This is a genomic window from Stackebrandtia albiflava, assembly GCF_007994225.1.
In the GTDB taxonomy this organism is placed as follows: Bacteria; Actinomycetota; Actinomycetes; order Mycobacteriales; family Micromonosporaceae; genus Stackebrandtia; species Stackebrandtia albiflava.
The window spans coordinates 1-86,698 of record NZ_VLLL01000008.1; the positions used below are offsets into that span (position 1 = coordinate 1).

Below are 86,698 nucleotides of genomic sequence, written 5' to 3' on the forward strand. Positions count from 1 at the left end.
AGCCTTCACCTGACGACCACGGCGTTGCGATCAGCGATTGCCACCCTCCCGCGAGGTGCTCACCCCCTGGTTCACACCGACCAGGGCTTCCAGTACCGACACCCCTACTGGCGTCGGCTCCTGAACGAGGCCGGCTTGGTCCAGTCGATGTCACGCCGCGGCAACTGCCTCGACAACGCCGTAGTCGAGAACTTCTTCGGCCACCTGAAATCCGAGATCTTCCAGCATGAACGCCCACACACCCCTGACCAGCTCATCACCGCCGTCAAGGAATACATCACCTGGTACAACACCGAAAGAATCCACACACGACTAGAGGGTCTGAGCCCGGTCGAGTACCGGGCCCAGACCCTCGCGGCCTAACCTTCAATAACCGGTCCAACTATCAGGGACCAGTTCAATCGCGACCGGCCCCACACCTTTCCTGTCGCCGGCTGGCTCACTGCCCACAGTGAACGGTTACTTGCGCCGGTTGCGCACGGGTGCTATGACTGTAAGCGACGAGCACGGGAACCCCTCGACGCAGCACACGGCCCCTTCCACGCGCACGTCCACGTGGTGGTCTTACGGAATCGGCATCACCGGTACACACGGAGGACCAAGACGGAGATGACGCACCCCTCGGCGGACCTCGCCGCCCAGATCAACACCGCCCGGATCAGCCTGACCGCCGATACGCCCGAGTCGTTCGACGGCTTGGCGGCACGGCTGGGGGAGATCGAGTTCGAGACCCTCTCGCCCTGCCGGTCGGTATCGGTGTGGATGCGCGCCAACGGGTCTCTCGCCGACGTCGTCATCGCCGACGGCGCCATGGACCGGCGAGACAGTGACGAGATGGCCGCGTTGATCGGCCGAACCATCACCACCGCGGAGGCCACCATGCGAGACGCACTCCGGCTCGCCACGAAGAAGCACGGGGACGGCGCGTGACCGACGAGGACTTCTGGGAACGGGATCGTGCCGCGTGGCGGGACGCGGCCTCCGGTCTCGCGGCAGCGGAGAAGAAGTCGATCCAGGCCGTATACGGAGCGGAGTCGGCCAACCGTCTGGTGCGGGTCGTCATGAAGGGCGACTTCCGGCTCGCCGTGCTCGGCATCCATCCCGGGGCCTACGAAGCCATGACGGAGGACGAACTCGGCGATGCCGTGATATCCGCATACAACAACGCCCGCCGGGCGGTACACCGAGGACAACTCGAACACCTTCTTCACGCCTCACGACAGGAGGGATGACATGTCCGACGAGTTCGAGGTCCAACAGGAGGCCCTTCTCGACTTCGCGAGGTTCGCCGACGCCAAATGGATCGACCTGGAGCCGTGGTCGAGCCTGCACGCCACCGACTTCCATCCGACGCCGGCCGCCTTCGGCGCGGTGTCCGCGGACACGGTGGACGTGGAGTACCAGTACTGGCCCTTGACCCCGGAGGAGTTCGAGCAGGAGAAGAACATCACGTTGAACCCCAATCGCGATCCCGGACCGGAGGTGTTGCAGACGTTCGGCACCACCGGTGCGAATGTGGCGTCGTACATCGCTCGATACGGCCAGTACGTCAACATCGGGACGCTCCTCGTGGGGCAGGTCGACTGGGGAATGGACACCGAGGTGGCGGACTGGTTCGAGTACTACGCGGCACGCGGTCCGGGCGGCGGCACGATGGTGTTCGACGCGGAACCCACCGACGCGCCGTGGGCGGCCAAGCTGCACGGCGACTGGTGCGCGGCGGTCGACAACCGGTTGAAGGAGGTCGATGAGGTGCGAAACGAGATCGACTTCCTCGTTCCCCTGCTCGCCGACGCGGCACAACGGTACGCGGACGTCGACGTGACCAACGCGGTGTCGCTCGACAAGTACGCCGACCCCGGCTCCTACTACTTCCCGGAGGACCTGCCGTGACCTCACTGCACGCCGTCGCCCACGGCAACGCGTTGAACATCGGCACCGCCGACCATCTCGCCAGGCTCGTCGCCCCCGGCGCCGCGACGCCGGGGCAACTCATCAACTGGATCAAACGTTTCGACACCGCTCAGCTCGACGACATCATCGAGCGTTTGGAGGACTTGGTCGGTCCGTACGGGAATACCGTCTCCGGTGAGCGAATCGCGGATGTGTCCGCACGCTGGACGGGCGACGGAGCCGATGCCTTCGTGTCGCGATGGAACCAACTTCGTATGTATATCGGTGAAGAGGAGGATCAAGGCCGCCGCAACGCCTTGGCCGAGCAACTCGGGGCTATGAAGGATCTACGTGCGAAGATCCAGGAACTCTACGACGGATGTGCCGCCGACATCGAGACGTACCTGGGCAACCTGCGAGCCGAGTACGTGAAGGCGCTGTGCCGGGACGCCGACGGAGCCGCACTGAAACAGGCGTTGACCGACGGTGGTACGGGGTCCGGTTGGGGGTCGCCCTTCGGCCTGGTGGGTACCGCCGCCGGAACCGCCGTCGGTGCGGTCGTCGGCCTGATCAACGGTTTCAGCACCGCCTGCCAGCAGCGGGCCACCGCACTGTTCGGAACGGGCACCAACATTCACGACCTCGCCACCACACTCAGCAAGGAGGCCAGCGCGCTGGAGCTCGCCGCCGACGGTACGGACGGTTTGTCGTTGGAGTTCCAGGCTTACAGTCCCGATACGAGAGCGGCCGGTGTGGAGGACTGGGACGAATTGGAGAACGAATGGGTGGTCGTGTGATGCGACGACACCTCTTGTCGTGGGGTTTGACGGCGGCACTTCTGGTTCTGGGAACCGTCGCCTGTGGGGGTGAGCCCGTCTCCGAATCGGAGTCCACCACGTCGGCCGGTGCGCAGGAGCCCTCCCCATCGGTCGATCAACGCCTGCTGGGCGACGGGTTCGGTGCTGAGGAGTGGGAAACGCAGTGCGATGCCTTGAAGGGTGCGTTGGCGAACTCGTTCGATTCGGTCGAAGTCGAGCTGGACGAGACCGAGGACGGCGATCCACTCTGTACCGTCAGTGGCCGGGACGATTCGGCGCAGTTGAGGGCGAGCATCGACTTGACGCACTACGTGCTTGAGCCCGAGGAGATCGAGGACATCCAGGACGTCATGAATGCGGAGGGTGATCCGGCGAGTGAGTGTGAGGTGATCCCATTCTGGGTGGACGAGGCGACCGAGATGCAACTCGACGGGCGACCGTACTGCGGCAGGACGGCGGTGGCGGAAGAGGCGTGGTCGTTCTCTTCGGCCTACTTCACGACTAGGGCGACGACCGTTCAGGTGACCGCGGTCATCGAGCCCGACGACAACAGCCGGGCGGGGGAATACGAAGCGGACGCCGAACGACTGCGGGATGTGGCCTTGCGGGAGCTATGGTCGCATCTCGGTGAGTGATCGATCGGTGACAGTCATCGTCCCGTGGTCTCGAACGCCTTGACGCAGACCGTGTGCGGAATGTGTCTTCCGGCGAGGCGAGCCGTTCATGAAGGGACGGGGCCGGGGATGGCATGTCGTGAGGGAGGATGTGGGGCAGTCGTCTGCGGCTGTGGTGCAACCCGGTGGGGTGCCGAGACGTGTGCTCTTAAATGTTTCGCAAATGGGGGACATATCGGGCCGTGGCGTCACGCAAATCGTCTTGCGAGCCGGTAATCTTGACGGTGGACAGCGGTTCCGGACGACCAGGTTTGAGGGAGTGGTTGCGCAGTGGCACGTCGTGACCGGGTCGGCATCACCGACGTGGCGGCCAAGGCGGGCGTCAGCGTCACCACGGTGTCGCATGTGCTCAGTTCTCGCCGCCCGGTGTCCGAGGCGACCCGGGCGAAGGTCCTGGCCGTCATCGAGGAACTCGACTACCGGCCGAACGAGCTGGCCCGCAGTATGCGCGCCCGCCGCACCCACACGGTCGGCGTGATCGTCCCCGACATCACCAACCCGTTCTACACGGCGGCATTCCGCGGCCTCCAGGAGGCGGTCGCGCCCGCCGGTTACCACTGCATCGTGACCAGCACCGACGCCGAGCGGAGTGTCGAACGCGACGTGGTCCGCCAGATGCTCACCCGCGTCGACGGCATCGTCATGTCCGGCGCGGACAAGCGCCTGGAGGACGTGCAACCGGTCGTCGACGCCGGTGTGCCACTGGTGCTGCTGGGCGCCGACCTGACCGGCGGCTTCGACGTGGTGACCAACGCCGACGAGGAGTCCGGAGCGGTGGCCGCCGAATACCTGGTCGGGCGCGGATACCGGCGCATCGCGTTCCTGTCCACCGAGTCCGAACCGGCGGCGCGACGGCTGGCGGGATACCGGGAGGTGGTGTCCCCGCCGGAGGAACTGATCGTGCCGGTCGCGGAGAGCCTCGAAGGCGGCGCGCGTGGTATGGCGACCCTCGCCGGCCTGGCCGAGCCGCCCGACGCGGTGATCTGCGGCAACGACGTGATGGCGATCGGCGCCATGTACGAGGCCGCCGACCGCGGCCTGCGGGTTCCCGACGACATCGCGGTCATGGGTTTCGACGACATCGACGCCGCCGCGCTGGTCTCGCCCCGGCTCACCACGATGGCCACCGCGTCCCGTGAACACGGCCAGGTGGCGGGGGAGATGCTGTTGCGCCGGATGAACGACGACGGCGCGGGCGAGCCGCGGCGGGTCGTGTTCCCGGCCAAGCTGATCGCCCGGGACTCCGCCTGAGACTGCCTCTCACATGCGGAACGCGTTGACGTGCCGTGGTTTCCGGCCTTAGGGTCGGCGTGCCCCGGTCGTTCGGTCCGGTGGTGTCCTCGTCGGGAGGTGCGGTGATGGACGTGACGTCGATGGTCCTGCGGGTGGTCGCGGCGGGCGTCGTCTCCGTGACGGCGGCACTCGCCCACGTCGGTGTCGCCGGCGCGGCACCCGCCGGTGTGGTCGAGGAGTCGGGCACCCCGGCGGTCTCGGACCGTCCTTCGGGCAGCCTCACCTCCGAACCCGGTCAGGGCGTCGAATGGTGGTGGCCCGCCGCCGCCCTGCTGGTGATCGCGGTCGCCGCAGTCTGGCTGTTCCTGCGGCGGCGGGCGGCGACCCGGCCGGTGACCTCCCCGCCGCGGCCTCCCGAGCCCCGGAGGCCCTACCGGTCGACGCCTCCGATCTACCGGCCACCCGAGCGCTGAGCCGGGTCCGGTGGAACGGGGGGCGGCCCGTATTCCGGTCGTTGGCGCGCTCCCTTTCGGAATCCGGCGCCCGTCCGCCGAACGGGTCCGGCGATGGACGAAGATGAGAGTCGTCGTGCCCATGCTTCACATGGAGACGCGAGACACTTATTGTCGTGTGGTGAGGTGATCGCACCTTCGGTCTGTGTGGACCGGTGGGACGCCCTCGTGAGACGTGCCGGGGCACGGTGTGACGCGCCCCGGCACCGGGACCATCCACGAGCATTGGAGTGACCATGGATGGCAGTGAAAGGATACGGAGGGATTCGGCCGTGATCCAGGTCGTCGAACCCGCCCGGTTTTCATATGGCGGACCAGAACGCCGGAGGGATCCCCTCACCGGCCGGGTGAGTGGTGAGAGTGGGCCGTGCGGTCCGGTGGTGTCGTCATGACCGCGCAGGACGCCGACCGGGCGGCGGCGACGGTGTGGGCGGACATGACGGTGTACGGCACCTACCGGGTGCCGACCGCGCACCAGACCCTCACGGTGACCTCGGCGCCGACGGCGGAGCACACCATCCGGGTGTGGGGGTGCTGGCGGGGTGAGCAGTCCTTGATCCTGACGATCTCGTGTCCGGACACCTGCCCGGAACCGCGTTGGGGCGCGGGCTGGGTGGACAACCCGCCGGACTGGCGGCGTGACATCGAGGCGGGGGCGTTGCGGGTGTACCGGCGCTGGCGGTCGGAGGGGCGGGCCGATGGCTGATCCGGCGGGTGTCCCGACCACGGTCCCCACGGTCCGGTGTCCACGTTGCCGGGTGCCCGGTGGCGCGGTGGTGTCGCCGGGTGCGGGCCGGGAGGGGCCGGGTTGCGGCACCTGCGGTGGTAGGGGTTGGCTGCCGTTCGGTCGGCGCGAGGCGCAGTCGGTCTAGTGGGTGTCGTCTCGGCGAGGTGGCCCGAGACCGGCCACGCCATCGGCGTATCGACGTTCCTAAAAATTATCAAATCGTTTTGCACCAGCCCTTCCCTCGGCGTGCGAATCCATTTAGAGTGACCGAAACGTCGGCGGTGCCCACCGGCCACGGCTGAAAGGGTTTCGGTATGCAGATCGATGAGGGACAGGTGCGTTCACTCGGCGCGCGCATCCGCACCCTGGGCGAGGACGCCGACGCATACCTGCGTGGCATGTCGGGCTCCTTCGAGGCCGGTTGCCAGGGCAACGACGGCTTCGTCGCGGTCGCGACCCTGCGACAGACCTTCGCCCGGTTGGAGGCGCTCACCGGCGCACTGGCCGGCGAGTCCCGCAACACCGGTGAGAAGGTCGTGACCGCCGCCGTCTGCCACGGACTCAACGACGACCGCCAGTCGAGCGGCTTCCGCGCGTTCACCGGCCTCGTGAACGGAGGCCGCTGACATGGTGTCGTTCCAACAGCTCCGCATGGCCGACCCCGGCACCCTGCGCGGCGCGGCCGACGCCGCCCGCAAGGTCGCACGGGAACTGGAACAGTTCGGCACCGACACCGACCGGCACCGGGTCGGCCTGGCCGCCGCCTGGTCGGGGACGGACTCCGACGCCGCCGGGGGAGTCCTGGCGAACCAGTTCGCCGACTACCGCAACACCGCCGCCTCCTACCGCCGGGTGGACTCCATCGTGTCCATGCTGGCCGGTGAGATGGACGGCGCCAGGCAGATCCTGGAGTCGGCGATCTCCATGGCACCCTCCATCCCCGGCCGGGTGGGCGAGGACGGCTCCGTCCACATCAACTGGGCGGCCCTGGGTTCCAGCCCGTCACCCGCCGCCGTCAGCGCGGCCCAGCAGCGTGCCCAACAGGTCGCCGGATACATCCGGCAGGCCGTCATGCGCGCCACCGAGGCCGATCAACGGGCGCAGGGCGAACTCGTCGGGCTCGTCGGTGCCACCAACGTGCGGCTCTCCGGGACCACCGCGCCCCGCATCCCCGCCGAGGGCACCGATCCCCGCCAGGTGAACGAGTGGTGGGACGGCCTCACAGACGCACAGCGCGAACAGCTCATCCAGAGCAACCCGCACGCCATCGGCGGCCTCGACGGCGTCCCGGTCGCCGCCCGCGACCAGGCGAACCGGCTCGACCTGGCGCAGGAACGCGGTCCGCTGCTGGAACGGCGTGCGGCGCTTCAGGAACGGCTCGACAGCCTCGGCTACCCCTCGCGCGGCGACTACGGTTACGCCCACGAGCACGCCCAGGTGAGCCGGGAACTGCGCCAGGTCAACGACCGCATCGCCAACATCGACTCGTTGCGGGAACAGATGGCCCGCACCGACCTGCAGGGTTCCACCGAACGGCTCTACCTGATCGACTACGACTCCGCGGCGGACGGCCGGGCGGTCATCTCGGTGGGGAACCCCGACCTGGCCGACAACGTGGTGACCTACGTGCCCGGCACCACCGCCGACGTGCCCGGCATCGGCGGCGACGTGAACCGTTCACTGTGGATGCAGGCGGACGCCGCCGCCGCGGACCCGAGCCGTACCACGGCCGCCGTGACCTGGCTCGGCTACGACGCCCCCGACCACGTGGTCCCCAACGCGATCTTCGACCACTACTACGAGGACGCCGCCGCCGACCTGACGTCGTTCCAGCAGGGACTCCGTGCCACCCACGAGGGCGCCCCGTCGCTGAACACGCTCATGGGACACAGCTACGGCGCCTCCACGATCGGCCACGCGGCGCACAACGCCGACCTGGGCGTCGACAACCTGGTCCAGGTCGCCAGCCCCGGCGGCGGCTTCGGGCGGGGCGACAACGCGTCCGACTACATCGGACTCACTCCCGAGCACGTCTGGGCGACCCGGGCGGGCGACGACCCGATCCGGTTCGTGTCCCAGATACACGGCAACGACCCCATGGATGAGGATTTCGGCGGCCGGACGTTCCCGGCCGGTGACGGTGGGCATTCGGGGTACTGGAATGCCGACAACGAGGCCCGCCGTCACATGGCCAACATCATCACCGGCCAGTACGACCGGGTGCCGAGCACGCAGCACCCGGTTCCGCAGCCGTAGTCCTCACGTCGCCGGTGGGGTCGACCGCCCACCGACTCCACCGGCGACCATTCGTTCAGGTAAACATGATGGCCCCGGTGTCGGCTCTCGATTCGGTGAGGTGGACGTGAAGCGCGTGGTGGCTCGGCTGGCGTCGGCGGTGGCGGTGCTGTGTGTCGCGGCCACCGGCGTGGTGGTGACGCCCTCCACGGCGTTCGCCGCCTGTGACGCGGAGTCCCGGGACGAACCGATGCCGCAGAAGCCGTGGCCGCTCGTCCGACTGCAGCCCGAACGGGTGTGGCCGTTGACCACCGGTGAGGGCGTCACCGTCGCCGTGATCGACTCCGGTGTGGGCGAACACCCCATTCTGGACGGTCAGGTCATCGACGCCTACGACTTCACCGAGGACGGCGCCGGCCCCCGCTGTGACCTGGCGTCGCACGGCACCCTGGTGGCGGGCATCATCGCGGGCAAGGCCACCGGGGAGTCCCCCTTCCACGGAATCGCGCCCGGCGCCAAGATCCTGTCGTACCGGGTCATCGAGAGCCTGGAGAGTTCCGGCCGCGACTCGACGGTGCCGGTCGTCAACGCCATAAACCAGGCCGTGGAGGAGGGCGCCGACGTCATCAACCTGTCGTTGACGGCGATTCACACCACCGCGCTGAAGAACGCCATCGCCAACGCCCACGACGAGGGCGTGGTCGTGGTGGCGGCGGCGGGCAACAGCGGCGCCACCGGCGGCAAGGAGTACCCGGCGGCGTACGAGACGGTCATCGCGGTGGCCGGGATCGGGCCCGACGGGGGACACGTCGACACCTCCAGTATCCGGGACTATGTGGACATCGCCGCGCCGGGCACCGAGATCGACGGCCCCGCCCCCGAGGGCGGCGGCTACGGTCGCCGTGAGGAGGGCGGGACGAGTTTCGCCGCGCCCTACGTGTCCGCGACGGCGGCGTTGCTGCTGGAGAGGTTCCCGGACCTGACCCCCGACGAGGTCGCCCACCGGCTCACCGTGACGGCCAACCACCCCCCGGAGGGGTGGAACGAGATCGTCGGGCACGGCGAGGTGGACCCGTACCGGGCCGTCACGACTGTGTTGGCCGAGGTGGAGGACCGGTTCGCCGCGCCGCCGATGGCACCGGTGGCCGCCGACGACCCCGGTCGGGCGATGCGGATGCGGGCGATGGTGCTGACCATCTGCGCGATCGGCCTGGTGGTGCTGTTCATGTGCGCGAAGGTGATCGTGCCGCGCGGCCGGAGCCGCAGATGGCGCGCCGGTTGACGCGGTACCCGCCGGCGGCGCGGAGTGGGTAACGGGGGCTCATCGGTCGCCGGGTGGATCGCGGCGGCCGGGACGAGCTGTGAGATGGGCAGCTCGGTACGCCCGTTCGGTGATCGCAGTGTCATCGCGCACTGCCCGTACCAGCCGCCGTCGCTCGACCTGATCCAGCGCAACAGCAGCCCCGGCACGGTGCTCGACACGTCGAGGCCGTAGGCCCGTACCCCGAGCGTGACGTTCTTGCGGGTGGCCGCCAGTGACGTGCCGATGCTCAGGTAGATGTCGACGCGCACGGGACGGGGCGGGAACACCTCCCGCACCGACACGTACCCATCAGACTCGGCCACGGTCGTACACTAGTACGAAAAGATCGCGGGGGAGCACCGGACCGGTCAGGTGGGCGGGCGACGTCTCGCTCGATTCGGCCCGGCAGGCGGCGTCATGTCGTCGTGCGGCGACGCGCGGACTTCTCACCGACGGCGGGGAGCCTGGTACGGCTCAACTGGGAAACCCGCTGGTAAGACACTCCCAAGACCTTTCCCGCGTCTCGTACCGACATCACGGATGTCAACCGTTGAGCCGCCTTGACCAGATTCACGGCTTCACGTTCGGACGCTTCCGCGCGACGCCTGCGGGCGAGCCGGAGGTCGTCCAGCTCGTGAGCGGCGGCGGGTACCTCGGTTTCGAGCTTCACCTCAACCATGTGGGCGGGGACGTCGACCATCAGCGCGATGGCCTCTCGGGCCATGGCCTCGCCTCGTTCGAGAGTCTTGGCTTGAGTGAACACGCCCGGGAGTTCCGGGACACTGATGGCCCACCAGTCACCGCTTCGCTCCGCGATGGCGACATAGGTCCTCACATCAGGCGCCTTCCGCGGGTCTTGATGATGCTCTTGGCGGTCAAATCGTTGATCTCGTCATGGCGGGGCACGATCAGGTTGGTCGACCTTATTCGGTACTTGTCGTGGCCGCCGCGGCTCTTGACCACACCGGTTCAGTGCCGCAGTGGGCGGCCGCCTCGGCGGCGCAACAGGTCCAGTGTCGACCGCAGTCCCAGGGTCCGCTCGGTCTGCAACAGGTAACCCGCCGGGGACGCCCGCACCGCCTCACGCCGCGCCCTCACCGCCGATCTGCGCACCGCCACCAGGCCCAACACCGCTCCGGCGGCAGCCAGCACCGGCTCACCCGCGGCCCAGCCACCCGCGGCCGTCGCCGCGGCGGCGGGCACCTCGAACCTGACCGCCGTGGTGTTCAGTGCGGCGTCGACGCCCAGACCCCGCAACGCCCGGCGCAGGTCCTCCAACGGCTGCCCGAACCGTCGTTCCACCTCGGTGGACAGATACGCGCGCAAGACCTCCGGGTCCGAGACGCCCGTCAGCCGGTCCGCCAGTTCGGTGGTGGTCTGTTCCACCAGGGTCGTGAACGCGTCGAACTCGGCGGCGTGTCGCCGCCGGACCTTCACGATCCGTGACGCCGGCACCGCCGAAAGCCGCTCGGGAACCACCAGCCGCAGCGCCAACTGCGCGACCACCGCCGATCGGTCCGGCGACGGGTCCGGTTCCGGCAACGGGTCGTCCAGCAACAACGCCGCCAACCGTTCCGCGTTCCAGTTGTGCGCCGACACGTGAGCCAGCGGTTCGTCGGTCACCGGTGACAGCCGGTTCGACAGCGCGAGCTGCTCGGTCAGTACGCACATGTACGCCCACGCGATGTTCGGATGCATCACCAGCCACCGGCCGGAGGGGACGGCGATCCCGGAGTCCAGGAGGACGGTGCGCAGTCGACGCGTCACCTTCGCGTCGTGGAGCCCCACCAGTCGGTCGAACCAGGTCTGCGGCACCGCATCGACCGATGGCCCCGGCCACCGGATGTGCATGGAGGACGCCCCACCGCCGACCGTGACGAACTCCCGGTACACGCCGTGGTATGTGCCCCCGCTGGTGGCGATGGAGCCGCTGCGGTCCAGGGGTATCGCGTAACGCTCGTGAAGGTAGTCCCGGAACGCCTCGACCGTCTCCGCCGTGATCGTCGTCGCGGCCTCCATGGCGGAGGTCGGCGTCACGTTCAGGACGAAGTCGAGATCGTCGGAGAGCGTCCGGGTGGTGTCGTCGTCGACGAGGGGCATGTCCGGGATGACGACCCGGGCCATCCTCGGCCAGTACAGCGCGGCGAGCTTCAGCCAGTCCGGGTCGCGGAAATGGGTGTACGGGTAGTACAGGCCGATCCGGATGTCGCACCTCCCGTTCGGGCCGTTCTCCATGATGGATGACCGGAGAGTGGTTCGTGCGAGGCGATCGGTTCGCCGTGCCGGCGTCCACCGTCGGTCAGTGCGAGCGTATCCCGAGGGGGCGAGACCCGGCGGCGGCGCGAACGGTGACTACTCTGTCACCGTGTGAGATGTGGCTCCGGCGGACGGCCACCACGGGGAACGGGAGCGACGCGGATGTACCGGCCACCCACGCAGCCCGAACCGGTTCCGCCCGATCTGCCGCTGTCGGAGTACCTCGCGCGGATCCGTGACATCGACATGCCCGACTGGCACGCCCGCCGGGACCGGTTCGCCCGGGTGCGGGATCTCGCGGCGGAACCAGTCGATCTGTTGCGCGGCGGTGCCGAGGACCTGCGGTCCGCCGGATCCGGCACCGCCGTCGCACTGCTCGCGGACGAGCTGGCCCGGCTCGCGGTGGAACTGGCCGGCCTGCGCGACCTCGCGGCGGCGGACGGTGATCGTGTCACCGAGGTGATCTGCGTACTGGACGGCCTGCGCGGCGACGCCGACCGGTTGGGCGCGGAGGACTCCGACTGGGAGGCCGACCTCGACGGCGACCCCGAGTGGCTGCGCACCGCGATGCGCGAGTCGGTGCGGGAGGAGTTGCGCGACCGCCTCGTCGAGGCCGAGACCGCGATACACGACCTCGCCGCGCCTTCCGAGGGGTCGGCCGCCGTGGACGAGGACCGCCGGGTGGAAGGCCGTGCCGGGCCGGTGGCACCGGGCGGGGAGGCACCGTCGCACCGGGCCACGGTCGGCCTCGCCTCGGTGGCCCCACCGCCGGAGCGGTCGGCGCCTCCGGTCGCGACCCCCGATGTGGAGGAGCGCACCGTGCCGTCGCACGACGAGGACGCCGCGCCGGTGGCGACGGTCGGGGTCGCGGCGCCCACGGCACCGGCGGCCGCCTCCCCGGCGGCCCCGCCGGGCAGTGGACGGCCCCGCCGGGAACCGGTTCCGGTGCGGTTGCCACCGGTCGTTCCCGGGTCGGGCCGGGCGACGCGCGGCGGCCGCGACACCCGCGCCTCGGGTCCGGGTCCGGTACGGCGGGACGCGCCCGACCACGTGGACGTCGCCGCGCACGTGACGGTCCGGGTGGAGTCGCCACCGGCCGTTCCAGCCGCCTGTTCACCGCGTGACCGGGCCGTCGATCCCCGCCCCGAGCCGGTCACGCCGGTGCCGGACGCCGCGCGGCGGGCCGGTCGGCGCCGGACCCGTCTGGCGGTGCTGGCGGCCGAGCCGCCCGCCGGGGTCAGTCCTCCCGGGCCTGCCGCAGGATCTCCGCTACCGACATCCGCGGCGTCGCCGGAGGCGCGAACCCGGGAGCGTGACTCCAACCCAGCCGAAGCACCAGGAGCGGATAACCGATCCCCATGAGCAACCCGGTGAGCCGGGCACGGGCGGTGTCCACCTCGATGGCCTCGCTGAACGGTTCCACCGACAGTCCCTCGTCGGTGGCGGCCAGCCACAGCGCGGACAGCGCCTCACCGGCCCGCAGCCACGCGTGGGCGGTGTCGGTGGTGCCGAACACCAGGCCGTACCGGGCGGAGGCGTCGGTCTCGGAGTCCTCGGGTGTGGACTCCGGCGGGCCACCGTGACCGAACCTGCGGGGCATCACCCGCACGTGTCCCGGCCTGGGGTTCACGGCGGCGGCGGGAACCCCGGTGCCGTCGTCGCGGAGCACCCCGGTCAGCCGGTCGAGTTCGGCGGTGCGGTGCGGGTCCGCCTCGATGACGCGGTGCGCGGCGTCGGTCGCGGCGGCCAGTTCGATGACCTCGGGGTCCCTGAGCAGATGGAAGTGGCCGCCCTCGGCCTCGGCGGCGGACTGGAGACGTTGCAGGACCGGTTCCGGGATCGGTGTGTCCGAGACCGGCCACCGGTCGGTGTGCCGGGACATCATCAGCCGCAGGGAGTCGGCGGCGGCCTCGGTGGTCTCGCCGGGTTCGCCCGCCGCGACGACGGCCAACAGCCCGGTGTCGGGCACGGTGTCCTCGGCGAGCCGGGTGACCGCCGGGTGCGGGTGCCCCTGGGCGGCCAGGGCGAGCCGGGCGTAGTGCAGGGCGGCTCCGCAACTGAACACCATGAGCCGCCCGTCGGGGTCGCTGGCCTTCAGTCGTCGGCGCGGGTCGACCGACAGCCGGAGCGTGTCGTTGTCGATCTCCCACCGCCACGGCTGCGAGTTGTGTACGGAGGGCGCGAACCGCGCGACGCTGACCGCGCTGAGGAGTGCCTGGTTGCGGTCGGTGGAGTTCTGGGACATCGTCACCCTTCCTGGCGTCCGCGGGCGGTCTGACGCCTGGAGTCTACGCAGGGTGACTCGTTCCGTGCGTGGAGTTGCGGAGTGTGGGGCGGGTGTCCGGCCGCCCCGTCGGGATCAGCGGGGTTGCCTCGCGTAGATGTAGAGGTCGTGGCCGGCGACGGTGGCGTTGGTCCACTCCTCCATCCGGGCGGCGTCCATGCTCAGCCAGTCCGGGGTGGCCTCGACCTGGTCGCGTCCCAGCCGCCGTCCGAGGTCGACCAGGGCGTTGCCGGCGGCGTTGCGTTCCTCGTCGTAGCCGGCGAGGGCGGTGGGCAGGTCGGGGCCGGCGGTGAGTCGTCGTTCGAGGCAGAGGCCGTCCTGGAGCGCCTTGGTCGCGCCGCTGGCGGTGTGCGGGCGGGTGATGGTGGCGGCGTCCCCGGCGAGAACGAACGGGTGACGTGCGCTGCGTTCGAGTTTCATGTCGAAGATCGGCTGGAACGCCCGGTCGGCGGCGGGTGTCTGGTGGACGATGCGCGCGAACTCGGTGGGGAGCACCCGGTCGACGATGGTCTCGAAGGCGGTGCTGAGCCGGTCGAGCAGTGTCTGAGAGGTGTAGGACATGCTCATGCCGACGTCGATGTCGGCGGGTGGGCGCGTGTAGACCAGCCAGTTGACCCGGTGCCCGCCGCGGCCGTCCGGAATGCGGTACATGATGGAGTGTCCACCGTCGAATCCGACGGTGACGGCGGCGTCGTCCAGCAGTGCGACGGCCGTGTCGCAGCCGGTGAGCCGGGGTAGGTCCACGACACCGCGCCAGGTCACGTATCCGGCGTAGTCGGGGGCGGCTTCGGGGGCGATCGCGGTCCGCACGATCGACTTGTAGCCGTCGGCGCCCACGACGAGGTCGAACCGGTGCGACGTGCCGTCGGACAGTCGCAGGTCGGCGCCGGTGTCGTCACCGGTGACCTCGACGACGGTGTGTCCGGGACGGTACGCGTCGGCGGGTACGTTGTCGCGCAGGGTCTTCCACAGCAGACCCCAGTTGAGTGAGATCATCCTGGCGTGCTGGCGCCACAGTAGACGGTGATCGCCGCCGGCCTCCCTGGCGAGCCAGACCCGGTAGGTGATGGGGTAGTGCGCCAGGTCGGGGGAGAGGTAGCCGGCGTCGAGGCTCTGCCGCATGAGCGGTTCCGGTATGCAGACGCCGAAGCCGCGTTCGGCGAGGTCGCCGGCGGAGCGCTCGAAGACGGTCACCCGGTGGCCCGCCTTGTGTGCGGCCACGGCGGCGGCGCAGCCGGATATGCTGCCTCCGATCACCGCGACGCTTCCGGCCGGTGCGGGAACGTTCATCAGTCCTCCAAGGGGGGGTGGGGTCTCCGGCGCGGAGCCACGCCGGTCTGCATTCGGCCAGTAACATATATAAAGTCCGCATTGTCAAGGCCGTCCGGCGCGCGTCACACGCGACCACGGCTCCACGATCGCCTGAGCGAAGGCGAATCGGCTGGCACCGAGTGGAATCCGCCGGTATCGTGTGCGCGACATCGGAGGTAGTCATCAACAGGGAATGGACGACGTCCACGCGATTCGACGACTGGTTCAACGGGCGGACCACCGCCCTCGTCTCGGAACCACCCGGCCGGGCGGCACGGCCCGACCACTGGCACGACATGATCGCGCCCCGCCCGATCGATCCGCCGGACCGGCGGTTCACCGAGGATGAGTGGCGGATCATCGGCCACGGATACCGGGCGCAGCAGATGGAGGAGAAGTGGAACGCCTGGTGCGACGGCGACACCCTCCACCTGGGACGCTCCTGGACCGGCTTCGAGATCTACCGTGTGGAGTTCGGCCGCGACGACGGCGGCCGGTTCATCAGGTCGGCGGTCGCGGAGACCGACCCGTCCCGCTACAACGGCACCCTCGAAAGTGCCGCCTCCATGCTTCCGTCGCTTCTGGACGTGGTGCTGCGGTCGCACCGCTGGAGCGAGGGGTTCTGCCAGGAGGACAACGCGCAGCGCGCCGAGGCCGCGTTGACGGGACTCCGCGTCGGGGACGCGCTCGGTTCGCAGTTCTTCCTTCCCTCCAACCGGGACCGGCTGCGGGACCGGGTGACGCCCGACGGGCCGTGGCGCTGGACCGACGACACCCAGATGGCCGTCGTCCTCACCGACCATCTGAGGCGCCGGTACGGCGGTGTGAGACAGGACGAACTCGCCGCCGAGTTCGCGGCGGCCTTCGACCTTTACCGGGGCTATGGCTTCGGGGCCGTGGAACTGCTGCAGGGCATCGCCCGAGGCGGCGACTGGCGTGAACTGTCCTCGGCCATGTTCGACGGAACCGGGTCGATGGGCAACGGCGCCGCGATGCGGATCGCACCGCTCGGCGCCTGGTACGCCGAGGGGACGCTGGAGACCGTCGCGGCGGTCGCGACCCGTTCGGCGGAGGTGACCCACCGGCACCCGGAGGGGATCGCCGGCGGGGTGGCCGTGGCGGTCGCCGCCGCCTTGGCGGCCTCCGACGACCCGCCGGGGCCGGCGGACCTGATCACCGAGGTCATCGCGCACACTCCGGAGAGCCTGGTCAAGGACGGCCTGGTCCGGGCACGCGACTTCGGTTTCGACACCGAACCCGCCGAGGTCGCCGAGACGGTCGGCAACGGCAGCCTGGTCATCGGCCCCGACACCGTTCCGTTGTGCGTGTGGCTGGCGGCCCGCCACCTGGGCGACTACCGGTCCGGTTTCTGGGCCACCGCGAGCGTCCGCGGTGACATCGACACCAACTGCGCCATCGTCGGAGGCATCCTTGGTGCCTACGGGGGGCCGGAGGCGGTGCCCCGTGAGTGGCGGGACGCCACCGAACCCGCCCGTCCTTGATCCCCGTACGTCGGCCCGGCCGGGAGTACGGCTCCCGGCCGGGCCGGCACGGTCAGGAGGATGCCTCGTCGCTGCGGGCGAACATCGCGACGACCACCCACAGCAGACCGAATATCACGCCCGCGATGAGCATCGGGGTGTGCAGTCCTTCCGCGTCGACCATTCCGATGATCGCCCAGCCGACGCCGTAGAGCGCCGACAGGACGACCATGATCTTGACCGGCATCGAGGGATTCATTGTATGTCCTCACTGGAGTAACGGGTCGTGACGCCTGCGCTCGGATCCCTTCGCAGGTGGCATGATTCTCGGCCGGTGCGATGACAATCGGATGAAAGGTCGATGTCGACGGTCGGCACCGCACCGATACCGTGTGCGGTGACCACTGTGTTCGGACATTGAGGAGTCCGCGATGACGGCCGAGACCGCGGAACCGGTGTTCCGGGTGCTCGGCGCGGTCGCCGTCCGGCCGGTTCCGGGCCGCGACCGGCTGGCCGCCGGACTCCCCCGCCTGCTGTTGGCGATCCTGTTGTCCCGGCCCGGCGCGGAGATCGGCGCGGGCACCCTGATCGACGCGCTGTGGCGGCGGCCCGGACCCGCCGCGCGCAACAACCTCGCCGCCCAGGTACGGCGGTTGCGGCGCTGCCTCGACGACCCCGACCGGCTCGCCTGGCACGGTGAGGGCTACCGCCTGGAACTACGCGCCGGTGAACTCGACGCCACCGAGTTCGACCGGCTGCTGGTCCGTGCCGGCGGAACCCCGGCGGATCGGGCGGCACGGCTGCGGGGGGCCCTGCGGCTGTGGCGGGGGACCACCGCCTACGGGGACCTCGGCGACCACCCCGCCCTGTCCCACGAGGCCGCCCGGTTGGCGGGCCGCAGGCTCCTGGCGATGGAACGGTGTTTCGACGCCGAACTCGCCGCCGGGCGGCACGCCGAGATCGCGGCCGAGCTGACGGCCGTGGCCACGGCCGAGCCGCTGCACGAACGGTTCTGCGCCCAGGCGATGCTGGCGGCCTACCGGTCCGGTCGCCGGGCCGACGCGCTGGAGCGGTACGCGGTGACCAGCCGGGCGCTGCGCGACGAACTGGGGCTCGACCCCGGGGCGGAGCTTCGGTCACTGCACCGGGCGGTGCTGCGGGCCGAACCGGCCGAGGACGTGCCCTCGGCGGGCCCCACGGTGCCCGCCGAGCTGCCGCCGGACCCGGTCACGTTGACCGGCCGGATGGCGGAGACCCGGCGGCTGGTGGAACTGCTCGACGGCGGCGGCATCGCCGTCGTGACCGGCGGCGGTGGCGTGGGCAAGTCCGCGCTGGCGGTGCACGTCGCCCACCGGCTGCGGGACCGTTTCCCCGACGGGCAGTTGTACGTCAACCTCAACGGGGCGACACCGGGTGCCGTGCCGTGCACGCCGATCGAGGTCCTGGCCCGCTTCCACCGGTCGCTCGGCGACGCCGACGCCGCCCGGTTGACCGACGTGGGGGAGTCGGCCGCGCGGTTCCGTACCGCCGTGGCCGACCGGCGGGTACTGGTGGTGCTGGACGACGCGGCGGGTGTCGCCCAGATCCGCGCCCTACTGCCCGGAGGCGGCGATTGCGGTGTCGTGGTGACCTCCCGGCGCGGGTTGGCCTCCCTCGACGGCGTCACCCGCCTGGAACTGACCGGACTGGCCCGGGCCGACTCGGTCGCGCTGCTGGCCCGGTTGACCGGGGCGGAACGGTGCGCGGCCGACCCGGCGGCGGCCGACGCGGTCGCCGAGTCCTGCGGCGACCTCCCGCTGGCGCTGTGCGTGGCCGCCGCGCGCCTCAACACCCGTCCCCAGTGGACACTGCGGTGGCTGGCGGACCTGCTGGCCGACACCGGGCGGCGGCTGTCGCTGCTGGAGGTGGACGACCGGGGAGTCCGCGCGTCCTTCGACGTCGGATACCGGGGTGTCGCGGACGATCCGGCCACCGCCGCCGCCGCGGACAGCCTGCTCCACGCGGGGCTCCTGGACGCCGACCGTGTCGACCCCGGCATGATCGCCGCGGTGTCGGCCCGCGACACCCACTCCGTCGGCGACCACCTCGACGTGCTGGCCGACGCGCGGCTGCTCGAACGTGTCGGGCCGGAACGGTACCGGTTCCACGACCTGGTGCGGTTGTGCGTGCGGGAACACGCCGCCGGGCGTTTCGACGCCGAGGCCCGCCGCGCGTCGCTGCGCCGGGCCTGCCACCACCTGCTGGCCACCGCCCGCAACGCCCTCATGACCGTCGACAGGCACCAGCGTCACCGGGCCGCCGAGGGACCGTCCGGGTTGGAGGCGACCGGCGCCGGGTTCCCGCACCGGCAAGCGGTACTGGACTGGTTGACCACCGAGATCGGCGACATCGCCGTCCTGCTCAGGCAGTTCCAGGCGGAGCTTCCCGGGGAGGCCGCCGCCGTCGCCGCCGTCGCGGCCTGCCTGCTGCCGGTGTGCAACGAATCCGGCAACTACGCCGACCTGCGCACGCTGTGCGGTGCGGCGGTCACCGCCGCCCGCCGCGACGGCGACCCGGACGTGCTCGCGGCCGCACTGCACGACCTGGGGTACGCCTGCCTGCGGGTCGGCGACGCGGGCGCGGCCCGGCGGCACCTCACCGAGGCCGCCGAGTCGTACACCGGGCCGCGCCGGTCCGGGATCCTGTGGTCGCTGGGGGAGGCCCACAACTCCCTCGGCGACCCGCACGGGGCGCTGCGGCACCTCGGTGAGGCGTTGACACTGGCGCGACGCGACGGTGACGCCAGGGCGGCGACGTGCGTGTTGATCCACCACGGATTCGTCCACCGGGCGCTGTCGGACCCGGTAGCGGCGGCCGGGTACCTGCGCCGGGCCGTGACCTCGGCGGCCGACGCCGGACACGAGTTCCTGCACCTACTGGCGACGATCAACCTCGCGGAGGTCGAGATGGAGTGCGGGCACCCCTCCGACGCGCTCCCGTTGTTCGAGGCGGCGGCCCGCCGCAACGTGGAGTTGTCGGGGGAGGCGAACCTGATCTCGGCGTCGCTGCACTGGAACACCGCGATCGCCCACGACCGGTTGGGTGACGCCGTGTCGGCGCGGCGGGAGTGGCGCAGGGCGACCGCGATCCTGCACCGGCTGCGGCTCGTGGACGGGCCGACCCGGCACGCGCTCGACTCGGCGCCGCGGCTCCCCGCCAAGCCGGCGGTGTTGCTGCCCTGACGTCCGGGACACGCTGGGCGTACGCGGGTCCGTGGGCACGCCGGCGGCTTAGCATGTCGGAATGACCATCATGGGCGTGAAGAAGATCGTGGTGCCGGTGGCGGACCAGCGACGGGCGGTCGACTTCTGGACGGGCAAGCTCGGTTTCACCCTGACGGTGGACGCGCCGTACGCCGACACCGGGCGGCGCTGGATCGAGGTCACCTCACCGGACGGCCACACCGCGATCGTGCTGGACCCGGAGGTCGTGGGCGCGGAGCGGCCGGAGGGGCTGCCGACCCAGCCGTTCTTCTTCTACGCCGACGACATCGAGGCCACCTACCGTGACCTGTCGGCCGTGGGCGTGGTGTTCCCGCAGCCTCCCCGGCGCATGGAGTGGGGCTGGTGGTGCCTGTTCTCCGACAGCGAGGGCAACCGGTTCGCGTTGCAGGAGCGCTGATCCGGCGGGTCAGCCCTTCAACGCGCCCGCCATCAGGCCCTTCATGAAGAACCGGCCGAGCAGGATGTAGACCAGCAGCGTCGGCAGGCTCGCCAGCAGTGCCGACGCCATGACCTGCTCGAACGGGATGGTCTGGACGGCGGCGATGTTGTTGAGCCCGATCGTGATCGGCCACGCCGTGGTCGAGGTCATGACGACCCCGAACAGGAAGTCGTTCCAGACCGCCGTGAACTGCCAGATCACCGTGACCGCGAACGCGGGCGGCGCCAGCGGCAACGCGATGTGCCAGAAGGTGCGCAGCATCCCGGCACCGTCGACCTGGGCGGAGTCGAACACCGAGTCGGGTATCCCGGAGTAGTAACTGCGGAAGATCAGCGTCGTGATGGGTATCCCGTACACCACGTGCACCAGGATCAGGCCGAGCAGGCCGCCGGTGACGTCGGCGCCACCGCGCAGGTTGATGTCGGTCATGAACTGGGTCATCGGGATGATGACCGCCTGGTAGGGGATGAACATCCCGAACAGCAGGACCGGGAACACCGCGTCGGCGCCCGGGAACCGCCACTTCGACAGGACGAACCCGTTCGCGGCGCCCAACAGGGCGGCGATGATGCTGGCGGGGACGGCCAGCAGGAAGCTGTTGAGCAGACCGCGCGGGATCTCCGGTTTGTTCCACACCGCGACGAAGCTGTCGAACGACACCGGCCACGGCAGCTCCCACATGCCGGGCACGCTCACCTGGTCCGGTGTCTTCAACGCGGTCACCACGACCGCGTACACCGGCATGAGGAACACCAGCACGAACAGCAGCAGCACCACGTATTTCACGACCCGCACGTACGGCGCCCACGGCGACCGGATGGCGGGGTCGGCGCGGCGGCGCGACATGACGAGCCCGGTGCCGCCGCCCTTGACGAACCGGGACGATCGGGTGGCGGTGATCTTCATCGGCGGCGCTCCGCTCGCATCGTGTACCAGATGTAGGGGACGATGATGACCGCGATGCCCAGGACCAGCACGGTGGCGATGGTGGCGCCGCGCGCGTAGAAGTTGCCGGGGAACACGCTGTGGTACATGTACAGCGCGGGTGTCTCGATCCGGGGCGAGCGTTGGTCTATCGCGAACATCAGGTCGAAGGTCTTCAACGAGATGTGCGCCAGGATCACGACCGCGCTCATCACGGTCGGCCACAGCATGGGCCGCACGACGTGCCAGAACACCCGCACCTCGCCGGCGCCGTCGACGCGGGCGGCCTCGCGCAGTTCGTCGGGGACACCGCGCATCCCGGCGAGGAACAGCGCCATGATGTAACCCGACAGGGCCCATCCGGCGGGTAGCGCTATGGCGGCTATCGCCCAACCGGAGTCGGACTTGTGCCAGTCGCTGTGCAGGAAGCCGAGGCCGGCGTACGCGAACAGCTTGTTGATTCCGGCGGTGCTGTCGCCGGAGCCGTTGTTGAGCAGTCCACGCCAGATGATGGCGGTCGCGATGAACGAGATCGCCATCGGGAACAGGTAGACGCTGCGGAAGAGGTTCTCGCCCCGGACGCCCTTCTCCATCAGCAGCGCCAGCAGGAAACCCACCGCGAGGGCGCCCGCCACGAACACGAGCGTGAACACCAGGACGTGCCGGACGTCGCGCCACCAGATCGGGTCGTCCATCAACGCCGCGTAGTTCTCGAAGCCGACGAAGTCGTAGGTGGGCGCGAAACCCTGCCAGCTCGTGAACGACACCCGCAGGTTCCAGCCGAGGAACCCGTACACGAAGATCCCGACCAGGATCAGCGACGGCGAGATGAGCAGCAGCGCGGGGAACGCCTTGCGGAAGCGGCGCACTCGGTCTCCTTCGGTTCGGCTCGACGGGGCCGGGCGGCCGGCCCCGTGTCACGGCCTCACACGGGTCCGGTCGCGGTGGATGCCCCGCCCACACCGGGCCGGGGCACCCACCGTGGGTGCGTACACCGGGTCCGGGTCAGCCCGTCGTGCGCTGGTAGGCGTCGGCGACGGCGGCGGCGAACGCGGCGGCGTCGCCCTCCTGCACGAAGACACCGAGGGCGGTCTCGATCTCGGTCTTCCAGCCGGGGCGGGCCACCGCGCCGTGGGCGAGCGAACCGACCACGACGGTGGCGGGGTCGAGCCACTGACCGAGGTTCCACTCCAGATAGTCGGTGTAGAGGCTCTGGTCGGTGTCGGTGCGGGCGGGCAGTGAGCCCTTCTTGGTGTTGAAGGCGTCCTGGCCCTCCACGGAGGCGCACACCTTCAGCCACGCCTCGGCGTTCTCGCGTTGCTTGGCGCCCACCGGAAGTGTGAACGCGTCCGACAGGTAGTCGAACACGCCGACGGAACCGGGCGTCTCCGCGGCGCTGTACTCCTGGTCGTAGACGAGGCCGAGGTTGGTGGTCAGGTACGAGTACACCCAGTCGCCCATGACGGCGTACGCGGCGGTGCCGTCGACGATCTTGTCGAGCTGCGGCTGCCAGTCGGCGGCGGCCTCGCTCACATTGGACACCTTCAGGACCTCGGTGAAGGTCTCCAGGGCCGCCACCACCTCGGCGGACCGCCAGTCGACCTGGCCGGTCCACAGGCCGGAGTAGGTCTCGGCGCCGAGTTCGCCCAACAGCACGGTCTCCATGAGGTGGAGCTGTGTCCACGCCGAGCCGATCGACAGGGTCGTGACGCCCATCTCCGAGAGCGTCGCGTTCTGTTCGATCAGTTCGCTCCACGACTGGGGTGGACTGAGCCGCGCCTCCTCCAGAATGGACACGTTGTACCACAGCAGGTTGGCGCGGTGGATGTTGACGGGGACGGCGTACACCTTGCCGTCACGGGTGATGTTCTCCAACAGGCCGGGGTGCATGACGTCGTTCCAGCCCTCGGACTCGAAGAGCGCGCTGAGGTCCTCGATGACGCCGTTGTCCACATAGTCCGCGAGCTCCTCACCGGCGTGGCCCTGGAAGGAGTCCGGCGGGTCGGAGGCCTGTAGACGGGTCGCCAGCGCGGCCCGGGCCTGGTCTCCACCGCCGCCGGCGATGGCGGCGTTGACGAACTCGACGTCCGGATTGGCCTCTTTGAACAGACGCTCCAGTTCGGCCAGCCCCTCGCCCTCCCCGGGGCCGGTCCACCAGGTGAACACCTCGACCTGTGGCGAGTCACCGGAACACGAGACGAGCAGGGGCGCGACGGCCGGGGCGGCGGCAAGGGCAATAAAGCTGCGGCGCTTCACGTCACCCTCCAATTCAGTTAACGCAGGGGTGGGTGTGACGCTCTCGCCTTTGTGCGGGAATGTCAAGTCTTGTCCGGTACTGTTACCGTTTCGCGACCGGAATCACCTGATGTGGACACATTCGCTCGCGCCCAACGGTTCCAGCGCCACCCCTCAGGTTCGCCTTGGGTGGCCTGGGGCCCATCGACATGCCTCGAATAAGCCCTAATGTCCGATTTTATCCCGCCCTACGACCACCCAAGGCGGGCCTACGACCACCCAAGGCGGAGGAAAGGGGTCACTCCTTGCACCAGCGCAGGATCTCGGACGTGACCGTGTCGGGCGCCTCCAGTTGCGGGAAGTGCCCGACGCCGCGCAGCAGTCGCCACTCGTAGTTCGCCGTCACGTACCGGCCGGAGCCCTGTGCGGTCCGGGGCAGGATGCAGGTGTCCCGGGAGCCGTGCAGTTGCAGCGTCGGCACCTTCAACGGTTCCTGAAGCAGCCGGACGAACCTGCGGCCCGCCACCCGCAACGCCGTGCGCAGCGCCCAGCGGTACGCCTCCAGCGCGCAGAACGCCGCCTGTGGCAGCTGGATGGCGTCCCGGCACGCCCTGACGTAGGCGTCGAACTCCGGAGTTCCGCGCCACTGTGGACCCGCCCAGTGGCTCATGAGCGACGCCACCATCGCCGCGTCGTCCCGGGTCACGACGTGCTCGAACCGGGGAAGCTGGAACTTCAGGATGTGACGGCTGGCCGCCAACTGGCCGCGCGGGTCCACCGCCAGGGCGGCCCGCTGCCGCAGCGGGTGGGCCGAGGACAGCACCACGAGCCGCCGCACACTGCGCGGATGGAAGCCGGCGGCGGCGAAACCGAGCAGACCGCCCAGGTCGTGGCCCACCACCACCGCGTCCCGTTCACCGAGCGCCCGGATCAGCCCGATCACGTCCGAGGCCATCGTGTAGGCGTCGTAGCCGCGGGGCGGTTTGTCACTGGCGCCGTAGCCGCGCAGGTCCACCGCCGCGACCCGGTAACCGGCTCCGGCGAGCGCCGGCATCTGGCGGTGCCACGTCCACCAGAACTCGGGGAAGCCGTGCAGCAGCAGGATGAGGGGACCGGTGCCCTGCTCGGCGACGTGGAACCTGATGCCGTTGGCGTCGACGAAGCGGTGCCGCCACGGCCCGTCGATGAGCACCACGCTGTCGTCCAGGACAGGGCGGGTATCTCGCATGTGTCCAGGCTAGATGATCCCGGGCACCGGAAAGGCGGCTCGGTGGCCGGGCGTGACGTCACACGCGGCCACCGAGCCGGGTGGTCAGTCCTCGTCCGACTTCGACTTGGCCATGCCGTCGGAGATGAGCTGCATGACCGTGGAGTCCTGGAGCGTCGTGACGTCACCGAGCGAACGGTTCTCGGCGACGTCACGCAGCAACCGCCGCATGATCTTGCCGGACCTGGTCTTGGGCAGTTCCGGCACGACCATGATCTGGCGCGGCTTGGCGATCGGTCCCAGCGTCTTGGCGACGTGGTTGCGCAGCTCGCTCACCAGTTCGTCGCCGCCCTCGGTCTCGCCGCGCAGGATCGTGAACGCCACGATCGCCTGCCCGGTCACCGGGTCGGTGGCGCCCACGACGGCGGCCTCGGCCACCGACGGGTGCGACACCAGCGCCGACTCCACCTCGGTCGTGGAGATGTTGTGTCCGCTGACGAGCATGACGTCGTCGACGCGGCCGAGGAGCCAGATGTTGCCCTCGTCGTCGCGTTTGGCGCCGTCACCGGCGAAGTACATGCCCTTGAACTTGGACCAGTAGGTGTCGAGGAAGCGCTGGTCGTCGCCCCACACGGTGCGCAGCATCGACGGCCACGGGTCGCGCAGCACCAGGTAGCCGCCGCCACCGTTGGGCACCGAGTTGCCCTCGTCGTCGACGACGTCGGCCGAGATACCGGGCAGGGCGTGCTGTGCCGAGCCGGGAGTGGTGGAGGTCACGCCCGGCAGCGGGGAGATCATGATGCCGCCGGTCTCGGTCTGCCACCAGGTGTCCACGACCGGGCAGCGGCCGCCGCCGATGGTCTCGCGGTACCACATCCAGGCCTCGGGGTTGATCGGTTCGCCGACGCTGCCCAGGATCCGCAGCGACGACAGGTCGAAGCGGGCGGGGATGTCGTCGCCCCACTTCATGAAGGTCCGGATCGCGGTGGGGGCGGTGTAGAGGATCGTGACCTTGTACTTCTCGATGAGCTCCCAGTACCGTCCCCTGTGGGGGGTGTCCGGGGTGCCCTCGTACATGAGCTGCGTCGCGCCGTTGGACATCGGGCCGTACACGATGTACGAGTGTCCGGTGACCCAACCGATGTCGGCGCCGCACCAGTACACGTCGGTCTCGGGCTTGAGGTCGAAGACGGCGTGGTGGGTGTAGGAGACCTGTGTGAGGTAACCGCCGCTGGTGTGCAGGATGCCCTTGGGCTTGGCGGTCGTTCCCGAGGTGTAGAGGATGAACAGCGGGTGTTCGGAGTCGAAGGCCTCGGCCTCGTGTTCCTCGGAGGCGCCGCCGACGACGTCGTGCCACCACACGTCCTTGTCGGTCCAGGCGACGTCCTCGCTGGTGCGGCGCACGACGACCACCTTCTCCACCGACGGGCACAGCGCCACCGACTCGTCGACGGTCGGCTTGAGCGCGTTGGCCTTGCCGCGGCGGAATCCGCCGTCGGCGGTGATGACCAGTTTGGCCTCGGCGTCGTTGATGCGGCCCGACAGCGCGTCCACCGAGAATCCGCCGAACACCACCGAGTGGGTCGCGCCGATGCGGGCGCACGCCAGCATCGCCATCGCGGCCTCGGGGATCATCGGCATGTAGATGGCCACCCGGTCGCCGGCCCGCACACCCAGCGCGGTCAACGCGTTGGCGGCCTTCTTCACCTCGGTCAACAGTTCCGCGTATGTGATGGTGCGGGTGTCGCCGGGCTCGCCCTCCCAGTGGATCGCCACCCGGTCGCCGTGACCGGCGAGCACGTGCCGGTCCAGGCAGTTGTAGGCGACGTTCAGCCGGCCACCGGTGAACCACTTCGCGAAGGGCGGGTTGTCCCAGTCAAGTACCCGGTCCCACGGTGCCGCCCAGTCGAGCCGCTGCGCCTGCGCCGCCCAGAACGCGAGGCGGTCGTCGGCGGCCTCCCGGTAGGCGTCGGCGGTCACGTTGGCGTGTGCGGCCAATTCCGCCGGCGGCGCGAAGTGTCTGGTCTCGGTGAGCAGGTTCGCCAGAGTCTCCTGGGGTTTGGGGCTGTCGTTCACTGCCATCTCCTCGTTTCCGCCTGTCGGGCACCTGCGGGCCGTCGTGGCCGGTCAAGTGGGTTGAGAAGACCGGATCCGCCGACCGTGAGACGGCGTGTCGCGCACCCCTGGCCCGGCTTACTCACGCGTGTCGCGGGTCTCTCATCGCATGACCATAGTCGCCCCCCGACCAGGTGTCCAATGCGCCCCGATGCGCGAAGAACCGGATTGTCGCGCATTCGCATGCAGCTATGCGCACGACCGCTCAGCACGCCTTCGTGGGAAGTGCCATGCCATACGTGCAACCCTTCATACCTAACCGGTATGGTCTGCAATCGTGGACCCGCTCGACCCCCTCATGGAACTGGCCGAAGTCGCCGACGCGCTGGAACAGTCGCGTGCCGACGTCGACCGCACCCTCTGGCACCGTGCTCTGCGCAACGGCGGCCCGGCCGTCGCCACGGAGGTGTCGCTACGTTCGGCGGTGGCATCGGCCGCGCTCGACGGAGCGGAATACGACGTCGAGAAGGTCAGATCCGGGGTCGTCACCGACCCCGTCGTGCAGGGCGCCCTGCGGGTCGCCTCGGAACTGCCCGGCCTGGTCGACACGTGGCAGAAGGCGCCCCGCCAGGTGCTCGCGAGGCTGCACCTGCTGGCCGCCCGCGACCTGGCCGAGCCGGAGGAACTGGGCCGTCCCGTCGTCGACGCCGACGGTTCGATCCGGCTCGCGACGCTGTGCGTCCTGGTGACCAGCGAGACGAACCTCCCGGCCGCGCTGGTGGCGGCCGTCGTGCACGGCGAACTGCTCGCGTTGCGGCCGTTCCCCACCGCCGCGGGGGTGGTGGCGCGGGCCGCCGCACGGTTGACGTTGGCCGCACGGGGACTCGATCCCCGGCTGTTGATCGCCATGGACGTCGGCCACTTCGCGAGGTCCCCGGAATACGTCGGTTCGGCGGGTGCGTTCGCCACCGGCACGCCCGACGGTCTACGTTCGTGGTTGAAGCACTACGGCCAGGCGATGTCGGCGGGTGCCGAGGCCACCACCGCGGTCTGCAACCGGGTCTGACCGTCCGCCGCACCGCGTCGGCGGCGACGGGCGGACGCCGGCGGATCGCACGGAACGTTTCCGGTTGCACGACATTGCTATGTTCCGGGGTTGACTCTCCGGTCCGTTATCCCACGGGCCGTAGGGAGTTCACGCCCCCAGCAATCATGAAGGTTTTTCGATCATGGCAGATGTGACCGGTGGCGATCTTTACAGTCTGTGGAAGATCGCGAATGTCTCGCTACCTCGGGTGGCGAGTGTGTATACGAGTACCAGCGGCACGATGAACGGTGGTCAGGACGGTATGTCCGATCTGTTTCTCCAGGGTGAGGGGCAGTACGGGCAGCCGATGTATGGGGCGGCGTATGCGTCGTTCCAGAAGACCTACAGCGAGTTTCAGCACATTCTGGCGCAGACGGGTCAGAACATTCTGGATACGGCCGCGGCGGTGAATCTGGCGATTCAGAACTTCGGGACGGCCGATGGTGAGACCGGTACGACGTTGGACGATCTGAACGCGATCTTGGAGGGCGAGCAGATCGGCGGGACGCAGTATCACGATCCGAACGATCCGACGATGAATCCGCCGGAGGATCCGCCCGGTGAGGTGACCGAGCCGGAGGGTTACACCTCTCCCGGTGATGAGCCGGCGGAGGACCCCGGCGCCGAGGAGCAGGAGATCCAGGACACCATCGACGACCTCAACGAGATGGCGGAGGACTAGGCCGTGTCGTACTACAGCAAGAGCGAACTACGCGCCAAAGGCGAAGAAATCGTCGACGAAGCCGTCGCCGCGACGATCCGGGAGGCCGACTCCTGCGCGGACGCCCAGGACGGACTCCACCGGGACGAACACGGCACCGACGCCCACGGTTCCCACGAGTACTCCCACGAGGAGGTCGAGGGCTGGGTCAGGGAACAGCTCGCCTGGATTCCCGATCACTTCGAGCGCGAGGCCGACCCCGAGCCCGACAACTTCGAGGGCATCAGCGACGCGGTCAACACGACGATGAGCAAACTGGGCGGTGGCGACAGCGCCAGTGCCGACCCGAACATCGCGTTCAGCGCGAAGGCGCAGGCGGAGATCGAGGAGTGGGACGGTGTGTTCTCGGAGAACTTCCAGAACGGTTTCACCATCCCGTTCCCCACGATCGTCCAGAACCAGGCGGCGGTCGCGAAGATGCTCAACGACTCCCTGGGCGCGATCGTCAACGTGTACCGGGGTAAGCGTCGTGACTACAGTGAGCTGGCCGATCAGACGATCGCGGCGTTGAAGAACTGCGGTGCCCGCGACGGCGGCGACGAGAAGATGGGCCTCACCATCCTCGGTGCCGTGGCCGGTATCGCCGCCGCCGCACTGGCGATCCCCTCCGGCGGCACGTCCCTGTACGTGGGCGGCATCGTCTTGGCGACCATCGCGGGCAGTGCCGCGATCGGCGGTGAGACGGTGCCCAAGGAGAAGAACCTGGCGTTGGGCGCGCCGACGGTCATGGAGGTCATCTCCAACATGATCAGCCGGCAGAGCGACATCTACACGGCCGTCTACGACCAGGAGGAGAAGATCGCCGGAGTCCTCGACGGCAACTACGAACTCCTCACCTCGGTACGCCAACTCGGCGCCGCCAAGCGAATCGCGACACCGCTGACGCCGTTGCGGCCCAGCATCGCCGACGCGGAGGACCCCTCCTCCGGCCTCACACCGGAATAGGACGTCCGGGTGGAGGGCGCGAGCCCTCCACCGTGTCCTCGCAGGGGACGCCGGCGTGAGACGCCCGCCGGCTCGGGGCCCATGTCCTCGCAGGCCCTTTCGACGTGCCGGTGTGGCACTCCGGTCTCGGATGCGGGTGAGTGGATGGCGACGACGCGGCGAGGCACCGCCTGGGCAGCCCGAGCGCCACCACCCACTCCACCGCGTCAATGGACGGTCTAGTACTCCATCTCCAGGACGGGGAACTGCGCGCGGACCTCCGGCGGCAGGTTGAGGCCGAAGTGCCGGTCCTTCAACACCGTCGTCTTCATCTTCGAGTCACGCTGCAATGCCGCGAAGGCGCCCACGGTCTCCCGGACGAAGGCCGGTTCGTCGAGCTGACGGAGCGTGCCCGGGGCGATCCGGACCTTCCAGTACGCGAGGCCCTTCGAGCGGAGCTGTATCAGCCCGGACCGGGACGAGCCCTGCGCGACCAGGTTCGCGATGTCCTCGTCGTAGCGGCGGTACCTGGCGTCCCAGTGCTGCTCCTCCACCTCCGACACCGGGACGCCGCGTGTGTCGGCCTTGGCCTGTTTCCAGCCGCGCCGGTAACCGACCCAGGCCAGTGTCGCCAGTTTCGCGAGCTGGTCCGACAGCCGGTCCTCGTCGTAGCGCTCGTAGGTGTTGGGCCGGAACGCCAGGGTGAGCTGTTCGCCCGCGACCAGATGCGCCTTGATCTGGTTGTCGGGGGAGGTGACGGTCACCTTCAGGGAGTTGAGGCGTTCTTGAAAGTCAGGCACGGATGTAGCACTTCCTAGCAGTCGGTCACAGGGTCACCGACGGGTCGATGTAAACCTCGGTGTTGCCCGGTTCCCAGTCGGGGCTCGCCGAGGACACCTCGATCTGGCCTTCGCCGGTACCGGACGGGTATGCGAACAGTCGCGAGTCGTTCGGGGCGGAACCGCCCACGACGGCGCCACCGGCGTCCCGGTACACCGCGTACGTCGCGACCGACGTCAACTCCTCGGCGTAGGGCGAGTCGACTCGGAAATCGATCTCCCACGTGTCCCCGTCCCCGGCGACGGTCACCTCGGACACCTCGACCGCCTGGGCGCGGGCGTCGCCGGCGGGAAGCCACCGGGAGCCGTCGACGGTGACCTCCAGCGACGCGACGTCGTCGCCGTCGATGTACGTCGTGTTGGTGACGGCCTGCCGTTCGCCGGGCATCACCAGGTTGACGGTGGAGGCGATCCGGTCGTTGCCGGTGACCTCGTCGGTCACCGGTTCACCGGCCGAGTCGAGCAGCCGGATGTCGAGGTTCGTACCGATCGCGACGTCGGCACTGGTGTTCTCCACGATCACCGCGTACGTCACCATGACGTCGCCCGCGGAGTCCTCGGTGAGGCTGTGCCCGGTCTCGGCGACCTCGACGACACCGCCGTCGCCGGACTCGTCGGCGGGAGCGGGCGGCGCCGACTCCACCGGCTGCCCGGTGTCGGGGTCGTCCTCGGGGTTCGACGTGCATCCGGCGACCGCCACCGCCGTCACCACGCCCGCCAGCAGCAGGCGGTGACTGCGGCGGAGGGTTCGCCTGGTCAACCGGGTCACGGTGCTCCCTCGATCGGGGGACGGGGTCCGGACCATACTAGGGCAACCCGGCCACCCCGGACCACGTCCGGAGCCGGCGGTCAGTCGTCGTCGCCGGCCAGCTCGGCCCGCAGCCGCGCCTTCTGTTCCCGGCGGCGGCGCACCACCGAGTCCACGTCGGTGGCCATCTCGGTGCGCCACCGGCGCATCAGCACCAGCGACAGCAGGAACGACGCCAACAACGCGATCATGGCGATGACGAGCAGGTGGAGCCCGGTCGGCAGCAACGCCACCGCGATCACCACGAACAGTCCGAGCCTGCCGAGCAGGTACTTCATGAAGGGACTCACGACACCTCCTCACCGGTGATCAGGCGCATCCCGGTGAACCACAGCACCCCGTAGAGCAGGGCGGCGACACTGACCGCGAGAGCGCCGTTGTACAGCGGCAGCCAGAAGTCCGGCAGCAGGCTCAGGACTCCGAAACCGGCGAGCAGTCCGAGGACCACGCCGCCCGCGGCCACCGCCCAACGCGCCCGGTGGTCACGCCAGGCGCGGAAGTCGTCGAGGTAGACCAGTACCGCGAGCAGTCCGGCGATCCAGCCGGAGATCCGGCCGAACGAGGAACCGAGCAGCCAGAACACGCCGTCGATGAGCGACAGCATCAGAATCCCGAGCGCCAACGCCAGGATGACGAACATCAACATCTCGACCAGCGACACCAGCCGGCCCTCTTCGTCCTTGCGGGGGAACCGGTCGCTCGCCTGGGAGTCCTTCGCGGTCACGACATCACGCCCAGACCCGTTGCGGTTCGGACCTGCGGCGCGCCAACGGAACCGGCGGGTCGTACTCCCGGATGACGCGGTACCGGGTGTCGCGTTCCACGGGTGTGAACCCGGCGTCGCGGATCAGTTCCAGCAGGTCCTCCCGGTGCATGGTCGCGGGCGTCCCGTAGGAGTCGGCGTCGTGGGTGATCTTGTACTCCACGACCGAACCGTCGAGGTCGTCGGCGCCGAAGTTCAGCGACAACTGCGCCACGTCGAGGCCGTGCATCACCCAGAAGCACTTGACGTGGTCGAAGTTGTCGAGCAGCAGCCGCGACACCGCGAAGGTGCGCAGCGACTCCGTGGGCGACGCCATCGTGGTCCGCTCCTGGATCCGGTTGCGGACCTTGCCGTCCCGCGAGTCGTGGAAGTCGTGCTGGTACCGCAGCGGGATGAACACCGCGAAACCGCCGGTCTGGTCCTGCAGTTCCCGCAGCCGCAGCACGTGGTCCACCCGGTGCCGCGGTTCCTCGATGTGGCCGTACAGCATGGTGGCGGGAGTCTTCAGTCCCTTGTGGTGCGCCAGCCGGTGGATCCGCGACCAGTCCTCCCAATGGCAGTCGTGGTCGACGATGTGCTGCCGGACCTCCCAGTCGAAGATCTCGGCACCGCCCCCGGTGAGCGACGCCAGGCCCGCGTCGATCAGCTCGTCGAGGATCTCGTCGGCCGACAGACCGGAGATCTTCTCGAACCACTGCACCTCGGTGGCCGTGAACGCCTTCAGGCTCACCTCCGGCAGCGCCGCCTTCAGTTCCCGCAGCACGCGCGGGTAGTAACGCCACGGCAGGGTCGGGTGCAGGCCGTTCACGATGTGGAGCTCGGTGAGCCCCTCGCCCTCCATGCCCCGCGCCAGCTCGACCGCCTGCTCCACGCGCATCGTGTACGCGTCCTTCTCGCCCGGCTTGCGTTGGAACGAGCAGTACGCGCACGAGGCGGAGCACACGTTCGTCAGGTTCAGGTGCCGGTTCACGTTGAACACCACGCGATCCCCGTTCTTGGCGGTGCGCACCGAGTGCGCCATCCGGCCAAGCCAGGCGAGGTCGTCGCACTCGTACAGCGCGACCCCGTCCTCGCGGGTCAGCCGGACACCGGCGGCGACCTTCGCCTCGATGTCCCGCTTGAACCCCTCACTCGTCATCACACGCACCTCGCGTCGGTGTTCGGGCAGTCGAGGCCGAGCCTACCGGCGTGACCGGAACCGCATCCCGATGCCACCTGCCACCGGCCCGTCCGGCTGCCCGGTGAGGCAGACTTCCCCGGCACGCATCCGATATGTGTGCATTGCGCTGTCAGTATCGTGTCGCCTCTGGTGCACGAAGGCACTCACGCCCTATTGTGTCTATCGGTAGTCGTCGATCACCCCACCCGGTCACCCAAGGCAGGACATGAGAATCACCCCGTGGAGCCGCCGCAGCGGCAGAGTCATGCTCGCGTTCGGTACCGCGGTCGTACTGTTGTCGGCCGCCCCCGCGACCGCGATGGCCGACCCGCCCGAGGTCTCCGTCCCCGACGACGGCTCCCGGCCGGAAGGCGACCCGGGCACCGTCGGAGGCGATCCACTGCCGTCCTCCGGTGACTCCCCGGTGGCCGGACCCGGCGTCAGCCGCGGCCCCTACGCCAACCGGATCGCGCAGCTCGCCAAGGAGGTCGCGGTCCTGGGCGAGTCCACCACCGCGGCGGGCGAGGAGGTCACCCTGCGGGGCGAGACCGTCGTCGCTGCCCGCGCGTACTGGCTCGACCTCCAGACGCAGGCCGACCAACTGGCCGAACTCGCCGCAGAGATGGCCGCCCAGGCGTACCAGGAGTCGGCGTCCCAGGTACAGGGCGTCACCGACGAGTTCGACGACCTGTTCGCCGTCGATCCCGGACTGCTCGGTGACGACCGCACCACCGTGCAACGGCAGGCCGACGCGGCGGCCGACGACGCCGCCGTCGCGCTGGCGGCCCTCGACGCGGCGGTCGCCGCCGAGGCGATCGCCGCCAACGACTACGCCGACCTCGTCGAGGAACTCGACGCGCAGACGAAGAAACTCGAAGACCTCGTCGAGGAGAACGCCGAGGCGATCGCCGTCCAGGAGGAACAGGCGGGCCGCGAGTCGAAGTACGAACTGGGCGACATCGGCACCGACGTGGACGGCTGGCAGGCGGCGAAGGCCGCCCAGGACGCCGTCCGGTACGCCGTCGCGCAGGTCGGGAAACCCTACGAGTGGGGAGCCGAGGGGCCGTACACGTTCGACTGTTCGGGCCTGGTGCAGACCGCCTACGCCAAGCAGGGCGTCAACCTCCCCCGGGTCGCCAACGACCAGTTCCGCGCCACCCGTTCCATGGCCGTAGACGTCGAGAAGATGCTCCCCGGCGACCTGATCTTCTACGGGGACCGGGCCGGGGACTGGACCTCGGTCTACCACGTCGGCATGTACATCGGCGACGGCATGATGGTGCACGCGCCGCGCCCCGGGGACGTGGTGAAGGTCGTACCGGTGTGGTTCAGCGACTTCTTCGGCGCGCACCGGGTCGTCGCGGCGGTCGAGGTCGACGACGGTGACGACGGCTCCAACGAACCGGGCGACGGCGGCGACCCCGGTGACGGCGACGGCGGTGACGGCGGAGAGCCCGGTGACGGCGGCACACCGTCCACCAGGCCGGACCCGACACCGAGCGAGGAGACCCCGTCGGATCCCGCGACCAGCGGTTCCGGTGACGGCGGCGACGGCACGGAGTCCGGCGAACCCGAACCCACTCCGTCCGGCTGAGCCGACCCGGCGGGCACCACACCGGCGGTCCACTCCGGCTTGGTGGGTTGAAATGCCGGCTTGGTTGGTCATACGACGGCTGAAAATCGGACATCAGGTCTTATTCGAGGCATATCGATCGTCGTGCGGCCAACCAAGCCGATTCTGTCGAGTCGGCTACCGGCTGCGCCGGGCCATTCCGCCGGCTACCGGCTGCGCCGGTAGCATTGCCCACCAGGCCGAGGAACGCGTCCGGCAGGCCGGTGCGGAGTGCTCGGGACACCCACACCGTCTCCGTCGGAAGGCGGCCCCGGCCGACGGCCGTGACCACCCCCGCGCGGCACGGCTACGGCGGGTGAATCGGGTGCTGGCAGCGGGCAGGACGTTGCGGCGGTATGGCACCGTTGACGACGGCGGCTCTACGGTCCACCCGTCCGCGCCATGACCGCCATGCCGACACACGAACTTCCGGTTGGAGCCAGCAGATGGACAACAACAGTTGCGTGGCGTGCGGTACCCGGTTGCCGGCAGGTGCCCAGCGCTGCCCGCAATGCGGTGTACCTCTGGCGCCACCGCCCGGCGGTTTCGCGCCGCCCGGGGCCGCCCAGTACCCGCCGCAGAGTCCACCGACGCCCGCGCCCTGGCAGCCGGAACAGGGTAGGCCGTCCGGACCGCCGCCCGGCCCGGAGTTCTCGCAACACTTCGAACAGTCGACCGGCTGGGAGGAGGGAGCACCGCCGCCGCCTCCGCCTTCGCAGGGGCAACCGTGGGGTGCGCCCCCGCCTCCGCAGCAGCAGGGTGGCTGGCAGCCCCCGCCTTCGGGGCCGCAGTGGGGTCCGCCGGGTGCGCCGACGTCGGGTGTGCCGGCGAGTGGTCCTCCGGTGTCGGGTCCGCCTCAGCAGTGGGCGCCTCCGCCGCCCCCGCCTTCGCAGGGACAACCGTGGGGTGCGCCCCCGCCTCCGCAGCAGCAGGGTGGCTGGCAGCCCCCGCCTTCGGGGCCGCAGTGGGGTCCGCCGGGTGCGCCGACGTCGGGTGTGCCGGCGAGTGGTCCTCCGGTGTCGGGTCCGCCTCAGCAGTGGGCGCCTCCGCCGCCCCCGCCTTCACAGGGCCAACCGTGGGGTGCGCCCCCGCCGCCCCCGCCACAGCAGGGCGGCTGGCAGTCCCCGCCACCGGCGCCACCGGAACCGCAGTGGGGCCCTCCGCAGCCCCCGGCCGAACGTCCCGCCGCGCCACCCGTCCCCGCGCAGCCGGAACCGCCCGCCGCACCGGAGCCCGCGCCGGCCGCCGCCTCACCGGCGGTGCCGTTCGCGGTGCCGTCCGAGGACCCGGGCACCGGCATCCTCGGACGGCCACGCCGCCGCGTCGAGGCGGTTCCGCCGCCGGTGCCTCCCGCACCGGCCCCGCTCCAGGACAGCCCTAAGTCCACTGAGGATCCCGCTCCGGTGGCGGAGTTCGCGTCCGCCGCACCCCCGGCGATGCCGGACGCACCACCCGCCATGCCGGACGCGCCCCCGGCCATGCCGGCGACAGCCGCGCCGCCTCCGCTGCCACAGCAGCCGGCCGCCGCGCCCGTCGCCGATCAGGCGCCCGCCGCCGCGGACTCCGGGGACGGTGACGAGGCCGATGTCGCCCTGTGGGCGGGCATGTCCGGTCCCGGCCCCGCGACCGAAGCAGAACTGTCCGATGAGGACAAGGCTGCGATGGCCGAACTCGCCGATGACGACTTCGGGGACTTCGACGACGACGATGACGATGACGACGTGACCCCCGCGTCCGCCGACGCCCCCGCCGCCGAGCAGCAGGCGACCGCCGCCGCGCCGGACGAGGTCCCGCCGACATCCGCCGACCGCGACACCCCGCCGGCCGCCGTCGCCGAGGAGCCTGCGCCGTTCTCCACGCCACCGTCGTCCGCGCCTGCGCCGTTGACGGGTGAGGCCCCGCCCGTGGATGAGCCCGCGGCGTTCGCCACGCCGCCGTCGTCGGCGCCTGCGCCGTCGACGGGTGAGGCGCCGCCGGTGGAGGAGCCTGCGGCGTTCTCGACGCCGCCGTCTTCCGCTCCTGCGCCGTTGACGGGTGAGGCGCCGCCGGTGGAGGAGCCCGCGCAGTTCTCGACTCCGCCGTCCTCCGCTCCTGCGCCGTTGACCGGTGAGGCACCCGAACCGGCCTTCACGCCCGAGGAACCGCCCGCCGACCAGCCGCTCACGCCCCCGACCTGGGAGGCGGACGCATTGCGGGCTCAGGCCGAGGCGGAGGCCGCCGACGCGCCGGTCGAAAGCCGCCCGCAGTCCGAAACCGAGGCGCCGGAGGAGCCCGCGCAGTTCTCGACACCGCCGTCTTCCGCGCCTGCGCCGTTGACGGGTGAGGCCCCGCGGGTGGAGGAACCTGCGGCGTTCTCGACGCCGCCGTCTTCCGCGCCTGCGCCGTTGACCGGTGAGGCCCCACCCGCTGAGGAACCTGCGCCGTTCTCCACGCCGCCGTCGTCGGCGCCCGCACCGTTGACGGCGGAGGAACCGGCGGAGACGCCGGTTCCGGAGTCGGCTCCGGTTTCGCCGCCGGCCGCCGCCCCGGTGAGCGGCGCGGCCTTCGGGCGGGTGAGTGTCCCCAATCTCGTCGCTCCGGCCGAGGAGGTGCCGGTCAGGGCCTTCGAGGGGCAGACGTACCGTGCCGGGCAGGTCACGCCGTCTTCCCCCGACGTGACCGACGCCCCCGACGTCGCGGACTGGCAGGTGCCGGTGGAGGGCGGCGACCGCTCCGACGTTCCACAGTCGATGGACCCGTGGGACGCGTTCGGCAGGCGGGAGCCGGAACCGCCGGCGGCCCCCGAACCGCCGCCCGCGCCGCCCGCGCCGCCGGCGTCGGCTCCGGCGGAGTCCCCGTGGGAGGCGTTCGCGCAGCCGTGGCTGGAGTCGGAGCGTCCCTCCGAGCCCGAGGTCCGGGAGGCGGCACCGGCGGTGTCGGCGTCACCGGCCTCGGCGGGAGCCGCGGACGGGCAGTCGCCGCTCGCGGAATCCGCTCCGGCGGTGCCGGACGGTCCCGCGCGAGGAGTCGCACGGGTGCCGAACGCGCAACCGGTGACGGCGGCGGACCTTCCCCCCGACCTGCCTCGCCCGGTGGGTCGTGTCTACGGCGGGCCTCCGCCGGGTGACCAGCCGCAGAGCTGGCCGCCTCCGCCGCCCCGCTGATCGAATCGACACCGGACCGGGTGCCGCCGACCTCACCGTCGGACGGCACCCGGTTCGCGTAGGCGGCTCACAGGCCGAACCATTGGGCAAGCCGGTCGCCCGCGAGTGTCGCCGCCACCAGGCCGATGGCGACCATGACGACGGTCGTGACGACGAGGATCGCGATCACCCTGCCGATCCGGCCGGGCTGCGGGGTGTCGGGTCGCCGCAGGATCCACCCGGTCAGGGAGGTGGTCAACTCGCCCGCGATCCGCCAGGAACTCGACGGCGGTGAGACGTCCCGTGAGGTCGCGGCGGGACGAGTCGGTACCGGTGGCGTGACGGGATGCGGCGCCGCGGGGACGGATGGCGCGGGGGCCGGTGGGAGCGGCGGCGCGACGGGGACCGGCGGAGCCGGTGGGTGTACCGGGGGCGGTGGCACCGCCGCGCGGCCGACGGCGGACGGCGGTCCGGGTATCGCGGGCGGCGGAGGCCCTCCGGGACTCGGTATCGCCCCCGCCGACGGGTCCGGACGTCTCGCGGCGTCCCGCCGGTACCGTCGCAGGTCGACCCGCTGCCCGGAGTCGGGCTCACCGGTGCCCGGTCGTCGTCGGATCATGTCGCGTCCTCCCGTCCCGGCCGGGGCCGTCCGGTTCCCCATCAGGGTAGGTGCCCGGTACAACCCGGGCACCACGCGAAGACGGCCGCCGCACCCGAACGGGGTACGGCGGCCGTCGTGAGCCCCTCGGCTCAGGAGCTCTTGCGCAACACCTCGGTGAGTTTGACCTTGCTTCCGGTGCGCATCACGCTGCGGCGGTAGATGGTCGCGCCCAGCGCGAACATCCCCACGGCGGCGAGCGCCATCAGCAGCGCAGACAGTCCCTGTTGCCACAGTGGAGCATCGTTCACCGCGTCCCGGACCGGCATCATGAACATCGAGAACGGCGGGACGTACGACAGCACCCGCGCGACGAGTGTCGTCGGCTGCCAGGCGTAGACGGCGGCCACGACGTAGCTCAGGATCATGAGCATCGTCAGCGGACCGATCGCCGAGTTCATGTCCTCCTGGCGGGAGATCATCGACGCCAGCGCTCCCGCCATGGCGGCGTAGAAGCAGAAGCCCAACACCCACCACACGAGACTGCTCAGGATGGTCCCGGTCAGGCCGGACGGGAGTTCCGCGACGGCGCCCGTGACGTCGCCCATCGCCAGACCGACCGCGAGCGGAACGGCCAGGTTCACGAAACCGAGTACGCCCAGGCCCGCCACCTTGCCGACCAGCAGTTGCCACGGCTTCAACGACGACAGCAGGATCTCCACGATCCGGCTGCTCTTCTCCTCCACGACGCCCATCGCCACGTACATCGTCGGCATCATGACCATGAAGAACAGCACGATGACCAGGAAGTACGCGATGCCCTGCCGGGCGCCGGCGTCGTCGCCGCCGAGCTGGTCGTCCTGCAGCGGCGCGACCGTCAGGGCCGCGTTCACGTCGGCGGGGTCGAAACCGGCCTCGGCGAGCTGCCGCTGCGTGGTGACCGCCTGGTGGGCGCCGTCGATGACGACCGCCAGTTGCTGGTCGGCGCCGCTCTCGGTGACCAGGGTGGTGTTGTCGATGATGGCGGCGTCGGCGTCACCGGCCTCCACCTCGGCGCGGGCCGCCTCGGGGTCGGCCACCTCCGCCGTCTCGACCGAGAACTCCTCGAAGCCCTCCGCGGCGGCCTCGATGGCCGTGGCGAGTTCGGCGGACTCGGTACCGGTCAGGACGACCCGGTACTCGCTCGGGCCGCCCAGCAGCCCCGGAAGCAGGGTGAGCCCCGCGACCAGGACGGCGCTGACGACGACGCCGACGATGTAACTGCGTGACAGGCCGCGGGTGAGGATCTCCCGCTTAGCCACCAACCACACGCCCTTCATGCGGAGGCCTCCCGGAAGATGTCGGCGAGCGAGGGCTCGTCGTAACCGAATCTGACGACGCGACCGGCGGCCATCGCCGCCGCGAGGACACCCTGGTCGTCGGCGGAGTCGACGAGCCATTCCCCGTCACCGCAGGACGTCGCCGGACCGGGCAGGGTCTGTTCCCAGCCCGGGGTCGCGTCGGCCACGTTGACGCGGAGCCGTCGGCCGGCGCTGCGGCGCAGCTCGGTGACCGTGCCCGCCGCGACCATCTTCCCCTTGGAGATGATCCCGACCGTGTCGCACAGCCGCTCGACCAGGTCGAGCTGGTGGCTGGAGAAGATCACCGGGACGCCCGCCGCGCTGCGGTCGGCGAGCACGCCCGCCATGGTGTCGACCGCGAGCGGGTCGAGTCCCGAGAACGGTTCGTCCAGGATCAGCATCTTGGGGTCGTGCACCAGCGACACCGCCAGTTGCACCCGCTGCTGGTTGCCCAGTGACAGGTCCTGCACGAAGTCGTCGCCGCGGTCGCCCAGGCCGAGCCGGTCGAGCCATTCCCCGGCGGCGCGCTTGGCGGCGGCCGGGGTGAGACCGTGCAGCTCCCCGAAGTACGCCACCTGCGGGGCGATCTTCATCTTCGGGTAGAGCCCGCGTTCCTCCGGCATGTATCCGAAATCGGCGCGCCGCGACTTGGTGAGGCTGGCGCCGTCCCACCGGACGTCACCGGCGTCGGATTCCAGCACACCCATGGCGATGCGCATCGTCGTGGTCTTGCCGGCGCCGTTGGCACCCACGAACCCGAACATCCTGCCGGGTTCGACCGTGAGCGACACGTCGTCGAGCGCGACGTTGTCACCGAAGGTCTTGCGGAGATTCCTGACTTCAAGCACTGGGGGCTCCTGAATCGTTCACAGGAACGAGGTTAGAGGGGGGTTCGGGGCGGGCCGTCCTTCCCACGGACGATTCCGTGTCGGCCCTATCGCCCGAAAGTCCTAGACCACCTGCGGTGGAATCGCGGGCCGGGAGCCCGCCCGTGGTGCGGATGCCTTGCGGGGCCGGGGAAACAGCGATCCGTCCGCGTCACGGGACGGCGGGTGGGCGGCCGGTGGTGACGGCCGCCCCGGCGGTGTCAGGACTCGAACTTGTAACCCAGGCCACGTACCGTCACGATGTAACGGGGCCGGCCGGGTTCCGTCTCGATCTTGGAGCGGAGCCGCTTGACGTGGACGTCGAGGGTCTTGGTGTCGCCGACGTAGTCGGCGCCCCACACCCGGTCGATGAGCTGGCCACGGGTCAGGACGCGCCCGGAGTTCCGCAGGAACATCTCCAGCAGCTCGAACTCCTTCAACGGCAACGCGATCTCGCTGCCTCCGACCGACACGACGTGCCGGTCGATGTCCATGCGGACCGGACCCGACTCCAGGACGGTCACCATCGGGTCGGTCGGTTCGGCGTTGCGCCGCAGGACCGCCCGGATCCGGGCGACCAGTTCGCGGGGCGAGTACGGCTTGGTGACGTAGTCGTCGGCGCCGATCTCCAGGCCCACGACCTTGTCGACCTCGCTGTCGCGGGCGGTGACCATGATGATCGGGACGTTCGAGGTCGCGCGCAGCTCACGGCACACCTCGGTGCCCGACTTCTCCGGAAGCATCAGGTCGAGCAGCACGATGTCGGCGCCGGCGCGCTCGTACTCGGTGATCGCGGCGCCACCGGTCGCCGCCACCGCCACCTCGAAGCCCTCCTTGCGCAGCATGTAGGACAGCGCGTCGGAGAAGGACTCCTCATCCTCGACAACCAGTACACGGGTCACGGCGTGCCTTTCTGATTCCGGTTAACCTGCTCGTCGATTTCATCGGGCGGGGGTGCCGATTCGCGGGCCGAAAGCGCTACTGAAGGCAACAGCAAGGTGAACACTGAGCCGTTTCCGGGCATACTGGACACCTCGACCCGGCCGGCGTGGTTGCCCGCGATGTGCTTGACGATCGCCAGTCCCAGGCCGGTGCCGCCGGTCGCCCGGGATCGCGCCGGGTCCGCGCGGTAGAACCGTTCGAACACGCGCGCCTGATCGGCGGGCGCGATGCCGATGCCCTGGTCGATCACGGCGACCTTCACCCAGCCGCGCGTCTCGGTGACGTCGATGGTGACGGTGGTGTCCTCGGGGGAGTAGACGATCGCGTTGCGGACCAGGTTGCCGACGGCGGTCGCGAGCTGGCTCTCCGAACCGGAGACGGTGGCGCCGGACTCGCCGGTGCGGTGCAACGCGATCCGTTTCGCGTTGGCCGCCGTGCGGCTGCGGTCGGCGGCCTCGTTGACGACCCGGTCGACCGACACAGGGCTGAACGCCGGCAGCGGCTCGGCGCCCTGGAGCCGGGACAGTTCGAGCAGTTCCGACACCAGCCGGCCCATCCGGGCCGACTCGTGCTGGATCCGCGAGGTGAACCGGGCGGCGGCCTGCGGGTCGTCGACGGCGTCGGCCAGTGCCTCGGTCAGCAGTTGGAGCGCGCCGACGGGTGTCTTCAGTTCGTGGCTGACGTTGGCGACGAAGTCGCGGCGGACCTTCTCCACCCGGTGCAGTTCGGTGACGTCGGTCAGTTCCAGCAGCACGCGGTCCTCCGGGAGCGGCGAGGCGTGCACCCGGACCGCGACGGTCCCGGTCGACTCCAGCTCCAGTTCACCGGAACGGGGCTCACCGGTCGCGCGGACCTGCGTCACGATCGTTCGCAGGTCGGGCTGCCGGAGCTCACCCCGGTCGACGGCGCCGAGCTGTTCGGCGGCGGGGTTGGCGTGTTCGATGCCGTCGGGGCCGATCACGACGACGGCGGTGTGCAGCGCCGCCAGCACCCGCGGCCATTCGAGGGCGGGGCACGACGGAGGCGGCTCGGCGGCGCGCCGGCGGCGGAGGGCGGTGTATCCGACGGCGCCCGCGACCGCGCCCAGGCCGAGGGTGGCGAGCGCGGCGACGCCGCCGGTGAACCGGCGGTGCCGGTCGGGAGCGGTGGTCACGGATCGATCGTAACGGGGACATGTCTCGTTACCTGGCCGTCGAGTGAACACGGAGTGAACGATCCGCGTCCGCCGTGCCCGTGGAACGTGCCCCTTCTCACGGCCGGGGCGCCGCCCCGCCCGCCGGGATCGCGGCCCGGCACGTGACCGGTGCCGCCGCGAGACGGGTTGTCGACGATTCATGGACCGGTTGTCGGCCTGTCATGGACCCGTCTGGAATCTTCGGCGCGACCGGAGCCGACCGGCCCGGTCGTGGTTCCCCAACGAAGGAGACCCCATGAGGATCTTCGTCACGCTCGGCGACCTCCTGCTCGCCAAGGCGGTCCGTCAGGCTCCGGCCGAGGCGGCGTGCTCGATACGCACCTACTACGAGTACAAGTGCGGCCAGGGCATGTCCCGGTACCGCCGCAGCTGCACCCGGCACCCGAACTGCACCACCACCTGCACGAGTTGGGTGTGGGCCGGCTCGTGCCTGTGACCGGGTGACGTACCCGGCTTGGTTGGTCATACGACGGGAATCCGGCCCGGAATCGTGCCGGTAAGCGCTTGCGCGTCGTCGTATGACCAACCAGGCCAACGGAAACGGGGGCTACTTGCGGCCCTGGGCCGCCACCGCGGCCGCCGCCTCCGCGGCCGCCTCCGGGTCGAGGTAGGCGCCGCCCCGGGTAACGGGCCGCATCGCGTCGTCGAGTTCGTACCGCAGCGGCATCCCGGTGGGGATGTTCAGGCCCGAGATGTCCTCGTCGGAGATGTCGTCGAGGTGCTTGACCAGCGCCCGCAGCGAGTTGCCGTGCGCGGCGACCAGCACGGTCCGCCCGGCGCGCAGGTCGGGGACGATCTGGTCGTACCAGTACGGCAGCATCCGCTCCTTGACGTCCTTCAGGCACTCCGTCAACGGCGCGAGCTCCGGCGGCAGTGACGCGTAACGCGGGTCGTGGACCTGCGAGTGCTCCGCGTCGGGCGCGATCGGCGGCGGTGGCGTGTCGTAGGAGCGGCGCCAGATCATGAACTGTTCCTCGCCGTACTGCTCCAGCGTCTCGGCCTTGTTCTTGCCCTGGAGCGCCCCGTAGTGCCGCTCGTTCAGCCGCCACGACCGCTTCACCGGGATCCAGTTGCGGCCGCAGGTGTCCAGGGACAGTTCCGCGGTGCGGATCGCGCGGCGTTGCAGCGACGTGTGCACGACGTCGGGCAGCAGGTCGTGCTCGGCCAGCAGCTTGCCGCCGTGCCGGGCCTCGGCCTCCCCCTTGCCGGTCAGGTTCACGTCCACCCAGCCGGTGAACAGGTTCTTGGCGTTCCATTCGCTTTCGCCGTGCCGCAGCAGCACAAGTGTCGACGTCATGCCCCGATCCTGCCTGATCCCGCCGCGCCCGTCCTCCGGTGGCCCCTCCGCCGCCACCCGGATCGGTGGTGACGGCGGGATCCTCGCGGTCTTTCGCGTGCCGCCCGGCCACGTCGGCGCGGGGGATCACGGTCGGGCGGTGGCGCGTCACGGTCCGCACAGAGGTGCGAATCACCGTCTCACCAGGCGGCGAACCGGTCTCGCGGCCACGGCCGGGTCGTAGAGTCGCTGGCGACAATTCAAAGGAGTCCTTCCCGTGGCCGCCCCCGCTCGCACACCCACACGCGCCCCGCTGCCCCGCGCGTTCTGGTACATCTGGGCGGCGCTGCTTGTCAACAAGGCCGCCGGTTTCGTCGTCATCGTGTTGATGCTGTACCTCACCGGCTCACGGCACCTGTCGGAGTCGCAGGCGGGAATCGTGGTCGGCCTGTTCGGCGCGGGCGGAGCCGCCGGTGTCCTCATCGGCGGCGTGATCGCCGACCGGTTCGGCCGGAAGGTCACCATGGTGGTGTCCTCACTGCTGGCCGCCGCCGCGTTGTTCGCCCTCGGAGACGTCACCTGGCTGCCCGGCATCTGCGCGCTCGTCGCCGTGTTCGGTTTCGCGAACTCGGCGATGGGGCCGGCCGCCATCGCCTCCATGGCGGACGTGGTGGCACCGGAGGAACGCGACCGGGCGTTCAACCTGATGTTCTGGGCGGTCAACGTCGGCACCGGCCTGGCGACCCTGCTGGCCGGGTTCCTGGCGCAGTACTCCTACCTGTTGCTGTTCCGCCTCGACGCGGCCGGTGCGCTGATCACGGCGTTGATAGTGCTGGTGGCGGTACCGGAGACGATGCGCGACCGTTCCGCCCCGGTGTCCGACCGGGGCAGGTTCACCGACGTACTGCGGGACCGCCCCTACCTGGTCTTCGTCGGTCTGGTGTTCCTGCAGGCCGTCGTGTACGCGCAGACGTCCACGACCCTGCCGTTGGCGATGACGGGCGACGGGCTCACCGAGACCGACTACGGCATCACCCTCACGGTCGGGTCGGTGCTGATCACGGCAGGCCAACTGTTGATCCCGCGCCTGCTGCGGCGGTTCTCCAAGGCGGTGTCGCTCGCCGCCGCACTGGTCCTGATGGGTGCGGGCTTCGGCCTCGTCGGACTGTCGAACCCGTTCGGGATGTACCTGGTGTGCTCGGTGGTGTGGACGATCGGCGCGATGCTGGCCGCCCCGCCGAACGCCACGATCATCGCCGACCTGTCGCCGCCACGGATGCGCGCCCGGTACCAGGGCGTGTTCAGCCTGACGTACAGCGCCGCCGCGTTCGCGGCCCCGCTGGTCGGCGGTTTCACGTTGCAGTACCTCGGCGACTGGCACTGGGCGCTGATCGCCGGAGTCGCGGTCGCCGGGGCCGTGGGACACCTGTGGGCCGGGCCTGCCCGGGAACGCGCCACCGCGCGCCGCGCCGCCGCCCAGGTGAGGACGGTGCCCGCCGGCGAGGAGGTCGTGAGCCGGGCGTTACGGCCGGGCGGTTCACCCGTTCGCCGCGAGTGCGGCGCCGGGTCACCGGTTCGCCGCGAGCGCGGCGCTGGGTCAGCCGTTCGCCGCAAGCACTGCGAACACCACCACCAGGACGGTGCCGCCTCCGGTGGCGATCAGCGACAGTCGGCGGCTCATCGCCCGGTCCCAGGCGTCGCCGTCACCGGACGCGAGTCGCAGCAGCGGGGTCGCCGCCCTGCCGAGACCGAAACCGGCGCCCGCCAGCAGCGCCGCCGGGTAGCCCACCCCGGTGAGCAACAACGCGACCGCGACCACGTACGGCAGGCTCGCCGACACGTAGGTGCGGACACCGGTCCCCAGCTCGAAACCGAACTGCAGCGATCCGCGCAACAGGTGGCGTTGTATGACGTCCTGCGGGATCTGCCGGGCGTTCTGCGGCAACGGGAACCGCAGCACACCCGCGTCACGCAGCACCGCCACGGCCGCCACCGCGACCACCACCCACCGGCGCCACTCCACCGGAATCGGTTCGGTGAGCCCGGAGACCAGCCACAGTGCCGTGGCCGTGACGATTCCACCGGCGATCAGCCCGGCCGTGAACACGCCGAGTGCCGTCGTTCTCCTGTCTGTTGCCCGCCAACCTGGCGTGGCCAGCGCGAAAGCGCTGTTGCGGGTTCAAACGGAGCCCGACAGCGAGTAACCCGCCAGCCCGCCGACGATCGCCCAGGTCAGGATCGGCGCGTACCAGGCCGCGGCGACGGCGCCCGCCGCCAGCAGCAGGGCCGGACCGAGTGGGGCGGCGGCGGGCCGGATCGCCCCCGCCGTCACACCGCGCCCCCGGTGAGGGTGCGCCAGGTGTTCTGGCCGACGATGCCGTCGACGACGAGGCCGCTCTGCCGCTGGAAGTCGGACACGGCGGCGTCGGTGAGCGGACCGAAGACCCCGTCGACCTCCAGCCGGTGACCGTGCGCGTTCAACGCGCGCTGCACGGCGTGCACGTGGTGGCCCTCGTCGGCCCGGCGGGCCACGGCGACCAGCCGCGCCCACGTGGTGGCCTTCACGATCCCGTTGGGGCGCAGCGCGTTGGCGGTCTGGAACGCCTGAACCGCCGCCTCCGTGCCGGGACCGAACTCTCCGTCGAGGGCGAGGACGTGGTCGTGGTGGGTCAGCAGGTGTTGCACGACGTACACGTTCGCGCCGGAGTCGCCGAACCGCACGGTCGGCCACGTGACGGTGCTCTGGCAGCCGCAGTCGGTGTTCCACCGGCAGATCGACCGCACCCAGCCCGAGGAGGTGGCGCGGTAACCGTCGTGGCAGCGCCGTTCGACGCTGCACGCGCACGCGCCGCACGCCCCGGCGTACTTCCACAGCCAGCCGTCGTAGCTGCCGGAGTAGCACTGGTTCGGGCGGAGTGTCCAGGTGACACCGTCGTTGCGGTGGAATCCGGTGTACTCGCCGGAGGTCTCGCAGGAGCCCGCGTAGATCGTGCTGGGGCCGCAACCGGGCGAGCAGTCGTGGTCGGCGGCGTATGACGGGCAGGGTCCCTCATAGATGTCGTACCCGTCCGCGTAGGCGGCGCGGGCGGCGGGGAAGACGCCGATCGCGGCGAAGCCCACGGCGGTCGCGGCCTGGAACAGGCGGCGGCGCGGAACGGCGTAGACCACCGGGCGTGGTGCGGTCGCCGTCGCGTGATCGCCGGAAGGGGATGCGGAGGTGGAGGCGTCCCGCAGTGACGGGACCCGGTCGAACGTGGTCATCGGGAACTCCTCGACTGGGCGGTACGGGTGGTTTCGAGCAGGGCGCGTACGGCTTTGCGTGAACCGACCGGTTCGGCGCGCGCGACACGGCCGGTGGCGTCCACGACCACGGCGAACGGGGTCGCGACGGCGTCGTAGTCCTCGAACAGGTCACGACGTTCGCCGCTGGCGGGAAGGGGACCGTCGTCGGGGGCGGTGCCGCCGTACACGGCGTGGACCGGCGGGGCGTCCTCGGTCTCGCGCACCCACCGGGCCGCCTCGTCCAGTGCCTCGGTGCAGGAACGGCACTCGCGGCTCAGGAACAGCAGGACTCCGGCACCACCGAGCAGCGCGGCGGCGTCGGGGGCGTCGGCTCCGGCGGGCAGGCCGATTCCGCGTGGCGAACCCGTCATGCCGCGCGACAGCCGGTGGACCTGGCGGACCAGGCCCGACATGACCAGCGCCAGCAGCAGGATCGCCAGCCAGGACAGGATCAACGCGCTGGTCACGAAGTCCATCGGAGGTTCCTCTCGTCGGCCGGGTCCCACATGGCGGCGGGCAGTCGCCACAACAGCAGTGAGACGGCGGCGGCGGCGATGACCGCCAGGGCGAGTTCGGCGGGGCCGAGTGATACGGGAAGCGCGGTGGGGGCCGCCACGGCCGCCGCGAGACCGGCGGCGGCGAAGCCGAGCGCCCGGATCCACACCCAGTCGGTCATGGGCAGTCGATCACGGGAGCAGCCGCACGGTACCGATCTGCCGGTCCGGGCGACGTACCACGTGTAGCCGGCGTAACCGGTGAGCAGGGCGGCCGCGGCGGCGAGGGAGACGGTGGCCGCGAGCGGGCGTCCCCCGGCCAGGGATTCGAGGATCGCCAGGCCCAGCACGGTTTCGACGACCGACACGACGATCGCGACGGTGAGGACGAGGCGGGCGGGCAGGACTCCCTGTTCACGGAGGGCGTCGGCGAGCGGCCGGGGCCGGAACAGGTGGTGGAGGCCGCCGGTGAGGAGGCCGCACGCGGTGATGAGGCCGCCGGTGACGATGACGAAGGCGGCCATGTCAGCCGTCGACGTGGAGTGTCAGCGCGTCGGCCAGTCGGGGCACGTCGTCGAGCACCGTGTCGGCCAGCGGGACGAGGGTCGCCCACACCTGCGGCGTAGACAGCACGAAGAAGGGCTTCCCGTCGGCGAGGGTGTCCCGGTACAGTTCCCCGGCCTTGACGTCGACGCCCTTCCACGGCGGGAGTTGGGCGGTCTGTTCGGCGGTGGGGGCGGCCATCTCCAGGAGCCCGAGTCCGGGGATCTCCTTGATGACGGTCGCGGGACCCGCGAAGCCGACGCCGGCGGCGTTGTCGGGATGCAGCGACAGGCCCTCGGCGGACTCCCGGATGCCCAGGCGCCGCAGCATTCCCATGATCTCCGACTCGGTCTGCCGGTAGAGACGGGTGACCAGGCTGTGGCGGCGTCCCTGCCACACCACGAGGAGGGGTTCCTCGACGAGTTCGGTCTGCGGGTCGTACTCGGTCTTGGCCGCGAAGCGGAGGACGCCGTCGCCGAAGGCGTACTCGGAGTCGAAGTCGGCGATGTCGAGGGATTCGGCGACGTCGTCGCCGAGGCGTGAGCCGCCGGAGGTGAGTTCGTGGATCCGGTTGCCGACCGCCAGTTGGGCGACGGAGGTCGCGGGCCTGCTCAGGTCGAGGTCACCGGCGATCCGGTAACCGACGCCGTCGAGGGCGCGGTGGGTGGTGGACGCCGTCATGCGGATTCTCCAGGTGGGCCGGTGGAGTTCGACTACGCGCATGAGCGCGCGGCTGAAGACTAGTTGCATTCAATGTCGAATGTCAATCCATCGATGCAAAACGTTTGTGAATCCGGCACGGCCCACCCTCCGCCTCACCTCACTCTGCCTCCGCCCTCATCTCCGCTTGGTCCCCGCCCGGTGGCCCCCTCTTCCCGCTTGGTCCCCGTCCGGTTGGCGAATCGCGCCCGAAATGCGTGGTTCATACCCATGTGGGTGCCAATGGCGGGGACCAAGCGCACCACGGCGGGGACCAAGTGGAACGGGGCGGGGACCAAGTGGAACAGGGAGTCGAGGTGGCCGGGGAGCCAGGGAACGGGGAGTCGAGGGCCGGGGAGGCGGGGATCAGCAGGCGTCAGCGGACGACGACGGCGTGCTCGCCACGGGGGACGAGTTCCCCGATCACGGGATGGCCGGGGAGTTCACCGGCCAGCAACAGGCCACCCGAGGTCTGGGCGTCCGCGAGCAGCAGCCGGTCCAGCTCGCCCACCGTTCCGAACTCGACGTGCGGTGACACCCAGTCGAGGTTGCGCCGGGTTCCGCCGCTGACGTATCCGGCCTCGGCCGCCGGACGCGCGTCGGCCAGGTACGGCACCGCCGCCGAGTCGACGACCGCGGTCAACCCGGAGGCGCGGACCAGCTTGTACAGGTGCCCGAGCAGCCCGAACCCCGTCACGTCGGTCGCCGCCCGGATCCCCGCCTCGACCGCCGCCGCCGACGCCGCCGCGTTGAGCGCGGTCATGGTCGCGACCGCCTCGGGGAACACCGTCCCGGTGGCCTTGTGCCGGGAGTTCAGCACGCCGATCCCGAGCGGTTTCGTCAACGTCAACGGCAGGCCCGCCTCGGCGGCGTCGACCCGCAGCATCCGGTCGGGGTGGACGACGCCGACCACCGACATGCCGTAACGGGGTTCCGGGTCGTCCACGCTGTGCCCGCCTGCGACGTGGCAGCCGGCGGAGTGGGCGGTGTCGACGCCGCCGCGCAGCACCTCCCCGGCCAGGTCCAGCGGCAACAGTTCCCGTGGCCACCCGAGCAGGTTGACCGCGCTCAACGGCACCCCGCCCATCGCGTACACGTCGGAGAGCGCGTTGGCGGCGGCTATCCGGCCCCAGTCGTAGGGGTCGTCCACCACGGGGGTGAAGAAGTCGGCGGTGGTGACGACGGCCCGTTCGGCGTCGAGCCGGACGACCGCCGCGTCGTCGCCGCCGCCCTCCAGGCCGACCAGGAGTTCGGCGGCGGGCCGCCGGACGGGCGTGACCCGCCCGGACACGGTCGCCAGCAGGGTGTCCAGTTCGCCGGGCGGGATCTTGCAGGCGCAGCCGCCGCCGCGCGCGAACCCGGTCAGTCTCGGCCGCTCCGGGGCGGTATCGACGTCGGTCATACACTCCTCCACGGAGGCGGGCAGGTGTCTGGTGGCCCTCACGATCTTCAAAATCGATGCGGCCGGGTCGCCCGGCCGGGCGGGTTCGATTCCCGTACGCCTCCGCCACAGCCGTTCGGACGTCGGCATTCTACGCACACCGGTCGTCCACCGCCGGACCGCCGGGAGACACAGTGGACGACATCCGGAGGCGGGTGCCCCGCACCGACGCCGTACTGGCCGACGACCGGTTGCGGGCCGCCGCCGCCACGCTGGGAAGACGCCTGGTCCGCGAGGTCGTCGCCGACACCCTGGCGCGGGTGCGGGCCGGTGAGATCCCGCCGGAGTCCGCCGCCGACGCCGCGACGGCGGCCCTGCCCGACACCGCCGCCGGGCTTCGCGAGGTCCTCAACGCCACCGGCGTCGTCGTCCACACCAACCTGGGCCGGGCCCCGTTGTCCCGCGCCGCCCGTGACGCGGTGGTGGCCGCCGCCGGGTACACCGACGTGGAGTTCGACCTGCGGGACGGCCGGCGCGCACCTCGCGGCCGGACCGCGGTGGCGGCGTTGGCGGCGGCGGTGCCGGAGGCGGAGGCGTGCCACGTCGTCAACAACAACGCGGCGGCCCTGGCACTCGTGGCGACCGTGCTCGCCGCCGGCCGCGAGATCGTCATCAGCCGGGGTGAACTCGTCGAGATCGGTGACGGATTCCGCATTCCCGACCTGTTGACCGCCACGGGTGCCCGGCTGCGGGAGGTCGGCACCACGAACCGGACGTCCCTCGACGACTACGCCGACGCGATCGGATCCGGCACCGGATTCGTGCTGAAGGTCCATCCCGCCAACTTCACGCAGACCGGTTTCGTGTCGGCCGTGCCGGTGGGGCGGCTGACCGGCCTGGGGGTCCCGGTCGTGTCGGACGTCGGTTCGGGGCTGCTGCGCCCCGACCCGGCACTGCCCGGCGAACCGGACGTCGCCACGGAACTGCGCGCCGGGGCGCACCTGGTGACCGCCAGCGGTGACAAGCTGCTGGGCGGCCCGCAGGCGGGCCTGATGCTGGGTACCCGGGACCTCGTGGACCGGCTGCGCCGCCACCCGCTGGCCAGGGCGTTGCGGGTCGACAAGCTCACCCTGGCCGCCTTGGAGGCCACCCTGTCCGGCCCGCCGACGCCCGTCGCGGCGGCGTTGGCGGCCGACCCGGAACGGTTGCGTGACCGTGCCGAGGCGGTCGCCGCCGCGCTCACCGGGCACGGTGTCGAGGCGGTCGCGGTCGCCTCCACCGCACGGGTCGGCGGGGGTGGCGCGCCGGAGGTGTCGCTGCCGAGCGCCGCGGTGTCGTTGCCCGCCGGACTCGCCGGTCCACTTCGGAACGGCCGGCCCGCCGTCGTGGGGCGGCTCCACCGCGACCGGCTGTTGCTGGACCTGCGGGCCGTCCCCGCCGACGCGGACGACCGGCTCGTCGCGGCCGTCCTGGCGGCGGGCTGAACCGTGTACGTCATGGCCACCGCCGGGCATGTCGACCACGGCAAGTCCACCCTGGTGAAGGCCCTCACCGGAAGCGACCCCGACACGCTCGCCGAGGAACGGCGACGCGGACTCACCATCGACCTCGGCTTCGCCTGGACCGTCCTGCCCGGCGGCGCGGAGCTGGCCTTCGTGGACGTCCCCGGGCACGAGCGGTACATCGGCAACACGGTCACCGGTATCGCGACGGCCCCGGCCGTGCTGTTCACCGTCGCCGCCGACGACGGTTGGATGCCGCAGTCGCAGGAGCACCTGACGGCCGTCGACGCCTTCGGGATCCGGCACGGGCTGTTGGTCGTCACCCGCGCCGACCTGGCCGACCCGGCGCCCGCGACGGCGGAGGCGACGGCCCGTATCGCGCGTACCGGGCTGGGCCGGGTGGCGGCGGTCGCGGTGAGCGCCCGGACCGGCGCCGGGATGCCGGAACTGCGGCGGGCGCTGGCGGCCTTCACGGCCGGGCTGCCGTCCGCCGACCCGGCGGCACCGGTCCGGTTGTGGATCGACCGGGCCTTCTCGGCACCCGGGTCGGGGACGGTCGTCACGGGCACCCTCGCCGCCGGGTCCATCCACATCGGTCAGTCGCTTGAGGTGTCGCCCTCGGGCGAACGGGTCCGGGTGCGGGGCCTGCACCGGTTGGGCCGGGCCGTGGACGGGGTGACCGGCCCCGCGCGGGTGGCGGTGAACCTCGCTCGCGTCGCGGTCGCCGCGGTGCCGCGCGGTCGTGCCCTGGTCGCGCCGGGGCGATGGTGGCGCACCACCACAGTGGACGTGACCTGGCCCGCGACCGGACGGCCGCCCACCGAGGTATTGGTCCACTGTGGCACGGCGGCGGTTCCGGCGCGGGTCCGGCCGTTGGGTCCCGACGCCGCGCGGTTGACGTTGCGGCGGCCACTGGACCTGCACCACGGCGACCGGATCCTGTTGCGCGACACCGGGCGGCGGGTGTTCGTCCCGGTCACCGTCGCCGACCCCGACCCACCCGTGTTGACCGGCCGGGGCGCCGCCGCCGCGCGCGGCAGGCTGCTCGCGACCGGTTCCGGTGCGGCGGTGCTGCTCCGCGGCCACGACGCGATGCGCGGCGCCGACCTCGTCGCGATGGGCGTGACGCCGGAGTCCTCCGGCCACGACGGCTGGCTGCTCGACCCCGACCACCGCAGGCGCCTGGCCACCCGGCTGGCCGAGGTGGTCGCCGCCCATGACGCGGCCCGGCCGCTGGACCCCGGCGTGCCGGTCGCCGACGCCGCCCGGTCACTCGGGCTTCCCGAGGGCCTGCCGGTGGCGGCGATCCTGGAGCCGCCGCTGGTGGTCGCGGAGGGCCGGGTCACCCGGGCGGGGGCCGAGGCGCTGCCCGCCGAGGTCGCTGCGGGACTGGCGGCGCTTACCGACGAACTGCGCGCACACCCGTTCCGGGCGCCGACGGTGCGACGACTCACCGAACTGGGCCTGACACGTGCCGCCCTGGCGCGCGCGGTGAACCTGGGCGTGCTGTGGTCGTCGGGGGCGGTGTACCTGTCGCCCGACGCGCCGGAGCGGGCCGCGGCGGTGGCGCGGCGCCTGCCGGAACCGTTCACCGTCGGCGACCTGTCCCGGGCGTTGGGTGGTGGCCGACGGGTCGCCATCGCGTTGCTGGAACACCTGGACGCGGCCGGCGTCACCCGGCGGGCCGCCGACGGCACCCGCACCCTCACCCCGCGAGCCCGGGACACCGCCGACCACGCCGATCTGCGTTGACCCGGCCGGGCCGCCTCCGGACAGCCCACCGGCATCTCGCGGTGGTCGGTGGCGGTGGCGGGCGACGTCCGGAGGCGAGGTGCCGACCCGGGCAGTGACGGGCGACACCGCAGGTGAGCAAGCACACCGGTTAACGACGCGACAGGGGACGCCGGGCGGGCGTGTAATGGGTGCCGCCCCTTTCACCCCCTACCGAAACCGAGGCTCCCGTGACCGCCGTGCGCAACTGGTTCCGCCTGACCGTCGGCGGCCTGCCGCGCGCCTTCTGGCACCTGTGGGTCGTGACGTTGATCAACCGGCTCGGGTCCTTCGTGTTGATCTACCTGACGATCTACCTGTCGGTGGTCCGCGACCTGGAACCGGGAACCATCGGCCTGCTGCTGAGCGCGCAGGGGGCCGGCGCCATCGCCGGAACCCAGTTCGCGGGGGTGCTCACCGACCGGTGGAGTCGCCGCAAGACCCTGATGCTGTCGAACTTCGCGGCCTCGGTGGTGTTGCTGGCGTTGGCCTTCGCCGAACAGGTGTGGGCGATGGGCGTGATGCTGGTCCTGCTGGGCGCCGCCCTCAACATGGCCCGCCCGGCGTTCTCCGCCATGATCACCGACATCATCCGGCCCGCCGACCGGGTCCGCGCGTTCACCCTGAACTACTGGGCGATCAACCTCGGGTTCGCGGGCGCGGCACTGCTGGCGGGACTGGTCGCCGGTCTCGACTTCCACCTGATCTTCTTCGTGAACGCGGCGGCGCTGGCCGCGACGGGACTGCTCGTGCTGCTGAAGGTCCCCGAGACGCGGCCGGTCGTGGTCGCGGCGGACCCGGCGGCGGCCCCGGTCCGTGTGGGGCGTGTGCTGGTGCGCGACCGGGTGTTCCTGTCGTTCATCGGCCTGACGTTCCTGCCCGCGTTCCTGATGATCTCACTGGAGACCCTGCTTCCGTTGCAGGTCACCGGAAGCGGCCTCACCGAGCAGCAGTACAGCTACATCATCGCCACCAACGGCGTGATCATCGTCGCGGGGCAGTTGTTCATCCCGCGCCTGGTGGAGGGCCGCCGGCGTTCCCGGGTGCTCGCCCTGTCGTGTCTGTTCTGGGCCGCCGGTGTCGGCTTCGTCGGTGTGGCCGACACGGTCGCGGTGTTCATGCTGACGGTCCTGATCTGGACGATCGGCGAGATGTTGCAGACCCCGGCGAACTCCGCGACGATCGCGGACCTCGCCCCGCCGACCATGCGCGGCCGGTACCAGGCCGCCTACTCGCTGGCGTTCCAGGTGTCCGGCCTGGTGGCGCCGGTGCTGGGCGGGCTCGGGATGCAGTACCTGGGGCGCTGGTGGTGGGCGGTGGCGGCCGGCGTGGGCGTGGTCGCCGCGATAGGCAACCTGGTGGCCGAACCGGCCCGGGAGCGCCGGCTCGCGGCCGTGTACGCCGCCGAGGCCCGGGCGGCGAAGGAGACCCAGGCGGCCCAAGACGATTCCGCGACCGCCCCGGAGCCGGTGGCCCCCGCCGACCGCCGGCGCGACGACACCGGTGAACTGGCCGCCGTCCGCTGACGCGGGGCCGGCGGAAGGTTCAGGCGCCGAGTACGCGGTCGAGGTAGGGGTTGCCGAACACCCGCCCGGGGTCGAGGCGGTCGCGCAGCGCCAGGAAGTCGCCGAAGCGGGGATAGTCGGCGGCCAGGTCGGCGGCGGTGCGTTCGTGCAGCTTCCCCCAGTGCGGTCGCCCGCCCAGTTCCCGCATCACGGCCTCGACCTCGTCGAAGTAGCCCCGGTACGGCATGCCCCGGTACTGGTGCACCGCGAAGTACACCGAGTCGCGTCCGGTCGCCGTGGACAGCCACAGGTCGTCGGCGGCGGCCACCCGGACTTCGACGGGGAACACCACGCGGTGCCGGGCGGCCGCGGCGCGCAGCCCCTCGAACGCGGCGGCGAAGGACCCGCGCGGCACCGCGTACTCCATCTCGACGAACCGGACCCGCCGCGGGGTGCAGAACACGGCCGCCGAGTCGTCCATGTAGGTGCGCGCCGACAGCGCGCGGGCCGATATCGCGGTGATCGCGGGGACGGTCGCGGGGACGGCCCGCCCGAGGCGGCACACCGCGCCGAACACCCGGTTCGACAGGAACTCGTCGTCGAGCCAGCCTCGGAACCGGGACAGTGGGGGCGCCTCCCCAGCCCGGTTGTTGCGTTTGACCAGTGCCCGGTCGGCGCCGGGGAACCAGTAGAACTCCATGTGGTCGTTGTCGTCGGCGAAGGCGTCGAAACCGGCCAGGACGGTGTCGAGCGGCATGGGGCGTTCGTCGGCGTGCAGCCGGAACGCGGGGACGCAGCGCAGCGTGATGTCGGTGACCACGCCCAGGGCTCCCAGGTTGACCGCGACGGCGGCCAGTTCCGGGGAGTCGGCGTCGTAGCGGCGGACGGTGCCGGTGCCGTCGACGAGGGTGACGCCCGCGATGAAGGTCGCGAGTCCGCCGAGCCGGGCCCCGGTGCCGTGGGTTCCGGTGGCGGTGGCGCCCGCGACTGTCTGGGCGTCGATGTCGCCGAGGTTGGGCATGGCGAGACCGTGCGCGGCGAGCAGCCGGTTGAGGTCGTGCAGCGTCGTGCCCGCCGGTACCGTCACCAGCCCGGTGGCCGGGTCCACCACCGGCGCGGGCCGGTACGCGTCGAGCCGGATGAGGTTGTCCGGGGCGGCGGCTATCGCGGTGAAGGAGTGACCGGATCCGACGGCTTTGAGCTTTCCACCGCGTTCCCCGACCGCCTCGACTAGCGTGGTGACCTCGGCGAGATCCCGGGGGGCGTGGATCCGTGTCGGGTGGGCGGTCGCGGTGCCGGCCCAGTTGGTCCATCCGGTGGTGACAGTCACGCTAACGTGAATACTCCTCATCTTGCGGTTCGTCAAGGGTACGGTCGGCGGATCGACCACGCCGGGAGTACCGGCCCTGACACGGGTCGGGGGCGATCATCCGGGAGAATTCACACCGGATGCGAACCACGAAGGAGAAGACGTGTCAACGGTAGCTGAGCACCGGGCCACGACCGGCCGGACGAGCGGCGGCGGGTCGTCGGTCCGGACGCGGTCCACCGAACCCGAGGGCACCCTCCGGCGCAGGCCGGTGCAGCAGCGCAGCACCGAACGGGTGACCCGGATGCTCGACGCGTGCGCGGCACTGCTCGACGAGATCGGCTACACGAGACTGACCACGACCCTCATCGCCCAGCGCGCCGAGGTCGCCATCGGCTCGATCTACCAGTTCTTCGGCGACAAGCGCGCAGTCGTACGGGCACTGGGAATGCGCCACCTCGACACGTTCTTCACCCGCGTGGAGGCCCACATCGCCGCCGAACCGCCCCGGCAGTGGTGGGACATAGTCGACACGGTCATCGACGAGTACATCGAGATGCACCGCACCGAGCCCGGCTTCAGAACACTCCACTTCGGAGACATAGTGGACGTTCACCTGCTGGACGACTCCCGCAGCAACAACGACGTCCTCGCCGCCCGGCTCGCCGAACTGCTAGACGAGCACTTCGGACTCCCGATGGCCCCACCGACCGGCCTCGCCGTCATGGTCGCCGTCGAGACCGGCGACGCGCTCGTCAAACTCGCCTTCCGCAAGGACCCCGACGGAGACGACGAGATCCTGGCCCAGGCGAAGGTGATAATCCGCGACTACCTGTCGAAGGTCGTCGGCTGACACCGCCCGACGGTGGAGGGAGACGAGCCGCCCACCCGAGAGGGTGTGCCGCCACAAGCGGTGGGCGGCTCCCAACAAGACCGAAAGAGGTCATCGACACCGACGGTACCGCAGCCACCGCCGCCCGGCAGCCGTATTTCCGGTGCCGCCGTTCAGGATCCGTCAGGACCCCGGCACCCGGTGCACCTTGTGATTGGCGGCCTGCGCCAACGGCCGCACCACCAGCCGGTCCACGTTCACGTGATGCGGGCGCGTCGCCACCCACGCCACGCAGTCGGCGACGTCCTCGGCGATCAGCGGCTCCGCCACGCCCTCGTACACCCGCGCGGCGGCCGAGGCGTCGCCACGGAACCGCACCAGCGAGAACTCCTCGGTGCGCACCATCCCCGGATCGATCTCCATCACCCGCACCGGCCGCCCGTTCAGCTCCAGCCGCAGCGTCTCCGCCAGCACCGACTGCGCGTGCTTGGCCGCCGAGTAGCCACCGCCGCCCTCGTAGGTGCGCAGGCCCGCCGTGGAGGAGACCACCACGACCGAACCCGCGCCGGAGTCGAGCAGCGCCGGCAGCAACGCCTGGGTGACCCGCAACGTCCCCAGCACGTTCACGTCGTACATGCGCCGCCAGTCCTCGACGTCGGCGTCGGCGACCTCCTCCAGACCGATGGCGCCCCCGGCGTTGTTGACCAGCAGCGTCAACGTGCCGGGCAGCCCCGCCACCGTCGCCGCCAGCGAGTCCACGTCCGGCTGCGAGGTGATGTCGCAGGTCACCGCGACACCGTCGATCTCGGCGCACAGCTCGGTCAACCGGTCGGCGCGGCGGGCCGCCGCCACCACCTGGAAACCCTCCGCCGCCAGCCGCCGCGCCGTCGCGTACCCGATTCCCGATGACGCCCCGGTCACCACTGCGATAGGTCTGGTCATCCCGCCATGGTGCCACCGGCGGGCGCGGGCGCGGCACGCTCCCCGGCGGAGCGATTCAATGATTCATGTCGATCAGCTCACGTTTCGGGTGCCGGCGCGTCGCGGGATAACGTCATGTCGGGAAGATGCCAGCCGACGAATCGGTCATCACCGGCGACCCGGACCGTCGACGTGACCGCCGACTCCGGCTTCCCCGAGCCTTAGGAGACACCGCAGATGCGTAGCCCACGGCGCCGCGAACTGAACCGGGCGGCACGACCGTGCACCGGACGCCAGACGCCCCGCAGGGTCGCCATGCTGTCGATGCACACGTCCCCGCTGGAGCAGCCCGGCACCGGGGACGCCGGCGGCATGAACGTGTACATCATGCAGACCGCCCGGCAGCTCGCCGCCCTGGACGTGGAGGTGGAGATCTTCACCCGGGCCACGTCCTCGTCCCAGCCGCCGGTCGTACCGGTGTCGCCGGGCGTCCTGGTCCACCACGTCCCGGCCGGACCGTTCGAAGGACTCGCCAAGCACGACCTGCCGTCGCAGCTGTGCGCGTTCACCGCCGGGGTGCTGCGCGCCGAGGCCGCCCGCCCGGCGGGGCACTTCGACGTCATACACAGCCACTACTGGCTGTCCGGGCAGGCCGGATGGCTGGCCAAGGAACGCTGGAACGTGCCGCTCGTGCACTCCGCGCACACCCTCGCCAAGGTCAAGAACCTCAACCTCGCCGAATGCGACACCCCGGAACCCTTCGCGCGCGTCGTCGGCGAGGAACAGGTCGTCGCCGAGGCCGACGCCCTGGTCGCCAACACCGCCGCCGAGGCCGGTGAACTCGTCGGCCACTACGGCGCCGACACCGAGCGTGTCGCCGTCACCGCCCCCGGCGTCGACACCGAGGTCTTCACGCCCGGTGACACCGCCGAGGCCCGGCGGCGCCTCGGCCTGCCCGCCGACGCGATCGTGCTCGGCTTCGCCGGCCGCATCCAGGCGTTGAAGGCACCCGACGTGATGCTGCGCGCCGTCGCCCGGCTCCGCGACCTCAATCCGGCTCTCGCGGCGCGGATCCGGGTCGTGATCGTGGGCGGCCCGTCCGGTGTCGGCACCGACTATCCGGAGAAACTGGCGGCCCTGACCGCCGAACTCGGCCTCGACCGGGCCGTCTCGTTCCTGCCGCCCCGCTCCGGAGCCGGGCTCGCCGAGGTGTTCCGGGCCTGCGACGCCGTCTGTGTCCCCAGCCACAACGAGACCTTCGGACTGGTCGCCCTGGAGGCGCAGGCGTGTGGCGTACCGGTGGTCGCGACCGCCGTCGGCGGCCTCACCACCGCGGTCGCCGACGGCCGCACCGGGATCCTCGTCGGCGGCCACGACGAGACCGACTGGGCCGCCGCCCTCAACCGCCTGCTGACCGACCCGGACCTGCGGGCGCTGATGGCCGCCGAGGCGGTCCGGCACGCCGACGGCTTCACGTGGCGGCGCACCGCCGGCGACCTGATGCGGATCTACTGCGACGCCGTCATACGGCGGCGGGCGGTGTCGCCGCGCCGGGCGGGCATCCCGGGGCGGTAACGTCGGGGCATGGCGGACTTGGCGGCACTGCTCGACGCGTTGGAGGCCGACTGGGAACCGACCGGGGACCGGTCGTACCTGGTGCGGCTACCGGGCGTCCACAAGCTCAAGACCAACTGCAACCTGATCGTCGAGGACCACGCGTTGCGCGTCGAGGCGTTCGTGGTGCGCCACCCCGAGCAGGACCACGAACGCCTGTGGCGACTCCTGTTGCGCCGCAACGCCGGGATGTACGGGGTGTCGTTCGCGGTGGACGACCACGGCGACGTGTACCTGATGGGACGGGTGCCGCTGTCCACTATAGATGAGGCGGAACTGGACCGGCTGCTGGGCGCGGTGTTGACCTACGCCGACGAGGTGTTCGACACCGCGCTGGAGATCGGCTTCGCCGACTCCATCCGCCGGGAGTGGCGGTGGCGCCTGTCGCGGGGCGAGTCCACCCGGAACCTGGCGGCCTTCACCCACCTGCGCCCCACCGACTGACCCGCCACCCCTCCCCCTCAGATGCGCCTTGGGTGGTCTGAGGCCCATCGACGTGCCTCGAATAGGCTCGAATGTCCGATTTCTGGCGGGCCTACGACCACCCAAGGCGGGCTCCAGACCACCCAAGGCGGCGTTTTCGGGGTGGGGAGAGGCCGGGCAGGGGCGCGCCCCGCCGCCGGGGGGATGACGACGGGGCGCGCGCTCCGGGGGTCGGGTCAGCGGGGCACCGGGGTGAAGTCCCGTGTACCGATGAACTCCGGCCGGGGCTGGGGCGCCGCGAACGGTTCCACGCAGGTGTTCTCGACGCTGTTGAACACCACGAAGAAGTTCGAACGCGGGAACGGCGTGATGTTGCCGTTCGACCCGTGCATGCAGTTGCAGTCGAACATGGTCGCCGAACCGGCCGGTCCGGTGAACAGTTCGATGCCGTGCTTCTCGGCGAGCACACTGAGGCTGGTCTCGTCGGGAGTGCCGATCTCCTGCTCCTTCAGCGACTCCCGGTAGTGGTCCTGCGGGGTCTCGCCCACACAGGACACGAAGGTCTTGTGGGAGCCGGGCATGATCATCAGCCCGCCGTTGTAGGCGTGGTTGTCGGTCAACGCGAACGACAGGCTCACCGCGCGCATCCGGGGCATGCCGTCCTCGGCGTGCCAGGTCTCGAAGTCGGAGTGCCAGTAGAACGGATTGCCGCCGAAACCGGGCTTGTAGTTGACCCGGCTCTGGTGCACGTACACGTCGGACCCGAGGATCTGCCGGGCACGGCCCGCCACCCGCTCGTCACGCACCAGCGCGGCGAACAGTTCCGAGATCTTGTGCACCTCGAAGATCGACCTGACCTCGTCGGAGCCCTTCTCCCGCACCACGCGTTCGTCGCCGTCGAGCGACTCGTCGGTCAGCAGCCGGTTCAGTTCGTTCTGGTACTGCGCCAGCTCACCCGGCGACACCAGTTCGTCCACCGTGAGGAAACCGTCGTCGGCGTACCCGTCGAGGGTGGGCCCGTCGATCGGGCCGTCGGAGGCCGTCCCGTACACCACCGGGTCCTCGTTGCGGTACAACATGACCGGTTCACGGCCGGAACGTGTCGGATAGAGGTCGCGAATCGTCACTTTTCGTCCTCCGGTTCGGTGAGGAGTGGATATACCCCGTTCTCGTCATGCACCTCGCGACCGGTCACCGGCGGATTGAACACGCACACGGTGCGCACGTCGGTGTGGGCGCGCAACGTGTGGCGCTCGTGCCCGTCGAGCAGGTACATGGTTCCGGGAGACAGCCGGTACTTCTCGCCCGTCTCCCGGTCGGTCAGTTCGCCCTCGCCCTCGATGACGTAGACGGCCTCGACGTGGTTGGCGTACCACATCGACGTCTCGGTCCCGGCGAACAGGACGGTGTCGTGCAGCGAGAACCCGACGCCGTCGCGCGCCAGCAGCAGCCGGCGGGACCGCCAGGTGCCCTCCGCGACGTCGCGGTCGTTGCCGAGGACGTCGTCCTCGGTGCCGATCACGTCTTCGAGCCTGCGGACCTTCATGCCATCTCCTTCATGACCGCGCGCACCGAGTCGGCCAGAACGGAGAGGCCGTCGGCGAGCTGTTCGTCGGGCGTGTTCAACGGCGGCAACAGTTTCACCACCTCGTCCTCGGGACCGGCCGTCTCCACCAGCAGGCCGCGTTCGAACGCCTCGGCGCACACCGCCGACGCCAGCCGGGTGTCGTCGAACACCAGGCCCCGCGCCAGCCCGGAACCCCGGGTGGACACGCCGTCGTGTTCGTCGGCGGTCTCGGCCAGCCGCGCCGCCACCAGGTGCGACTTCGCGCAGGTGGCCTCGGCGAACGCCGAGTCGGTCCAGAACTCGTCCAACGCGGTGGCCGCGGTGACGAACGCCGGGTTGTAGCCGCGGAACGTGCCGTTGTGCTCGCCGGGCTCCCACACGTCCAGGTCGGGCCGGAACAGTGTGAGTGCGAACGGGAGGCCGTAACCCGACAGCGACTTCGACAGGCACACGATGTCGGGCGTGATGCCCGCCGCCTCGAAGCTGAAGAACGGACCGGTGCGACCGCAACCCATCTGGACGTCGTCGACGATGAGCAGGATGTCGTTCTCCCGGCACAACTGCGCCAGTGCGCGCAGCCACTCCGGGCGGGCGACGTTGACGCCGCCCTCACCCTGCACCGTCTCGACGATGACGGCGGCCGGTTGGGCGACACCGGAACCGGAGTCCTCCAGCAGGCGCCGCATCCACAGCAGGTCGGGCATCTGACCGTCGAGGTAACGGTCGTACGGCAGGGTCATGGTGTGCCCCAACGGGACACCGGCACCCTCGCGTTTCATCGCGTTGCCGGTCAGGGCGAGCGCGCCGAGCGTCATGCCGTGGAACGCGTTGGTGAACCGGGCGATGAGTTCCCGGCCGGTGACCTTGCGGGCCAGTTTGATGGCCGCCTCGACGGCATTGGTGCCCGCCGGACCGGGGAACTGCACCTTGTAGTCGAGGCCGCGTGGCTTCAGGACGACGTCCCGGAACCGGGACAGGAAACGGGATTTGGCGGCGGTGTGCATGTCCAGGGCGTGGACGATGTTGTCGCCGGTGAGGTACTCCAGCAGCGCGGCCTTCAGCACCGGGTGGTTGTGTCCGTAGTTGAGTGCGCCGGCTCCGGCGAAGAAGTCGATGTAGGACTTGCCGGACTCGTCGACGACCGTTGACTGCGTTGCTCTGGTGAACACCGTGGGCCAGCCACGGCAGTAGGAGCGGACCTGGGACTCTACTTCTTCGAATACACTCATGGGTCTTCCGGGTCGGCCTGTGGCCGCTGCCCCGATGCACCCGCGGACTGGGCCGCCCGGCAGGGCACGCGCCCGGGCCGGCTCGAAGCCCGGACGTGGATACGCGCGTCAGCGGCGGCCCAACGGGCCGATCAGGAACCGGAACTCCGGTTCGTGTCCGCTGCCGAGCATCTCCTCGGAGAACAGCGCGTCCCGCGTGAGAGTCGCCTCGCGCGCGGCGGCGAACGAGGTGAACAGTCGCGTGGACGGCAGGTTGCCCGGGGTGACGGTCGCCTCGACGTGGTCGACCCCGTGCGGGATCGTCCGGTCGGTGAGGTGATCGAGCATTCGCCGGGCCAGCCCCTGGCGGCGATGACTCGGTGAGACCGCGACCTGCCAGACGAACAGCACGTGGTCGTCGGCGGGGCGGCGGTACCCGGTGACGAATCCCGCGAGACGGTCGCCGTCATTGGCGACGACGCTGGTCGCGGCGAAGTCCCGGCACCACAGCACGTAGCTGTAGCGGGAGTTCACGTCGAGGGTTCCGGTCGCCTTCGCCAGTTCCCACATGCGGCCGCCGTCGTCCAGCGTCGGGGTCGCCAGCCGGAATCCGGTCGGCTCCGAGACGTGGACGGCGGGCTCACTCGTGTCACTGAGGGGCATGGGTGCAACTTACCCGATCCGCCGGACCTCGAACAACGTGCCGTTTTGCCCGGTTATATCCGGACGAATCCGGGCGAAACGAATCGGTAGATTGTTGACAATATGCTGGCCAACAACCAGATCATCGTCAGAATGAGCCCGCAACGAATACTTGGTGACGGATTGGTAACGATTCGGTCGCCGTACGGTGATGATCGCAGCCCGGGGGCTCGCGATCGGCCGACCGCAGTACCCCGGCGCGGTATTCCACCGCCGCAGAGGGTCCACTGCGGACTCCGTCGCGCCGGAACCCCGTAACGGCACCCGGTGCCATCACGGCTACACCGAAAGCGGCACACCGGATCCGTCTCCGGAACGAGGCCACCGGCCCCGACGACCCGCACCATGGACCCACCCCACCCCACCCCACCACGCCGACCGGAGGCCGGAACGGATGCCCGAACCGCAGTACATCGCGATGGCCGCCGTCATGGCGGCCACGGCCGTCGCCTGCCTCACCTGGCGAGACGGCCGGCCCCGCCGGATCGCCGGTGTCCTCGCCTGGCTGCTGCCATTGGGATACATCCTGGTCGAGGTGGTCGCGATCTCGGCAGGCACCGTTCCGTACGACCCGTCGGCGCAGCCGATGAGTGACCTCGGTGTCACCACCTGCGGTACCGGCACCTACCCCTTGGCGGACTACCCGATCTGCTCGCCCCTGCACGACCTGGTCAACTGGGCGAACGTCCTCGCGGGTACCGGAATCGCCGCCGGGGCGATGTGGCTGCGCGGCACCTGGCCGCCCGGGCGACGTACCACCGCCGCGACGGTACTGCTCGTCGTCTTCGGGCTCTGCAACGCGATTCCCGGCCTCATACCGGCCGATGTGGACTTCGTCGCGCACGTCGCCGGGACACTGCCCGGCATGGTCGTGCAGATCCCCGCGCTGTTCCTGCTCGCGGCGGTACTGCGCCGGGCCGGGGCCACCGGGCCCGCCCGATGGACGACGGTGTGCGCGACTGCGACCACCCTCGCGCTCGTCCTCATCCCGGTGCAGCCGTTCCTGGACCTGCCCGGCGGCCTGTTGCAACGCGCCCTGTACTTCTCGGTCTACCTGTGGGCCGCCGTCGCCGGTGTGGAGCGCTACCGGGCGACCCGGCCCGCGCCTCTTATGGCGGCCACCGGCCCCGCTTCCCGGTGAGACCGTGCGGGCTTCCGACGCCGAGGACTTCGACGCGTGCCCCCGCCCTTGTTCAGCTGGTGCGGTCCTCGGTGGCGCGGGCGGTGTCGGCGTACCGCAGTGCGGCCTCACGCAGCGCCGACTCCGCGTCCACCCCGGCGGCACGGGCCGCCGCGACCGCCGCCAACAGGGCGTCACCGACCTCGTCGGCCGCACCGTCCACCGGCGCGGAAGGCCACGCGGGCACCGGAACGTCCAGTCCCGCCCGCTCCACCCGTGACAGGAACTTCGCCGCCAACGACAGCGCCGGTTGCGCCGACACCACACCGTCGACGGCGTACCGGCGTTCGGGTTTCTCCTCCGCCTTGATGGCGTCCCACCGTTGACCGAGTTCGTCCAGATCGGACGCGGTCACGTCACCGAAGACGTGCGGGTGGCGCCGGATCAACTTGGCGACCACGTCGGCGGCCACGTCGTCGGCGTCGAAACCCGATTCGGTGTCCTCCGACGCCAGGCGGGCGTGCAGCAACGGCTGGAACAACAGGTCGCCCAGCTCCTCCCGCAGGTGCGCGGGGTCGCCGGAGGCTATCGCGTCCGCCGTCTCATACGCCTCCTCCAACAGGTACGGCGCGAGACTGCGATGCGTCTGCGCGGCGTCCCAGGGGCAACCACCGGGAGACCGCAACCGGTCGATCACCGCGACCAGGTCGAGCAGCCGCGCCCCCGGCGGATCCCACGACCCGTACAGCAACTCGAACTCGACACCGGGGGAGTCCGGCAACCGGCGCCCGATCGCCGCCGCCAGGGTCTCGTCACCGTCCGGCCCCGCCAACCAGACACCACCCGACGACAGGAGCCGGTCGGCGGCCGACTCCGGCGGCACGACCGTCACCTCGACATCGTCGTCCCGCAACAGGACGGCCAACGGCGACTCCGCCGCGGCGAACACCGCCGTACCGCTGCACAGTACGTCCCAGGCGGCCGCGCTCAACAGCCCGGCCGGGAGCCGGGGCGAGGTGATGAGCCAGTGGATGTGCGGCATGGGTCAGTTCGGCACCGGGACGGTGAGCATCACGCCGCTGGGGTCGTAGAACGAGATCACCGAGACCCGGCCGTAACGCGGGTTCGTCTGCACGTCGTACTCGGCCACGTAGTCGGCGAGCTGCCGCCGTTCACCGACGATCCGTTGACCGGTCTCGCCGTTCAGGGTGACCGCAAGCTGCGAGATGCTCGCCTCGTCGAGCGGCTGACCCGTTACGGCGATGAAGTTGGCGGCGACGTCCGCCACCTCCTCGTCGGTCGGCGCGGCCGGTTCCGCGCCCTGCTTCAACATGGCCCGGTAGCCCTCGGCCTCACCGAGCAGCGCCACGAACGGGTTGTCCTCCGGCAGGCCGGTGCGCTGCGTCCAGCCCTCCCGCGCGGTCGCGTCCGCGGTCTCGTCGGGGGTCGCGCCGGTGTCGGCGGCGACCTGCCTGCCCAGTTCCACGACCACGAACGCCTCCATCACCTGCTGCCGGACGCCGCCGAAACCGGTGGTCATCTGGTCGGGGCCGGAGGTGAACAGTTCGGTGGGAACGCTGTCGACGACCTCGGAGATCTGCGTGTCGGTGACCCGCACGTCACCGACGAACAACGCGGCGCCCTGCTCCACGCGGCAGGCCGACACGGTGGCCGCCGCGGCGATCCCCAGGACGGCCGCCAGGACCAGGCGGCGTGACATGCGCGGTTTCACGGGGATACCTCCAAGGTGTTCGGACCAGCAGCGAGCTTAAAGCATCCCGGCCCCACCCCCTCACCCCGCTTGGTCCCCGGCAGGTGGCGCTTGTCCCTCCCGTGTTCCGCTTGGTCCCCGGCAGGTGGCGCTTGTCCCTCCCGTGTTCCGCTTGGTCCCCGCCGCGTCGGCGAAGTCCGCCCGAAATATCACATACATGCCTACATGTCCGCATCTGGCGGGGACCAAGCGCGCAACGGCGGGGACCAAGCGGAATGGGGCGCGCAACGGCGAGGACCAAGCGGGACCGAGCGCGCAACGGCGGGGACCAAGCGCGAGCCCGTGCCGGGTCAGCCCGACGTGGCGGCGGACTTGGCCGGCTCCGTCACCTGGTCGATCAGCTCGGCGCACCACTGCAACAACGCGACACCGTCGAGCGGGCTGCCGCCCACCCTGGCGGTCTGCGGCCGGCCGACCGAGATCAGGTCCGCCGCCTTCTTGTACACCGCGTCGGGGTAGTACCGCTTCAACCGCATCTGCTTGGAGTCCGGCAACTCGATCGGGGAGAACCGGATGTGCCTGCCCTGCAACGACACCTCCGACAGGCCGCGCGACCTCGCCAGCAGCCGGAACCGGGCCACCTGCACCAGGTTCTCGACCGTCTCGGGCGGTTCGCCGTACCGGTCGGCCATCTCGGAGCGCACCTCGTCCAGTTCGGACTCGGTGTGCACCTCCGCGATCTTGCGGTACATCTCCAGCCGCAGCCGCTCCACCTCGATGTAGTCGTAGGGGATGTGCGCGTCCACCGGCAGGTCGATCTTCACCTCGGTGAGGATCTCGTCCTTGGCGCCCTTGAAGGTGCGGACCGCGTCGCCGACCATCCGCACGTACAGGTCGAAACCGACCCCGGCGATGTGACCGGACTGTTCCCCGCCCAGCAGGTTCCCGGCGCCGCGGATCTCCAGGTCCTTCATGGCCACGTACATGCCCGCGCCCAGCTCGGTGTGCTGCGCGATGGTGGCGAGCCGTTCGTGCGCCTGCTCGGTCAGCGGCTTCTCCGGCGGGTACATGAAGTAGGCGTACGCGCGTTCCCGGCCGCGCCCGACCCGGCCCCGGATCTGGTGCAGCTGCGACAGTCCGAGCAGGTCGGCCCGTTCCACGATCAGCGTGTTCGCGTTGGGGATGTCGATGCCGGACTCGATGATGGTGGTGGACACGAGTACGTCGAACTCGCGTTCCCAGAAGCCCTGCATGATCTGTTCGAGCCGCGTCTCGCCCATCTTCCCGTGCGCGGTGACGACCCGCGCCTCGGGCACGATCTCGCGCAACCGGGCAGCGGCCTTCTCGATCGACTCCACCCGGTTGTGCAGGTAGAACACCTGACCGTCCCGCAGCAGTTCACGGCGGATCGCCGCACCCACCTGGCGGGGGTCGTAGGCGCCCACGAACGTCAGCACCGGGTGCCGTTCCTCCGGTGGTGTCGCGATCGTCGACATCTCCCGGATGCCGGTCACCGCCATCTCCAGGGTCCGGGGGATCGGTGTCGCCGACATCGCCAGCACGTCCACGTGCGCCCGCAGCGACTTCAGGTGCTCCTTGTGCTCGACGCCGAACCGTTGTTCCTCGTCCACGATGACCAGGCCCAGGTCCTTGAAACGGGTCTCGGCCTGCAACAGCCGGTGCGTCCCCACGACGATGTCCACCTCGCCGGCGGCCAGTCCCGCCTGGATCTGCTCGGCCTCCTTCGGAGTCTGGAACCGCGACAACTGCCGGATCGTCACCGGGAACTGCGACATGCGGTCGGTGAACGTGTTGAAGTGCTGGCTCGCCAGCAGGGTCGTCGGCACCAGCACGGCGACCTGTTTGCCGTCGGTGACGGCCTTGAACGCCGCCCGCACCGCGATCTCGGTCTTGCCGTAACCCACGTCGCCGCAGATCAGCCGGTCCATCGGGACGGTGGCGCGCATGTCCCGCTTGACCTCGTCGATCGCGGCGGCCTGGTCGGGCGTCTCGTGGTACGGGAACGCGTCCTCCAGTTCCCGCTGCCACGGCGTGTCCGGGCCGAACGCGTGCCCCTGGGTCGCCTGCCGCGCCGCGTACAGCTTGATCAACTCGGCGGCGATCTCCCGGACGGCCTTGCGGGCGCGGCTCTTGGCCTTCTGCCAGTCGGAGCCGCCGAGCTTGTGGACGGTGGGCATCTCCCCACCGACGTAACGGGTCAACTGGTCGAGCGCGTCGGTCGGCACGAACAACCGGTCACCCGGCTGGCCGCGTTTGCTCGCCGCGTACTCCAACACCAGGTACTCGCGTTCGGCGCCGTTGACGACCCGCCGCACCAGTTCCACGTACCGGCCGACGCCGTGCTGTTCGTGCACGACGTAGTCGCCCGCCGACAACTCCAGCGGGTTGACGCCGCCGCGCCGCCGCGACGGCAGCCGCCGCATGTCCCTGGTGGTGGCGCCCTTGCCGCCGGAGATGTCGTCCCCGGTGAGGACCGCCAGCCGGTTCGCGTCGTCCACGACGCCCTTGGTGAGGCCGCCGACGGTGACGGTCACCTGTCCCGGCGGCAGCTCCGCGACCTCGCCGGCCAGGACCGCCCCGATCCCGGCGTCGTGCAACTGCTCCACGGCCCGCTGCGCCAGGCCGTGCCCGGCGAACACCAGGCACACCCGCCACTCCGCCGCCACCCACCGGCGCACGTCCTCGGCGAGTTTCGCCGCGTTGCCGTGGTAGAGCGGCGCCTGCACCGCGTTCACCGCGATACCGGTCTCGTCGCCGTCGTACACGTCGGTGACCCGGATCGCGTCGCCGGTGATGGCCGCCAACTCGTCCTCGGTGGACTCCGGTGCCGCCGTACCGAACGGGCTGATCGACCACCACGGGCAGTCGTGCGCGGTAGCGGCCTCGTGGACCTCACCGAGGCTGCGGAACGCCGCCGCGCCCAGGTCGATGGGCGCGTCTCCGCCGGTCGCGGCCGCCGCCCAGCTCGCCTGCAGGAACTCCTCACTGGTGGCGACCAGGTCGTGCGCCCGGGACCGGATCCGTTCGGGGTCGCAGTTCACCACGATCGTGCCCGCCGGGAGGGTGTCCACCAGCAGTTCCAGTCGGTCGGCGCCCAGCAGGGCTGGAGTCAGCGACTCCATGCCCTCCACCGGGATGCCCTCCGCCAGTTGTCCGCACATCTCGGCCAGGCCCGGGTGCCGCTCGGCCAGCTCGGCGGCGCTCTCGCGGACCGCGGGCGTCAACAGCAGTTCCCGGCACGGTGGCGCGAACACCGTCTCGGCGTCGGCGAGGGAACGCTGGTCGGCGACGGAGAACGTCCGGATCGAGTCGATCTCGTCGCCGAAGAACTCCACCCGCGACGGGTGCTCGTCGGTGGGCGGGAAGACGTCCAGGATGCCGCCCCTGACGGCGAACTCGCCGCGTTTCTCGACCAGGTCCACCCGGGAGTACGCCAGATCCACCAGCGTCGCCGTCACCTCGGACAGGTCCGCTTCACCGCCGCGCCGCAGCCGTACCGGCTCCAGGTCGCCCAGGCCCTTCAACTGCGGTTGCAGCATGCTGCGGACCGGGGCCACCACGACACGCAACGGGGCGCCGCCGGGGCGCGCCAACCGGTGCAGCACCGCCAGCCGGCGGCCCACCGTGTCGCTGCGCGGCGACAACCGCTCGTGCGGCAGGGTCTCCCACGCCGGGTAGAACGCCACCGAGTCGTCGGGCAGCAGGCCCGCCAGGCCGTCGGCCAGTTCCTCGCCCTCCCGGCTGGTCGCGGTGACCGCCAGCACGGTACGGCCCGCCCCGGCGTCGGAGGCCAGGCCGGCGACCAGGAACGGACGCATCGCGGTGGGCGCGGTGACGTCGACCAGTTCGGCGGGGGAGCCGCCGGACGCCGCCAGCCGGACGGCCCGTCCCACGCCCGGTTCGGTCAACGCGGCCGTCAGCAGACCGGAGAGGTTCTTGGTGGACGATTTCATGGTCAGAGCTACCCCAAACACCGACAAAACGGGCAAACCGATCGGACTGCGGGCATACCGCAGCGCCGACCGGCAACTCTACCCCCGCCGACCGACGGCCCCGAAGGCTCGGCCCGGGCGGCGGGACCCGTATCGGGCGGGCCTACTCCAACAGGCCCGCGAACAGCTTGCGCATCTCCGGCAGCAGGAACAGCATCGCGCCGACGGCGGCCGTCGTGAACACCGGCATCAACACCTTGGTCTCCACCTTGCTGCCCGCCCGGATCGCCATCTTCTTCGGCAGGCCGATCTCGTACCACAACTGCCGCTTGATCGGCACCGGGAAGACGATCGGGCAACCCATCTTCGTGATCATGTCGCCGAAGGTGTGCACGACGCAACCGATCCCGACCGCCGCGCCGAGCACCGCGTAGGAGTTGTTGCCCGGTAGTAGCTGATAGAGGCCGAACGCCGTGGCCAGCGACAACAAGGTCACCACCCACCAGCCCTGCTTCTTCGCCCAGTCGTTCATGACGCCACGGATCGCCAACCCCGTCAACACGAACATCACACCGATCACGGCGGGCTTGCCGAAACTGTTCACCAGCGCCGCGACCCCGATCCCCAGCAGTGCGGCGAACAACCACGTGTGGGTGAAGGTGCGGTGACCGTTGGTCTTCTTACCGTCCTTTTTGGTGCGCGTGACGAGATAGATTCCCAGGGACGCCTTCTCGACGCACTCGGCGACGAACAACGAGACCACGCCGAACGTCCGGGCGACCGTGGCGCCGCCCTTGTTCTGCAGCACCCGGCCCGAACAGTCGAGGTCGGGAAGCAGCGCCGCCCCGGTGCAGGCGATGGTGCCGATGGCTATCGTGGCGGGTTCCTGGTGGTAGTCGAAGACGCCTTCGGCGACGGCGGAGGCCACCAGCCATGCCGCCGCCCCGGACACCGCATGGGTGGGGCCCATCACCATGGGTAGCTCCTCAATGGCTATTCTGTTTTGGACAAGGGGTAGGCGTCCAGGTTGTCAGACGTCCGCCGGTCCGTCTCGCGCGGGTTGACGTTGCGAGGCCGTCGTTCCCGGGCGCCGGTCACCGCACTGGGAATACCCGGGCGGGCCGAGCCCACGACGAACGGCCGGAAGCCGGTTCCCGGGGGAATCCGGTGACCGGGAAGCCGATGCGGGAATGGGCAACCGGACCTACGCACGCCACGTCACCGGCGTATATCTTGGGCGCATGTCCTCCCGGTTTGCTCGAATCGTCATGCCCGTCGCGCTGGGACTCGCGTTGACGACGACCGCCTGCGGCAACGTCGCCGCGGCCTTCAACCGCTACGGCCCGCCCGGCTACGTCACGGTGGCGCAGGCCGGCGAACTGGCCCCCGCCAACACTTTCGACGCCGGCGCCGACGGCCGCCCGGGCCAGCTCATCGGCCCGCACTACCACCTGGAACTGTCCGGTTACTCGGTGATGTCGGAGGTCCCCGCCGAACACGCCGCGGCCTTCGGTTTCGACGGGGGCCCCATCCGGGCCAAGGAGGGCACCGAGTTCTTCGTCGCGGTCGCGGGACCGGCGACCGTTCCCGCGAGTGGACCGGTGACGGCGGTCCTGCGCGTCGGCGACGAACAACGCCCCCTGGAACGGCTTCCCGCCGCGGGAGAGACCATCGCCGCCGTGATCCCACAGGGCGCAGACGTACGACTGTCCGTAATGGACGAAAAGCGCGGCCAGACCCTCGACCTGCGCACCGGCGACCGCCCCGAGGCCGTCGCGGGCTTCTACAACGCCGCGTTCGAATCCGCCGACCCCGCCGACTACGAGGGTGAGGGCGTCGCGGTCGGCGACGCCGGATCGGGCTACCTGCCCGAGAACCGCGACCTCACCATCAGCATGAACGTCGACGTCGCGCAACGCTCGCCGTGGCTCGAGGAACCCGGTTGGGCGCCCGAGGGCGAGGTCTGGATCGGTGTGCCCATCAGCGGGATGACCACCAACGCGGTGTGGGGCTTCGACACCGGACCCGACAGCCACGAACCCATGATGCTGTGGGAGTTGAAGCAGAGCGACCTGTTCTCGCTCACCCCCGAGGGTGGGGACGCCGTGGACGCCGAGGGCGACCTCACCTTCGTCGCCGACGAGGACAGTCCCTACTACGGGACCCCCGACAGCCCCTTCGACCCCGACTCGACGACCCTGTACTTCGCGGTGCCCGAGGACACCGTCGCCGCCGAACTGAAGATCTCACCCGGCGGCAAACTCAGCGCCGAATGGGCCGACGTCGACGGCAGGGGAAGCTGGGACAAGAAACCCAAGTCCGGCAAGATCGACCTCGAGTTCTGACCGACACGCGCCCGGAGACGTGCAGGGCTGCCGAAGGAAGGGTGCGTCGCCCCTGATTCGGCCAGTGGTGGCACAGCCCACGAGCTGACAGCCACCTGTGCGCCGAACCATGCGTTCAGCCGACTCCGATGCGCACGGCGAGATCCCGGAGACGCCATGTCGCGCCGGGAGCTGCGAGCAGGTGGGCGGTGAGCTGCTGTGCCCATGGCCGGCAGCGGATCTCCTGTGGGACATCCTGCTCGGCGCGAAGCAGGGTGTCGGCGGCATCGGCGTTGCGGCCCCGCCCATACAGAGCGAGGGCGGTGTCCTCCCAGTACCGCGCCCGCAGGCGGTCTGCCGCCGGACCCCCGTAACGGCGGCGGACGCTCGGCTTGGCGGCGGGGATCGGCGCGCCTGTGTCACCCGGTACGCCCCGCTCCGCCGGGAGATTGCATCGGACTGTCCGTAGGTGGCGCCGCGGGCACGCGGCGCGCCCGGCCACTGGCACCGGCTCACCCGTCCACCACCCGAACCTCCGCGCCGGCCGCCGCCGACCGGCCCCCGACTGGCGCGCCGCGCGTAACATCGCCACATGACCTTCCCCCGAAAGGCCGATGCCGCGTAACCGGCCGCGCGCACTGCGCGTCACACCGGAACGTCCACCTCGCTCACTGCGCCGGATCCGTGGCCTGTCCGGCCGCACCGCGAGCGCCATCGCGCAGTGGGAGGCCACGACCGGCCTCCTCGGCACCTCTCCCGGCATGACGACCCTCGCATGGGAGTCGTATCGGGCGTTCACGTCCCGCTCGGGAACCACGGTCCGGTACCCACGTCCGGAGACCTGTGGTGCCCCGACCTGTGCGCTCGACGACGTCCGGCACGCCCGCGACCTCCTGGAGCAGGCCCTCGTCCGGCTTCCCCGGCCCGCCGGCGCCGAGCTGCGGCGACTGCTGGCCCCGCTGGACGACGCCTACCTGCGGATCACGCTGCCCGACCCGTTCGCGCGACACGGCCCGTACCGGAACCGCGCGTGGTGGTGGCATCGCCTCACCCAACCGTACTGAGCCGTCACCGATCGCCGGAGAGGCATAATGCGCGCGAGGTCTCCCAGTCGCCCCGCCGCCCGGAGCCGGAGGCGATTCCGGTGCCCGACTCACCATCATGGAGGACGATGTGACACACAAGGCCGGACTCTCGGCGCTCATCCCGGTCGTGCTGGCGGCCGCCGGTCTGTCGGGCTGTTCCTCCGACGTGGACGCCCTACCGGATCCGTGCGCCCTTGTGGACATTGAAGCGCTCGACGCCCCGGTGTTGCCCTGGTACACCCACGACGACATCGTCGCCGACGGCGCGTTGGAACAGGCGACCTGCCTGTTCGCGTACGACCCCGCCCGTTATCTCGATACCGAGCAACGCGAGGCCCCGGACGGGGTGCGGACGGGGGAACCGACCGTAATGGCCGTCTCCCTGGCCAGATACGAGGACGCCGAGGACGCCTGCGGCGACCTGGAGTGGTTCGACGGTGAGACCACCTCGGTGCCGGGCGCCGACACCGCCGAACACGCCGCTCACGGCGGCCAGGACGAGGTCGGCCTGTGCGCGGGCAACATCCACATGCAACTGACGTACACCGTCGTGGCGGACGACCGATCGCGGATCGTGCTCGCCGCCGCCGAGACGGCCGTGGCCCGGCTCGCCGACGCGCCGACCGCACCACGGACCGACAGCGCGAACCTGCGGGAGTCCTACGGCCTGGGCACACCCTGCTCACTGCTGACCGGTGACGACCTCGCCGCCCTGTCACCGGCTCCGGCCGGTACGGCCGACGGTGAGGAGCTTCCCCGGGGCTGGGCCGGCTACGACGCCGGGCCGGTGGCGTGCACGTGGCGGGGTGGCTCTCATCCGGTCGACGCACCCTATTCCGACGCCACCGGTACCGGCAGCCACCGGTTCGTTCTGACACTCGAGGCGATCGCCTACCCGCAGGTCGCGGGACGGTCGGGAACCGAATGGGTCGCGCGGGACCTGGAGAACCAACGACCGTTCCTGGAACCGACCGTCACCGATCGGGTCGCCGACGTCTCCGAGTTCGCCGTGTACTGGACGCACCAGGGGACGCGGCAGGGCGAATTGTGGGTGGCGGCCGGGGACGTCGTCCTCGCGATGCGGTTCCAGGCCGAGGCGGTCGGACCCGAATACGTGGCCGACACCTTGACCGACGAGGACCTGAACCGCCACCTGCACGCACTCGCGGCGACCGTGGTGGAACGGATCACCGAGGGTTGAACCACTGGAGCCGCCACACCGTAGTGCGCACGCACCTCACGCCCCCGACGGTGCCGCAGCCCGCCGGGGGCACCGTCTACTCTGATCGGCCGGTGCGGACGCTCCGCGCACCGTGACGCCTCCGAGGAGACCCGTGACCGACGAATCCCTTGCCACGCCCCACGACCGCGCGCTGGCCCGGCAACTGGCGTACCTCACACTCAAGATCGAACTGCCGATCCCGGAGGGTCCCTTCGACCCCGACGGCACACCCCGCGACCGCGCACTGGCGGCCGAGTTCGGTGACGAGTACGCCCGGCTCGCGGCGATCCCACCCGACCGGCGGGAGGCCCCGCACCCCGACTGCACCCACTGCGACCCACGGACCTGAGAACGGACGGCCACCGCGCGTTGCGGCGCGTCGATACCGTGGGCCCGTGGCGTTCTCCCTCGCGCAGGCCCTACCGGAGGCCGGGACGGTGCCGTTCCCGTGGGCTCCGCAGATCCGCCGCGCCCACCTCGCCGCGTTGCGGCTGCGGCTCGCCGTGTCGGTCGCGGCGTGGCTGGTCGTCGGCGGCGGTGTCGGCTGGACCACGGCCGTCCTGACCTGGGCACGGCCACCGGAATGGTTGGCGGTGGTGCCTTCGGGCGCGGTCGTGGCCGTCCTGGTGTCCGTCGTCGCGGTGACCGCGATCGCGACCCTCGACGGCATCGGGCCGGCCCTGGTGGTGGTGTGGGGATACGGCCGTCCCGGTGCCGTCGCCGCCTCCGGGTACTGTGCCGCGCCGCCACGCGCGTTGCGCGGCCTCGGCGCGGTGGCCGCCGGTGCGGGCCTGTCGACGGGGCTCGCCGCGGGCGTCGCGACGGCACTGCTGACCTCCACCGGCCGGGGTGTCGGTGCCGCCCTGGTCGCCGCCGCGGCACTTCTCGTGTCCGGGATCATCGGCCTGTTCGTCGCGGTGAGCCTTCCGCGCCTGGTGAAGGCGTGGCGCGCCGAACGCCGCCGGGCGGCCGAGCGGGACCGCGTGTACACGACCGGCAGCCACGTGGTCGGCAGGGTGACGGCCGCCGACTACCAGGGGTACCGGTTGGACGCGCAGCCGGTGTTCCGGATGACCCTGGAATACCCGGTGCGCGAAGAGATCCGGCGCGTCGAGTTCCTGCACGCCGACCATCCGTGTTGGGCACCGCTGCCCGGCAACGAGTTCGACGTCCGGTACGACCCCGCCTCACCGGACGACCCGGAGACGACCGTACTGGAACGCCGCATCGTCGGCCAGTCCTTCGACCCCGACACCGCGCCGCTGCGTCAGGGCCGGCACGAGGGCGAGTCGTTCCTGACCACGGAGGCACCCGACTGGGCGCTGCCGGACACGAAGGCGTCACCGGCGCGCGTCCGTTACCTGCTGTACCGGGCGTGCACCGTCAACGCCGTCGCCGCCGTGCTGGTCGCGGGCGCCGCGGTCGCCTGGACGACCGGCCACGGCCTCACACCCTGGTGGCTCGTACCGTGCCTGCTGGTGATGTCCACCCTGTATACCTGCCACGCCGCGTGGTGGTGGGGGATGCTGCGACGCGCCGACCGGGTGGCCGACCGGTTGTGGTCGCCCACGGCCACCGCGTGGCTCGGATGCGGGTTGGCGGGCGCGGTAGTGGCGACGGTCCTGGTCTCGGTCGCCCCGGGGGCCGAACCCGGTGGCGTCGTCCTGTTCACCGGGGCCGCCGCCCTGCTCGCCGGCTTCGGCGGCGTCACCAACGACTCGGTACCCGAGGAGACCCGGTGGCTCACCGGCGACACACCGCCACCGGTCGACGAGGTCCGCCAGGCCATACGGTCCGGCGACCCCGAGGCACTGCCCCGGCTCGCCGCACGGCACGGCTACCGCGCCGGACCACGCCACGCCCCGTGAGCCTCAGCCGGTGTTCCGCATCCCCGCCGCGATCCCGTTGACAGTCGTCAGCAACGCCCGCGTCAACTGTGGATCGTCACCGGACTCGCGCCGCCGCCGCAGCAACGCGATCTGCAGATGGTGCAACGGAGCCAGGTAACGGTCCCGCACGTCCAGGGTGCGCCGCAGCTGCGGGTTGCCCGCCAACAGTTCCCGCTCACCGGTGAGCCGCAACACCTCCGACACCGTCAACGCGAACTCCGCGCGGATGACGTCGAACAACCCGTGCAACCGCTTCGGCACCAACGCCTCGACGTACCGTGCCGCGATGTCCAGGTCGGTCTTGGCCAACGTCATCTCCACGTTGGACACGAACGTCCGGAAGAAGTGCCACTTGTCGTGCATCTCCGCCAACACCTCCGGCCCCGCCGACTCGCGCGCCGCCGCAAGGCCCGAACCGACACCGAACCAGCCCGGCACGATCTGCCGCGACTGAGTCCAACCGAACACCCACGGAATCGCCCGCAACCCGTCCAGGCCCGCATCGGTGTCGGGGCGTTTCGCCGGACGCGAACCGATGTTCAACGCCCCCAACAACTCCGTCGGCGACACCGCCCAGAAGTACTCCGGCAGGCCCGGATCCTCCACCAACGCCCGGTACACGTCCCGCCCGGAACGCGCGACCCGCCGCATCGTCCCGTACCACGCCTCCAACACCTCGGGGGAGTGCCGGGGCCGTGCGTGCAACAGCGTCGCCTTCAACACCGCCGCCACCGTCAACTCCAGGTTCTCCCTCGCCAACGCCGGCAACGTGTACTTGTCGGACAGCACCTCACCCTGCTCGGTCACCTTGATCGAACCGTCCAGAGTGCCCGACGGCTGCGCCAGGATCGCCTCGTGCGTCGGCCCGCCACCCCGCCCCACCGTGCCACCACGGCCGTGGAACAACCGCAACCGGACCCCGTGCTCCGCCGCGACGTCCCGCAACTCCCGCTGCGCCGCCTGGATCGACCACTGACTCGCCGCGATACCGGACTCCTTGTTGGAGTCCGAATAACCCAGCATGACCTCCTGCACGTTCCCGCGCGCCGCCACGATCCGCCGGTACGCGGGAATCCGCAGCAACGTGTCCAGCGTCTCCCGGCCCGCCTCCAACTCCGGGACACCCTCCAACAGCGGAACGAAACCGATGTCGGCGCGCGGCGCCGCCGGATCCACCAGGCCCGCCTCCTTCGCCAACACCACCGCCGCCAACAGGTCGTCCGGTCCCTGCGTCATCGACACGATGTACGACTCCACGACCTGACCACCGAACCGGCGCTGCGCCCGCCCGATCGCGCCGAACACGTCCACCGTCCTACGAGCAGCGTCCGAAAGCGACACGTCCCGGGGCGCCAACGGCCGCCGCGACTCCAGTTCCCCCGCCAACAACGCCAACCGCCGGTCACGCGACAACTCCCCGTACCGGGGCGAACCGTCACCCTCCACACGCAACCGGTCGTACAACTCCGCCAACGCCACGTGATGCGCCGCCGCGTGCTCCCGCACGTCCATCGTGGCCAGATGCAGACCGAACGCCGCGACCGTGCGCATCGCGTCGGCGACCTGACCCACCGCCGACAACCCGCCCCGCGACTCCGTCAACGCGTCGTGAATCGCCGTCAAGTCCGCCAACAACTCACCACCGTCGGCGTAATCACGGCCCGGCCGGTGCGGCGCACCCTCCGCGTGCCTTGCCCGCGTCGCCGCCAACTTCGCCTTCATGCACCGCGCCTTCAACCGGTACGGCTCCTCGGCGTTCACACGACGGAACCGTTCCGGCAGTTCGGGAAGCGCCGCCAGATCCGCCGCCAACCCGGCCATGAACGCCTCACCCGCCGGCCGCAGTCGCTGCGAGATCGACAACTCCGAGATCAACGCGTCCAACGCCCGCTCCGCCGCCCGGATCCCGTGCTCGTGCTGCAACGTCAACACCGTCGCCGTGACCTCCGGGGTCACGAACGGGTTCCCGTCACGGTCACCACCGATCCACGTCCCGAACCGCAACGGCGTGTCCGACGGCTCCGGCGACGCCCCCAACGACTCCAGCGTCCGCGACAGGTCCGCCAACACACGCGGCGCGGCGTCCCCGTACAGATCCGTCAGGTAATACACGGCGTTACGCGCCTCGTCCGCCGGATCTGGACGCTCCACCCGGACCTCGTCGGTCTGCCACAACAGGTCGATCAACTCCGCCAACCGCGCGTCGGTCGCCGCCGAATCCGCGTCACCCGCCAACGCCCGCTCCGCGGCCTCCGCGTCCAGGATGTCCGCGACCTGCCGCAACTTCGTCAGGATCGACCGCCGCGCCGCCTCCGTCGGATGCGCCGTGAACACCGGCCGGATCGCCAACCGCGACGCCGCCCGCGCCACCGCGTCCGGACCGATCCCCTCCGCGCGGATCTCCGCCGCCGCCTCGTCCAACCAACCACCGCGCGTCGCGCGCCGCCGCCGCAGATCCCGCGCCCGGTGCACCTGCTCGGTGATGTTCGCCAGATGGAAGTACAGCGAGAACGCCCTCGCCAGGTTCATCGCCGTGGGAATGTCCAGCCCGGCCAACCGGGCGGCCGCGGCGTCCTGATCGTGCCGGACGGCCCGCCGCACCTCCTCCACGAGCGCCAACAGCTCCGGGCTCTCCTGCCTGGACAGACCCTCGCCCAGCAGGGTCGTCAACCGCCGGATGTCGGCGCGCAGCTCGGTGTCGTCTTCGGTGATGGGTCGGGCGTCCATGGCGTCACTCCTGATCGGCGGCGGGGGTGATGCGGACGGCACTGTCCGAGCCGAAGCCTAGAGGATCCGCCGCCGCCGAGGGCCTGTCGGGTGACCTTCGTCGCACTCTGCGACACGGCCCGCCCGGCCCACACCACCGGTGACGAGGCCTTCACCGAGACACTGGCGGGGCGAAACGGGCGAAACGGTGTGACGGACACGACCCACCGGATTGGCCAACCGCCGCCGCGCCTGCGAAACTGGGGAACGCGAGTCATGGCATGGAAGGGGAGTGGCGTTGGTGTCCGACTGGGTCCTGCCGGATGAGGTGCTCGCCGACGCACCGACATACACCCCACGGCCGCACGAACTGGCCGACCTCGAACTCCTGCTCTCGGGCGCCTACACGCCACTGAGCCGGTTCATGAGCACCGCCGAGGTCGAGTCCGTCGCCACCCGCGGCGCACTACCCGACGGCACACCCTGGCCGACACCGGTCACCCTGGAGATCCCCGAACGGCTCGCCGAGGTGCTGAACTCCTCGACACCCCGGCACCGCGTCCTGGTACTGACCGACCCCGAGGGCGCCCCCGTCGCCGCGGTCGACGCCGTCGAGACCACCCCCGGCGCACGCGGCGCCGTCCAGGTCGCCGGGCCGGTCCGCCGGATCGGGGAGGTACTGCACGGCCCGTTCCGCCGCCTCCGCGCCGGCCCCGCCCAGACCCGCAAGACCCTCACCACCAAGCGCGTCCTCGGAGTCATCGCCGACCGGCCACTGCACCGGCCGCAACTGGCCGAGATCCACCGCGCGGCACACACCCTCAACTCACACGTGCTGATCCTCGTCCCGGTCGCCGGCCTCGGCCCCGACGGGCTGCCACCGGCCGCACTCGTGCGCAGCGTCCTGGCCGCCCGGGACCGGCTCCCCACCGCCACCATCGTCGCCGTCCCGCTGTCCCACCGGGGCGACGAGGTCCGGGACGGACTGCTCACCGCCCGCGTCGCCGCCGCCTACGGCGCGACACACCTGCTGTCGATGGGACGGTCCTTCGCGGGCGGCTCCGGAATCCGCATCGTCCTGCCCCGGCAACTGTGCTACGACGTGCGGGACGGCCAGTGGCGGGCCGTCGACGAGGTCGAGCCGCCGTTCCGCCGGCAGGCCATGACCACCGACGAGATCTACGACATGCTCGACCGGGGCTTCGGCCTACCCGACTGGCACACCCCGCCCGCCGTCGCCGCCGAACTGGCCCGCGCCAGGCCACCCCGCCGCAAACGCGGCGTCGTCGTGTTCCTCACCGGACTGTCCGGATCGGGCAAGTCCACGATCGCGCGCGGCCTCTACGACACCATCCTGGAGTCCGGCGAACGCACCGTGTCCCTCTTCGACGGTGACGTGGTACGGCGCATGCTGTCGTCCGGGCTCGGCTACTCCGCCGAGGACCGGGCACGCAACATCAACCGGATCGGATTCGTCGCCGCCGAGGTCGCCCACCACCACGGCGTGGCGATCTGCTGCCCCATCGCGCCGTTCGCCCGGGGACGCGCCCAGGCCCGCCGGATGGCCGCCGAAGCCGGCGCCGACTTCGTACTCGTGCACGTCGCGACGCCCCTGGAGGTGTGCGAGGAACGCGACCGCAAGGGCCTGTACGCCAAGGCCCGCGCCGGACAGATCAGCGACTTCACCGGCGTGTCGTCACCGTACGAACCGCCCACCGACGCCGAACTCGTCGTCGACACCACCGAGATGACCGTCGAGGACGCGGTGGGCGAGGTACTGACCTACCTCACCGACGGCGGCTGGCTGGAGAAGACCGGCCTGGGCGTCTGACCGGGGAGGCGAAATGGGCGGGAGATCCTTCGACTACTCACTCGACTACGAATCCCTCGACCTGCGCGCCCACCCGGAGCTGTACCGGGTCGGCAGAGGCGAACAGGGCGTGCTGCTCGTGCAGCCGTACAAATCGGAACTCCTGCCGCTTTGGCGATTCGCGACCCCCGAAGCCGCCGACCGGAGCAGTCGCGCCCTCCTCGCCGCGTTCCGGCGATATCTGGCCGACGGCGACTTCGTCGGCGCCGACATGGCCCGCAAGTACCTTCAGATGGGATATACCCGGGCACGTCGCTACGCCGCTCACCGGGGCGGTCGGATCTACGAGGGGCCGGTACCCGAGGAGGCAAGGGGACGCAGCGGCGCCCACGGCAGGCCGCGCCGCCCGCGCGCCCCCGAAGACCGGGTGAAGGCCGAGTCCGCGCGGATATTTTACCGTGCGTGGCAGGAGGCGGCCGCAGACCCGGCGTACCGCCGAGCCCGCAAGGCGCATCGCGACCGATACGGCTGACGCCCACGGGGGCTTTCCCCACCGCAGCCATCCCCGCATGCGCGGAGAGCAGGGAGTACGAATCAATGACTATTCCGGGGTCACCGGAACATCCCCGCGTGCGCGGGGAGCAGGATAGTCCTCACCACGCGCTATCAGCGTGGCGTGGAACATCCCCGCGTGCGCGGGGAGCAGTGGCCACCGATTCCTCGGTGGTGGCGGTTCGAGGAACATCCCCGCGTGCGCGGGGAGCAGCCGTATCGACCACAACTCCCCATGACCTGGTCTGGAACATCCCCGCGTGCGCGGGGAGCAGGCGGCCAGGGTCTCGGTGACGCCGTCGGCGCGAGGAACATCCCCGCGTGCGCGGGGAGCAGCGGAAGCCGAAGCGGGACAAGGGCGAGAAGTGGGGAACATCCCCGCGTGCGCGGGGAGCAGAGGTTATTCCCCGTGATGATCCACAGCCGGTCGGGAACATCCCCGCGTGCGCGGGGAGCAGTTCTCACCAAAACGACGGAGCACCATTACCGGAGGAACATCCCCGCGTGCGTGGGGAGCAGCACCAATGTCAGCGACCGCCGCCGCCCGCGACTGGAACATCCCCGCGTGCGCGGGGAGCAGCACGCCGAGTTGGCGAGGCGGGTGAGGGTGCGGGGAACATCCCCGCGTGCGCGGGGAGCAGACCCTCTCCCTGATCGGTGCCGACACTCGCCCAGGAACATCCCCGCGTGCGCGGGGAGCAGCTACCTATCAAACGCCTCTACGAATAGAGAGAAGGAACATCCCCGCGTGCGCGGGGAGCAGGTTCGCCTCACGCGATCGCCCAGGCGGACTTGCGGAACATCCCCGCGTGCGCGGGGAGCAGATTCCCGTTTCCAGCTCGGACAACTTACCGAACGGAACATCCCCGCGTGCGCGGGGAGCAGAGCATGGAATCCAACGCGCGTCTTACCGATGGGGGAACATCCCCGCGTGCGCGGGGAGCAGAGGTCGGTCAGGGCCGCGTCGATCCCCGACACCGGAACATCCCCGCGTGCGCGGGGAGCAGATTACTGAACTGACGCCGGTCTGTGACAACCCAGGAACATCCCCGCGTGCGCGGGGAGCAGGAAAAATGTACGGCAGGCCGCGACCGACGTCGCGGAACATCCCCGCGTGCGCGGGGAGCAGGTGGTGCGCTACGAGACGTTGTACCGCGTCCGCAGGAACATCCCCGCGTGCGCGGGGAGCAGAGCATGCACACGCTCGCAAACTCGCTTTGATCCGGAACATCCCCGCGTGCGCGGGGAGCAGAACGTCTCGATTCACTTCCGACCCTCCTTTTCGGGAACATCCCCGCGTGCGCGGGGAGCAGCGGCCATCAGTTCACGCAGCGCCGCGTAGATGGTGGAACATCCCCGCGTGCGCGGGGAGCAGTTCGCGGGCGGCCCGGTCCCCGCACACGGTGAGGGAACATCCCCGCGTGCGCGGGGAGCAGCGTTCCACTGTCGTTGACATGGACGGGTTCGCCGGGAACATCCCGGCGTGCGCGGGGAGCAGACCGCGACCGGTCACCGGAGTCGGTGAACCCCAGGAACATCCCCGCGTGCGCGGGGAGCAGTCGGGGGTGGGTGCGTTCATCGCGGGTTTGCTCCGGAACATCCCCGCGTGCGCGGGGAGCAGCCGGTACGGGCTCGGACCAAAAGGCCGGCCTTTGGAACATCCCCGCGTGCGCGGGGAGCAGCCGGAGGTGTCCGGCGGAGGCAGGGGAGGCTTCGGAACATCCCCGCGTGCGCGGGGAGCAGCGTTGCCATTTCGGCGGTTCCTTTCGATGTCGAGGAACATCCCCGCGTGCGCGGGGAGCAGCTTCGCACGGACCTTTTTCGCTCCGACCGGCTGGGAACATCCCCGCGTGCGCGGGGAGCAGAGTGACGGTGGCTGAACCGACGACGGCGCGCAGGGAACATCCCCGCGTGCGCGGGGAGCAGCGATCCTGTGTGTACATCGTTACTTCGACCTGAGGAACATCCCCGCGTGCGCGGGGAGCAGCTTGAGCATCTGGAAATCCACCATCGCCGGGGGGGAACATCCCCGCGTGCGCGGGGAGCAGACTCGGTGACCTGGGAGTCTACCGGCCGGTAACCGGATTTTTCACCAAGATCATTTAGTCGTGCCTTTCGGCGGGATCCTTTGTTCGCTCATGGGAAGTGTACGCAGTCACGCTGTCGGCTCCGCCACCGGAAGCGAAACCACACCGCCGGATCGCGACCCGTCGGGACGGCGGTCCACTGTGCGCGTCCTCTATGGGCCGAATATGTGAATGCGGAGGAACATGACCATATGACCTGAGGAGGACCGATATGCCCAGACCGCACCGACTCGCCGCCCGGCTCTGCGCCGCCGCCCTCATGCTCGGCGCCTTGCTCGTCCCACAGACGGCGACGGCAGCCACCACCACGACCGCCTGCCCCGGGATCTTCGCCCACGGCGGCTATCCGACCGGTCCACAGGCATGGGAACGCGACCGGATCAGGCAGCCCAACAATCCCGCAGCCCTTCGCGACTACCGTTCCATGGGTGCGGTCGGAGTAGAGGCCGATCTGCAGCTCACCCGCGACGGAACCAAGGCCGTCATGTGGCACAACGACACCACCACCGCGCTCACCGGATCCGGTGCCCACGTCAACACCCTGTGGTGGAACACCGGCTGGGACCGGCTCAACGGCCGCACCATCGAAGTCGGTCCGTATCGAGGCGAGCGGGTCTACACGCTGCGGCAGTATCTCGACGCCGTTCACGGCCTGGACATGGTGCCGCTCATCGAGATCCGCAGCCCCGCGCGTCAATCCCTTCTGCACAGCGACTCGACGATCCGAAACCGTGCCTGGGCGGAGGTCCTCGATCCGATCAGCGAGCGGATCGACCGTCAGGAGATCATGCTGTACACCCACAACGACGCCATCCGGCCAGAGCTGTTGGCACGCGCCCAAGCGGCCGGACTCGGGCACGTGGTCTCCTACGGATCGCATCGCCCGGTGTGGCCGGACACGGTTCCATGGGAGGAACCGCCACCCTCCGCGACGGGCAACCACCCCGCCTGGCAGGCCGCGCTCGACAAGGCGCCGCGCCGCATGGCGACCAGTTGGCCCGCCCAGATGCGGGACTGGATGAAAGGCAGATGCGGCTGACCTGCGTCGTCACCGCCTAGCGGGGAAATGCCTGGTTTGACCGCCCGCGTCCGGAGGGTAACCAGCCGTCGAGCACGTATGCAGGTTGCCCACCGTCGGTGGGTGTGTCCGAGAGCGGTGGCCATGAACAAGTTGCTGTACCGACCGATAGGGCTGGGGCTCGGTGTGCTCGGGGGTTGGCTCGCCGGTGAGGTCGTGAAGCGGGTGTGGGGTGCGATGTCACACGGTGACGACACCCCGGACGCGCTGGACGAGGACCGCACCTGGCGCGAGATCCTGGCCGCGGCCGCGATTCAGGGGGCGGTCTTCGCGACGATCAAGGCGCTCGTCGACCGCAGCGGAGCCACCGCGATCCGCCGCATCACCGGTAGCTGGCCCGGCTGACGCGAACGCGTCACCGCCGCGGGCCGGCGAGTCCGTCTTGCGGTCGGGTGACGATGCGGTCCTCCACCGCACGGAGGTGGAGGACCGGAACCGCGCCCAGTTGTCGGGGCGGGGCAGCATGGCGGCATGACCGGCGCCCTGTGGGATGAGGTGGGCGACCTGTGGCACGCCGACGTGCTCGGAACCCTCCCGGACGTGCGCATCGACGACGTGTCGCTGGACGAATGGCAGGAACTTCTCGACCTGTTCGCGGAACGGAGGTGGCGGCGGGAGTATCGGGAGTCCGGACGACTGCTTCCGTCACCGTCCGCCGCGTGGGCACTGGCGGGACCCGAAGGCGTCGAGGCACCCGAACTGCGGGTGTGGCCGGCGGACGACGTACTGGTGGTCGTCCGATTCCGTCGCGAGGACCGCATCGACCTCGACGTGGACCTCCGGGAACTGCGCGATCGGCGGCGCTTTTCAACCCTCTGTGGATTCATCCGTGATGTCGGGCGTCTTCTCGATCGGCCGGTGTCGCTGTACCCCGAAGGTGCCAACGGCGAACCGGTCATCGGTTACACCCCCGAAGCCGACGACGTCATCCGCCTGACCCCGCCGTCCGGGGAGTGACGGGGCAACCGGTCCCATCCCCGCGTGGGCGGGGAGCAGCGAGGCGATCGCAATCCGGGCGAGTGGATCTCGGGACCATTCCCGCGTGCGCGGGGGGGCAGCGGATCCGCAGGCTGTACGCCCGCCACGCCCATGGACCATCCCCGCGTAGGCAGGGAGCAGATTCGAGGCGACCTATTCGCTATCGCGTATCGAGGACCATCCCCGCGTGTGCGGGGAGCAGCGGACTCGGGCACGTGTGGGCTCGACCTTGCCCGGACCATCCCTGCGTGTGCGGGGAGCAGACCAGCGGGTGTGCCTTGCTGGGGATCAGGTTGGGACCATCCCCGCGTGTGCGGGGAGCAGCCTGC

76 protein-coding genes, 1 tRNA gene, 1 pseudogene and 1 CRISPR repeat array are annotated in these 86,698 nt (G+C 70.6%); of the genes and pseudogenes, 41 read left to right on the forward strand and 37 right to left on the reverse strand.

Annotated features, from left to right (window positions below):
- From LX16_RS21100 to LX16_RS28030, 13 genes are all read left to right on the forward strand, one after another.
- On the forward strand, positions 1–363 hold a 363-nt coding region (locus LX16_RS21100; protein ID WP_147142120.1), incomplete at its 5' end, for an IS3 family transposase.
- A gap of 246 nt (positions 364–609) precedes the next feature.
- Positions 610–930 (forward strand): YbaB/EbfC family nucleoid-associated protein, encoded by a 321-nt coding sequence (locus LX16_RS21105; RefSeq protein ID WP_147142123.1) that lies wholly within the window; start codon positions 610–612, stop codon positions 928–930.
- Positions 927–1,232 (forward strand): YbaB/EbfC family nucleoid-associated protein, encoded by a 306-nt coding sequence (locus LX16_RS21110; protein ID WP_147142125.1) that lies wholly within the window; start codon positions 927–929, stop codon positions 1,230–1,232. The genes LX16_RS21105 and LX16_RS21110 overlap by 4 nt, the downstream gene beginning before the upstream one ends.
- Position 1,233: 1 nt before the next feature.
- On the forward strand, positions 1,234–1,893 hold the full coding sequence (locus LX16_RS21115; RefSeq protein ID WP_147142128.1) for a hypothetical protein: 660 nt from the start codon (positions 1,234–1,236) through the stop codon (positions 1,891–1,893).
- The gene (locus LX16_RS21120; RefSeq protein ID WP_147142131.1) at positions 1,890–2,690 is read left to right on the forward strand and encodes a hypothetical protein; all 801 of its coding nucleotides are present in this window, start codon (positions 1,890–1,892) and stop codon (positions 2,688–2,690) included. The genes LX16_RS21115 and LX16_RS21120 overlap by 4 nt, the downstream gene beginning before the upstream one ends.
- Positions 2,690–3,346: a hypothetical protein gene (locus LX16_RS21125; protein WP_147142135.1), complete on the forward strand. Its 657-nt coding sequence runs from the start codon at positions 2,690–2,692 to the stop codon at positions 3,344–3,346. Before LX16_RS21120 ends, LX16_RS21125 begins: the two co-directional genes overlap by 1 nt.
- Positions 3,347–3,655: 309 nt before the next feature.
- Positions 3,656–4,636: a LacI family DNA-binding transcriptional regulator gene (locus tag LX16_RS21130; RefSeq protein ID WP_147142136.1), complete on the forward strand. Its 981-nt coding sequence runs from the start codon at positions 3,656–3,658 to the stop codon at positions 4,634–4,636.
- A 107-nt stretch (positions 4,637–4,743) separates the two neighbouring features.
- Positions 4,744–5,091 carry a hypothetical protein gene (locus tag LX16_RS21135; protein WP_147142139.1) on the forward strand — a complete coding sequence of 116 codons (348 nt, stop codon included), beginning with the start codon at positions 4,744–4,746 and terminating at the stop codon, positions 5,089–5,091.
- 427 nt (positions 5,092–5,518) lie between these two features.
- Complete coding sequence (locus tag LX16_RS21140; RefSeq protein ID WP_147142144.1) at positions 5,519–5,836, forward strand: hypothetical protein; 318 nt, start codon at positions 5,519–5,521, stop codon at positions 5,834–5,836.
- Positions 5,837–6,171: 335 nt separating this feature from the next.
- Positions 6,172–6,483 carry a hypothetical protein gene (locus LX16_RS21145; protein WP_147142147.1) on the forward strand — a complete coding sequence of 104 codons (312 nt, stop codon included), beginning with the start codon at positions 6,172–6,174 and terminating at the stop codon, positions 6,481–6,483.
- 1 nt (position 6,484) lies between these two features.
- Entirely contained in the window at positions 6,485–8,113 is a 1,629-nt protein-coding gene (locus LX16_RS21150; RefSeq protein WP_147142150.1) for an alpha/beta hydrolase, read from the forward strand.
- A gap of 106 nt (positions 8,114–8,219) precedes the next feature.
- Entirely contained in the window at positions 8,220–9,374 is a 1,155-nt protein-coding gene (gene mycP, locus LX16_RS21155; protein WP_158645677.1) for a type VII secretion-associated serine protease mycosin, read from the forward strand.
- A gap of 84 nt (positions 9,375–9,458) precedes the next feature.
- Positions 9,459–9,587, forward strand: coding sequence for a hypothetical protein (locus LX16_RS28030; RefSeq protein WP_280176824.1), 129 nt, complete (start codon positions 9,459–9,461; stop codon positions 9,585–9,587).
- A 223-nt stretch (positions 9,588–9,810) separates the two neighbouring features.
- Here the strand turns inward: LX16_RS28030 and LX16_RS21160 are convergent, their stop codons facing one another.
- The 4 genes from LX16_RS21160 to LX16_RS21175 form a co-directional block, all read right to left on the reverse strand.
- The gene (locus tag LX16_RS21160; protein WP_147142156.1) at positions 9,811–10,230 is read right to left on the reverse strand and encodes a type II toxin-antitoxin system HicB family antitoxin; all 420 of its coding nucleotides are present in this window, start codon (positions 10,228–10,230) and stop codon (positions 9,811–9,813) included.
- 134 nt (positions 10,231–10,364) lie between these two features.
- Positions 10,365–11,630, reverse strand: a complete 1,266-nt coding sequence (locus LX16_RS21165) for a DUF6236 family protein (protein ID WP_147142158.1) — start codon at positions 11,628–11,630, stop codon at positions 10,365–10,367.
- A gap of 1,258 nt (positions 11,631–12,888) precedes the next feature.
- A complete protein-coding gene (locus LX16_RS28300) occupies positions 12,889–13,896 on the reverse strand; it encodes an Acg family FMN-binding oxidoreductase (protein WP_425304439.1) in 1,008 nt (335 codons plus the stop codon).
- Positions 13,897–14,010: 114 nt separating this feature from the next.
- Positions 14,011–15,225 carry an FAD-dependent monooxygenase gene (locus LX16_RS21175; RefSeq protein ID WP_147142164.1) on the reverse strand — a complete coding sequence of 405 codons (1,215 nt, stop codon included), beginning with the start codon at positions 15,223–15,225 and terminating at the stop codon, positions 14,011–14,013.
- Positions 15,226–15,404: 179 nt separating this feature from the next.
- Here LX16_RS21175 and LX16_RS21180 point away from each other — a divergent pair, with 179 nt between their 5' ends.
- Positions 15,405–16,748, forward strand: a complete 1,344-nt coding sequence (locus tag LX16_RS21180) for an ADP-ribosylglycohydrolase family protein (protein WP_244615926.1) — start codon at positions 15,405–15,407, stop codon at positions 16,746–16,748.
- Between the two features lie 52 nt (positions 16,749–16,800).
- Here the strand turns inward: LX16_RS21180 and LX16_RS26725 are convergent, their stop codons facing one another.
- Positions 16,801–16,974, reverse strand: a complete 174-nt coding sequence (locus LX16_RS26725; RefSeq protein ID WP_158645678.1) for a hypothetical protein — start codon at positions 16,972–16,974, stop codon at positions 16,801–16,803.
- Positions 16,975–17,158: 184 nt separating this feature from the next.
- Here LX16_RS26725 and LX16_RS21185 point away from each other — a divergent pair, with 184 nt between their 5' ends.
- Both LX16_RS21185 and LX16_RS21190 read left to right on the forward strand, forming a co-directional pair.
- Complete coding sequence (locus tag LX16_RS21185) at positions 17,159–19,948, forward strand: AfsR/SARP family transcriptional regulator (protein ID WP_147142167.1); 2,790 nt, start codon at positions 17,159–17,161, stop codon at positions 19,946–19,948.
- A 61-nt stretch (positions 19,949–20,009) separates the two neighbouring features.
- Entirely contained in the window at positions 20,010–20,387 is a 378-nt protein-coding gene (locus LX16_RS21190; RefSeq protein ID WP_147142170.1) for a VOC family protein, read from the forward strand.
- 9 nt (positions 20,388–20,396) lie between these two features.
- Here LX16_RS21190 and LX16_RS21195 read toward each other — a convergent pair whose 3' ends face one another.
- From LX16_RS21195 to acs, 5 genes are all read right to left on the reverse strand, one after another.
- Positions 20,397–21,335, reverse strand: a complete 939-nt coding sequence (locus LX16_RS21195) for a carbohydrate ABC transporter permease (protein WP_244615927.1) — start codon at positions 21,333–21,335, stop codon at positions 20,397–20,399.
- Positions 21,332–22,222 carry a carbohydrate ABC transporter permease gene (locus LX16_RS21200; RefSeq protein WP_147142172.1) on the reverse strand — a complete coding sequence of 297 codons (891 nt, stop codon included), beginning with the start codon at positions 22,220–22,222 and terminating at the stop codon, positions 21,332–21,334. Before LX16_RS21200 ends, LX16_RS21195 begins: the two co-directional genes overlap by 4 nt.
- A 136-nt stretch (positions 22,223–22,358) precedes the next feature.
- Entirely contained in the window at positions 22,359–23,609 is a 1,251-nt protein-coding gene (locus tag LX16_RS21205; RefSeq protein ID WP_158645679.1) for an ABC transporter substrate-binding protein, read from the reverse strand.
- 277 nt (positions 23,610–23,886) lie between these two features.
- Positions 23,887–24,816, reverse strand: a complete 930-nt coding sequence (locus LX16_RS21210) for an alpha/beta fold hydrolase (RefSeq protein ID WP_147142178.1) — start codon at positions 24,814–24,816, stop codon at positions 23,887–23,889.
- An 84-nt stretch (positions 24,817–24,900) separates the two neighbouring features.
- A complete protein-coding gene (acs, locus tag LX16_RS21215; RefSeq protein WP_244615928.1) occupies positions 24,901–26,871 on the reverse strand; it encodes an acetate--CoA ligase in 1,971 nt (656 codons plus the stop codon).
- A 337-nt stretch (positions 26,872–27,208) separates the two neighbouring features.
- Between acs and LX16_RS21220 the strand changes: the two genes are divergently transcribed.
- The 3 genes from LX16_RS21220 (at position 27,209) to LX16_RS21230 (ending at position 29,603) form a co-directional block, all read left to right on the forward strand.
- Positions 27,209–27,916 (forward strand): oxidoreductase, encoded by a 708-nt coding sequence (locus tag LX16_RS21220; protein ID WP_147142962.1) that lies wholly within the window; start codon positions 27,209–27,211, stop codon positions 27,914–27,916.
- A 163-nt stretch (positions 27,917–28,079) separates the two neighbouring features.
- Positions 28,080–28,619, forward strand: coding sequence for a hypothetical protein (locus LX16_RS21225; protein WP_147142183.1), 540 nt, complete (start codon positions 28,080–28,082; stop codon positions 28,617–28,619).
- Between the two features lie 3 nt (positions 28,620–28,622).
- The gene (locus LX16_RS21230; protein WP_147142186.1) at positions 28,623–29,603 is read left to right on the forward strand and encodes a hypothetical protein; all 981 of its coding nucleotides are present in this window, start codon (positions 28,623–28,625) and stop codon (positions 29,601–29,603) included.
- Positions 29,604–29,821: 218 nt separating this feature from the next.
- Here LX16_RS21230 and LX16_RS21235 read toward each other — a convergent pair whose 3' ends face one another.
- From LX16_RS21235 to mqnE, 5 genes are all read right to left on the reverse strand, one after another.
- The gene (locus LX16_RS21235; RefSeq protein WP_147142189.1) at positions 29,822–30,382 is read right to left on the reverse strand and encodes a hypothetical protein; all 561 of its coding nucleotides are present in this window, start codon (positions 30,380–30,382) and stop codon (positions 29,822–29,824) included.
- Positions 30,383–30,407: 25 nt separating this feature from the next.
- Positions 30,408–31,181, reverse strand: coding sequence for a hypothetical protein (locus LX16_RS21240; protein WP_147142193.1), 774 nt, complete (start codon positions 31,179–31,181; stop codon positions 30,408–30,410).
- Between the two features lie 89 nt (positions 31,182–31,270).
- On the reverse strand, positions 31,271–31,519 hold the full coding sequence (locus LX16_RS21245; protein ID WP_147142195.1) for a DUF4229 domain-containing protein: 249 nt from the start codon (positions 31,517–31,519) through the stop codon (positions 31,271–31,273).
- Complete coding sequence (locus tag LX16_RS21250; protein ID WP_147142197.1) at positions 31,516–31,953, reverse strand: hypothetical protein; 438 nt, start codon at positions 31,951–31,953, stop codon at positions 31,516–31,518. The genes LX16_RS21245 and LX16_RS21250 overlap by 4 nt, the downstream gene beginning before the upstream one ends.
- Before the next feature lie 4 nt (positions 31,954–31,957).
- Entirely contained in the window at positions 31,958–33,130 is a 1,173-nt protein-coding gene (mqnE, locus tag LX16_RS21255; RefSeq protein ID WP_147142201.1) for an aminofutalosine synthase MqnE, read from the reverse strand.
- 247 nt (positions 33,131–33,377) lie between these two features.
- Here mqnE and LX16_RS21260 point away from each other — a divergent pair, with 247 nt between their 5' ends.
- Positions 33,378–34,745 carry a C40 family peptidase gene (locus LX16_RS21260; protein ID WP_147142204.1) on the forward strand — a complete coding sequence of 456 codons (1,368 nt, stop codon included), beginning with the start codon at positions 33,378–33,380 and terminating at the stop codon, positions 34,743–34,745.
- Between the two features lie 464 nt (positions 34,746–35,209).
- On the forward strand, positions 35,210–37,906 hold the full coding sequence (locus tag LX16_RS27245; protein ID WP_211354710.1) for a hypothetical protein: 2,697 nt from the start codon (positions 35,210–35,212) through the stop codon (positions 37,904–37,906).
- 67 nt (positions 37,907–37,973) lie between these two features.
- Here LX16_RS27245 and LX16_RS21270 read toward each other — a convergent pair whose 3' ends face one another.
- The 5 genes from LX16_RS21270 to LX16_RS21290 form a co-directional block, all read right to left on the reverse strand.
- Positions 37,974–38,504, reverse strand: a complete 531-nt coding sequence (locus LX16_RS21270; RefSeq protein ID WP_147142209.1) for a hypothetical protein — start codon at positions 38,502–38,504, stop codon at positions 37,974–37,976.
- 131 nt (positions 38,505–38,635) lie between these two features.
- On the reverse strand, positions 38,636–39,802 hold the full coding sequence (locus LX16_RS21275; protein WP_158645680.1) for an ABC transporter permease: 1,167 nt from the start codon (positions 39,800–39,802) through the stop codon (positions 38,636–38,638).
- Positions 39,799–40,671 (reverse strand): ABC transporter ATP-binding protein, encoded by an 873-nt coding sequence (locus LX16_RS21280; RefSeq protein WP_147142214.1) that lies wholly within the window; start codon positions 40,669–40,671, stop codon positions 39,799–39,801. Before LX16_RS21280 ends, LX16_RS21275 begins: the two co-directional genes overlap by 4 nt.
- Before the next feature lie 239 nt (positions 40,672–40,910).
- Complete coding sequence (locus LX16_RS21285; protein WP_147142217.1) at positions 40,911–41,591, reverse strand: response regulator transcription factor; 681 nt, start codon at positions 41,589–41,591, stop codon at positions 40,911–40,913.
- Positions 41,588–42,784 (reverse strand): sensor histidine kinase, encoded by a 1,197-nt coding sequence (locus LX16_RS21290; protein ID WP_244615930.1) that lies wholly within the window; start codon positions 42,782–42,784, stop codon positions 41,588–41,590. The genes LX16_RS21285 and LX16_RS21290 overlap by 4 nt, the downstream gene beginning before the upstream one ends.
- A gap of 277 nt (positions 42,785–43,061) precedes the next feature.
- Here LX16_RS21290 and LX16_RS21295 point away from each other — a divergent pair, with 277 nt between their 5' ends.
- The gene (locus LX16_RS21295; RefSeq protein ID WP_147142223.1) at positions 43,062–43,262 is read left to right on the forward strand and encodes a hypothetical protein; all 201 of its coding nucleotides are present in this window, start codon (positions 43,062–43,064) and stop codon (positions 43,260–43,262) included.
- Between the two features lie 111 nt (positions 43,263–43,373).
- Here LX16_RS21295 and LX16_RS21300 read toward each other — a convergent pair whose 3' ends face one another.
- Positions 43,374–44,123: a phosphoglyceromutase gene (locus LX16_RS21300; protein WP_147142226.1), complete on the reverse strand. Its 750-nt coding sequence runs from the start codon at positions 44,121–44,123 to the stop codon at positions 43,374–43,376.
- 256 nt (positions 44,124–44,379) lie between these two features.
- On the opposite strand from LX16_RS21300, the pseudogene LX16_RS27720 reads away from it, so the two are divergent.
- Positions 44,380–45,573 (forward strand): annotated as a pseudogene (locus LX16_RS27720) (MFS transporter); the annotation flags it as partial.
- An 857-nt stretch (positions 45,574–46,430) separates the two neighbouring features.
- On the opposite strand, the gene LX16_RS21310 reads toward LX16_RS27720, so the two are convergent.
- The 5 genes from LX16_RS21310 to selD form a co-directional block, all read right to left on the reverse strand.
- A complete protein-coding gene (locus LX16_RS21310; protein ID WP_147142233.1) occupies positions 46,431–47,363 on the reverse strand; it encodes a peptidoglycan-binding domain-containing protein in 933 nt (310 codons plus the stop codon).
- Entirely contained in the window at positions 47,360–47,860 is a 501-nt protein-coding gene (locus LX16_RS21315; RefSeq protein ID WP_147142236.1) for a hypothetical protein, read from the reverse strand. The genes LX16_RS21310 and LX16_RS21315 overlap by 4 nt, the downstream gene beginning before the upstream one ends.
- Positions 47,848–48,402 carry a MauE/DoxX family redox-associated membrane protein gene (locus LX16_RS21320; protein ID WP_147142239.1) on the reverse strand — a complete coding sequence of 185 codons (555 nt, stop codon included), beginning with the start codon at positions 48,400–48,402 and terminating at the stop codon, positions 47,848–47,850. The genes LX16_RS21315 and LX16_RS21320 overlap by 13 nt, the downstream gene beginning before the upstream one ends.
- A 1-nt stretch (position 48,403) precedes the next feature.
- The gene (locus tag LX16_RS21325; protein WP_147142243.1) at positions 48,404–49,102 is read right to left on the reverse strand and encodes a hypothetical protein; all 699 of its coding nucleotides are present in this window, start codon (positions 49,100–49,102) and stop codon (positions 48,404–48,406) included.
- A 394-nt stretch (positions 49,103–49,496) separates the two neighbouring features.
- Positions 49,497–50,522: a selenide, water dikinase SelD gene (gene selD / locus LX16_RS21330; RefSeq protein WP_147142245.1), complete on the reverse strand. Its 1,026-nt coding sequence runs from the start codon at positions 50,520–50,522 to the stop codon at positions 49,497–49,499.
- Between the two features lie 12 nt (positions 50,523–50,534).
- Here selD and LX16_RS21335 point away from each other — a divergent pair.
- The 4 genes from LX16_RS21335 to LX16_RS21350 all read left to right on the forward strand — a co-directional run bounded on the left by LX16_RS21335 (position 50,535) and on the right by LX16_RS21350 (position 55,299).
- Positions 50,535–50,630: transfer RNA gene (locus LX16_RS21335), tRNA-Sec, on the forward strand.
- Between the two features lie 65 nt (positions 50,631–50,695).
- Complete coding sequence (gene selA / locus LX16_RS21340) at positions 50,696–51,985, forward strand: L-seryl-tRNA(Sec) selenium transferase (protein WP_147142248.1); 1,290 nt, start codon at positions 50,696–50,698, stop codon at positions 51,983–51,985.
- 12 nt (positions 51,986–51,997) lie between these two features.
- Entirely contained in the window at positions 51,998–53,755 is a 1,758-nt protein-coding gene (locus tag LX16_RS21345) for a selenocysteine-specific translation elongation factor (protein WP_244615931.1), read from the forward strand.
- A gap of 209 nt (positions 53,756–53,964) precedes the next feature.
- Positions 53,965–55,299, forward strand: coding sequence for an MDR family MFS transporter (locus tag LX16_RS21350; protein WP_158645681.1), 1,335 nt, complete (start codon positions 53,965–53,967; stop codon positions 55,297–55,299).
- 19 nt (positions 55,300–55,318) lie between these two features.
- Here the strand turns inward: LX16_RS21350 and LX16_RS21355 are convergent, their stop codons facing one another.
- Positions 55,319–56,629 (reverse strand): D-arabinono-1,4-lactone oxidase, encoded by a 1,311-nt coding sequence (locus tag LX16_RS21355; RefSeq protein ID WP_147142257.1) that lies wholly within the window; start codon positions 56,627–56,629, stop codon positions 55,319–55,321.
- A gap of 262 nt (positions 56,630–56,891) precedes the next feature.
- Here LX16_RS21355 and LX16_RS21360 point away from each other — a divergent pair, with 262 nt between their 5' ends.
- On the forward strand, positions 56,892–57,440 hold the full coding sequence (locus tag LX16_RS21360) for a TetR family transcriptional regulator (RefSeq protein ID WP_147142965.1): 549 nt from the start codon (positions 56,892–56,894) through the stop codon (positions 57,438–57,440).
- A 162-nt stretch (positions 57,441–57,602) separates the two neighbouring features.
- Here the strand turns inward: LX16_RS21360 and LX16_RS21365 are convergent, their stop codons facing one another.
- Positions 57,603–58,361: an SDR family oxidoreductase gene (locus LX16_RS21365; protein ID WP_147142260.1), complete on the reverse strand. Its 759-nt coding sequence runs from the start codon at positions 58,359–58,361 to the stop codon at positions 57,603–57,605.
- Positions 58,362–58,577: 216 nt separating this feature from the next.
- Between LX16_RS21365 and mshA the strand changes: the two genes are divergently transcribed.
- Together mshA and LX16_RS21375 are read left to right on the forward strand one after the other, a co-directional pair.
- Positions 58,578–59,915, forward strand: coding sequence for a D-inositol-3-phosphate glycosyltransferase (gene mshA, locus LX16_RS21370; protein WP_147142263.1), 1,338 nt, complete (start codon positions 58,578–58,580; stop codon positions 59,913–59,915).
- 9 nt (positions 59,916–59,924) lie between these two features.
- Entirely contained in the window at positions 59,925–60,398 is a 474-nt protein-coding gene (locus tag LX16_RS21375) for a YbjN domain-containing protein (protein WP_147142266.1), read from the forward strand.
- A gap of 215 nt (positions 60,399–60,613) precedes the next feature.
- On the opposite strand, the gene thpD is transcribed toward LX16_RS21375, so the two are convergent.
- The 4 genes from thpD to ectA form a co-directional block, all read right to left on the reverse strand.
- A complete protein-coding gene (thpD, locus tag LX16_RS21380; protein WP_147142967.1) occupies positions 60,614–61,456 on the reverse strand; it encodes an ectoine hydroxylase in 843 nt (280 codons plus the stop codon).
- A 44-nt stretch (positions 61,457–61,500) separates the two neighbouring features.
- Positions 61,501–61,923 (reverse strand): ectoine synthase, encoded by a 423-nt coding sequence (locus LX16_RS21385; RefSeq protein WP_147142269.1) that lies wholly within the window; start codon positions 61,921–61,923, stop codon positions 61,501–61,503.
- On the reverse strand, positions 61,920–63,173 hold the full coding sequence (gene ectB, locus LX16_RS21390; protein ID WP_147142272.1) for a diaminobutyrate--2-oxoglutarate transaminase: 1,254 nt from the start codon (positions 63,171–63,173) through the stop codon (positions 61,920–61,922). Before ectB ends, LX16_RS21385 begins: the two co-directional genes overlap by 4 nt.
- A gap of 108 nt (positions 63,174–63,281) precedes the next feature.
- Complete coding sequence (gene ectA / locus LX16_RS21395; RefSeq protein ID WP_147142276.1) at positions 63,282–63,815, reverse strand: diaminobutyrate acetyltransferase; 534 nt, start codon at positions 63,813–63,815, stop codon at positions 63,282–63,284.
- 433 nt (positions 63,816–64,248) lie between these two features.
- Here ectA and LX16_RS21400 point away from each other — a divergent pair, with 433 nt between their 5' ends.
- Entirely contained in the window at positions 64,249–64,995 is a 747-nt protein-coding gene (locus tag LX16_RS21400) for a DUF998 domain-containing protein (protein WP_158645682.1), read from the forward strand.
- Between the two features lie 52 nt (positions 64,996–65,047).
- Here LX16_RS21400 and LX16_RS21405 read toward each other — a convergent pair whose 3' ends face one another.
- The 4 genes from LX16_RS21405 to LX16_RS21420 form a co-directional block, all read right to left on the reverse strand.
- Positions 65,048–66,016, reverse strand: a complete 969-nt coding sequence (locus LX16_RS21405; RefSeq protein ID WP_147142281.1) for a nucleoside triphosphate pyrophosphohydrolase — start codon at positions 66,014–66,016, stop codon at positions 65,048–65,050.
- A 3-nt stretch (positions 66,017–66,019) separates the two neighbouring features.
- Positions 66,020–66,706, reverse strand: a complete 687-nt coding sequence (locus tag LX16_RS21410; protein ID WP_147142284.1) for a hypothetical protein — start codon at positions 66,704–66,706, stop codon at positions 66,020–66,022.
- A 329-nt stretch (positions 66,707–67,035) separates the two neighbouring features.
- A complete protein-coding gene (gene mfd / locus LX16_RS21415; RefSeq protein ID WP_147142286.1) occupies positions 67,036–70,659 on the reverse strand; it encodes a transcription-repair coupling factor in 3,624 nt (1,207 codons plus the stop codon).
- Between the two features lie 142 nt (positions 70,660–70,801).
- A complete protein-coding gene (locus LX16_RS21420) occupies positions 70,802–71,614 on the reverse strand; it encodes a metal-dependent hydrolase (RefSeq protein ID WP_211354679.1) in 813 nt (270 codons plus the stop codon).
- 265 nt (positions 71,615–71,879) lie between these two features.
- Here LX16_RS21420 and LX16_RS21425 point away from each other — a divergent pair, with 265 nt between their 5' ends.
- The 5 genes from LX16_RS21425 to LX16_RS21445 all read left to right on the forward strand — a co-directional run bounded on the left by LX16_RS21425 (position 71,880) and on the right by LX16_RS21445 (position 77,137).
- A complete protein-coding gene (locus tag LX16_RS21425; RefSeq protein WP_147142289.1) occupies positions 71,880–72,983 on the forward strand; it encodes a hypothetical protein in 1,104 nt (367 codons plus the stop codon).
- A gap of 593 nt (positions 72,984–73,576) precedes the next feature.
- Entirely contained in the window at positions 73,577–74,026 is a 450-nt protein-coding gene (locus LX16_RS21430; protein ID WP_147142293.1) for a hypothetical protein, read from the forward strand.
- A gap of 109 nt (positions 74,027–74,135) precedes the next feature.
- Positions 74,136–75,248 (forward strand): hypothetical protein, encoded by a 1,113-nt coding sequence (locus tag LX16_RS21435; RefSeq protein WP_147142296.1) that lies wholly within the window; start codon positions 74,136–74,138, stop codon positions 75,246–75,248.
- Positions 75,249–75,381: 133 nt separating this feature from the next.
- On the forward strand, positions 75,382–75,618 hold the full coding sequence (locus tag LX16_RS21440) for a hypothetical protein (protein ID WP_147142298.1): 237 nt from the start codon (positions 75,382–75,384) through the stop codon (positions 75,616–75,618).
- Between the two features lie 46 nt (positions 75,619–75,664).
- Positions 75,665–77,137, forward strand: coding sequence for a hypothetical protein (locus tag LX16_RS21445; RefSeq protein WP_147142301.1), 1,473 nt, complete (start codon positions 75,665–75,667; stop codon positions 77,135–77,137).
- 3 nt (positions 77,138–77,140) lie between these two features.
- On the opposite strand, the gene ppc is transcribed toward LX16_RS21445, so the two are convergent.
- A complete protein-coding gene (gene ppc, locus LX16_RS21450) occupies positions 77,141–79,885 on the reverse strand; it encodes a phosphoenolpyruvate carboxylase (RefSeq protein WP_147142304.1) in 2,745 nt (914 codons plus the stop codon).
- A 277-nt stretch (positions 79,886–80,162) separates the two neighbouring features.
- Here ppc and cysC point away from each other — a divergent pair, with 277 nt between their 5' ends.
- The 5 genes from cysC to LX16_RS21475 all read left to right on the forward strand — a co-directional run bounded on the left by cysC (position 80,163) and on the right by LX16_RS21475 (position 86,348).
- Entirely contained in the window at positions 80,163–81,695 is a 1,533-nt protein-coding gene (cysC, locus tag LX16_RS21455; RefSeq protein ID WP_147142973.1) for an adenylyl-sulfate kinase, read from the forward strand.
- 13 nt (positions 81,696–81,708) lie between these two features.
- Positions 81,709–82,206, forward strand: a complete 498-nt coding sequence (locus LX16_RS21460; protein WP_147142307.1) for a DUF4385 domain-containing protein — start codon at positions 81,709–81,711, stop codon at positions 82,204–82,206.
- A gap of 85 nt (positions 82,207–82,291) precedes the next feature.
- Positions 82,292–84,274: direct repeats of the CRISPR family, unit length 28 nt; unit sequence GGAACATCCCCGCGTGCGCGGGGAGCAG.
- A 250-nt stretch (positions 84,275–84,524) separates the two neighbouring features.
- A complete protein-coding gene (locus tag LX16_RS21465; RefSeq protein ID WP_147142310.1) occupies positions 84,525–85,352 on the forward strand; it encodes a glycerophosphodiester phosphodiesterase family protein in 828 nt (275 codons plus the stop codon).
- A 123-nt stretch (positions 85,353–85,475) separates the two neighbouring features.
- On the forward strand, positions 85,476–85,736 hold the full coding sequence (locus LX16_RS21470; protein WP_211354680.1) for a DUF4235 domain-containing protein: 261 nt from the start codon (positions 85,476–85,478) through the stop codon (positions 85,734–85,736).
- Between the two features lie 126 nt (positions 85,737–85,862).
- Entirely contained in the window at positions 85,863–86,348 is a 486-nt protein-coding gene (locus LX16_RS21475; RefSeq protein ID WP_147142315.1) for a hypothetical protein, read from the forward strand.
- The last annotated feature ends 350 nt before the right edge of the window (positions 86,349–86,698 follow it).

Bases quoted from the DNA above. Each gene is read 5' to 3' on its own strand.
- LX16_RS21465 (WP_147142310.1), top strand. From the start codon at position 84,525: ATGCCCAGACCGCACCGACTCGCCGCCCGGCTCTGCGCCGCCGCCCTC.
- LX16_RS21125 (WP_147142135.1), top strand. From the start codon at position 2,690: ATGCGACGACACCTCTTGTCGTGGGGTTTGACGGCGGCACTTCTGGTT.
- mfd (WP_147142286.1), bottom strand. From the start codon at position 70,659: ATGAAATCGTCCACCAAGAACCTCTCCGGTCTGCTGACGGCCGCGTTG.
- LX16_RS21420 (WP_211354679.1), bottom strand. From the start codon at position 71,614: ATGGTGATGGGCCCCACCCATGCGGTGTCCGGGGCGGCGGCATGGCTG.
- mshA (WP_147142263.1), top strand. From the start codon at position 58,578: ATGCGTAGCCCACGGCGCCGCGAACTGAACCGGGCGGCACGACCGTGC.
- LX16_RS21345 (WP_244615931.1), top strand. From the start codon at position 51,998: ATGGCCACCGCCGGGCATGTCGACCACGGCAAGTCCACCCTGGTGAAG.
- ectB (WP_147142272.1), bottom strand. From the start codon at position 63,173: ATGAGTGTATTCGAAGAAGTAGAGTCCCAGGTCCGCTCCTACTGCCGT.
- LX16_RS28030 (WP_280176824.1), top strand. From the start codon at position 9,459: ATGGGCAGCTCGGTACGCCCGTTCGGTGATCGCAGTGTCATCGCGCAC.
- LX16_RS21385 (WP_147142269.1), bottom strand. From the start codon at position 61,923: ATGAAGGTCCGCAGGCTCGAAGACGTGATCGGCACCGAGGACGACGTC.
- ectA (WP_147142276.1), bottom strand. From the start codon at position 63,815: ATGCCCCTCAGTGACACGAGTGAGCCCGCCGTCCACGTCTCGGAGCCG.
- LX16_RS21105 (WP_147142123.1), top strand. From the start codon at position 610: ATGACGCACCCCTCGGCGGACCTCGCCGCCCAGATCAACACCGCCCGG.
- LX16_RS21295 (WP_147142223.1), top strand. From the start codon at position 43,062: ATGAGGATCTTCGTCACGCTCGGCGACCTCCTGCTCGCCAAGGCGGTC.
- LX16_RS21210 (WP_147142178.1), bottom strand. From the start codon at position 24,816: ATGCGAGATACCCGCCCTGTCCTGGACGACAGCGTGGTGCTCATCGAC.
- LX16_RS28300 (WP_425304439.1), bottom strand. From the start codon at position 13,896: ATGTCCCAGAACTCCACCGACCGCAACCAGGCACTCCTCAGCGCGGTC.
- LX16_RS21375 (WP_147142266.1), top strand. From the start codon at position 59,925: ATGGCGGACTTGGCGGCACTGCTCGACGCGTTGGAGGCCGACTGGGAA.
- LX16_RS21430 (WP_147142293.1), top strand. From the start codon at position 73,577: ATGCCGCGTAACCGGCCGCGCGCACTGCGCGTCACACCGGAACGTCCA.
- LX16_RS21310 (WP_147142233.1), bottom strand. From the start codon at position 47,363: ATGACCACGTTCGACCGGGTCCCGTCACTGCGGGACGCCTCCACCTCC.
- LX16_RS21195 (WP_244615927.1), bottom strand. From the start codon at position 21,335: ATGAAGATCACCGCCACCCGATCGTCCCGGTTCGTCAAGGGCGGCGGC.
- LX16_RS21360 (WP_147142965.1), top strand. From the start codon at position 56,892: ATGCTCGACGCGTGCGCGGCACTGCTCGACGAGATCGGCTACACGAGA.
- LX16_RS21325 (WP_147142243.1), bottom strand. From the start codon at position 49,102: ATGACGGCGTCCACCACCCACCGCGCCCTCGACGGCGTCGGTTACCGG.
- LX16_RS26725 (WP_158645678.1), bottom strand. From the start codon at position 16,974: ATGCCGGTCAAGATCATGGTCGTCCTGTCGGCGCTCTACGGCGTCGGC.
- LX16_RS21145 (WP_147142147.1), top strand. From the start codon at position 6,172: ATGCAGATCGATGAGGGACAGGTGCGTTCACTCGGCGCGCGCATCCGC.
- LX16_RS21115 (WP_147142128.1), top strand. From the start codon at position 1,234: ATGTCCGACGAGTTCGAGGTCCAACAGGAGGCCCTTCTCGACTTCGCG.
- LX16_RS21260 (WP_147142204.1), top strand. From the start codon at position 33,378: ATGAGAATCACCCCGTGGAGCCGCCGCAGCGGCAGAGTCATGCTCGCG.
- LX16_RS21220 (WP_147142962.1), top strand. From the start codon at position 27,209: ATGGAACTGGCCGAAGTCGCCGACGCGCTGGAACAGTCGCGTGCCGAC.
- LX16_RS21135 (WP_147142139.1), top strand. From the start codon at position 4,744: ATGGACGTGACGTCGATGGTCCTGCGGGTGGTCGCGGCGGGCGTCGTC.
- LX16_RS27245 (WP_211354710.1), top strand. From the start codon at position 35,210: ATGGACAACAACAGTTGCGTGGCGTGCGGTACCCGGTTGCCGGCAGGT.
- LX16_RS21150 (WP_147142150.1), top strand. From the start codon at position 6,485: ATGGTGTCGTTCCAACAGCTCCGCATGGCCGACCCCGGCACCCTGCGC.
- ppc (WP_147142304.1), bottom strand. From the start codon at position 79,885: ATGGACGCCCGACCCATCACCGAAGACGACACCGAGCTGCGCGCCGAC.
- LX16_RS21405 (WP_147142281.1), bottom strand. From the start codon at position 66,016: ATGCCGCACATCCACTGGCTCATCACCTCGCCCCGGCTCCCGGCCGGG.
- mqnE (WP_147142201.1), bottom strand. From the start codon at position 33,130: ATGACGAGTGAGGGGTTCAAGCGGGACATCGAGGCGAAGGTCGCCGCC.
- LX16_RS21315 (WP_147142236.1), bottom strand. From the start codon at position 47,860: ATGGACTTCGTGACCAGCGCGTTGATCCTGTCCTGGCTGGCGATCCTG.
- LX16_RS21300 (WP_147142226.1), bottom strand. From the start codon at position 44,123: ATGACGTCGACACTTGTGCTGCTGCGGCACGGCGAAAGCGAATGGAAC.
- LX16_RS21275 (WP_158645680.1), bottom strand. From the start codon at position 39,802: ATGAAGGGCGTGTGGTTGGTGGCTAAGCGGGAGATCCTCACCCGCGGC.
- LX16_RS21165 (WP_147142158.1), bottom strand. From the start codon at position 11,630: ATGGAGAACGGCCCGAACGGGAGGTGCGACATCCGGATCGGCCTGTAC.
- LX16_RS21365 (WP_147142260.1), bottom strand. From the start codon at position 58,361: ATGACCAGACCTATCGCAGTGGTGACCGGGGCGTCATCGGGAATCGGG.
- LX16_RS21425 (WP_147142289.1), top strand. From the start codon at position 71,880: ATGTCCTCCCGGTTTGCTCGAATCGTCATGCCCGTCGCGCTGGGACTC.
- LX16_RS21225 (WP_147142183.1), top strand. From the start codon at position 28,080: ATGGCAGATGTGACCGGTGGCGATCTTTACAGTCTGTGGAAGATCGCG.
- LX16_RS21185 (WP_147142167.1), top strand. From the start codon at position 17,159: ATGACGGCCGAGACCGCGGAACCGGTGTTCCGGGTGCTCGGCGCGGTC.
- LX16_RS21355 (WP_147142257.1), bottom strand. From the start codon at position 56,629: ATGAGGAGTATTCACGTTAGCGTGACTGTCACCACCGGATGGACCAAC.
- LX16_RS21190 (WP_147142170.1), top strand. From the start codon at position 20,010: ATGACCATCATGGGCGTGAAGAAGATCGTGGTGCCGGTGGCGGACCAG.
- LX16_RS21140 (WP_147142144.1), top strand. From the start codon at position 5,519: ATGACCGCGCAGGACGCCGACCGGGCGGCGGCGACGGTGTGGGCGGAC.
- LX16_RS21320 (WP_147142239.1), bottom strand. From the start codon at position 48,402: ATGGCCGCCTTCGTCATCGTCACCGGCGGCCTCATCACCGCGTGCGGC.
- LX16_RS21470 (WP_211354680.1), top strand. From the start codon at position 85,476: ATGAACAAGTTGCTGTACCGACCGATAGGGCTGGGGCTCGGTGTGCTC.
- LX16_RS21460 (WP_147142307.1), top strand. From the start codon at position 81,709: ATGGGCGGGAGATCCTTCGACTACTCACTCGACTACGAATCCCTCGAC.
- LX16_RS21475 (WP_147142315.1), top strand. From the start codon at position 85,863: ATGACCGGCGCCCTGTGGGATGAGGTGGGCGACCTGTGGCACGCCGAC.
- thpD (WP_147142967.1), bottom strand. From the start codon at position 61,456: ATGTTGTACCGCAACGAGGACCCGGTGGTGTACGGGACGGCCTCCGAC.
- selD (WP_147142245.1), bottom strand. From the start codon at position 50,522: ATGACCGACGTCGATACCGCCCCGGAGCGGCCGAGACTGACCGGGTTC.
- LX16_RS21270 (WP_147142209.1), bottom strand. From the start codon at position 38,504: ATGATCCGACGACGACCGGGCACCGGTGAGCCCGACTCCGGGCAGCGG.
- LX16_RS21400 (WP_158645682.1), top strand. From the start codon at position 64,249: ATGCCCGAACCGCAGTACATCGCGATGGCCGCCGTCATGGCGGCCACG.
- LX16_RS21175 (WP_147142164.1), bottom strand. From the start codon at position 15,225: ATGAACGTTCCCGCACCGGCCGGAAGCGTCGCGGTGATCGGAGGCAGC.